108 protein-coding genes (1 of these 108 running past the window's edge) are annotated in these 112,631 nt (G+C 72.5%); 51 read left to right on the forward strand and 57 right to left on the reverse strand.

All coding sequences use genetic code 11. The features are described from left to right. On the reverse strand, positions 1-752 hold a 752-nt coding region (locus ACZ470_RS21090; protein ID WP_468429226.1), incomplete at its 3' end, for an SUMF1/EgtB/PvdO family nonheme iron enzyme. Next, positions 749-2,077 (reverse strand): ergothioneine biosynthesis glutamate--cysteine ligase EgtA, encoded by a 1,329-nt coding sequence (gene egtA, locus ACZ470_RS21095; protein ID WP_468429228.1) that lies wholly within the window; start codon positions 2,075-2,077, stop codon positions 749-751. The genes egtA and ACZ470_RS21090, both read right to left, overlap by 4 nt. 302 nt (positions 2,078-2,379) lie before the next feature. Here egtA and ACZ470_RS21100 point away from each other — a divergent pair, with 302 nt between their 5' ends. Further along, the gene (locus ACZ470_RS21100) at positions 2,380-3,255 is read left to right on the forward strand and encodes a TIGR02452 family protein (protein ID WP_468429230.1); all 876 of its coding nucleotides are present in this window, start codon (positions 2,380-2,382) and stop codon (positions 3,253-3,255) included. Here the strand turns inward: ACZ470_RS21100 and ACZ470_RS21105 are convergent. Next, the gene (locus ACZ470_RS21105) at positions 3,209-3,655 is read right to left on the reverse strand and encodes a type II toxin-antitoxin system PemK/MazF family toxin (RefSeq protein WP_468429232.1); all 447 of its coding nucleotides are present in this window, start codon (positions 3,653-3,655) and stop codon (positions 3,209-3,211) included. The two genes, ACZ470_RS21100 and ACZ470_RS21105, sit on opposite strands and share 47 nt — an antisense overlap. Before the next feature lie 64 nt (positions 3,656-3,719). Further along, the gene (locus tag ACZ470_RS21110; protein ID WP_468429234.1) at positions 3,720-4,133 is read right to left on the reverse strand and encodes a pyridoxamine 5'-phosphate oxidase family protein; all 414 of its coding nucleotides are present in this window, start codon (positions 4,131-4,133) and stop codon (positions 3,720-3,722) included. 88 nt (positions 4,134-4,221) lie between these two features. Between ACZ470_RS21110 and ACZ470_RS21115 the strand changes: the two genes are divergently transcribed. The 3 genes from ACZ470_RS21115 to ACZ470_RS21125 all read left to right on the forward strand — a co-directional run bounded on the left by ACZ470_RS21115 (position 4,222) and on the right by ACZ470_RS21125 (position 6,161). After that, positions 4,222-4,758, forward strand: coding sequence for a cysteine hydrolase family protein (locus ACZ470_RS21115; protein WP_468429236.1), 537 nt, complete (start codon positions 4,222-4,224; stop codon positions 4,756-4,758). 40 nt (positions 4,759-4,798) lie between these two features. Further along, positions 4,799-5,602 carry an aminoglycoside adenylyltransferase domain-containing protein gene (locus ACZ470_RS21120; RefSeq protein WP_468429238.1) on the forward strand — a complete coding sequence of 268 codons (804 nt, stop codon included), beginning with the start codon at positions 4,799-4,801 and terminating at the stop codon, positions 5,600-5,602. A 130-nt stretch (positions 5,603-5,732) separates the two neighbouring features. Then, a complete protein-coding gene (locus ACZ470_RS21125) occupies positions 5,733-6,161 on the forward strand; it encodes a VOC family protein (protein ID WP_468429240.1) in 429 nt (142 codons plus the stop codon). 253 nt (positions 6,162-6,414) lie between these two features. Here ACZ470_RS21125 and ACZ470_RS21130 read toward each other — a convergent pair whose 3' ends face one another. Then, positions 6,415-7,677: an MFS transporter gene (locus tag ACZ470_RS21130; RefSeq protein WP_468429241.1), complete on the reverse strand. Its 1,263-nt coding sequence runs from the start codon at positions 7,675-7,677 to the stop codon at positions 6,415-6,417. A 150-nt stretch (positions 7,678-7,827) separates the two neighbouring features. Between ACZ470_RS21130 and ACZ470_RS21135 the strand changes: the two genes are divergently transcribed. Beyond that, positions 7,828-8,253, forward strand: a complete 426-nt coding sequence (locus ACZ470_RS21135) for a CBS domain-containing protein (protein ID WP_468429243.1) — start codon at positions 7,828-7,830, stop codon at positions 8,251-8,253. 19 nt (positions 8,254-8,272) lie between these two features. On the opposite strand, the gene ACZ470_RS21140 is transcribed toward ACZ470_RS21135, so the two are convergent. Together ACZ470_RS21140 and ACZ470_RS21145 are read right to left on the reverse strand one after the other, a co-directional pair. Continuing rightward, the gene (locus tag ACZ470_RS21140; protein WP_468429245.1) at positions 8,273-8,725 is read right to left on the reverse strand and encodes a YbhB/YbcL family Raf kinase inhibitor-like protein; all 453 of its coding nucleotides are present in this window, start codon (positions 8,723-8,725) and stop codon (positions 8,273-8,275) included. Positions 8,726-8,882: 157 nt separating this feature from the next. Beyond that, entirely contained in the window at positions 8,883-9,323 is a 441-nt protein-coding gene (locus ACZ470_RS21145) for an archease (RefSeq protein ID WP_468429247.1), read from the reverse strand. A gap of 128 nt (positions 9,324-9,451) precedes the next feature. Here ACZ470_RS21145 and ACZ470_RS21150 point away from each other — a divergent pair, with 128 nt between their 5' ends. Further along, positions 9,452-10,099: a phosphoribosyltransferase gene (locus ACZ470_RS21150; RefSeq protein WP_468429249.1), complete on the forward strand. Its 648-nt coding sequence runs from the start codon at positions 9,452-9,454 to the stop codon at positions 10,097-10,099. Positions 10,100-10,111: 12 nt separating this feature from the next. Here ACZ470_RS21150 and ACZ470_RS21155 read toward each other — a convergent pair whose 3' ends face one another. Next, positions 10,112-11,302, reverse strand: coding sequence for a CaiB/BaiF CoA transferase family protein (locus ACZ470_RS21155; protein WP_468429251.1), 1,191 nt, complete (start codon positions 11,300-11,302; stop codon positions 10,112-10,114). A gap of 71 nt (positions 11,303-11,373) precedes the next feature. Then, positions 11,374-11,613: a hypothetical protein gene (locus ACZ470_RS21160; RefSeq protein WP_468429253.1), complete on the reverse strand. Its 240-nt coding sequence runs from the start codon at positions 11,611-11,613 to the stop codon at positions 11,374-11,376. Between the two features lie 149 nt (positions 11,614-11,762). Here ACZ470_RS21160 and ACZ470_RS21165 point away from each other — a divergent pair, with 149 nt between their 5' ends. Further along, on the forward strand, positions 11,763-12,668 hold the full coding sequence (locus tag ACZ470_RS21165) for a LysR family transcriptional regulator (protein WP_468429255.1): 906 nt from the start codon (positions 11,763-11,765) through the stop codon (positions 12,666-12,668). Positions 12,669-13,090: 422 nt separating this feature from the next. Here ACZ470_RS21165 and ACZ470_RS21170 read toward each other — a convergent pair whose 3' ends face one another. Further along, positions 13,091-13,705, reverse strand: coding sequence for a TetR/AcrR family transcriptional regulator (locus tag ACZ470_RS21170; RefSeq protein ID WP_468429256.1), 615 nt, complete (start codon positions 13,703-13,705; stop codon positions 13,091-13,093). A gap of 266 nt (positions 13,706-13,971) precedes the next feature. Between ACZ470_RS21170 and ACZ470_RS21175 the strand changes: the two genes are divergently transcribed. From ACZ470_RS21175 to ACZ470_RS21190, 4 genes are read left to right on the forward strand one after another with little or no spacing between them, the layout of a single operon-like run. Next, a complete protein-coding gene (locus ACZ470_RS21175; RefSeq protein WP_468429258.1) occupies positions 13,972-14,529 on the forward strand; it encodes a 2Fe-2S iron-sulfur cluster-binding protein in 558 nt (185 codons plus the stop codon). Then, positions 14,526-15,518: an FAD binding domain-containing protein gene (locus ACZ470_RS21180; protein ID WP_468429260.1), complete on the forward strand. Its 993-nt coding sequence runs from the start codon at positions 14,526-14,528 to the stop codon at positions 15,516-15,518. Before ACZ470_RS21175 ends, ACZ470_RS21180 begins: the two co-directional genes overlap by 4 nt. Next, entirely contained in the window at positions 15,515-17,647 is a 2,133-nt protein-coding gene (locus tag ACZ470_RS21185) for a xanthine dehydrogenase family protein molybdopterin-binding subunit (RefSeq protein WP_468429262.1), read from the forward strand. The genes ACZ470_RS21180 and ACZ470_RS21185 overlap by 4 nt, the downstream gene beginning before the upstream one ends. Continuing rightward, a complete protein-coding gene (locus ACZ470_RS21190; RefSeq protein ID WP_468429264.1) occupies positions 17,640-18,824 on the forward strand; it encodes an XdhC family protein in 1,185 nt (394 codons plus the stop codon). The genes ACZ470_RS21185 and ACZ470_RS21190 overlap by 8 nt, the downstream gene beginning before the upstream one ends. A gap of 112 nt (positions 18,825-18,936) precedes the next feature. Here the strand turns inward: ACZ470_RS21190 and ACZ470_RS21195 are convergent, their stop codons facing one another. After that, on the reverse strand, positions 18,937-19,500 hold the full coding sequence (locus tag ACZ470_RS21195) for an NAD(P)H-dependent oxidoreductase (RefSeq protein ID WP_468429265.1): 564 nt from the start codon (positions 19,498-19,500) through the stop codon (positions 18,937-18,939). A gap of 120 nt (positions 19,501-19,620) precedes the next feature. On the opposite strand from ACZ470_RS21195, the gene ACZ470_RS21200 reads away from it, so the two are divergent. From ACZ470_RS21200 to ACZ470_RS21210, 3 genes are all read left to right on the forward strand, one after another. Then, the gene (locus ACZ470_RS21200; protein WP_468429267.1) at positions 19,621-20,283 is read left to right on the forward strand and encodes a TetR/AcrR family transcriptional regulator; all 663 of its coding nucleotides are present in this window, start codon (positions 19,621-19,623) and stop codon (positions 20,281-20,283) included. 59 nt (positions 20,284-20,342) lie between these two features. After that, positions 20,343-21,380, forward strand: coding sequence for a LacI family DNA-binding transcriptional regulator (locus tag ACZ470_RS21205; RefSeq protein WP_468429269.1), 1,038 nt, complete (start codon positions 20,343-20,345; stop codon positions 21,378-21,380). 87 nt (positions 21,381-21,467) lie between these two features. Continuing rightward, positions 21,468-22,901, forward strand: a complete 1,434-nt coding sequence (locus ACZ470_RS21210; protein WP_468429271.1) for an aldehyde dehydrogenase family protein — start codon at positions 21,468-21,470, stop codon at positions 22,899-22,901. Positions 22,902-22,911: 10 nt separating this feature from the next. Here the strand turns inward: ACZ470_RS21210 and trxA are convergent, their stop codons facing one another. Then, positions 22,912-23,304 (reverse strand): thioredoxin, encoded by a 393-nt coding sequence (trxA, locus tag ACZ470_RS21215; protein WP_468429272.1) that lies wholly within the window; start codon positions 23,302-23,304, stop codon positions 22,912-22,914. A 118-nt stretch (positions 23,305-23,422) separates the two neighbouring features. Here trxA and ACZ470_RS21220 point away from each other — a divergent pair, with 118 nt between their 5' ends. After that, complete coding sequence (locus ACZ470_RS21220) at positions 23,423-24,868, forward strand: dihydrolipoyl dehydrogenase family protein (RefSeq protein ID WP_468429274.1); 1,446 nt, start codon at positions 23,423-23,425, stop codon at positions 24,866-24,868. A 186-nt stretch (positions 24,869-25,054) separates the two neighbouring features. Here ACZ470_RS21220 and ACZ470_RS21225 read toward each other — a convergent pair whose 3' ends face one another. Further along, positions 25,055-25,699 (reverse strand): peptide deformylase, encoded by a 645-nt coding sequence (locus ACZ470_RS21225; RefSeq protein WP_468429276.1) that lies wholly within the window; start codon positions 25,697-25,699, stop codon positions 25,055-25,057. A gap of 126 nt (positions 25,700-25,825) precedes the next feature. On the opposite strand from ACZ470_RS21225, the gene ACZ470_RS21230 reads away from it, so the two are divergent. After that, positions 25,826-27,235, forward strand: coding sequence for a PepSY-associated TM helix domain-containing protein (locus ACZ470_RS21230; RefSeq protein ID WP_468429278.1), 1,410 nt, complete (start codon positions 25,826-25,828; stop codon positions 27,233-27,235). Positions 27,236-27,285: 50 nt separating this feature from the next. On the opposite strand, the gene ACZ470_RS21235 is transcribed toward ACZ470_RS21230, so the two are convergent. The 4 genes from ACZ470_RS21235 to ACZ470_RS21250 are packed head-to-tail and all read right to left on the reverse strand — an operon-like array spanning position 27,286 to position 30,333. Continuing rightward, the gene (locus ACZ470_RS21235; RefSeq protein WP_468429280.1) at positions 27,286-27,633 is read right to left on the reverse strand and encodes a tetratricopeptide repeat protein; all 348 of its coding nucleotides are present in this window, start codon (positions 27,631-27,633) and stop codon (positions 27,286-27,288) included. Positions 27,634-27,683: 50 nt separating this feature from the next. Continuing rightward, positions 27,684-28,346, reverse strand: a complete 663-nt coding sequence (locus tag ACZ470_RS21240; protein ID WP_468429282.1) for a response regulator — start codon at positions 28,344-28,346, stop codon at positions 27,684-27,686. After that, positions 28,343-29,500 (reverse strand): sensor histidine kinase, encoded by a 1,158-nt coding sequence (locus ACZ470_RS21245; protein ID WP_468429284.1) that lies wholly within the window; start codon positions 29,498-29,500, stop codon positions 28,343-28,345. The genes ACZ470_RS21240 and ACZ470_RS21245 overlap by 4 nt, the downstream gene beginning before the upstream one ends. Beyond that, positions 29,497-30,333, reverse strand: a complete 837-nt coding sequence (locus ACZ470_RS21250) for a lysostaphin resistance A-like protein (RefSeq protein WP_468429286.1) — start codon at positions 30,331-30,333, stop codon at positions 29,497-29,499. The genes ACZ470_RS21245 and ACZ470_RS21250 overlap by 4 nt, the downstream gene beginning before the upstream one ends. Before the next feature lie 476 nt (positions 30,334-30,809). Between ACZ470_RS21250 and ACZ470_RS21255 the strand changes: the two genes are divergently transcribed. From ACZ470_RS21255 to ACZ470_RS21300, 10 genes are all read left to right on the forward strand, one after another. Continuing rightward, positions 30,810-33,416 (forward strand): FG-GAP-like repeat-containing protein, encoded by a 2,607-nt coding sequence (locus ACZ470_RS21255; RefSeq protein WP_468429288.1) that lies wholly within the window; start codon positions 30,810-30,812, stop codon positions 33,414-33,416. A 125-nt stretch (positions 33,417-33,541) separates the two neighbouring features. After that, positions 33,542-35,032, forward strand: coding sequence for an FG-GAP-like repeat-containing protein (locus tag ACZ470_RS21260; RefSeq protein ID WP_468429290.1), 1,491 nt, complete (start codon positions 33,542-33,544; stop codon positions 35,030-35,032). Positions 35,033-35,067: 35 nt separating this feature from the next. After that, positions 35,068-36,555 carry an FG-GAP repeat domain-containing protein gene (locus ACZ470_RS21265; protein WP_468429292.1) on the forward strand — a complete coding sequence of 496 codons (1,488 nt, stop codon included), beginning with the start codon at positions 35,068-35,070 and terminating at the stop codon, positions 36,553-36,555. Positions 36,556-36,576: 21 nt separating this feature from the next. Then, positions 36,577-38,667, forward strand: a complete 2,091-nt coding sequence (locus ACZ470_RS21270) for an N-acetylmuramoyl-L-alanine amidase (RefSeq protein WP_468429294.1) — start codon at positions 36,577-36,579, stop codon at positions 38,665-38,667. Between the two features lie 17 nt (positions 38,668-38,684). Beyond that, complete coding sequence (locus tag ACZ470_RS21275) at positions 38,685-40,802, forward strand: DUF4185 domain-containing protein (RefSeq protein ID WP_468429296.1); 2,118 nt, start codon at positions 38,685-38,687, stop codon at positions 40,800-40,802. Positions 40,803-41,005: 203 nt separating this feature from the next. Then, a complete protein-coding gene (locus ACZ470_RS21280) occupies positions 41,006-41,665 on the forward strand; it encodes a hypothetical protein (RefSeq protein WP_468429298.1) in 660 nt (219 codons plus the stop codon). 149 nt (positions 41,666-41,814) lie between these two features. After that, on the forward strand, positions 41,815-42,435 hold the full coding sequence (locus tag ACZ470_RS21285; RefSeq protein ID WP_468429300.1) for a sigma-70 family RNA polymerase sigma factor: 621 nt from the start codon (positions 41,815-41,817) through the stop codon (positions 42,433-42,435). A gap of 61 nt (positions 42,436-42,496) precedes the next feature. Next, positions 42,497-43,186 (forward strand): helix-turn-helix transcriptional regulator, encoded by a 690-nt coding sequence (locus ACZ470_RS21290; protein ID WP_468429302.1) that lies wholly within the window; start codon positions 42,497-42,499, stop codon positions 43,184-43,186. Then, the gene (locus tag ACZ470_RS21295) at positions 43,183-44,160 is read left to right on the forward strand and encodes a pyridoxal-phosphate dependent enzyme (RefSeq protein WP_468429304.1); all 978 of its coding nucleotides are present in this window, start codon (positions 43,183-43,185) and stop codon (positions 44,158-44,160) included. Before ACZ470_RS21290 ends, ACZ470_RS21295 begins: the two co-directional genes overlap by 4 nt. A 97-nt stretch (positions 44,161-44,257) precedes the next feature. After that, the gene (locus tag ACZ470_RS21300; RefSeq protein ID WP_468429306.1) at positions 44,258-44,617 is read left to right on the forward strand and encodes a cupin domain-containing protein; all 360 of its coding nucleotides are present in this window, start codon (positions 44,258-44,260) and stop codon (positions 44,615-44,617) included. On the opposite strand, the gene ACZ470_RS21305 is transcribed toward ACZ470_RS21300, so the two are convergent. The 10 genes from ACZ470_RS21305 to rhaI form a co-directional block, all read right to left on the reverse strand. Continuing rightward, a complete protein-coding gene (locus tag ACZ470_RS21305; RefSeq protein WP_468429307.1) occupies positions 44,614-45,984 on the reverse strand; it encodes a vWA domain-containing protein in 1,371 nt (456 codons plus the stop codon). The genes ACZ470_RS21300 and ACZ470_RS21305 overlap by 4 nt on opposite strands. Beyond that, the gene (locus tag ACZ470_RS21310) at positions 45,981-46,838 is read right to left on the reverse strand and encodes an AAA family ATPase (RefSeq protein WP_468429309.1); all 858 of its coding nucleotides are present in this window, start codon (positions 46,836-46,838) and stop codon (positions 45,981-45,983) included. Before ACZ470_RS21310 ends, ACZ470_RS21305 begins: the two co-directional genes overlap by 4 nt. Positions 46,839-46,926: 88 nt before the next feature. Beyond that, positions 46,927-48,237 carry an FtsX-like permease family protein gene (locus ACZ470_RS21315; protein WP_468429310.1) on the reverse strand — a complete coding sequence of 437 codons (1,311 nt, stop codon included), beginning with the start codon at positions 48,235-48,237 and terminating at the stop codon, positions 46,927-46,929. Positions 48,238-48,240: 3 nt separating this feature from the next. Continuing rightward, positions 48,241-49,026 (reverse strand): ABC transporter ATP-binding protein, encoded by a 786-nt coding sequence (locus ACZ470_RS21320; protein WP_468429311.1) that lies wholly within the window; start codon positions 49,024-49,026, stop codon positions 48,241-48,243. A 123-nt stretch (positions 49,027-49,149) separates the two neighbouring features. Next, on the reverse strand, positions 49,150-49,791 hold the full coding sequence (locus ACZ470_RS21325; RefSeq protein WP_468429313.1) for a LutC/YkgG family protein: 642 nt from the start codon (positions 49,789-49,791) through the stop codon (positions 49,150-49,152). Continuing rightward, positions 49,788-51,266 (reverse strand): LutB/LldF family L-lactate oxidation iron-sulfur protein, encoded by a 1,479-nt coding sequence (locus ACZ470_RS21330; protein ID WP_468429315.1) that lies wholly within the window; start codon positions 51,264-51,266, stop codon positions 49,788-49,790. The genes ACZ470_RS21325 and ACZ470_RS21330 overlap by 4 nt, the downstream gene beginning before the upstream one ends. After that, a complete protein-coding gene (locus tag ACZ470_RS21335; protein ID WP_468429316.1) occupies positions 51,263-52,018 on the reverse strand; it encodes a (Fe-S)-binding protein in 756 nt (251 codons plus the stop codon). Before ACZ470_RS21335 ends, ACZ470_RS21330 begins: the two co-directional genes overlap by 4 nt. Positions 52,019-52,092: 74 nt before the next feature. Next, positions 52,093-53,541 carry a rhamnulokinase gene (locus ACZ470_RS21340; RefSeq protein ID WP_468429318.1) on the reverse strand — a complete coding sequence of 483 codons (1,449 nt, stop codon included), beginning with the start codon at positions 53,539-53,541 and terminating at the stop codon, positions 52,093-52,095. Then, positions 53,538-55,577: a bifunctional aldolase/short-chain dehydrogenase gene (locus ACZ470_RS21345; protein ID WP_468429320.1), complete on the reverse strand. Its 2,040-nt coding sequence runs from the start codon at positions 55,575-55,577 to the stop codon at positions 53,538-53,540. The genes ACZ470_RS21340 and ACZ470_RS21345 overlap by 4 nt, the downstream gene beginning before the upstream one ends. Positions 55,578-55,718: 141 nt before the next feature. Continuing rightward, positions 55,719-56,879 (reverse strand): L-rhamnose isomerase, encoded by a 1,161-nt coding sequence (gene rhaI / locus ACZ470_RS21350; protein ID WP_468429322.1) that lies wholly within the window; start codon positions 56,877-56,879, stop codon positions 55,719-55,721. A 263-nt stretch (positions 56,880-57,142) separates the two neighbouring features. Between rhaI and ACZ470_RS21355 the strand changes: the two genes are divergently transcribed. The 10 genes from ACZ470_RS21355 to sigJ (ACZ470_RS21400) all read left to right on the forward strand — a co-directional run bounded on the left by ACZ470_RS21355 (position 57,143) and on the right by sigJ (ACZ470_RS21400) (position 67,838). Next, positions 57,143-58,660: a sugar ABC transporter ATP-binding protein gene (locus ACZ470_RS21355; RefSeq protein ID WP_468429323.1), complete on the forward strand. Its 1,518-nt coding sequence runs from the start codon at positions 57,143-57,145 to the stop codon at positions 58,658-58,660. After that, positions 58,657-59,697, forward strand: a complete 1,041-nt coding sequence (locus tag ACZ470_RS21360) for an ABC transporter permease (RefSeq protein WP_468429325.1) — start codon at positions 58,657-58,659, stop codon at positions 59,695-59,697. The genes ACZ470_RS21355 and ACZ470_RS21360 overlap by 4 nt, the downstream gene beginning before the upstream one ends. Then, positions 59,690-60,661, forward strand: a complete 972-nt coding sequence (locus ACZ470_RS21365) for an ABC transporter permease (RefSeq protein ID WP_468429327.1) — start codon at positions 59,690-59,692, stop codon at positions 60,659-60,661. Before ACZ470_RS21360 ends, ACZ470_RS21365 begins: the two co-directional genes overlap by 8 nt. Before the next feature lie 100 nt (positions 60,662-60,761). Next, positions 60,762-61,844: a rhamnose ABC transporter substrate-binding protein gene (rhaS, locus tag ACZ470_RS21370; RefSeq protein WP_468429329.1), complete on the forward strand. Its 1,083-nt coding sequence runs from the start codon at positions 60,762-60,764 to the stop codon at positions 61,842-61,844. A gap of 29 nt (positions 61,845-61,873) precedes the next feature. Continuing rightward, on the forward strand, positions 61,874-62,194 hold the full coding sequence (locus ACZ470_RS21375; RefSeq protein ID WP_344557127.1) for an L-rhamnose mutarotase: 321 nt from the start codon (positions 61,874-61,876) through the stop codon (positions 62,192-62,194). Between the two features lie 14 nt (positions 62,195-62,208). Then, on the forward strand, positions 62,209-63,633 hold the full coding sequence (locus tag ACZ470_RS21380) for a BNR repeat-containing protein (protein WP_468429331.1): 1,425 nt from the start codon (positions 62,209-62,211) through the stop codon (positions 63,631-63,633). 83 nt (positions 63,634-63,716) lie between these two features. Continuing rightward, a complete protein-coding gene (locus ACZ470_RS21385; protein WP_468429333.1) occupies positions 63,717-64,742 on the forward strand; it encodes a LacI family DNA-binding transcriptional regulator in 1,026 nt (341 codons plus the stop codon). A 101-nt stretch (positions 64,743-64,843) separates the two neighbouring features. Beyond that, the gene (locus ACZ470_RS21390) at positions 64,844-66,145 is read left to right on the forward strand and encodes an alpha/beta fold hydrolase (RefSeq protein WP_468429335.1); all 1,302 of its coding nucleotides are present in this window, start codon (positions 64,844-64,846) and stop codon (positions 66,143-66,145) included. A gap of 56 nt (positions 66,146-66,201) precedes the next feature. Next, complete coding sequence (locus ACZ470_RS21395; protein ID WP_468429337.1) at positions 66,202-66,945, forward strand: PIG-L deacetylase family protein; 744 nt, start codon at positions 66,202-66,204, stop codon at positions 66,943-66,945. Positions 66,946-66,950: 5 nt separating this feature from the next. Continuing rightward, positions 66,951-67,838 (forward strand): RNA polymerase sigma factor SigJ, encoded by an 888-nt coding sequence (gene sigJ / locus ACZ470_RS21400; RefSeq protein ID WP_468429339.1) that lies wholly within the window; start codon positions 66,951-66,953, stop codon positions 67,836-67,838. 225 nt (positions 67,839-68,063) lie between these two features. Here the strand turns inward: sigJ (ACZ470_RS21400) and ACZ470_RS21405 are convergent, their stop codons facing one another. Then, positions 68,064-69,524, reverse strand: a complete 1,461-nt coding sequence (locus ACZ470_RS21405) for a cytochrome P450 (RefSeq protein WP_468429341.1) — start codon at positions 69,522-69,524, stop codon at positions 68,064-68,066. Positions 69,525-69,637: 113 nt separating this feature from the next. On the opposite strand from ACZ470_RS21405, the gene ACZ470_RS21410 reads away from it, so the two are divergent. Together ACZ470_RS21410 and ACZ470_RS21415 are read left to right on the forward strand one after the other, a co-directional pair. Beyond that, positions 69,638-70,246 (forward strand): TetR/AcrR family transcriptional regulator, encoded by a 609-nt coding sequence (locus ACZ470_RS21410; protein ID WP_468429343.1) that lies wholly within the window; start codon positions 69,638-69,640, stop codon positions 70,244-70,246. Positions 70,247-70,334: 88 nt separating this feature from the next. Then, complete coding sequence (locus ACZ470_RS21415; RefSeq protein WP_468429345.1) at positions 70,335-71,063, forward strand: DUF2470 domain-containing protein; 729 nt, start codon at positions 70,335-70,337, stop codon at positions 71,061-71,063. Here ACZ470_RS21415 and ACZ470_RS21420 read toward each other — a convergent pair. The 3 genes from ACZ470_RS21420 to ACZ470_RS21430 form a co-directional block, all read right to left on the reverse strand. Further along, positions 71,031-72,227, reverse strand: a complete 1,197-nt coding sequence (locus tag ACZ470_RS21420) for a lactonase family protein (RefSeq protein WP_468429347.1) — start codon at positions 72,225-72,227, stop codon at positions 71,031-71,033. The two genes, ACZ470_RS21415 and ACZ470_RS21420, sit on opposite strands and share 33 nt — an antisense overlap. 97 nt (positions 72,228-72,324) lie before the next feature. After that, positions 72,325-73,575, reverse strand: coding sequence for an FUSC family protein (locus ACZ470_RS21425; RefSeq protein ID WP_468429349.1), 1,251 nt, complete (start codon positions 73,573-73,575; stop codon positions 72,325-72,327). 79 nt (positions 73,576-73,654) lie between these two features. Then, positions 73,655-74,143: an FBP domain-containing protein gene (locus tag ACZ470_RS21430; protein ID WP_468429351.1), complete on the reverse strand. Its 489-nt coding sequence runs from the start codon at positions 74,141-74,143 to the stop codon at positions 73,655-73,657. A gap of 160 nt (positions 74,144-74,303) precedes the next feature. Between ACZ470_RS21430 and ACZ470_RS21435 the strand changes: the two genes are divergently transcribed. Beyond that, on the forward strand, positions 74,304-75,284 hold the full coding sequence (locus tag ACZ470_RS21435; protein ID WP_468429353.1) for a phosphotransferase family protein: 981 nt from the start codon (positions 74,304-74,306) through the stop codon (positions 75,282-75,284). 92 nt (positions 75,285-75,376) lie between these two features. Next, positions 75,377-76,666, forward strand: a complete 1,290-nt coding sequence (locus ACZ470_RS21440; protein WP_468429355.1) for an ROK family protein — start codon at positions 75,377-75,379, stop codon at positions 76,664-76,666. Between the two features lie 7 nt (positions 76,667-76,673). Here ACZ470_RS21440 and ACZ470_RS21445 read toward each other — a convergent pair whose 3' ends face one another. The 5 genes from ACZ470_RS21445 to ACZ470_RS21465 all read right to left on the reverse strand — a co-directional run bounded on the left by ACZ470_RS21445 (position 76,674) and on the right by ACZ470_RS21465 (position 81,377). Then, positions 76,674-76,955, reverse strand: coding sequence for a hypothetical protein (locus tag ACZ470_RS21445; RefSeq protein ID WP_468429357.1), 282 nt, complete (start codon positions 76,953-76,955; stop codon positions 76,674-76,676). A 67-nt stretch (positions 76,956-77,022) separates the two neighbouring features. Continuing rightward, positions 77,023-78,054, reverse strand: coding sequence for an SDR family oxidoreductase (locus tag ACZ470_RS21450; RefSeq protein WP_468429359.1), 1,032 nt, complete (start codon positions 78,052-78,054; stop codon positions 77,023-77,025). A gap of 338 nt (positions 78,055-78,392) precedes the next feature. Further along, positions 78,393-79,607: an FUSC family protein gene (locus ACZ470_RS21455; protein WP_468429361.1), complete on the reverse strand. Its 1,215-nt coding sequence runs from the start codon at positions 79,605-79,607 to the stop codon at positions 78,393-78,395. Between the two features lie 30 nt (positions 79,608-79,637). After that, a complete protein-coding gene (locus tag ACZ470_RS21460; protein WP_468429362.1) occupies positions 79,638-80,294 on the reverse strand; it encodes an HAD family hydrolase in 657 nt (218 codons plus the stop codon). A 42-nt stretch (positions 80,295-80,336) separates the two neighbouring features. Further along, positions 80,337-81,377, reverse strand: coding sequence for a PHP domain-containing protein (locus ACZ470_RS21465; protein WP_468429364.1), 1,041 nt, complete (start codon positions 81,375-81,377; stop codon positions 80,337-80,339). A gap of 130 nt (positions 81,378-81,507) precedes the next feature. Here ACZ470_RS21465 and ACZ470_RS21470 point away from each other — a divergent pair, with 130 nt between their 5' ends. Next, complete coding sequence (locus ACZ470_RS21470; protein ID WP_468429366.1) at positions 81,508-82,317, forward strand: SDR family oxidoreductase; 810 nt, start codon at positions 81,508-81,510, stop codon at positions 82,315-82,317. Positions 82,318-82,372: 55 nt separating this feature from the next. Continuing rightward, positions 82,373-82,648, forward strand: a complete 276-nt coding sequence (locus ACZ470_RS21475; RefSeq protein ID WP_468429368.1) for a hypothetical protein — start codon at positions 82,373-82,375, stop codon at positions 82,646-82,648. A gap of 28 nt (positions 82,649-82,676) precedes the next feature. Here ACZ470_RS21475 and ACZ470_RS21480 read toward each other — a convergent pair whose 3' ends face one another. From ACZ470_RS21480 to ACZ470_RS21490, 3 genes are all read right to left on the reverse strand, one after another. After that, a complete protein-coding gene (locus ACZ470_RS21480; RefSeq protein ID WP_468429370.1) occupies positions 82,677-83,222 on the reverse strand; it encodes a VanZ family protein in 546 nt (181 codons plus the stop codon). A gap of 59 nt (positions 83,223-83,281) precedes the next feature. Then, positions 83,282-83,944 carry a DUF4230 domain-containing protein gene (locus tag ACZ470_RS21485; RefSeq protein WP_468429371.1) on the reverse strand — a complete coding sequence of 221 codons (663 nt, stop codon included), beginning with the start codon at positions 83,942-83,944 and terminating at the stop codon, positions 83,282-83,284. A gap of 130 nt (positions 83,945-84,074) precedes the next feature. After that, positions 84,075-84,455: an anti-sigma factor antagonist gene (locus ACZ470_RS21490; RefSeq protein ID WP_468429373.1), complete on the reverse strand. Its 381-nt coding sequence runs from the start codon at positions 84,453-84,455 to the stop codon at positions 84,075-84,077. A 240-nt stretch (positions 84,456-84,695) separates the two neighbouring features. On the opposite strand from ACZ470_RS21490, the gene ACZ470_RS21495 reads away from it, so the two are divergent. Then, entirely contained in the window at positions 84,696-85,088 is a 393-nt protein-coding gene (locus tag ACZ470_RS21495; RefSeq protein ID WP_468429375.1) for a VOC family protein, read from the forward strand. A 68-nt stretch (positions 85,089-85,156) separates the two neighbouring features. On the opposite strand, the gene ACZ470_RS21500 is transcribed toward ACZ470_RS21495, so the two are convergent. Continuing rightward, complete coding sequence (locus tag ACZ470_RS21500; protein WP_468429376.1) at positions 85,157-85,468, reverse strand: DUF4235 domain-containing protein; 312 nt, start codon at positions 85,466-85,468, stop codon at positions 85,157-85,159. Positions 85,469-85,511: 43 nt separating this feature from the next. After that, positions 85,512-86,540: a glutathione S-transferase family protein gene (locus ACZ470_RS21505; protein WP_468429378.1), complete on the reverse strand. Its 1,029-nt coding sequence runs from the start codon at positions 86,538-86,540 to the stop codon at positions 85,512-85,514. A 100-nt stretch (positions 86,541-86,640) separates the two neighbouring features. Between ACZ470_RS21505 and ACZ470_RS21510 the strand changes: the two genes are divergently transcribed. Further along, complete coding sequence (locus ACZ470_RS21510; protein WP_468429380.1) at positions 86,641-87,606, forward strand: cation diffusion facilitator family transporter; 966 nt, start codon at positions 86,641-86,643, stop codon at positions 87,604-87,606. A 59-nt stretch (positions 87,607-87,665) separates the two neighbouring features. Here ACZ470_RS21510 and ACZ470_RS21515 read toward each other — a convergent pair whose 3' ends face one another. The 4 genes from ACZ470_RS21515 to ACZ470_RS21530 form a co-directional block, all read right to left on the reverse strand. After that, the gene (locus ACZ470_RS21515) at positions 87,666-88,118 is read right to left on the reverse strand and encodes a nitroreductase family deazaflavin-dependent oxidoreductase (RefSeq protein WP_468429382.1); all 453 of its coding nucleotides are present in this window, start codon (positions 88,116-88,118) and stop codon (positions 87,666-87,668) included. Positions 88,119-88,212: 94 nt separating this feature from the next. Then, a complete protein-coding gene (locus tag ACZ470_RS21520; RefSeq protein WP_468429384.1) occupies positions 88,213-88,845 on the reverse strand; it encodes a LysE family transporter in 633 nt (210 codons plus the stop codon). A 297-nt stretch (positions 88,846-89,142) separates the two neighbouring features. Beyond that, positions 89,143-89,760, reverse strand: a complete 618-nt coding sequence (locus ACZ470_RS21525; protein ID WP_468429385.1) for a DUF4232 domain-containing protein — start codon at positions 89,758-89,760, stop codon at positions 89,143-89,145. 13 nt (positions 89,761-89,773) lie between these two features. Then, on the reverse strand, positions 89,774-92,152 hold the full coding sequence (locus ACZ470_RS21530) for a SpoIIE family protein phosphatase (protein ID WP_468429387.1): 2,379 nt from the start codon (positions 92,150-92,152) through the stop codon (positions 89,774-89,776). 220 nt (positions 92,153-92,372) lie between these two features. On the opposite strand from ACZ470_RS21530, the gene ACZ470_RS21535 reads away from it, so the two are divergent. Beyond that, entirely contained in the window at positions 92,373-94,616 is a 2,244-nt protein-coding gene (locus ACZ470_RS21535) for a glycoside hydrolase family 9 protein (RefSeq protein ID WP_468429388.1), read from the forward strand. Here the strand turns inward: ACZ470_RS21535 and qcrB are convergent. Beyond that, complete coding sequence (gene qcrB / locus ACZ470_RS21540) at positions 94,607-96,115, reverse strand: cytochrome bc1 complex cytochrome b subunit (RefSeq protein ID WP_468429390.1); 1,509 nt, start codon at positions 96,113-96,115, stop codon at positions 94,607-94,609. The two genes, ACZ470_RS21535 and qcrB, sit on opposite strands and share 10 nt — an antisense overlap. Then, on the reverse strand, positions 96,112-97,050 hold the full coding sequence (sigJ, locus tag ACZ470_RS21545; RefSeq protein ID WP_468429392.1) for an RNA polymerase sigma factor SigJ: 939 nt from the start codon (positions 97,048-97,050) through the stop codon (positions 96,112-96,114). Before sigJ (ACZ470_RS21545) ends, qcrB begins: the two co-directional genes overlap by 4 nt. Positions 97,051-97,235: 185 nt before the next feature. On the opposite strand from sigJ (ACZ470_RS21545), the gene ACZ470_RS21550 reads away from it, so the two are divergent. The 3 genes from ACZ470_RS21550 to ACZ470_RS21560 all read left to right on the forward strand — a co-directional run bounded on the left by ACZ470_RS21550 (position 97,236) and on the right by ACZ470_RS21560 (position 100,067). Continuing rightward, positions 97,236-97,481, forward strand: a complete 246-nt coding sequence (locus ACZ470_RS21550) for a hypothetical protein (RefSeq protein WP_468429393.1) — start codon at positions 97,236-97,238, stop codon at positions 97,479-97,481. A gap of 3 nt (positions 97,482-97,484) precedes the next feature. Further along, positions 97,485-97,862 carry a toxin Doc gene (locus ACZ470_RS21555; protein WP_468429395.1) on the forward strand — a complete coding sequence of 126 codons (378 nt, stop codon included), beginning with the start codon at positions 97,485-97,487 and terminating at the stop codon, positions 97,860-97,862. Positions 97,863-98,426: 564 nt separating this feature from the next. Continuing rightward, positions 98,427-100,067, forward strand: a complete 1,641-nt coding sequence (locus ACZ470_RS21560; RefSeq protein ID WP_468429397.1) for an RICIN domain-containing protein — start codon at positions 98,427-98,429, stop codon at positions 100,065-100,067. A 43-nt stretch (positions 100,068-100,110) separates the two neighbouring features. Here ACZ470_RS21560 and ACZ470_RS21565 read toward each other — a convergent pair whose 3' ends face one another. The 3 genes from ACZ470_RS21565 to ACZ470_RS21575 form a co-directional block, all read right to left on the reverse strand. After that, the gene (locus tag ACZ470_RS21565) at positions 100,111-101,280 is read right to left on the reverse strand and encodes a lactate 2-monooxygenase (protein WP_468429399.1); all 1,170 of its coding nucleotides are present in this window, start codon (positions 101,278-101,280) and stop codon (positions 100,111-100,113) included. 90 nt (positions 101,281-101,370) lie between these two features. Further along, positions 101,371-102,066 (reverse strand): alpha/beta fold hydrolase, encoded by a 696-nt coding sequence (locus ACZ470_RS21570; protein WP_468429401.1) that lies wholly within the window; start codon positions 102,064-102,066, stop codon positions 101,371-101,373. Between the two features lie 35 nt (positions 102,067-102,101). Continuing rightward, entirely contained in the window at positions 102,102-102,656 is a 555-nt protein-coding gene (locus ACZ470_RS21575) for a hypothetical protein (protein WP_468429403.1), read from the reverse strand. 324 nt (positions 102,657-102,980) lie between these two features. On the opposite strand from ACZ470_RS21575, the gene ACZ470_RS21580 reads away from it, so the two are divergent. Further along, entirely contained in the window at positions 102,981-103,415 is a 435-nt protein-coding gene (locus ACZ470_RS21580; protein WP_468429405.1) for a subtilase-type protease inhibitor, read from the forward strand. A 147-nt stretch (positions 103,416-103,562) separates the two neighbouring features. Here the strand turns inward: ACZ470_RS21580 and ACZ470_RS21585 are convergent, their stop codons facing one another. From ACZ470_RS21585 to ACZ470_RS21605, 5 genes are all read right to left on the reverse strand, one after another. Next, positions 103,563-103,760, reverse strand: coding sequence for a CDGSH iron-sulfur domain-containing protein (locus ACZ470_RS21585; protein ID WP_030226631.1), 198 nt, complete (start codon positions 103,758-103,760; stop codon positions 103,563-103,565). Then, complete coding sequence (locus ACZ470_RS21590) at positions 103,741-104,427, reverse strand: HemK2/MTQ2 family protein methyltransferase (RefSeq protein WP_468429407.1); 687 nt, start codon at positions 104,425-104,427, stop codon at positions 103,741-103,743. Before ACZ470_RS21590 ends, ACZ470_RS21585 begins: the two co-directional genes overlap by 20 nt. Further along, positions 104,417-105,430: an iron-containing redox enzyme family protein gene (locus ACZ470_RS21595; RefSeq protein WP_468429408.1), complete on the reverse strand. Its 1,014-nt coding sequence runs from the start codon at positions 105,428-105,430 to the stop codon at positions 104,417-104,419. Before ACZ470_RS21595 ends, ACZ470_RS21590 begins: the two co-directional genes overlap by 11 nt. A gap of 272 nt (positions 105,431-105,702) precedes the next feature. Beyond that, entirely contained in the window at positions 105,703-105,879 is a 177-nt protein-coding gene (locus tag ACZ470_RS21600) for a hypothetical protein (protein WP_468429410.1), read from the reverse strand. A gap of 29 nt (positions 105,880-105,908) precedes the next feature. Then, positions 105,909-106,919: a Ppx/GppA family phosphatase gene (locus ACZ470_RS21605; protein WP_468429411.1), complete on the reverse strand. Its 1,011-nt coding sequence runs from the start codon at positions 106,917-106,919 to the stop codon at positions 105,909-105,911. Between the two features lie 146 nt (positions 106,920-107,065). Here ACZ470_RS21605 and ACZ470_RS21610 point away from each other — a divergent pair, with 146 nt between their 5' ends. After that, positions 107,066-107,407: an ArsR/SmtB family transcription factor gene (locus ACZ470_RS21610; protein ID WP_468429413.1), complete on the forward strand. Its 342-nt coding sequence runs from the start codon at positions 107,066-107,068 to the stop codon at positions 107,405-107,407. 5 nt (positions 107,408-107,412) lie between these two features. Beyond that, positions 107,413-107,943: an SRPBCC family protein gene (locus tag ACZ470_RS21615; RefSeq protein WP_468429415.1), complete on the forward strand. Its 531-nt coding sequence runs from the start codon at positions 107,413-107,415 to the stop codon at positions 107,941-107,943. A 4-nt stretch (positions 107,944-107,947) separates the two neighbouring features. Here the strand turns inward: ACZ470_RS21615 and ACZ470_RS21620 are convergent, their stop codons facing one another. Together ACZ470_RS21620 and ACZ470_RS21625 are read right to left on the reverse strand one after the other, a co-directional pair. Further along, on the reverse strand, positions 107,948-110,773 hold the full coding sequence (locus tag ACZ470_RS21620; RefSeq protein ID WP_468429417.1) for an NHLP bacteriocin export ABC transporter permease/ATPase subunit: 2,826 nt from the start codon (positions 110,771-110,773) through the stop codon (positions 107,948-107,950). 1 nt (position 110,774) lies between these two features. Further along, positions 110,775-112,631, reverse strand: partial view of an NHLP family bacteriocin export ABC transporter peptidase/permease/ATPase subunit gene (locus tag ACZ470_RS21625; protein WP_468429419.1) — the 3' portion only. Its footprint extends 366 nt past the window's final position; the window shows 1,857 of its 2,223 coding nt (coding positions 367-2,223); its start codon lies beyond the right edge, outside the window; its stop codon occupies positions 110,775-110,777.

Genomic DNA, 112,631 nt, shown 5'->3' on the forward strand with positions numbered 1-112,631 from the left:
ATCGAGTTGCGGCGGATGTGGGCCCAGCCCTCGGCGGTCCACCAGCGGGGCTCGTCGTAGCCGCCGTCCGCGATGAACGCCTGGTACGCCGCGTTGGTCACTGGGGTGGTGTCGATGCGGAAGGGCGGCACCTCGCGCCGGTGCGCGGGGCGTTCGTTGTCCAGCGCCCACGGCTCGTCCGAGGTGCCCATGGTGAACGGGCCGCCCGGCACGAGCACCTCGGACGGGCCGGTGAACAGCGGCACCGGTTCCGGGTCCGGGGCGGTCAGGGCCCGCGGTCCCCGGCGGAGCTGATGGGTGATCAGCATGGTCTCGTCGTGCTGCTGCTCGTGCTGCGCGATCATCCCGAAGGCGAAGCCCGCCTCCGTCAGCCGCGACCCGTCGAACGCGGCGGCCTCCAGCACGTCCAGCGCCCGGCCCCGCACGTCGGCGGCGTACCGGCGGGCCTCGTCCGGCGGCAGCAGCGGCAGGCTCGGGCGTTCGGCGCGGGGATGCTCGAAGGCGTCGTACAGGCCGTCGATCTCGGGCCGTATCGCCTCATGGCCGGCGACGGCCCGCAGCAGCCACTGCTCCTCCTGGTTGCCGATGTGGGCGAGGTCCCACACCAGCGGGGACATCAGCGGCGAGTGCTGCGCGGTCAGCTCGGGTTCGTCGACGCAGGTGGTGAGCAGCGTGGTGCGGTCCCGTGCGGTGATCAGCGAGGCGACCGCGCGCTCGCGCAGGGCTTCGGCGTCGAGGGCGGGGTCGGTCATGAGGGGGTGTCCTTCCCGTGCGGGTGGGTGTCGTACGAGGAAGCGCCGCGGCCGGCCGCCTCCCGGAGGTGCGCCTCGAGCAGCTCGTCGGCCGGGCAGCGGCCCCTGGCGACGAAGCGGTCCCGGAACGCCTCGACCGCGTCGACCAACTCCGTGGTGGCGCCGATCCGGGGCAGGGCGCGCAGCGCCGCCGCGAAACACGTGCCGGCCACGTCGCGCAGCTCCGGGTCGGCCAGTCCGACGCGGGCCGCGTCCCGCCAGAGGGGATTGTGCGGCGCCGGCCTGCCGTTCGTCCGCTCGGCCAGCGGTTTCACCGCCCGGTACGCGGTCTCCGCGGCCTCCGGGTCGTCGAACAGGGCCGCGGTCACGGCCAGCGGCACCTGCCAGCCGTCGTCCCCGGGCTGCGCGTCGATCATCCGCAGCTCCAGATGTCCGCGCGGCCTGACCGGCGGGAACAGGGTCGTCGAGTGGTAGTCGAGATCGTCGCGGGTCGGCGGTCTGGGCCTGCCGGACCTGGTCCACTCCCGGAAGGTCAGCCCGTCGGGCACGTGCCACGGCCCGCCGTCGCCCCGTATACACATCACGGGCGCGTCCAGGACGTGCCGGGCCCAGGCGCCCCGCGGATCTGCGTCCAGGACGGGGCCGCCCGCCCGGCCGGTGCCGATCTGCTCCCAGCGCAGCTGCCGCGTGGACAGCCAGCCGGTCGCCCGGCCACCGGCGAGCGGGGAGTTGGCGAACGCGGCGACCAGGACCGGGCCCAGCTGGTGCGCCAGCCACCAGCGCCGCACATGGCCGAGCGGGCCCGGCTCCTCGTATCCGGCGTCCACGCAGACCTGCACGGAGGCGGAGGTGCACATCATGGCCCGGCCGGCGGGGCCGCCGCGGTCGAGACAGGCCTCCATGGCGTCGTAGCGCGGTTGCCGCAGGAACCTGCGGGGCGACTGCCAGGGGTCGTGGCCGAGGCCGACGACGGCCAGGCCGATCCGGCGGAGCACCGCGCGGACGGCGTCGAGGTCGGCGGAGACGGTACCGACGCACTCCATCAGGGAGCCGGCGGGCGGCGAGCTCAGCTCCAGCTGGCCGCCGGGTTCGACGGTGAGCGCCGACCTCAGGGGCACGGTCCGCAGAGCGGCGTAGGCCGCTTCGAGTCGTTCGGGTGACACGGGGAGCCGCGGGTCCCGCAGCTCGTGGACGAGCCATTCCACCTCGACCCCGAGGCGGCGCGGCGGTCCGGTCTTGAAGCAGATGCCCCGGACGAGGGCTTCCACCTCGGCTTCTGTGACGGCGGTACGTGGCTCTGTACAGCCACCTGCCGGATCGGACATGTCGGGATCCTCCTGAGATTCCACCATGTCGCCGACCGGGGCCTCGCGTCGGTCCAGGCCGGCATCAACTCGTCCACCCAAAACCTTCGAGTCGCCGGGCACAAGAGCGCCTGGCGGGGCGTTCCGGGTCGGTAATCCTTTCGTCCGGCCTGTTCCCGGCGGGTTTCCCGCCCGTTTCCCGGGCCTTCCGGGGAGACGGAAACTCCGTTGCACCGCATCACCAGCATCGCTCAGGATGCCTGCATGAGCACGACGAGCGGGATCGCGCGGTGCGCGGTCACGGCGGCTACGGGGGTGGCGCCGTGAGCGCGCGACTGCGCGGGATCGCCCGGGAGACCGAGCAGATCGTGGCGGCCGGTGCCTATCGCGCACCCGGCGGGCACGAGGTGTCCGTCGCGGCGGCGGTCGAGGCCGCCGCGGACGGCACGCGGACGCACGGCCCGGAGCCCGTTCCGGTGCCGGCGTTCCGGCCGGTGGAGACCCGGTTCGAGGTCACCGGCGAGAGCAGTCTGGAGGCCGCGCGGCGGCTCCCCGCCGGCGTGGCCGTGCTGAACTTCGCCTCCGCGCGCAACCCCGGCGGGGGATATCTCAACGGCGCCCAGGCCCAGGAAGAGGCCCTGTGCCGCGCCTCCGCCCTGTACACCTGTCTGCTGCGGGCCGCCGGCTTCTACGCCCACCACCGCGCCCACCGCGACCCGTTCTACACGGACCGCGTGATCCACTCACCCGCCGTGCCGGTCTTCCGTGACGACCGCGGCCGTCTCCTGGACGAGCCCTTCACGGCCGCCTTCCTCACCTCGCCCGCGCCCAACGCCGGAGTGATCCGGCGATCGGCGCCGGAACGCGCCGGCGAGGTGCCGCGCGCCCTGGCCGTACGGGCCGAGCGGGTGCTGGAGACCGCCGCCGCCCACGGCCACCGGCACCTCGTGCTGGGCGCCTGGGGCTGCGGGGTGTTCCGCAACGACCCCGCCGAGGTCGCGGCGGCGTTCCGCTCGCACCTGGCGCCGGGCGGGCGCTTCTCGGGGGCCTTCGAACATGTGGTGTTCGGCATCCTGGACCGCACCCGCGGCAGCGAGGTCCGCACCGCGTTCGAGCGCGCGTTCGCGGACCTGGTGTCCGAGCCGGCGCGGATCAACTCCAGCCGTACCGCTCCCGCAGCCGCTGACGCACGAGGTTGAACCGCATCCGGTCCAGCGCGCACGCCTCCCGGCGCATGCCCTCCTCGTGCAGCCGCAGCACCCGGTCGACGTCGACCCACGAGTCCCGGCCCGACCGGTCCCACGGCCCGCTCCCGATCGGCACCCACTCCCGGTCGCCGTCGTGCCGCTTGCTGGACAACTGCACGGCCAGGACGGTCCCGCCCGCCTCCCGGGCGACGACCAGCACCGGGCGGTCCTTGCCCCGGCCGTCGTTCTCCTCGTAGGGCACCCAGGTCCAGACGATCTCCCCCGGATCGGGGTCGCCGTCGTGCGCCGGCGCGTACTCCGTGCGCACCCGGCCCACCTCGCGGGGCTCGGCCTCGACGGTGGCGGAAGGGCCGTGGCGGCCCGGGGCGTTCTCAGGGCTGTAGGCGGTCACAGCCGTACCGTACGGCACTCCCGACAGCCCGCCCCACGCGGCCGGCGATCGTGCTCCCGCCCGGTCAGACGGTGCCCGCGAGCTCCCGTCCCGTGACCATCTCGGCCTCGATCCGGACGAACACGCCGTCGTGCAGGGGCATCCAGGAGCGGGGGCCGGTCCGCGACAGGCGCTCCCGCTCGGCCGGATCGGTCACCACGGCCGCGCGGCCCGTGATTACCACGCTCCAGCCGGACCGGGTCCCCGCGTCGAAGTCGTCGGCCTCGAAGGCGACCACCACCCCGTCGATCGCCCGCACCAGATCGGACGCGGCGGAGGTGTGGAACACCACGGCGCCGTCCGGCTCCGGGGCGAAGTTGACGGGGAGGACGGCGGGCAGCGCCTGCCGGGTGTAGACGACGCGACCGACCGGCACCTTGGCCAGCAGCCGCAGGCACTCCCGGCGGCCGAGCGGCCGGAAGCCATCGCTGTGGATCATCCGTCCATCGTCGGCGGCGCACCCCGCCCGGGCCAGGGCCGGACGGCCCTGATGGCTGACCTGGCTCCGCTGGTGGAACCCTGGAGGCATGGGCAAGACCGCGCTGATCGTCATCGACATGATCAACACCTACGACCACGCGGACGCCGACCGGCTGCTCCCGTCCGCCGAGTCGGTCGTACCGGTCCTCGCCGCCCTGCTGAAGCGGGCGCGGCGCCGGGACGTACCGGTGATCTACGTCAACGACAACTTCGGCGAGTGGCGCTCCCACCACGGTGAGCTGCTCGACCACGCCCTGTCGGGTCCGTACGCGCACCTCGTGGAACCGCTGGTGCCGGACGAATCCTCCCTCTTCGTCGTCAAGGCCCGGCACTCGATCTTCTTCGAGACCCCGCTGGGCTATCTGCTCGCCCAGCAGGGCATCGACCGGCTGGTGCTCTGCGGCCAGGTGACGGAGCAGTGCGTCCTGTACTCCTCGCTCGACGCGCACATCCGGCACCTCGACGTGATCGTCCCGCGGGACGCCGTCGCCCACATCCACGCCGATCTGGCGGACGCCGCCCTGCGGATGATGGAACGCAACATGGGCGCCCGGGTGTGCGACAGCGACGAGCTGTGGCCCTGAGACGCGCCGCGGCGCGTCGCCCGGCGCCGACACTGGTCCCATGAGCCGTCCTCCCGCGCCGCCCCGCGAGCTCCGCCCCTACCTGGACGAGCTGGTCCACCGCACCCGGTCCGTGTGCGGCACCCACCTGGTGGGCGTCCTCGCCGTCGGCTCCCTCGCGCTCGGCGACTACCGGCACGGACGCAGCGACATCGACGTGACCGTCGTGGTCGACGACTCGCTGCCGCGCCGGGCGCTGCCCGAACTGGCCGGGGCGCTAGCCCATCCCGCCCTGACCTGCCCAGCGGCCGGGCTGGAACTCGTCGTGTACCCGGCCGGTTTCGCCGCCCGCCCGTCCGGCGGCGCGGGCTACCTATTGGACCTCAACACCGGACCGTCACTGCCCGAGCGGGCGAGCTACGACCCCGAGGAGGCGCCGGCGTTCTGGTACGTCCTCGACCGCTCCATCGCCCACCAGTCCGGCCTTCCGCTGTTCGGCGGGCCGGTGCGGGAGCTGATCGCCGCCCCGGACCGGGCCGCCGTGCTCGCCGCGCTCCGGGCGTCCGTGCGGGAGCACGCCGAGGGGCCGGGGCACCTGGCCGACAACCGGGTGCTCAACGGCTGCCGTTCGGTGGTGTACTGCCGCACGGGCCGCTGGTTCGCCAAGCGCCGGGCAGCCGAGACGACGGCTGCCTCCGAGCCGGCCTTCCGGCCACTGATCTCGGAGGCGCTGCGCGGCTTCGAGCGGCCCCGGGAGTCCGCTCCCGCCCTGCCCGGGGAACAGGTACGGGACTTCCTCGCCTGGGTGGCCGCACGCGTGGACGAGGCGGCCGGGACCGCGGGCGTACCCCCCGGCCCGTCCTGACCAGCGCCGGCCGAAACACGCTCGACAGCCGCGGGCGCCGCTGCCTACCCTGTCCGCGCGGCATCGCGTGTCGGTCACCGGCTGGGTGAGGCATGGAGGCGCCGCGGATGCCCGTGGAGGCATTGACACAGTGTCGGTCGAGTTCAACCACACCATCGTTCTCACCCGTGACCGGGAGAGGTCCGCCCGTTTCGTCGCCGAGATCCTCGGCCTGGAGGTCGGGGAACCGGCCGGAATGTTCCTGCCGGTGACCACCGCCAACGGCGTCACCCTGGACTTCGCCACCGTCGACATCGACATCCCGATGCAGCACTACGCGTTCCTCGTCTCCGAGGACGAGTTCGACGCGATCCTCACCCGGCTCGTGGACGCCGGGATTCCGATCCAGGCCGATCCGCACGGCAGGCACCCCCGCCGCATCAACCGCAACGACGGCGGACGCGGCGTGTACTTCCAGGACCCGGCCGGGCACGGCCTGGAGGCCATCACCCGCCCCTACGGCACCGACCCGGCCACCCCGCTGAACGGCGTCACGGAGGAGGTCCCCGGGGCGGTCTAGGGCGGCGCCGACCGTCACCCGCCCGGGCGGCGTCTCCGGCGCGGCGGCGCAGGCGGTTGCGGGCGTGCGGCGGCCCGCGGGCCGCCGGCTCCCAGCCGCTCGGCCATGCCCGGGCGAGCCGGCCGCCGTCGGCAGCGGCCTCGGCCAGCGCGGCGGCGGCGAGCCGCCGGCCCTCTGGCGTCGGCCGCCACGCACCCGGCGGCGACTGTCGGGCACGGCGGGCGGGGCGGAAAGCGTCCCGCCCCCCGGCCGGTCAGGCGCCGTCCGTGGGCTGCGGTGCGGGTGCGGGTTCCCGCGGTTGCCGGGAGTCGTGGTCGTGGCGGGGGAGCAGCAGCGGGGTGGCCAGCAGGAGGAGGCCGGCGAGGCCGATCGCGGTGCGCGGGCCGGTGAGGGTGGCCAGCAGTCCCCACAGGGCGGTCAGCGCGGCGATGGCCGCCTTGCTGGTCGCCGACCACGCGGACAGCGTCCGGACCACCCGGTCCGTCGGAGTCCGTTCCAGCCGCCGGGTGGCGAACACCGGGTTGAACACGCCCACGCTGGTGATCAGCCCGAACTCGATCAGCATGACGAGCACCAGCCCCGGTGTGCCCGGTCCGACGAACGCCAGCCCGACCGGCCAGCACGCCCTCAGCGTCCCCGCGACACGGAGCACCCGGTGCGGCCCGAACCGCGCCACCAGCCGCCGGGACAGCCGTGAGCCGATCAGACCGCCCAGACAGGGCACCGCGAAGGCGAGCCCGTACTGCCAGGGCGCGAACCCGAGCGGACCCACCATCAGCACGATCAGCAACGGCGAGACCGCCATGATCAGCCCGTTGACCAGGACCGTGTTCAGGAACAGCGGTCGCAGCGCGGGAGCGGCCAGGATGTACCGCCACCCGTCGAGGAGGTCCCGCGCCCGGAGCCCCGAGTCCCGGGCGGGAGGCAGGGGACGCTTGTCCCCACCGCGGACCGCGCCGAGCGCCCCGGCCGACAGCAGATGGCTCACCGCGTCGGCCAGCACCGTCGTCATCGGGCCGAACCACCCGATCGCGGCCCCGCCCAACGGGGGCCCGAGCATCGTCGCCGTCCAGTTCGTCGCCTCGAACCGCCCGTTCGCCACGAGGAGTTCGTCCTTGGGCACGATCTCCTTGAGATACGCCCCGACCGCCGCCTGGAAGGTGATGTCGGCCGCCGCGACGACCACCGACACGACCAGCAGCTGCCCCACGGTGAGCGCGCCGAGGAGGTGGGCGACGGGGACGCTGAGCAGCACCGCGCACCGGAGGAGATCCGTCGCGATCATCACCGGACGCTTGCGGCGGAACTCCACCCAGGGCCCCAGCGGCACCGCGAGCACCGCGCCGACCGCCGGCCCCACCGCCGCCAGCAGCGACACCTCGGCCGGATCGGCGTCCAGCACCAGCACCGCCACCAGTGCGAACGCGTCGAACGCGAACCTGGTGCCGAAGGTGCTGACCCCGTACGCCGCCCACAGCCACCGGAACCGCCGCCCCGGCGTCCGCGCCTCCGTCATGTCCCGCCCGCCCTCGCGCTCCCGCCGCCGACCGGGACATCAAAGCGGGCGGAGGGCGGGGCGGGCAAAACAACGCCGGTTTACACCCGCCGCAGCGGGCTACGCGGCGGACACGGGGAGTCCAGGCCGGCCACGTACCGGGAGGTGCCCATGACCACGCGGATACGGGACGTGATGTCCGCGGACGCCGCGTCCGTAGAGCCCATGACGACGATGGCGCGGGCCGCGCGCCTGATGCGGGAGCAGGACATCGGCGACGTCCTGGTCGCGTACGACTGTGATCTGTTCGGCGTGCTCACCGACCGCGACATCGTGCTGAGGGGCGTCGCCGAGGGACGCGACCCGGAGGCCACGACGGTCGGCTCCGTGTGCACGCGGCCGCCGCTGGTGACGCTCGACCCCGAGGACACCACCGAGCACGCCGTGGAGCTGATGCGGCAGTACGCCGTCCGGCGGCTACCGGTGGTGGAACGCGGTGGCTGCCCGGTGGGTGTGGTGAGCCTCGGGGATCTCGCCGCCACGGAGGACCCGCACTCGGCCCTGGCGGACATCAGCACGGCGGCGCCCACCCACTGAGCCCACCCAGGGTGGGTGGTCAGCGCTGGTAGAGCCCCACCAGGGTGCCGCTCGCCAACTGCGTCCGCTCGACGGCCTCGTGCACCTGGTCCGCGCGGGGGGCGTCGGGCAGGACGCAGGGTTCGGCGAGGGCGTAGAGGCGGAACATGTAGTGGTGGGCGTCGTCGCCCGGAGGGGGGTGGGGGCCGCCCCAGCCGCGGTCGCCGTAGCCGTTGACGAGTTCGGTTCCCCGGGGAGGGCTCTGGCCCGCGCCCACTCCTTCGCTGTGGGGGTCGATGCCGACGACGATCCAGTGCACGAAGGTGCCCGACGGGGCGTCGGGGTCCTCACAGAGGAGTACCAGTTCCGCGGTGTCGTCCGGGATGCCGGTCCAGGCGAGGGGCGGGGAGACGTTGGGGCCCTCGTATGCGTGTCGGCGCGCGATGAAGGTGTGGTCGTTGAAGGCGTCACTGCCGATGTCTATGCCGGTCATGTGGGGCGGAGTACCCAGGATTTCGGCATGCGGTGGGGTGAGGGGGGTGGTTTTTCGGTTTTTCGCCCCCGCCGCCCCTTCCCGTCCCCGGGGGCGCTGCCCCCGGACCCCCGCTCCTCAAACGCCGGAGGGGCTGGGTTGTGCGCCGGCCAGGCTTCTAGCCGTCGACCGTGACCTCGCACGACCAGCCGTACGGGCTCGGGTGGATGCGTAGGTCCTCCCAGTCCACTGTGGTAGGGAAGTGGCCGGTGAGGCGTACGTCCGTCAGGGCGGCCAGGGCCAGGCGTACGTCCAGGCCGTCCTCGGCCGCCGTCGCCTCCACGTCGACCGGTACCTGGCCGTGCTCCTCCAGCCGGTACAGGACCTCGTCCAGCAGCGACGCCAGCAGATCGTCGTCGCTGGCCCCGTCCAGCCGGATGCGTCCCACGCCCGTCGGCCGCACCCCGGAGACGTCGGCGAAGCACTCCACCATCGCCGCCACCGCCTCCGCCAGACAGTTCTCCCTGCTCGCCGCCCACGCCTCGATGCGGACCTCGTCCCGCTGCGGCACGGTCCGGTGCCCGCTCGCCTGCCCGTAGTCACCCGTGTCACCGACCATGGAACTCGCCTGCCCGACGCTCGCCCGCCCATGCCGGGCGTTGTGCTTCGTGTGCCGGGGAGCGGGGTACACGGGTGCGGACCAGGTGCTTCAGGTGCCGTCTCCGGTGCGGAGGGAGGGCGTCCGCCATGCTGTTCCGTGATCGCCGGCAGGCCGGCCGTGAACTGGCCGCACGGCTGCGGGAGAGGCAGGACGAGGGAGCCCTGCCCGACCCGGTCGTGCTGGCCCTGCCCCGGGGCGGCGTCGCCGTGGCCCTCGAGGTCGCCCGGGCACTGGACGCCCCGCTCGACGTCCTCGTCGTACGGAAGATCGGCGCCCCCTTCCACGAGGAGTACGGCGTCGGCGCGATGGCCGACGACGGGGTTCCGCTCTTCGACGAGGACGCCCTGCTCCGGCTGGGCCTGAGCGAGGCCGACCTCGCGCCCGTCGTCGAACGCGAGCGCACCGAACTGCGCCGCCGCGAGGAGCGCTACCGCCAGGGCCGGCCCCCGCCCGACATGCGCGGACGGACCGTGATCGTCGTCGACGACGGACTGGCCACCGGCTCCACCGCCCGCGCGGCGCTGCGCGCCCTGCGGGCGCGGGATCCCGGACGGCTCGTGCTGGCCGTTCCGGTCGGCGCGACGGAGGGCGTCGCGCTGATGAGCTCCGAGGCCGACGAGGTGCTCTGTCTGCACGAGCCGGCCGCGTTCATGGCGGTGGGCCAGTGGTACGCGGAGTTCGACCAGCTGACGGACGACGACGTCCTGGACGCGCTGCACCAACGGCAGGCGTGAGCCGAGCGCGGTTCAGACCACCCCGTCCGCCCGCAGGGACGCGATGTCCTCGGGGGAACGGCCCAGCTCCGCCAGGATCGACTCCGTGTGCTCGCCCACGGCCGGCACCGGGTCCATGCGCGCGGGCACACCCGCGAGGTCGGCGGGCGGCAGCAGCGCCTCGACGGTCCCGCCCGGCACCGCCACCTCGCGCCAGCGGTCGCGGGCGGTGAGCACCGGATGGTCGAGGAACGCGGCGACGTCGTTGACCCCGGCGCAGGCGACGCCGATCGCCTCCAGGTCCTTGAGCAGTTCCTCCGCGCCCGCGCGGGCGCAGCGCTCGGCGACGATCGCGTTGAGCTCCTCCCGGTGGGCCACGCGGTCGGAGCCCGTGGCGAAGCGCGGATCGTCGGTCAGCTCCGGCCGGCCGAGGAACTCCGCGCAGAGCGCCGCCCATTCGCGCTCGTTCTGGATGGAGAACAGCACCTCGCGCCCGTCGGCGGCACGGTAGGTGCCGTACGGGGCGATGGTGGCGTGCTGGGTGCCCAGACGTGGCGGCTGGGTGCCGCCGTAGCGCGTGTAGTAGGCGGGCTGGCCCATCCATTCGGCGAGCGCCTCGAACAGCGACACCTCCACCGGGTGCACCGTGCCCGTGGTCGCGCGGGTGTACAGCGCGGTGAGCACCCCGCTGTACGCGTACATCCCGGCGGCGATGTCCGCCACGGAGATCCCGGTACGGGCGGTCTCCTCCGGCGTTCCGGTCAGCGACACCAGGCCCGTCTGGCACTGCATCAGCAGGTCGTACGCCTTGCGGTCGGCCCAGGGGCCGCTCGTGCCGTATCCGGAGATGGTGCACGGGATCAGCCGGGGGTGGCGGCGGGTCAGCTCCTCGGTCCCCAGGCCGAGTCGGCCGGCGGCGCCCGGCGCCAGGTTCTGCACGAACACGTCGGCGTCCCGGAGCAGCCCGTGCAGGATCTCGAGGCCGCGCGGGTCCTTGAGGTCCAGCGTGAGGGACTCCTTGGACCGGTTGATCCACACGAAGTAGCTGGAGTGGCCGTGCACGGTCGTGTCGTAGCGGCGGGCGAAGTCGCCCTCGCCCGGCCGCTCCACCTTGATCACGCGGGCGCCGAGGTCGGCCAGCTGCCGGGTGGCGTAGGGCGCGGCCACCGCCTGCTCCACGCTGACCACCGTGACCCCGGACAACGGGAGTTTCCGCACGTCCACGCCTCCTGCCTGTTCCGGCCTCGATCAGTACAGCCGGGGCGAGCCCGCTGTCAACGGCCCGCCCCGCCCGCTCACTGGCCGGCGGCCCGGCTCCACGGGACGTCGGCGGGCCTGCTGCGGGAGACGATCCGGGCGCCGCGGTCGTCGACGGCCCGGACCTGGAGCGAGCCGCAGCCGCAGCGCGTCCACACCGTGCTGCCCGCCGCGGTGCCGTGCCGGGAGACCACCTGGAACGGCTCGGCGTCGTCCGGCCACCCGCAGTACGGGCAGAAGGTACCGGTCGTACCCGTGGCGCCGGTCGTGCTGGTCATGGTGACTCCTTGGATCCTCGGTACGTGGGTGCGATACGTGGGTTGCGATACGGGGTGCCATTCGATTGTCGCGACACAGCAAGGGTGCTTCGTACCATCCGTACACGTCCAGGTTGACTTTGTGCATGCCATCGTTAAGCGTGGGCTTCATGATTGACCTCCGCCGGTTGCACGTCCTCAGGGCGGTCGCCCACTACGGCACGGTCACCGCGGCCGCCCGCGCCCTGCACTTCACCCCGTCCGCCGCCTCGCAGCAGATCCGTCAGCTCGCCCGTGACCTGGACGTCGACCTGCTGGAGCCGCAGGGACGCGGGGTGCGGCTGACCCCGGCCGCCGAGAGTCTGCTGGCGCACGCCGACGCGATCCAGGCGCGCTGGGACCAGGCGGAGCTGGACCTGCGCGCCGATCACGACGCGCCGGCCGGAGTGCTGCGAGTCACAGGGTTTCCGGTGGCGATCTCGGTGCTGCTGGCGCCGATGGCCGCGCGGCTGGGGGAGCGTCATCCGCGGCTGTCGGTGCGGATCGCCGAGACGGGGGTGCCGGAGAGCTTCGACCTGCTCTTCGAAGGGTCCACCGATCTGGCCGTCGTCGAGTCCACCCCGCACAACCCTCCGCTGAGCGACACGCGATTCGACCAGCAGCCGTTGCTGGACGACCCGTTCGACCTGGTGGTCCCGGCGCGGCATCCGCTCGCCGGGCACGAGCGGATCGACCTCGCCGAGGCGGCGCGCGAGCCGTGGATCGCGCCGGTGCCGGAGAGCCCCTGCCGGCCCCATGTGATGGCCGCGTGCGGTGCGGCCGGCTTCGCCCCGGACGTCGTCCATCACGCCCTCGACTGGAACGTGACCGCCCATCTCGTCGCGCACGGCCTGGGTGTCGCCCTGGTCCCGCGCCTCGCCCATCTCACCCCGGACCTCCCGATCACCCGCGTGCGCTGCACCGGCAACCCGCACCGCAGGCTGCTGACCTGCACCCGCGGCGGCGGCCACGCCCGTCCGGCGGTGGCGGCGGCCCTGCGGGAACTGCGCGAGCTGGCACCGACGGCGGTCGCCTGAGCGCGAGCCGGCGTCCGCCGCGCGGGCTCCCTCCGGGGCCGGTGCGAGGCGCCCGCCCGTGGGTGGGCGGTGCTCCGGCCGTGTGCCGCGTGGGTGCCCTGGCCCCTGTCGCGGGCGGCTCCGGGGACGGCGCGATGACGCCCTCGCGCGGGTGGAAGCGGACGCGTGGCGCCGGCCCGCAGGCGGTGCCGGTCGGCATGCGCGCCGGCGCGCTACCGCCCCAGCGCGGACTCTCTCCGGCGGGGGCGAGGTGCCCGCGCGGAGTGGGTCCGCCCGTGGGTGGGCGGTGTTCCGGTCCGTGCGCCGCGTCGGAGCGTGGGCGTCCTGGTCCCTGTCGTGGGCGGCTCCGGGGACGGCGCGATGACGCCCTCGCGCGGGTGGAAGCCGACGGGTGGCACCGGGCCGCAGGCGGTGCCGGTGCGCTATCGCCCCGGTGCCCCCGTGCGCAGGCCGTCCATGACCAGGTCGAACAGGCGGGTGGCGCGTGGCTGCCAGTCGTCGGCGGGGTCGAGCTGCCAGAGGCCGCCGATGGCGAGGACGAGGTCGTCCGCGGTCACCCCCGGGCGGATCGCCCCGGCCTCCTCGCAGCTGCGCAGCAGGAGTTCCGCGGCATCGGTCACCGGCGTGTGTCCGGGCTTGGCGGGGCTGCCGGGTCCGCTGGTGGCCTGCCGGATGGCGTCCGCCAGACCGGCCTTGGCCATCGCGAACCTGGCGAGCCCGTCCATCCACTCGCGCAGCGCGCAGTCCGGTTCCCGGGTGCTCAGCAGCCGCGCCGCGCTGTCGGCCACCTGCTGCATCTCGTGCCGGTAGATCTCCAGGACGAGGGCCTCGCGGCTGGGGAAGTTGCGGTAGAACGTGCCCTGCCCGACGCCCGCCTTCTTGGCGATCACGCTCAGCGGGGTGTCCGCCGAGCGCGTGAGCTCGGCCAGGGCCACTTCCAGGATGCGCTCGCGGTTGCGCTGCGCGTCCGAACGCCGGGGTGCCGCCGTGCTCCCGGTCTCCTCCGCGCTCGGGGGTACGTCCTTGCGGTGTCCCACTCGTCCTCCTCCCCGGGCGTGGCCGAAACCCGTCCTTGCTAACCGGACAACTGTCCACTACGTTTTCGAGTAACGGACAGCTGTCCGCTTCGGGTCCATCGTATCGGCGGACACGGACGGCGCGGGACGGCCGGTGGCATGCCCCGGGACGACCGGTTTCCGCGCCCTCCCGCTCTCCCACATGTTCCCGAACGCCCCCACCCTCCGTACAGCACTCCCGCGTCACCGACTCGTCCGCCTTCCAGATCCGTGAAAGAAGGCTGCTCATGGCCCCCTCGACGTCCAGCACCGTCACCCTGAACATCAACGGCGAGAAGCACACGCTGTCCGTCGACCACCGCACCACCCTGCTCGACGCCCTGCGCGAGCGCCTCGACCTGACCGGCACCAAGAAGGGCTGCGACCACGGACAGTGCGGTGCCTGCACGGTCCTGGTCGACGGCCGCCGCACCGTGTCCTGCCTGCAACTGGCCGTCGCGTCCGACGAGCGGGAGATCACCACCGTGGAGGGCCTGGCCGACGGGGACCGGCTGCACCCGGTGCAGCAGGCCTTCCTCGACCTGGACGGCTTCCAGTGCGGCTACTGCACCCCCGGCCAGATCTGCTCGGCCGTCGCCGTCATCCAGGAGCACGCCGCCGGCTGGCCCAGCGCCGTCACCGAGGACGTACGTCCCGAGGCGGAACCGCCGCCCCTGACCCCCGAGGAGATCAGGGAGCGCATGAGCGGCAACCTGTGCCGATGCAGTGCCTATGTACAGATCGTCGAGGCGGTCGCCCGCGCCGCCGAGGAGACCCGCACCGAGACCGAGGAGGCCGCGGCATGAGGGAGTTCGACTACCGGCGCGCCGACGACGTCAGCGGCGCGGTGGCGCTGCTCGACGCCGACCCCGACGCCCGCTACCTCGGCGGCGGCACCAACCTCGTCGACCTGATGAAGAACGGCGTCGAGCGCCCGGCCCGACTCGTCGACGTCCGCACCCTGCCGCTGGACCGGATCGAGCCGACCGGCGACGGAGGACTGCGCGTCGGCGCCACCGTCACCAACAGCGACCTCGCCGCCCACCCCGGGATCCGCCGGAACTACCCCGCCCTCACCCAGGCCGTGCTCGCCGGGGCCTCCGGGCAGCTGCGCAACATGGCCACCGTCGGCGGCAACCTGCTCCAGCGCACCCGCTGCGGCTACTTCACCGACGTGACCAAGCCCTGCAACAAGCGGGCGCCGGGCAGCGGTTGTCCCGCCGTCGAGGGCGAGCACCACAACCACGCCGTCCTGGGCGCCTCCGACCACTGCGTGGCCGTCCACCCCTCCGACATGGGCGTGGCACTGACCGCCTTCGACGCCGTCGTCGAGTACGAAACAGCCGACGGACCGGGCGCGTTGCCGCTGGCCGACTTCTACCTGCCGGTGGGCGACACCCCGCACCGGGAGACCGCCCTGCCGCCCGGCGCGCTGGTCACCGGCGTCACCCTGCCGCCCGCGCCGGTCGCCGCCCGCTCCCGCTACCGCAAGGTCCGCGAACGCGCCTCCTACGCCTTCGCGATCGGCTCGGTCGCCGCCGCCCTCGACGTGAGCGGCGGAGTCGTGCGCGAGGCCCGTCTCGCCTTCGGGGCGGTCGCGTCCCGGCCCTGGCGGGCCCACGCCGCCGAGCGCGTGCTGACCGGTGCCCCGGCCACCGCGGAGTACTTCGCGGCGGCGGCGGACGCCGAACTCGCGGCCGCCAGGCCGCTGCCCGACAACGCATACAAGGTGACACTCATGCGCAACCTCGTGGTGGCCGTGCTGTCCGAACTCGCCGAGGAGGCCGCCCGATGACCACCGCCCCCACCGGCGCCGCGACGCTGACGGGCGCCGTCGGCACCGCGCACACCCGCGTCGAGGGCCGCGACAAGGTCACCGGCGCCGCCCGCTACGCCGGCGAGATCCCCTTCGCCGACCTCGCCCACGGCTGGCTGGTGCTGTCCACCGTCGCCCGCGGCCGGATCCTGGCCGTCGAGGCCGACGCCGTGCTCGGCATGCCGGGCGTGATCACCGTCCTGCACCACGGGAACGCCCCGCGCCTGGAGACCGACTACATCGGCCTGCTGGGCGTCCCGCCGGACCCGACCGCCGCGGTCTTCCAGAACGACCGGGTCCCGCACGCGGGCTGGCCCGTCGCGCTCGTCGTCGCCGAGACCTCCGAGCAGGCGCGGGAGGCCGCCGAGGCGCTCGTGGTCACCTACGAGCAGGAGCCGCACGACGTCGAGCTCTCCGCCGACCGCCCGGACGCCTACCCGGTGGACGGACACATGCCCGGAGTGACGGAGAAGGGCGACCTGGAGGCCGAACTCGCCTCCTCCGCCCACGTGGTGGACGCGGAGTACACCACGCCCGAAGAACACCACGGCATGATGGAGCCGCACGCGGCGACCGCCCTGTGGGACGGCGGCCGGCTCGAGGTCGTCGACTCCAACCAGGGCACCACCTGGGTCGCCGACGAACTCAGGCGGATGTTCTCCCTGGACGCGTCCGCGGTGCGGGTGCGCTCCGAGCACGTCGGCGGCGGCTTCGGCAGCAAGGGCGTACGCGCCCACCAGGTGGCCGCCGTGATGGCCGCCACCGCGTTGCAGCGGCCGGTCCGCGTCGTACTGACCCGCCGCCAGATGTTCTCGCTCACCGGCTACCGCAGCCCCACCACCCAGCGGGTCCGGCTCGGCGCCGACGCCGACGGACGGCTGCGCGCCCTGGACCACCGCTCGCTGAACCAGACGTCGACGGTCTGGGAGTTCGTCGAGCCGAGCGCCGGTGTGGCGCGGGTGATGTACGACGCCGACGCCCACCGCACCTCGAACGAGGTCGTACGGCTGGACGTGCCCTCCCCGACCTGGATGCGCGGGCCGGGCGAGGCGCCCGGGTCGTTCGCCCTCGAGGCGGCGCTCGACGAACTGGCCGAGCGGTGCGGCCTCGACCCGATCGAGCTGCGGCTGCGCAACGATCCCGAGCGCGGCCCCGTGTCCGGGCTGCCGTTCAGCGGCCGCAACCTCGCGGCCTGCTTCCGGGAGGGCGCCCGCCGCTTCGGCTGGTCCGGCCGCGACCCGCGCCCCGGTGTGCGCCGCGACGGCCGCTGGCTGCTCGGCACGGGCACGGCGGCGGCCTCCTTCCCCGCGGGCTCCATGCCGTCCACGGCCGCGGTGACCGCCGAGCCGGACGGCACCTTCACGGTGCGGATCTCCGCGGCCGACATCGGCACCGGGGCCCGTACCGCGCTCACCCTGGTCGCCGCCGACGCGCTGCGGGTGCCGGTGGAGCGGGTCCGGGTGCACATCGGCGACAGCGACTTCGGCCCGGCGATGATCGCCGGTGGCTCCATGGGCACCCGTTCCTGGGCCTGGGCGGTCACGGCCGCCGCCGAGGAACTGCGGGAGCGGCTGGTGCCGGGCGGCACCGTGCCGCCGGAGGGCATCACCGTGCGGTCCGACACCACGGCCGCCATCGGCGCCCTCGCGCAGAAGGAACGGCACTCGTTCGGCGCTCAGTTCGCCGAGGTGGCGGTGGACGTCACCACCGGCGAGGTGCGGGTGCGCCGGATGCTCGGCGTCTTCGCCGCGGGCCGGATCGTCAACCCGCTCACCGCGCGCAACCAGCTCGTCGGCGGCATGACCTGGGGCATCTCCATGGCGCTGCACGAGGAGGCGGTCCGCGACCGCGCCTCGGGCGGCCTCTACGGCGCCGATCTGGCCGGCTACCACGTCGCGACCCACGCGGACGTGCCGGAGGTCGAGGCGTACTGGGTCGACGACCCGGACCCCGACGACCCGGTCGGCATCAAGGGCATCGGTGAGGTCGGCATCGTCGGCGCCGCCGCGGCCATCGCCAACGCGGTCTGGCACGCGACGGGCGTACGCCACCGGAACCTGCCCATCCGTCCGGACCGGGTGCTGCGGGCGGGAGGACCCGGTGTTTGACATCGCCGGTGAGCTGCGCCGCTGGCTGACCGAGGGGCGGGAGTTCGCCGTGGCCACGGTGGTGTCCGTGGGCGGCAGCGCGCCGCGCGGCCCCGGCGCGGCGCTCGCCGTCGACAGCGAGGGCACGGTGATCGGCTCGGTGTCCGGTGGCTGTGTGGAGGGCGCGGTGTACGAGCTGTGCGAGCGGGCCCTCGCCGACGGCGAGGCCCGTGTCGAGCGGTTCGGCTACAGCGACGAGGACGCCTTCGCCGTGGGTCTGACCTGCGGCGGGGTCATCGACATCATGGTGACCCCGGTCGGCGCGCAGGCCCCCGCCCGGGAGGTGCTCGGGGCGGCGCTGTCGGCCGTCCTGCGGGGCGGGCCGGGGGCACTCGCCCGGGTCGTCGAGGGCCCGGCGGAGCTCCTCGGCAGGGCCCTGTTCGTCCACCCGGACGGGTCGTACGAGGGTGGCCTCGGCGGGGCCACGGAGCTGGACCGGGCGGCGGCCCGGGAGGCGGGGGCCCTGCTGGAAGTCGGCCGCACCGGTACGGTCGCGGTCGCCGAGGACGGGTCGTACTGCCCCGGCGGGCTGACCCTGTTCGTGGAGTCCTCGGTGCCGCCGCCCCGCATGATCGTCTTTGGCGCGATCGACTTCGCGGCGGCGCTGGTGCGGACCGGCAAGTTCCTCGGCTACCACGTCACGGTGTGCGACGCGCGGCCCGTGTTCGCGACCCGGGCCCGCTTCCCGGAGGCCGACGAGATCGTGGTCGACTGGCCGCACCGCTATCTGCGGGGCACGGAGACCGACGCGCGCACGGTGCTGTGCGTCCTCACCCACGACGCGAAGTTCGACGTACCGCTGCTGGAGGTGGCCCTGGGGCTGCCGGTGGCGTACGTCGGGGCGATGGGGTCCCGGCGCACCCACACCGACCGGGAGCGTCGGCTGCGGGAGGCGGGTGTGGGGGAGCGGGAGCTGGCTCGCCTCCGCTCTCCGATCGGCCTCGACCTCGGTGCGCGTACGCCGGAGGAGACGGCCCTGTCCATCGCGGCGGAGATCGTCGCTGCGCGCAGGGGTGGCACGGGTGTGCCCCTGACGGGCTCGGGGGCGCCGATCCACCGCGACGGGCGGTCCGCGGCGGCGGCTGCCCGAGTTGCCGCTCGGAGCGGCGGACATCACACCGCCGGCCGTGCCGGGTGAGTGGTGTTCGCCCCCGCCGCCCCTCCCCTTTCCGTCCCCGGGGGCGCTGCCCCCGGACCCCCGCTCCTCAAACGCCGGAGGGGCTGATGCTCAGCCCCTCCGGCGGTTTGGATCAGGCCGCGGCCGGCTCGCCCGCGTGGGTGTGCAGGTGGGTGATGACCTCGGTCAGCTGCTGGGCGACCTCGTTGTCGTCGGCCGGGTGGACGTCGGTGAAGCGGGTCACGGAGCCCGGGATGGAGAGCTTGACGTCCTCGATCACCTTGCCGCCGGCGATGCCCACGGCCTTGCGGGCCTCGTCGTGGGCCCAGACGCCGCCGTACTGGCCCAGGGCGGTGCCGATCACGACGACCGGCTTGCCGCTGATGGCGCCGGCGCCGTAGGGACGGGACAGCCAGTCGATGGCGTTCTTCAGGACGGCCGGCATCGTGCCGTTGTACTCCGGCGTGAAGAGCAGCAGCGCGTCGGCGCCCGCGGCGGCCTCGCGCAGCGCGGTGGCGGCGGCCGGGACGGTGCCCTCGACGTCGATGTCCTCGTTGTAGAACGGGATCTCCGCGAGCCCCTCGTAGAGCGCGACCTCGGCGCCCTCGGGAGCGAGCTTCACCGCGGCCTCGGCGAGCTGGCGGTTGTGCGACCCGGCACGAAGGCTGCCGACGAGGGCGAGGATACGAACAGACATGGGGAACTCCAGGGGGCGATGAAATACTGCCGAAACAATCCGGACCGGGGTCCGCTTCTCGTTTGTAGCACTTTAACCGGACCGTGGTCCAGTTTCTTCCCGATGCCTTAGGCTGGCTTCATGTCCGCCGCGCCGCCGCCCGCCCCGGCACCCCAGGACCCCGTCGAGCCACAGGAGTTGCTGCAACTCGGCTTCGACGTCGACGAGCCCTGCCTGCGTGCCGACGCCGCACGCAACCGGGCCAGGCTGCTGGAGGCGGCCGCACTGCTCGTGGCCGAGCGCGGGGCCGACAGCATCACCATGGAGGAGGTCGCCGCGGCGGCCCGCGTGGGCAAGGGCACGGTCTTCCGCCGCTTCGGCGACCGCACCGGACTGCTCACGGCCCTCCTCGATCATTCGGAGAAGAAGCTCCAGGCCGCGTTCCTCACCGGACCCCCGCCGCTCGGGCCGGGCGCGCCCGCGGACGAGCGGCTGCGGGCCTTCGGTCTCGCGATGCTCCGCCGTACCTCCGACGAGCTGGAGCTGCAACTGGCGGCCGAACCGGAACCGGGCCGCCGCTTCACCAGCGCGCCCCGCCGCGTCCTGCGCCATCACGTCACGCTGCTGCTGCGCGAGGCGGTCCCGGACGCGGACTGCGAGGTCCTCGCCCACACGCTGATGGCCCAGCTCGACCCCGCCCTGATCCACCATCTGACCCGGCAGTGCGGCATGCCGCTGGAGCGGCTGGAGTCCGCGTGGGTGGACCTGGTCGACCGGGTGACGGCCCCGGCGGCCTCCGGCTGACCGTCCCAACTCACCCGGCTGGGCGCTCCGTTACCGCTTCTGGAAGGATGCGGTACGTCATGGTGCAGATACCGAACCCGCCCGCGCCCGCGTCCCCCGCACCGACGCGCTCCGTACCCACGAGCGCCGATGTGGCCCGCCTGGCCGGCGTCTCGCGCGCGACCGTCTCCTACGTCCTGAACAACGCCGGCGCCGTCCGGATCAGCGAGCCCACGCGCCGCAGGGTCCGCGAGGCCGCCAGAGAGCTCGGGTACGTGCCGCACGCGGCGGCCCGCAGCCTGCGCGCCGGACACAGCCACACCGTGCTGATGCCCGCGCCCGCGTTCCCCGTCGGACCGCTCTACAGCCAGTTCATCAACGACCTCCAGGGCGCCCTCGCCCGACTGGACTACACGGTCGTGCAGTACGGCACCGTCGGCGTGCACGACGACGAGGCCGCCCGCGCCTGGGCGGAACTCCGCCCCGTGGCGGTCCTCGTCCCCGGCTCCGGGCTTGGCCCGCGCGGCGTCGAGGTGCTCAAACGCTCCGGGGCGCGGGCCGTGGTCACCCTGGGCCCCGAGTCCGTCGAGGGCGCGCACGCCCTCCTCATGGATCACGACGTCGTCGGCCACTGCGCCGGCGCGCACCTCTTCGACCGGGGCCGCCGCCGGATCGGCGTGGTCGTCCCGAGGGAGCCCGGCCTGGAGGCATTCTCCGCGCCCCGCCTGGCAGGTGTGCGCGCCGCCCTGCGCGGCACCGACGCCACGGTCACCGAGCTGCCGCTGGCCTACGACGAGGGAGCCGCCGCCCGGCTGGCCGCCCGCTGGCGCGCCCTCGGCCTCGACGCCGTGTTCACGTACAACGACGAGTACGCGATGCTGCTGATGCGGGCCCTCCAGGACGCGGGCGTCCGCATCCCGGAGGAGACCGCCCTGGTCGGCGCCGACAACCTGATGCTGGGCCGGCTGCTGCGGCCCCGGCTGAGCACCGTCCACCTCGAACTGCCCACCGGCCGCGAGCTGGCCGAACTGGTCGACCGCGCGGTGCGCGACCCCGCCGCCGCGCCCGAGGCCCACAAGGTGCTCGGGGCGTCGGTGGTGCGACGCGAGTCCAGCTGACAAGGTGGAGGACGGTGGAGCAGCCGCGACAGGACGCGCCAGCCCGTGGACGCGCCCGGCGCACCGGTGACCGATCGGAGAGCCGTCATGACGTTGCCCGACCTCACCAGCCGGCAGTCCCGCCGGCTCACGGGAGACGAGTACACCGTCACCGAGCCCGCCACCGGTGACGCCCTCGGCACCGTCACCCTCGCCACCGCCGAGGACGTCGCGGCCGCCGCCGAGGAAGCCCACGACGCCCAGGCCGCCTGGGCCAAGGCCCCGCACTTCGCCCGCGCCGGAGTGCTCCGCAGGGCCGGCGACCTGTTCGCCGCCCACGCCGGGCTGCGGGAATGGCTGATCCGCGAGGGCGGCAACATCCCCGGCAAGGCGGACTTCGAACTGCATGTCGCCGCCCAGGAGTGCTACGAGGCCGCCGCCCTCGCCTCCCGCCCGGCGGGACAGGTGCTGCCCACCGAGGAGCCCCGTCTGTCGTACACGCGACGTGTGCCGGTGGGCGTGGTGGGCGTGATCTCCCCCTTCAACGCCCCGCTGATCCTCTCCATCCGCTCCGTCGCCCCGGCCCTGGCACTCGGCAACGCGGTCGTCCTCAAACCCGACCCGCGCACCGCCGTGTGCGGCGGACTGGCGCTCGCCGCGGTCTTCGCCGAGGCGGGACTTCCCGAGGGACTGCTGCACGTCCTGCCCGGGGGAGCGGAGGCCGGCCAGGCACTCGTCGCCGACCCGCACGTCCCCGTCCTGTCCTTCACCGGCTCCACCGGTGCCGGCCGCGCCGTCGGGGAGACCGCGGGCCGCCATCTGAAGCGGGCACACCTGGAACTCGGCGGCAACTCCGCCCTGATCGTGCTGGAGGACGCCGACCTCGACGCGGTGATCTCCACGGCCGCCTGGGGCTCGTTCTTCCACCAGGGCCAGATCTGCATGACGGCCGGACGGCACCTCGTCCACGCCTCGCTGTACGACGAGTACGTCGACCGGCTCGCCGCCAAGGCGAACTCGCTCGTCGTCGGCGACCCGCACCGCGAGCAGGTCCATCTGGGCCCGCTCATCGACGGTACCCAGCTCGCCAAGGTGCACGGCCTGGTCGAGGCCAGCACGGCGGGCGGCGCGAAGCTCGCCGCCGGTGGCACCCACGACCGGCTCTTCTACCGGCCCACGGTCCTCGCCGACGTCGGCGACCTCACCCCCGCGTACACGGAGGAGGTCTTCGGCCCCGTCGCCCCCGTACGCCCCTTCGCCACCCCGGACGAGGCCGCCGCCCTGGCCGCCGCGAGCCCCTACGGACTCTCCCTCGGCGTCGTCACCCGGGACCCGGCACGCGGGCTGCGACTCGCCGAACGCGTCCCGACGGGCATCGTGCACATCAACGACCAGACCGTGAACGACGAGGCCGTCGCCCCCTTCGGCGGGGTCGCCGGTTCCGGCACCGGTGCCCGCTTCGGCGGCGACGCCAACCTCGACGCCTTCACCGACCTGCGCTGGACGACGGTCCGCGGGGACGTCGCCCAGTACCCGTTCTAGCCGCGCTCGTTCAGGCGTTCGGCGCGCCGTCGCCCTGCTGGGCCTGCTGTTCGGCGATCTGCTTGCGGACGTCGTCCATGTCCAGCTTGCGGGCCTGCCCGATGACGTCCGTCAGAGCGGCCTCGGGCAGCGCACCCGGCTGGGCGAACACCGCGACCTGGTCGCGCACGATCATCAGCGTGGGGATGGACTGGATGCCGAACGCCGCGGCCAGCTCCGGCTGCGCCTCGGTGTCCACCTTGCCGAACACCAGGTCCGGGTTCTCCTCCGCCGCCCGCTCGTACACCGGCGCGAACTGACGGCACGGACCGCACCAGTCCGCCCAGAAGTCGATCAGCACGAACTCGTTGTCCGTGACCATCTGGTCGAAGTTCTCCTTGGTGAGCTCCACGGTGCTGCTCATCGCGTGTTCCCTCTTCCTGGTGTCGGGCGAAGCCGTCGGCACAACACGGCCGGCCGGTCACGTATTCCGCGCCCCTACCCATGTGGCCACAGCGCACACCAGCCACCAGACTGACGCCATGACGGAAACGCAATCGACGCATTCGGAATCAACCGCCTACGACGTCGTGGTGCTCGGCGCCGGGCCCGTGGGCGAGAACGTCGCCGACCGCACCCGAGCCGCCGGGCTGACCACCGCGGTCGTGGAGAGCGAACTGGTCGGCGGCGAGTGCTCCTACTGGGCGTGCATGCCCAGCAAGGCCCTGCTGCGGCCGGTCCTCGCCCAGGCCGACGCCCGCCGCCTCCCCGGACTGAGCCGGTCGGTCCAGGGACCCCTGGACGCCGACGCCGTGCTCGCCCGCCGGAACTCGTTCACCTCCGAGTGGAAGGACGACGGCCAGGTCCAGTGGCTGGAGGGCACCGGGGCCGATCTGTACCGCGGCCAGGGACGGCTCACCGGCCCGCGCACCGTCACCGTCACCGGTGCCGACGGCGGCCGTCAGGTCCTCACCGCCCGGCACGCCGTCGCCGTCTGCACCGGCAGCCGCGCCCAGCTGCCCGACCTGGCAGGACTCACCGAGGTCAGGCCCTGGACCAGCAGGGAGGCCACCAGCGCCCGGTCCGTGCCCGGCCGGCTGATCGTCGTCGGCGGCGGTGTCGTCGCCACCGAGATGGCCTGCGCCTGGCAGGCCCTCGGTTCCCGGGTCACCGTCCTCGTCCGCGGCAAGGGCCTGCTGAACCGCATGGAGCCGTTCGCCGGGGAGATGGTCGCCGAGTCCCTCACCGAGGCCGGCGCGGAGATCCGCACCGGCACCTCGGTCAAGTCGGTGACCAGGGAGAACGGCACCGTCCAGGTCGTCACCGACAGCGGAGACCGGATCGAGGCCGACGAGATCCTCTTCGCCACCGGCCGCGCCCCGCGCACCGACGACATCGGCCTGGAGACGATCGGTCTGGAGCCCGGCTCCTGGTTGACCGTGGACGACAGCCTCCGCGTCACCGGCCACGACTGGCTGTACGCCGTCGGCGACGTCAACCACCGCGCCCTCCTCACCCACCAGGGCAAGTACCAGGCCCGGATCGCGGGCGCCGCCATCGTCACCCGGGCGTCGGGCGGGACCGTCGACACGGACGACTGGGGCGCGCACGCCGCCACCGCCGACCACGCCGCCGTCCCCCAGGTCGTCTTCACCGACCCGGAGGCGGCCGCCGTCGGCCTCTCCCTGGCCGAGGCGGAACAGGCGGGCCACCGCGTCCGCGCCGTCGACGTCGACCTCTCCTCGGTCGCCGGCGCCGGCCTGTACGGCGACGGCTACAAGGGCCGCGCCCGCATGGTCGTCGACCTCGAGGACGAGATCCTGCGCGGCCTCACCCTCGTGGGCCCCGGCGTGGGCGAACTCATCCACTCCGCGACCATCGCCGTCACCGCCCGGGTCCCGGTCGCCCGCCTGTGGCACGCAGTGCCGTCATACCCGACGATCAGCGAGGTCTGGCTACGCCTCCTGGAGGCCTACCGCGACGCCTGACCTTCCAGCCCGTCCAGCCCCTTTCAGCCCGTCCGGCGTTCGAGGACGAGGCCCGAAGGGCCGAAAGGGGGTCTGGGGGCGCAGCCCCCAGGGACGATGGGGGTCCCCCCGCTCGAGCGAAGCCGAGAGTGGGGGAGGGAAGGGGCGGCGGGGGCGAACCACCCCCAGGGACGGATCAGTGCGAGCTCACGGCAGCTCGAACCCCAGCTGCCGTGCAGCACCATCCGGCGCCGCCTGCGCCCACCGCTCCGCCACCGCCCTGTCGGACGACAGCGACCGCGGCTCGGCCCGATCGAGGTACAACACCCCGTCGAGGTGATCCGTCTCGTGCTGCACGATCCGCGCGGGCCACCCGGAGAACACCTCGTCCACCGCCCGCCCGCGCTCGTCCTGCCCGGTCAGCCGCACCTCGGCCGGCCGCGCCACCACCGCCTGATACCCCGGCACGCTCAGACATCCCTCGAAGAACCCGACCCGCCGACCGCCGACCGGCTCGTACGAGGGATTGACCAGCACCCGGAACGGCTGCGGCACCCGCCCGCGCACGAGGCGCACCTCCTCCGGCACCGGCGCCGGATCCTCGATCACCGCGATCCGCAGCCCCACCCCGACCTGCGGCGCGGCCAGTCCGACACCCGGCGCCGCGTGCATGGTGACCCGCAGCGCCTCCACGAACCGGGCCAGCAGAGCGGGCCCCAGCTGTCCGTCGTACGGCTCGGTGCCCCGACGGAGCACCGGATCACCGGCCGCGACGATGGGCAACGGCCCCTCGGTTGCGAGCAGTTGCTCGACCCGTTCGGCCAAGGGCGCGCGATCGTTCGGAGTTCCCATCCCGTCAGGATCGCACGCCCTTCACATGTGGCACAGGTCACACACACTTCCCGGGAACCCGGCGCCCCGCCGCGCCGACTACTGCACCACCACGCCCGCCCCCACGTCCCCGGGAGAACCCCACCGATGACCACCGCTCCCTCGACCACCACGGACGAGGCACCCCAACCCCCCGCCCCCGCACCGGAGAACGGCATCCGGGCCGCCCTGCGCCCCCTCGTCCTGCGCCTGCACTTCTACTCGGGCGTCCTGGTGGCGCCCTTCCTCCTCGTCGCCGCCGTCACCGGCCTGCTGTACGCCGCCTCCTTCCAGGCCGAGAAGATCGTCTACGACCATGAGCTGACCGTCCCCGTCGGCGACCGCAAGCTGCCCGTCTCCGAGCAGGTGGCCGCCGCCCGCGAGGCCCACCCCGAGGGCACCATCGCCGCCGTACGCCCCTCACCCGAGGCGGACGCCACGACAAGGGTGATGCTGGCCGGCACCCCGGGTGTGGACCCCGATCACACCCTGGCCGTGTTCGTCGACCCCTATACCGCCGAGGTGCGCGGCGAGTTGGAGCAGTACGGTTCCACGGGCGCGCTGCCCCTGCGCACCTGGATCGACGAGTTCCACCGCGATCTGCACCTCGGCGAACCGGGCCGCCTCTACAGCGAGTTCGCGGCCAGCTGGCTGTGGGTGATCGCGGGCGGCGGCCTCGTGCTCTGGTTCTCCCGGCGCCGTGCCCGGCGCAAGCTGCGCGGCACCGGCGGACGGCGCCGTACGCTGGCCCTGCACGGCGGCGTCGGCGCGTGGGCTGCGGCCGGCTTCATCTTCCTCTCGGCGACCGGCCTGACCTGGTCCACCTACGCCGGCGCGAACATCGGCGAGCTGCGCGCCTCCCTCGGCCAGGAGACCCCCTCGGTGTCGGCCGCGGCGGCCGGGGAACACGCGGGCCACGGCGCGGCCGGCGGTGCGGAGGGCGACGCGGCCCACGGGGTCGGCCTGGACAAGGTCCTCTCGGCGGCACGGGCCGAGGGCCTGGGCGACCCGGTGGAGATCGTGCCGCCCGCCGACGAGAAGTCCGCGTACGTCGTGCGGCAGATCCAGCGCAGCTGGCCCGAGAAGCAGGACTCGGTCGCCGTCGACCCGGCCTCCGGGGAGGTCACCGACGTCCTGCGGTTCGCCGATTACCCGGTCCTCGCCAAACTCACCCGCTGGGGCATCGACCTGCACACCGGCAATCTGTTCGGCCTGGTGAACCAGATCGCCCTGATGGCCCTCGCCCTCACCCTGATCCTGCTGATCGTCTGGGGCTACCGCATGTGGTGGCAGCGGGGGAGGGGCTCCGCCTTCGGCCGCCCGATCCCGCGCGGCGCCTGGCAGCGGGTACCGCCGTACATACTCGTCCCCCTGCTGGCGCTGATCGCCGTACTGGGCTACTTCGTCCCGCTGCTCGGCATCCCCCTGGCGGCCTTCCTGGCCGTCGACATCGTGCTCGGGGAGGTCGCCCACCGCCGGGGACGGCGGACGTACGGAGGCGACGCGGCGGCGCGGTGACGCACGGGTGCCCGGCTCCCACGCGGGGGAGCCGGGCACCGGATCCGTCGCTACTCCTCGTCGAACGCGCCGCCCAGCGCGGCGGCGATCCGCAGGTGCGGCTGGGCCTCGTCGTCCCGCCCCTGCCGCTGGAGGGTGCGCCCGAGCATCAGCCGGGCGTAGTGCTCCACCGGGTCACGCTCCACGATGACCCGCAACTCCGCCTCCGCGCGCCGCAGTTGCGCCGAGTGGTAGTAGGCACGCGCCAGCAGCAGCCGGGGTCCGGTCTGCTCCGGCACCTCCTCGACCAGCCCGTCGAGCACCCGCGCGGCGGCCGCGTAGTCCTTGGCGTCGAAGAACATCCCGGCCCGCTCCCAGCGCTCTGCCGGCGTCCCGTGGTCGTAGTACATCGTGTTCACCGTGACCTCCTTCGACGCCGACAACGGACCGGGACGGTTCCGTATTCCGGTCAGGTCACCAGGCCCTGGCGGTAGGCATAGACCACGGCCTGGACGCGGTCGCGCAGGCCGAGCTTGGTGAGGATGCGCGAGACGAACGTCTTCACGGTCTCCTGGCTGATCAGGAGGGACGCCGCGATCTCGCTGTTGGAGAGGCCGTCCGCGATGAGGCGGAGGACCTCCAGCTCGCGGGGGGTCAGCGGGATGTCCTGCGGCGCCCCGCCCTCGGCGGGCCGGATCCGGGCGGCGTACCGGCCCACGAGCCGGCGGGTCACCTCCGGGTCCAGCAGTGCCGCGCCCATCGCGACGGTACGGATCCCGTGCAGCAGCTGGGACGGCGGCGCGTCCTTGAGCAGGAATCCGCTGGCCCCGGCGCGCAGTGCCTCGTACACGTACTCGTCCAGGTTGAAGGTGGTCACCACGAGGACCTTCACCGGATGCGGCACCCCGGCACCGGCCAGCAGGCGGGTGGCCTCGATGCCGTCGAGCACCGGCATGCGCACGTCCATCACCACGACGTCCGGGCGGAGCCGGACGGCGAGGTCGACGGCGGACTGCCCGTCGCCGCACTCGCCCGCCACCTCCAGATCGGGCTGGGCGTCGATGATGGTCACCAGCCCGGTGCGGATCAGCATCTGGTCGTCGCAGACCAGCACCCGGATCGGTGCGGTCATGCCGTGCTCCCCGTCGGTATGCGGGCCCGTACGACGAAGCCGCCGCCCGGTTCCGGGCCCGCGCTGAAGTCGCCGCCCAGGACGTCGACCCGCTCCCGGAGTCCCGCCAGGCCCCGGCCGCTGCCGCCCGGCGAGGTGGCCACCGGTGTGCCGGAGCCGTCGGTGCCGACCTCCACCGTGATCTGCCGTTCGCTGTGTCGCACCTGGACCCGGGTGGCGCCGCCGTGGGCGTACTTGAGGGCGTTCGTCAGCGCCTCCTGCACGACCCGGTACGCCACGAGGTCGGCGCTGCCCGTCGACGGCGCCGGTGTGCCCTCCTCGGTGAACTTCACCGGCTGCCCGGCCCGGCGGGTCTGCTCCACCAGTGTGAGCAGCCGGCCGACGGGCGGTGTCCTGGCCTCGGGACCGTGGTCGGGGTCGAGCAGGTCGAGCAGGTGCCGCAGATCGGTGATGGCCCGGCGGCCGGTGTCGGTGACGGCGGTCAGTGTCTGGTCGAGGCGGTCGGGCGCGGTGGTCAGATAGCGGGCCGCCTCGGCCTGTACGACCATCGCCGTCACATGGTGGGTCACGACGTCGTGCAACTCCCTCGCGATACGGGCGCGTTCGGCGGTGCGGGTGTCCTCGGCGACGCGGTGCCGGCGCTCCGCCTCGGCGACCCGGGTGGCGCGCAGCCACGCCCCGATGCCCCACGCGAGCGCCACCGCCAGGTAGAACGTCACGAACTCGCCGACCGGCTCGCCCGGACCGAGCCGGTGGAACGCGACCGTCAGCGCCACATACGCGACGGAGAACACGACCGCGGTGGCGCGCCGGTACCGTTCCAGATAGGCCCCGACGCTGAGCAGCGCGATGGGCAGCGCGGTGCCCGCGGGGGAGTGGTAGCCGCGAAGCTGGTCGAGGGCCAGCCCGGCGGACACCACGGCGAGACAGACCACCGGCCACCGCCGGCGCACCGCGAGCGGAAGCGACTGGAGGGCCACCGCCACCACAGCCAGCGAGTCGAAGGGGCGGTCGGGCACGCCCCCGAGCCGCGTTCCGTGGTTCTGGAACGCCGGCAGCAGCGACACACAGAGGACGAACAGCCCGAGCAGCAGGTCCCTGACCGTGACGTCCAACCCGCGCCACAGTTCCCCGGCCCGGCGAGGAGCGATCACCGGGGCAGTGTAGCGCTGGTGTCGGGCCCGGCCACGCGCCGCCTACGGGGCATCAGACGGCCGCGCCGGTGGGCCAGCCACAGGAACGCGATCGTCAGCAGCGCACCGAACAGCACCGAGTACACACTGCCCTCCGGCCCGAAGTCGCCACCGGTGATCCATTCGGAGCCCGAGGTCGTGGCGTCCAGCAGGCCCTGCTCGGTGTCGTTGCCCGAGACCTCGGTGCTGAAGATGCCGGCCGCGGCGAAGTTCCAGCCGAAGTGCACGCCGATCGGCACCCACAGGTTGCGGGTGGCGGCGTACGCGGCGGCGAGCATCCCGCCCGCCTCGATCGCGATGGCGACGGCACCCCACAGCGTGGCGTGCGGGTTGAACAGGTGCGACAGACCGAACAGCACCGCGGTCAGCGCCAGCGCGATCCAGGTCCCCAGGTACTCCTCGGCGACGCGGAACAGCACACCGCGGTACAGCACCTCCTCGGTGACCGCGGCGGCCGCCATGAAGCCGAGCAGCCCGAAGACGCCGCTCACCGAACCCAGGCCGTGGACCTCGTAGTTCCCGGACGCGGCGAGGTTCGTGACGACCATCGCGAACATCACCACACCGATCAGCGTCCCCCTGCCGAGCGCCGGCGCCGCACCGTCCGGGTCCAGCTCCGTGACCGGTCGGTGCTCGGTCCGTGCCACCACCCATCGGTAGACCACCAGCGCGAGCACGGTGGTCAGCGCTCCCAGGGCGAGCGACAGCCACGGGTTGTCCCGCACCGCGTACACGCTCTGGCCGCCCACGGCGGAGACCGCCGCGACGGCCAGGAACTGCCAGACCACTCTCATCGAGGACTCCTTCGCCGGATCCGCGACCGAGTGCCGCGGGCCGTCACGGACGCTACGGATCCGGCGGCCGGCAATCGTCACCGCTCAGTGGACACTTGCGTGTAGCTCGCTCGGGGGACAGGGAATCTGAAATGGATTTCTCGCGTCATGGAACCAGCCTCGGCCGGTTCGCTCCCCCGCGCCGCGCGCCACGACGCGATCGGGTGCAACACGTGGCTGTGACCTGGTGAAAGGCCCCTGGGACAGAAGATCCGAGCCGCCATTGCGGCGTTCGCAGCGCGCCCGGAGGAATGGGGACGCACTGGCCAAATATCGTCCAACGTCGCTCTGTCGCAGAGCAGTTGACGCCCTCACGGCGCACTAGTACCGTCCCGCTGAAATCGATTTCGACGCTGGCCGGCCCGAGTCCTCCGGGAGCACAGTCAATGCGCAGATCCGTTCAACCCTCCAGACCCGTGGGGCGTCTGGGCCGTGTCATGGCCACGGCAGTTCTCGCCCTCGGTACGGTGCTGACCGTCGTGCCGCCGAGCTCGGCCGCGGACGCCGTACAGTCCGCGGGCACCTCCGCGGCCGCCGCCGGCTCGCCTCCGGCGAGCGACTTCTTCTCCACCGTCGCCGTGGACCCCGCGGCCACCGTCGGCGCGCCCGCGGTCGGCGACAACCGGGACCACGGAGACCTGTGGCCCAACTGCTGGTCCGACGACGACAACGTGTACGCCGCCTACGGCGACGGCACCGGCTTCGGCACCGACTTCAGCGACATCGGAGTCGCGAGGATCTCCGGCATGCCCGGCGCACTGACCGGATCACAGCTCTCCAGGGACGTGAGCCAGATCTGGAGCGCGGGCCACAACCGCAAGCCCACCGGCATGGCGTGTGTGAACGGTGATCTCTACCTCGCGGTGCAGGACCTGGCGCACGACTTCAACGACGCCCCGGCGGCCACGATCGCCAGGTCCACCGACAAGGGCCGCACCTGGACCTGGGACCGCAACCGGCCGATGTTCGGCGGCGGCGTCTTCACCACGGTGATGTTCCTGGACTACGGCAAGAACTACGCCAACGCCCCCGACGACTACGTCTACGCCTACGGCCTGGACCACAACTGGCGGGACTCCTTCGACAACACCGTCCCCGACCCCGTCGACCTGTATCTGGCCCGCGTCCACAAGAGCTCGATCATGGACGAGAACGCCTGGCAGTACATGTCCGGCACCGACGCCTCGGGCAACCCGGTCTGGTCCACGGAGATCTCCCTGCGCAAGCCGGTCCTCCACGACGACCGGCGCGTCTACCAGAACGTCATCACCCCCGGCCGGGCACGCGACATGACGGTCCTCAGCCAGGGCGGCGTGGTCTACAACAAGCCGCTCAACCGCTACATCTACACCTCGTGGACCGAGTACACCTTCGAGTTCTACGAGTCCCCGACCCCCTGGGGCCCCTGGAAGCACTTCGCGACCAAGGACTTCGGCGGCTACCCCTGGACCCACACCAAGCACGGCGGCTACGCGACGACGATCCCGTCGAAGTACATCAGCGCCGACGGCAAGTCGATGTGGCTCCAGTCCAACGTCTGCCCCTGCGGCGGCGGTTACCCCGGCGGCGACCACTACGCGTACACCTTCTCCCTGCGGAAGCTGAGTCTGGAACCGCGCAGCGACACCACTCCCGGCAACGCCGCCGACCCGAACCGCAACCTCGCCCGCGAACCCGGCACGGTGCCCGTCCAACGGGCCACCCATTTCGGCAAGGACTCCTTCTACGCCGACGGCAACCGCACCCAGAACGAGGACGACTGGAACGACGAGCGCAAGGACGCCAGCTGGTGGGGCTACACCTGGCCGCGCCAGTACATGATGAACAAGGTCACCTACACCACCGGTGACATGTTCGCGGACGGCGGCTGGTTCGCCGGTGACCTGCGGGTGCAGGTACGCCGCGACAACCGGTGGCTGGACGTCTCGGGGCAGCGCGTGGGGCCCGACTACCCGTACGGCAACTCCGCGGGCCCGCACCGGACCTACACGTTCTCCTTCGACCCGACGGCGGGCGACGGCGTGCGGATCATCGGCCGGCCGGGCGGGGAGAAGACCTTCACCTCCATCGCGGAACTCGAGGTCCACTACGGCGACGCGGGCGGCCTGATGCTCGGCGGTTCACCGACCGACGTGACCGGTGACGGCAAGGACGACGTCGTCACGTTCACCCGCGGCACCGCGGCGGAGGTCTACGCCGCGCCCTCGGACGGCACCGCGTTCACCGGCGGGGGCCAGTGGAACGACCACTTCGCCCCCGCCGGGGAGACGCCGCTCACCGGTGACTTCAACGGCGACGACAAGGACGACGCGATCACCTTCACCCAGGGGTCGACGGCCGACGTCTATGTGGCGCCCTCCACCGGCACCTCGTTCGGCACCGGGCAGAAGTGGAGCGACCACTTCGCGCCCGGCGGCGAGGCCCCGGCCGTGGGCGACTTCGACGGCGACGGGATCGACGACATCGTCACCTTCACCCAGGACGACGCCGCCGACGTCCATGTGTCGCTGTCCAACGGCAAGTCCTTCGCCCCCGGCGGGAAATGGCACGACCACTTCGCGCCGCGCGGCGAGTTCCCGGCCGTGGGCGACGTGAACGGCGACAAGAAGGACGACATCATCACCTTCACCAAGGGCACCGAGGCCGCCGTCTACGTCGCCTTCTCCGACGGTACGTCCTTCGGGCCGGCGCGCAAGGTCCTCACCGGCTTCTCGCCCGGCGCCGAACTGCCCCGGGTCGGCGACTTCGACGGTGACGGCAAGGACGACATCGCCTCCTTCACCGCGGACGCGGCCGCAGAGGTCCGCGTCGCCCTGTCCGACGGCGAGGGATTCGTCACCAAGGGCGTCTGGCACGACGCCTTCTCGGGACCCGGCGCCTTCCCGTACGTCGGTGACTTCGACGACGACGGCCGGGACGACGTGGTCTCCTTCGACCACACCCCCGAGGCCGATGTGCACGTGGCGCTCTCGTCCGGCACCGCCTTCGGGACGTCGAGGAAGTGGAACGACTTCTTCGGCATCCCCGGCGAGATCTCTCTCTAGCCCTCCACCCCTCCTCTCCACCCGTGGCTTCCGAGCGTGCGCCCTGATCCGGCGCGCGTCCCGGGCAGCCCTGTGCCCACCCCCGACCGATGGCGATTCCCGACCCCCACAGAAGGAAGACCGACGTGCGAAGACGGCACCTGAGCCTGGGCCTGATCGGCACCGTACTGGCCTCCAGCGCCCTCTTGGTCCCCGCGCAGACGGCCTCGGCCGCAGGCCCCCGCCCCGATTTCCGCGCGCCCTGGCCGTGCGGACAGGGGCGGGACTACTACCACCACTCCTCCGAGGTCCACAACGCGCTGGACTTCAACATCGCGGGCTCCGGCGACCTCGGCACCCCGGCCCTGGCCTCGGCGCCCGGCACCGTGATCGACGTGGTGCCCGTGCCCAACTCCTCCGGGTACGGCAATTATGTGCGCGTCGACCACGGTGGCGGCTGGACCAGCCTGGTCGCTCACCTGGACCGCATCACCGTCGCCAAGGGCCAGTACGTCCGCACCGGCGACGAGTTGGGCAAGGTCGGCACCACGGGCCAGTCGTCCGGGCCCCACCTGCACTACGAGCAGGAGGCCGACGGCCAGAACATGCCGATCGTGATCGACGGGGTGGCCCTGCGCTACAGCACCACGGCCGCCCGCCACACCAGCGGCAACTGCGGAACGCCTCAGCCGTTGTTGGCCGGTTCGCCGACGGACTTCACGGGTGACGGTGTGGACGACATCGTGACGTTCACCCAGAACCCGGAGGCGAACGTCTACGTCGCGCCGTCCACGCGCGACGGATTCGGCGCGGCGAAGGTGTGGCACGACTTCTTCGCGCCGGGTGGGGAGACCCCGCTGAGCGGTGACTTCAACGGTGACCAGAAGGACGACGTCGTCACCTTCACCAAGGGCGCGGAGTCGGATGTGTACGTGGCCCTGTCCAACGGTGACGGTTTCGGTCCGGCGGCGATCTGGCACGACCACTTCGCTCCGGGCAGTGAGGTGCCGGCGGTCGGTGATGTGAACGGTGACGGTTTCGACGACATCGTGACGTTCACCCACGACGCCGACGCCAAGGTCTACGTCGCTCTCTCCAACGGCAGCAACGGCTTCCGTCCGGCGGCGGTCTGGCACGATTTCTTCGCGCCTGCCGGTGAGTTCCCGGCGCTCGGTGACATCGACGGTGACGGTGACGACGATCTGATCACCTTCACGCAGGGCTCGACTGCGGACGTGTATGTGGCGCTGTCCAACGGTGACAACGCGTTCGGTGCCGGCAAGCTCGTCCACGAGCACTTCGCCCCGGCCGGCGAGCAGCCCCGCGTGGGTGACGTGAACGGTGACAAGAAGGACGACATCATCGCCTTCACCCAGGGCACCGAATCCGACGTGTTCGTGGCCCTTTCGGATGGCACCGCGTTCGGTCCCGGCGCCCGGTGGAACGAGTTCTTCTCTCCCTCCGGTGAGTTCCCGTACGTCGGTGACTACGACGGTGACGGCAAGGACGACATCGTCACCTTCACCCACAACGCCGAAGCCGACGTGTACGTGGCCACCTCCAACGGCACCGACGGCTTCGTCAACGGCCGCAAGTGGCACGACTTCTTCGGCACCGCCGGCGAAACCAGCCTCTAGTCATCACCCGATCCCGACTCTGAAAGGGCACACCCATGCCCCGTCTCAGACTTCTGTCCTCCTGCGTCGCCGGGTTGGCGGCGGCAGGTCTTCTGATAGCCGCCGGTGCCACTCCCGCCCAGGCCGCCGATCCGTCGCCGAAGCCGTCCAAGAACCGGGCCAACGCCGAGATCCTGGACGTCTCGTGCTACGTGCCGCCGACGCACGATCCGAACGTCCTCGTGAACGTCCTGCGCGTCGCCCGCACCCACAACGCCAACGCGAAGGTGACCCTGGCGGCCTTCGAGGCCGGCTGGGTCGAGTCACACATGAACAACCTGACCTGCGGCGACAAGGACTCCATCGGCGTCTTCCAGCAGCGGCCGAGCTACGGCTGGGGCACCGTCGAGCAGATCCTCGACCCCTGGTACGCGGCCACGCAGTTCGTCACCCGTGCCATCGCCAACGACCGGGCGAACCCCGGCTACACGGCCGGCCAGCTCGCCCAGAGCGTCCAGCGTTCCGCCTTCCCCACCCGCTACGACGAAGCGGAGTCCAAGGCCCGCGCACTGCTCGCCGAGGCGGAGCGGAACTCCGGCATCTTCGGCGGCGGCCCCACCGACTTCACGGGTGACGGTGTGGACGACATCATCACCTTCACCCAGAGCCCGGAGGCGGACGCCTACGTCGCTCCGTCCACGCGTACCGAGTTCGGCGGGGCGAAGGTGTGGCACGACTTCTTCGCGCCACGCGGTGAGACCCCGCTGACCGGTGACTTCAACGGCGACGACAAGGCCGACATCGTCACGTTCGCGCACGGTCCCGAGGCCGACGTGTACGTGGCCCTGTCCAACGGTGACGGGTTCGGCCCGGCGACGATCTGGCACGACTTCTTCGCCCAGCGGCACGAGGTCCCGGCGGTCGGTGATGTGAACGGTGACGGCTTCGACGACATCGTGACGTTCACCCACGACGCCGACGCCAAGGTCTACGTCGCTCTCTCCAACGGCAGTAACGGCTTCCATCCGGCGGCGGTCTGGCACGATTTCTTCGCGCCTGCCGGTGAGTTCCCGGCGCTCGGTGACATCGACGGTGACGGTGACGACGATCTGATCACCTTCACGCAGGGCTCGACTGCGGACGTGTATGTGGCGCTGTCCAACGGTGACAACGCGTTCGGTGTCGGCAAGCTCGTCCACGAGCACTTCGCCCCGGGCGCCGAGCAGCCTCGTGTCGGTGATGTGAACGGTGACAAGAAGGACGACATCATCGCCTTCACTCAGGGTGCCGAGTCGGACGTGTTCGTGGCCCTGTCGAACGGGACCGCTTTCGGTCCTGGTGCGCGGTGGAACGAGTTCTTCTCTCCCTCCGGTGAGTTCCCGTACGTCGGTGACTACGACGGTGACGGCAAGGACGACATCGTCACCTTCACCCACAACGCCGAAGCCGACGTGTACGTGGCCACCTCCAACGGCACCGACGGCTTCGTCAACGGCCGCAAGTGGCACGACTTCTTCGGCGCCCCCGGCGAAACCAGCCTCTAGCTTCCACAACAGGGGGAACCCATGTCCCAGCACCCACCCCACCGCAGACGCACCGGACCGGCCGCGGCCCTGCTCGTCGCCGTACTCGCCTCGGCGATGACACTGAGCGGCCCGGCGAGCGCCGCCCCGGCCGACGACACCGCCATGAACGACGCCTTCGCCGCTGCGGGCAAGGAGTTCGGCGTACCGCGCGACCTCCTGGTCGCGGTCGGCTACGGCGAGACCCACCTCGACGACCATGACGGCGAGCCGAGTTCGGCCAACGGCTACGGCGTGATGCACCTCGTCAGCAACCCGGAGCACCGGACCCTCGAGAAGGCGGCCGAGCTCACCGGCCTGCCGGTCGCCGAGCTGAAGCGCGACAGCCGCGCCAACATCCGTGGCGCCGCGGCCGTCCTGCGGGCCCACGCCGACAGGCTCGGCCTCGACGCCACCGAGCGGAAGAGCATCGACGAGTGGTACACGGCCGTCGCCGCGTACGGCGGCGCGGACGAAGCGAGCACGGCACGGCTGTACGCCGACACGGTCTACGGCTTCCTGGCCCAGGGCGTCGTGCAGCGGGCAGACCACGGCGAGCGTGTCACGGTGAAGCCTCGGAAGGTGGCCCCGGAGCGCGGCGAGTACGGGAAGGTGCGCCCGCTGGGCGCCTCCACCGGAGACGGCGCGCAGTCCGAGGTCGGGATCCTGAGCGCCGACTACGGGCCGGCGCACTGGGTGCCCGCACACCCGAACAACTACCAGGTCGGGCGTTCGGCGCGGATCGACAAGGTCGTCATCCATGTCACGCAGGGCTCGTACGCGGGCTCCATCAGCTGGTTCCAGAACGGTTCGGCCGGTGTGAGCTCGCACTACGTGGTCCGTTCCTCGGACGGTGACGTGACCCAGATGGTGCGCGACTCCGACACCGCGTACCACGCGCGCAGCGCCAACCCGTCGTCGCTGGGGATCGAGCACGAGGGGTGGGTGGACAACCCGTCGTGGTTCACGGACGCCATGTACCGCTCGTCCGCCGCGCTGACCCGGCACCTGTGCGACCAGCACGGCATCCCCAAGGACCGGGCGCACATCCTGGGCCACAACGAGCTGCCGAACAACGACCACACGGATCCGGGACCGCACTGGAACTGGAACTACTACATGCAACTCGTCAACAGCGGGGGCGGCGGGATGTCGGCCGGTTCGCCGACGGACTTCACGGGTGACGGTGTGGACGACATCGTGACGTTCACCCAGAACCCGGAGGCGAACGTCTACGTCGCGCCGTCCACGCGCACCGAGTTCGGCGCGGCGAAGGTGTGGCACGACTTCTTCGCGCCGGGTGGGGAGACCCCGCTGAGCGGTGACTTCAACGGCGACCAGAAGGACGACGTCGTCACCTTCACCAAGGGCGCGGAGTCGGATGTGTATGTGGCCCTGTCCAACGGTGACGGTTTCGGTCCGGCGGCGATCTGGCACGACCACTTCGCTCCGGGCGGTGAGGTGCCGGCGGTGGGTGATGTGAACGGTGACGGTTTCGACGACATCGTGACGTTCACGCACGACGCCGACGCCAAGGTGTATGTCGCCCTGTCGAACGGCAGCAACGGCTTCCGTCCGGCGGCGGTCTGGCACGACTTCTTCGCACCTGCCGGTGAGTTCCCGGCGCTCGGTGACATCGACGGCGACGGCGACGACGATCTCATCACCTTCACGCAGGGCTCCACTGCGGACGTGTATGTGGCGCTGTCCAACGGTGACAACGCGTTCGGTGCCGGCAAGCTCGTCCACGAGCACTTCGCCCCGGCCGGCGAGCAGCCCCGCGTGGGTGACGTGAACGGCGACAAGAAGGACGACATCATCGCCTTCACCCAGGGCACCGAATCCGACGTGTTCGTGGCCCTCTCGGATGGCACCGCGTTCGGTCCTGGTGCGCGGTGGAACGAGTTCTTCTCTCCCTCCGGTGAGTTCCCGTACGTCGGTGACTACGACGGTGACGGCAAGGACGACATCGTCACCTTCACCCACAACGCCGAAGCCGACGTGTACGTGGCCACCTCCAACGGCACCGACGGCTTCGTCAACGGCCGCAAGTGGCACGACTTCTTCGGCACCGCCGGCGAAACCAGCCTCTAGCAGGAAAGGAATCCGTGGTGAAACGCAGAACCGGGAGACTTCTCCCGGCCGCACTGTCGCTGGCCTCGCTGGTCGTCGGTTCGCTGTTCGCCGGCGTGGGTACCGCGTCCGCCGCCCAGCCCGGCCACGACAAGGCGCCGAGCGCGACCACCAAGGCGGTGGCCGCCGCCGACGTCCAGGCCGCCGGAGTGCTCTCGCGCGCCGAGCGGGTGGCCAAGCTGACCGGACCCGGCTCCACCAGCGCGACCGACGTCCGCTGGCAGCTGAAGGCGACCGACCTCGGCATCATGTGGGACAACGGCAAGGGCGAGGTCCTCACCGCCTTCGGCGACTCGTACGGCAACGGCTGGACCGGGCCGGGAGCCGCCGTCGGCGACCAGGCCACCCTGGACTGGCGCTGCAACCTGGTGGCGCGCAGCGGGGACCGCAACCTGGCCGACGGCATGAACATCGACAGCATGGCGACGGACCGCCCCGGCCACGCCAAGCAGGTGCTGCCGTGCAAGCGCGTCGACGGCGACGAGCTGACCACCATTCCCACCGCCGGCATCTCGGTGGGCGGCCGGCAGTACATGCACTACATGTCGGTCCGCCGCTGGGGCGGGCCGGGCGAGTGGTTCACCAACTACTCGGGCATCGCCTACTCCGACGACAACGGCGAGAACTGGATCAAGGACGCCGACGCCCGCTGGCAGAACGACGCGTCCTTCGGCAACAAGTTCCAGATGGCGGCGATGCTCAAGCAGGGCGGCTACGTCTACCTGTACGGCACCAGGAACGGCCGCTTCGGGGACGTGTTCCTGTCCCGTGTCCCCGAGGGGCAGCTCCTGGAGCCCGGTGCCTACCGGTACTGGACCGGCGGCGACTGGGTCACCGACTCGTATGCGGCGACGCCGGTCGCCGGGGCTCCGGTCGGTGAACTGTCCGTGCAGTACAGCCGCTATCTCGGCCGGTTCGTGATGATGTACCTGGACGACCCGGGCGGCGCGATCGTGATGCGGACCTCGGCGACGCCGTGGGGCCCGTGGAGCGGCAAGCAGGTGGTCGCGTCCGGCGCCGACTACCCGCAGCTGTACGGGTCGTTCATCCACCCGTGGTCGGCCGACTCCAACAGCCCCTATCTGTACTTCACGATGTCGCAGTGGCAGCCCTACAACGTGTTCCTGATGCGGGTGCGGCTCACCGGTGGCGGCATGATGGGCGGCTCCCCTGCCGACTTCGACGGCGACCGCAAGGACGACATCGTCACGTTCACCCAGGACGACCGGGCCGACGCCTATGTCGCGAGGTCCACGGGCGGCGGGTTCGACGGCCGGGAGGTGAAGTGGAACGACCACTTCGCGCCGGGCGGTGAGACCCCGTTGACCGGTGACTTCAACGGCGACGACAAGGACGACGCGATCACCTTCACCCACGGTGCGAACGCGGACGTGTACGTCGCCGCCTCCGACGGCAAGTCCTTCGGCACGGGCCAGAAGTGGCACGACCACTTCGCCCCCGGCCGTGAGGTGCCCGCGGTGGGCGACTTCGACGGCGACGGCATCGACGACATCATCGCGTTCACCCGCGAGGACACGGCCGACGTGTACGTTTCCCTCTCGGACGGCGGTACCTTCGGCGAGGGCCGGAAGTGGCACGACGACTTCGCGCCCTGGGCCCAGTTCCCGGCCGTGGGTGACGTCGACGGGGACGGCCTGGACGACATCATCGCCTTCACCCAGGACGCCTCCAACGACGTGTACGTGGCCTTCAACGAGGGCGACCGGTTCGGCGCTCCGCGCAAGGTGCACGACCACTTCGCCCCGGAGGGCGAACGGCCCCGCGTCGGCGATGTGAACGCCGACGGCAAGGACGACATCGTCACCTTCACCGGCGGTCAGGCGAGCGACGTCTATGTGGCCCTGTCCGACGGCGCGGTCTTCGGCGAGGGCCGGAAGTGGGCCGACTTCTTCGCCCCGGACGGCGAGTTCCCCTACGTGGGTGACTACGACGGCGACGGCAAGGACGACATCGTCACCTTCACCCACAACGACCTGGCCGACGTCTACGTGAACCTGTCCAACGGGACGGACGGCTTCGTCAACGGCAGGAAGTGGCACGACTTCTTCGGCCTCGCCGGAGAGACGAGCCTCTGACTCCACCTCCCCCTGACCGGCCCGGCCGGCCCGTGGTTCCCGCTCCCCCGTACGGGACCACGGCCGGCCGGGCCTTCCCTTTCCCCCAACTCCGGCCGCAGTGAAGGGTGTTCCGGGTCACATGCCGGGGAATGAGTTGCGGGCGTGGGAGAAACCGTATCCACGGGTGACCGGTTGGGGCCCGGATGCGACGATGAGGGGCCATGACTGCTGGGTGGGGCACTCGCACGGGACGGGCCGCGGTGTTCGCGGCCGTCTGCGTCGTGCTTGCCGCCCTGGGGCACGTCATGATGTCCGGCGACCGTCTTCCCCTGTGGACGCTCGCGGCCGGCTGGGCCGTGACCGGCGTCGTGGGCTGGGGACTCGCGGGGCGTGAGCGCGGACTGCCGCTGATCACCGCCGTCGCCGTCGCCGCCCAGACGGCCCTGCACTCGGCCTTCTCCCTGGTGAGCCCCGCCGAAGCCGCCCGCTCCATGGACATGGGGGCGATGTCGCACGGCTCGCACGCCATGCACACCACGCCCATGCCCGTGCCCGTGCCACCGAGCATGAGCACGGGCACGGACGGGCACCTGGCGCCCTCCGGGGACTCCTCGGCCGGCATGCTCGCCGCCCACCTGCTGGCCGCGCTGCTGTGCGGTCTGTGGCTCGGGTACGGGGAGCGGGCCGTCTTCCGGGTGCTGCGGGCCGTCGGCGGATGGCTGGCCGCTCCGGTCCGGCCGCTGTTCGTCACTACGGTGCCGCCGCACCGTCCGGTCCTCCGCGTCCGCCGGCGCCGCCGCTCCGACCGCGCGCCGCGTCTTCTCCTCCTCGTTCACGCGATCACCTCTCGCGGTCCGCCCGCCGGGGCCGCTGCCGTCTGACGGCAGCCGGTGACACCCCGGGCCGCCCCTGCGCGCCCCGGGCTCCGGCCGTGTGCCCGTACGCCCCTCTTCCGCGTACCGTCCGCGGCCGTCTCCCCGCCGACCGGGCCGCGCACGCCCGTGGTCCGGTCCTCCGCGAAGGACATCAGGTGATCACTTCCGCCCTGCCCGCCTCTCCCGGAAGACCCACCGACGACGCGGCGACCGCCTGGGCGCTGGCCGCACGCGGCGGTGACTCGGACGCCGTCGACCGCTTCGTCCGCGCCCTGCACCGCGACGTCATCCGCTATGTCGCCCACCTGTGCGCCGACCCCCAGGCCGTGGACGATCTGACCCAGGACACCTTTCTGCGGGCGCTCGGCAGTCTGCACCGGTTCGAGGGCCGCTCCTCGGCGCGGACCTGGCTGCTGGCCATCGCCCGCCGCGCGGTGGCCGACAGCCACCGGTACGCGGCCGTACGGCCCCGGACGGCCGACGTGTGCGACTGGCAGCTGACCGTCGAGCGGGCCCAGCCGCGCGGGCTGCCCGGATTCGACGACGGGATCGTGCTGCTCGATCTGCTGGACCGGCTGCCGGAGGAGCGGCGCGAGGCGTTCGTCCTCACCCAGCTGCTCGGGCTGCCGTACACGGAGGCGGCGGCCCTCGGTGACTGCCCGGTCGGCACCGTCCGTTCCCGCGTGGCCCGTGCGCGCACGACCCTCGCCGCCCTCATCGGCGAGGCGGAGGCGGAGGCGACGGCCACGGCCGCACCGGGACCAGATCTGGACTGACAATCCAGAGGCTGGACGTATAGTCTAGGAAGGGTTGGTGGGACAGGCAGGAGGTGTGCTCATGGCGGCCGCACAGGGCCGGGACGCCGAGCGGGACGCGATTCTCGCCGCGCTGACGCCCGTCGTCGACGGGATCGCCGCGACGTTCGGACCGGTCTGCGAGGTGGTGCTGCACGACTACCGGCGCCCGGAGGAATCGGTGGTCGCCGTGGCCGGCACCGTGACCGGGCGGACGGTGGGCGGGGCGATGAGCGAGATTGGCATGCGGGTGCTGGCCCGCGGCGACGAGGCCGCCGACGAGCTCAACTACCTCACCCGGACCGGGAACGGCACCCTCGTGAAGTCCTCCACGATCGTGCTCCGGGACTCCACGGGAGCGGTCTTCGGCGCCCTGTGCGTCAATGTCGACGTCACCGCCGTCGGCCAGGCGCACACCCTGCTCGGCGCGCTCGCCGGCCTCGGCACCGGCCCGGCCGAACCGCCGACGACGACCTTCGGGAACGACATCGACTCGGTCGTCGAGGCGATCGTCGACGCCCACCAGCTGCGGCAGCACCGCGGCTGGGCCCAGCTCGACCGCGCCGAACGGCTGCGGCTCTTCCGGGACCTGGACGACCGCGGGGTCTTCGCCGTACGGCGCGCGGTCGAGCAGGTCGCCGCCCGGCTCGGCATCTCCCGCGCCTCCGCCTACCACTACCTCTCCCAGTCCCGGACGACCTCCGACTCGACCCCCGCTGGAGACACCACGTGACGACCACCACCCCGCCGGTCACCCTCGACGACGTCCGTGCCGCCGCCGAGCGCCTCAAGGGCGTCGCACACCGCACGCCCGTCCTGCGCTCCCGCACCCTGGACGCGCTCACCGGCGCCGAGATCCACCTCAAGTGCGAGAACTTCCAGCGCGTCGGCGCCTTCAAGTTCCGCGGCGCCTACAACGCGGCCTCCCGGCTCACCCCCGAACAGCTGTCCCGGGGCATCGCCGCGTACTCCTCCGGCAACCACGCCCAGGCCGTCGCCCTGGCCGCCCGGGAACTGGGCACCACCGCCGTCATCGTCATGCCCGAGGACGCCCCGCCGTCGAAGCGGGCCGCCACCGAGGGCTACGGCGCCGAGATCGTCACCTACGACCGCTACACCGGCGACCGGGTCGCCGTCGCCGAGGCCCTCGCCGCCGAGCGCGGCCTGACCCTCGTCCCGCCCTACGAGCACCCGCACGTCATCGCCGGACAGGGCACGGCCGCCCTCGAACTCGTCGAAGAGGCGGGCGAGCTGGACCTGCTGCTCACCCCGGTCGGCGGCGGGGGACTGATCGCCGGAAGCGCCACCGCCGTCAAGGGACTGCGTCCCGGGACCCGGGTGATCGGCGTCGAACCGGAGGCCGGGGACGACACCAAGAGGTCACTGGAGGCGGGCCGGCGGATCAGCATCCCGGTGCCGCGCACCATCGCCGACGGCCAGGCCCTGCACACCCCCGGCGAACTCACCTTCTCCCTCAACCGGCGGCTCCTCGACGGGATCGTGCTGGTCGGCGACGACGAGATCCGGGACGCCATGCGGTACGCCTTCGAGCGCCTGAAGATCGTCCTCGAGCCGAGCGGTGCCACCCCGCTCGCCGCGCTGCTCACCGGCCGCGCAGGCCCGCTCCCGCCCCGCGTCGGACTGATCCTCTCCGGCGGCAACATCGACGCCGAGCGCTTCGCCCGGCTCTGCGGACCCGCGACCTGACGGGCGCGGACCGGCCCCATCACCCGAATGGCGCCCCCGAGTGGACGGACGGACGATGGAGTGGTGGGGCAGGCGGCGGTCGGAAGGGAACAGGGCCATGCTCGAGATCAAGACGCTGGACAAGCCGGACGAGAGGCGCGACTTCCCCAGGGGACACCTGGAAGCCGTTCACATGACAGGGCTGGACTTCGCCGTGGCCACCTTCGAGCCCGGGTGGCGCTGGTCCGAGTCCGTCGGTCCCATCGCCGGGACGGAGAGCTGCCAGATCCACCACAACGGCTATGTCGTCCAGGGCCGTATGCACATCCGCATGGACGACGGCGCGGAGCGGGAGGTCGGCCCCGGGGACGTCTTCGTCTGCGCACCGGGCCACGACGCGTGGGTCGTCGGCGACGACCAGGTCGTGGTGTACGACTTCGCGGGCGGCATGGCCCAGAAGTACGCCAAGGCCGACTAGCCCGTCACCGGCAGCAGCCCCTCGATCAGCGTGCTCAACTGACGTACGTTGCGGCACTCGTGCATCTCCACCAGCTCCGCGTACTCGGGTGCCGCGGAGTCGCCCGTGCCCCAGCGGGAGCGCTGTTCGGGGTTCAGCCAGTGCACGCGCCGGGCGCGCCGGACCAGCTCGCGCACGGCGGGTAGGTTCGGGTCGGCCATGTTGGTGCGGGCGTCGCCGAGGACGAGCACGGTGGTGCGCGGGCCCACGGCGTCGGCGTACCGCTCGGTGAACTCGCCCAAGGCCATGCCGTAGTCGCTGCTGCCGTGCCAGCCGGTGAGGCTCGCCCCCTCGCGGATCCGGGCACCCAGGCCCTCCGGGTCGGCGGCGCCGTGCACCAGCAGTCCGGTCACCTCGTCGACCCGGTTGACGAAGGCGAACACCCGCACCTTGCCGAACTGGTCGTGCAGCGCCTGCACCAGCAGCATCGTGAAGTCGGAGAAGCCGGACACCGAGCCCGACACATCGCACAGCAGCACCAGTTCGGGCCGCGCGGGCCGACGCCGGCGCAGCACGGGCCGTATCGGAACCCCGCCCGTCGAGAGCGATCCGCGCAGGGTCCGGCGCAGGTCGATGCTGCCGCGCGCGGCCCTGCGCCGGCGGGCGGCCATCCGGGTCGCCAGCTTCCGGGCCAGCGGCCGCACCGTGCGGCGCAGCTCGGCCAGCCGGTCCTTCCCGGCGAACAGGAAGTCGACACGGTCGGTGGTCGGGGCCACCGCGCGCCGGGCGATCTCGTCCCGGCCGCGCCGTTCGGCCACCCTGCGCCGCGCCTCCGAGGCCACCATCCGCCGGAACTCCTCCACGCGCCGCCGGATCTCGTCCTCCAGCAGCCGGTCGCCGAAGCCCGCCGCGCCGTCCCGTCCGCGGATCTCGTCCCGCACCCGGGCGAGCAGCGTCTGCGGACGCAGCCGGTCCAGTGCCTGGTACGACGACCAGCCGTCCGACCCCGGTGAACCCCCGTACCCGCCGAAGCCGTCGACCGCCTCCACCGCCAGCCGGCCCATCAGCGCGGCGTCGCCGTCGGCGAGCGCGGCGGCCAGCCGGTCGCGCAGGTCCTCCCGGTCCGCGGGCCCGCCGTCCGGCGCGCCGACCCCGCGCGGGAAGTACAGGTCGAAGACCGCCTCGAACACCGGGCGTTGCGCGGTGCCGTGCAGCAGCGTGGCCGCCAGGCCCTCACGGAGCAGCTCCCGGTCGGCGAGTCCCAGCGCCTCCACCGCCCGCGCCGCGTCCACGGTCTCACCGGTGCCGATGCGCACGCCGTGCGCGCGGAGCGCGCCGACGAGGCCGGTCAGCCGCGCCCCGAGGTCCGAGTCCGCGTCGGCGTTCACAGCGCGTCCAGGTCGAGCTTGGCCGCCGCCTTCTGGATGTCGTCCCGGTGCTTGAGGATCACGCCCAGGCTGTCCCGTACGACCGTCTCGTCCAGGGTGCCGGCGCCCAGTGCCAGCAGCGTGCGGGCCCAGTCGACGGTCTCGGCGACCGACGGCGCCTTCCGCAGGTCCATCGCGCGCAGCGCACCGACCACCCGCACCACGGAGTCGGCCAGCGCCGCGTCGATGCCCGGCACCTTCAGCCGTACGATCCGCCGCTCCAGCTCCGCGTCGGGGAAGCCGATGTGCAGGAACAGACAGCGGCGGCGCAGCGCCTCGGACAGCTCCCGGGTCGCGTTCGACGTGAGGACGACGAACGGGCGCCGCGTCGCGGTGACGGTACCCAGCTCGGGGACGGTCACCTGGAAGTCGCCGAGCACCTCCAGGAGCAGGCCCTCCACCTCGACGTCCGCCTTGTCGGTCTCGTCGATCAGCAGGACCTTGGGGTCGTCGCCGCGGATGGCGGTCAGCAGCGGACGGGGCAGCAGGAACTCCTCGCTGAAGATGTCCGTACGGGTCTCGTCCCAGCTCTCGTCCCGGCCGGCGCTGATCCGCAGCAGCTGCTTGGCGTGGTTCCACTCGTACAGCGCCCGCGACTCGTCCACCCCCTCGTAGCACTGGAGCCGGACCAGACGGGCCCCGGCGACCTGTGCGACGGCCTTGGCGAGCTCGGTCTTGCCGACCCCAGCGGGGCCCTCCACCAGCAGCGGCTTGCCCAGCCGGTCGGCGAGGAACACGGTCGTGGCCACCGCGGGCGACGCCAGATAACCGGTCTCGGCGAGGCGCGCGGAGACGTCGTCGACGGAACTGAACAACAGGGACCTCCGGCTGAGCGCGGGTACGGCGGTGTCCGGACACCCAGAGAGTGCCCGGACCCTATCCAAGCGCTTGCTCAGCGCTCTGTCACGCGGTTGCGGCGACCGCCGTCACCGCCGGCGTGCGCAGCACGCGCCGGGCCGTGGCCAGGCTCGTCCCGAGCGTCACCGCCGCCGTCACCGCCACTGTGGCGAGCCATGTGCCGAGGAACTGGTCCGGCAGCACCCCGTCGGTGCGGACGACCGTGAATGGTACGACCCCGGCCAGCGCGGCCATCGTGCCGAAGAACACCCCCGCGACCGTGAGGATCGCGCCCTCGGCACCCACCACGCCGAGCACCTGCCTCGGGGTGGCCCCCGCCAGACGCTGCTGCCCGAACTCACGGGAGCGGTAGGTCGTGGCGGCGTACAGAGAGTTGACCAGCATGACGCAGACGAAGACGGCGATGATGCCGACGACGGTGAGGTTGAGCGTCTCCAGGTTCTTCGCGTCGACCGACTTCACCAGGCCCGAGGCCGCGACGGCGTCGCTCTCCACCGCCTGCATGGTGAGCGTCGCCGTGGACACGGCCGTGAACATGATCAGTGACACCAGGATCCCGGCGAGCTCCTCGGCCCGCTGCCGAAGGTTCCGCACGGCCAGCCACCCGCTCGCCCCGGTCAGCGCCAGCCGGTCCAGTACGCCCTTCAGCAGCCGTGGCGACATCAGCGCGAACCCCACCGAGAGCATGATCGCCCCTTGGGCGGGCGGCGCCATCAGCACCTCGTCCGTCGCGGAGAAGAAGAACGTGGAGCCGGCCCCCGCGGCACCGGCGGCCAGCGCGCCGTACGCCAGGAACCGCCGTGCCCGGACGCGCTCCCTGCTGCGCCGCGTCGCCCGCCGCACGGCGAGGAACGCGGCGCCCGCCGCCGCGAGCAGCGTGATGTGCACGCCGCTCATCAGCGCGATCGGGCCGAAGGAGTACTCGACCGACCGCGCGACCTGGCCGCCGTCCTGGAACATGTCCAGCAGCACCCGCCCGCCGAGCATCGCCGGGCCGATCGCCAGCGCCGCGCCCACCAGGGCCACGGCCACCGCCTCACCCACGACCATCCGCTTGATCTGTGCCGGGGTCGCCCCCGAGCAGCGCAGCAGCTCCAGCTCGGCCGAGCGCTGCCGCACGTTCACCGTCAGGGTCGAGGCGACGGCGAAGAGCACCAGCAGCGTGCCGTACCCACCGACGACGCCGGCCGCCGTTCCCAGGGTGTCGGAGCTCACCGGGTCCACGCCCGGCTGTCCGGCCGTGTCGTGCATCGAGTTGAACATCATGATGATCGCCGCGCCCAGGAAGGCGGACAGCAGCGTCGCGAGGAACCGTCCGGGCCGCTGCCGGATCGACCGCATGGCCAGTACGAACACGGCTCACACCCCCGCCGTCATGTCGTCGCCCAAGTGGGCCAGCCGCTCGGCCACCGCGTCCGCCGTCGGCGCGTCCAGCCGGCCGGCCAGCCTGCCGTCCGCGAGGAACAGCACGCTGTCGGCGTAGGAGGCGGCGACCGGGTCGTGCGTCACCATCACCACGGTCCGCCCGTGCACCCGCACCGCCTGCTGGAGCAGCGTCAGCACCTCCCGCGCGCTGCGCGTGTCCAGCGCACCGGTCGGCTCGTCCGCGAAGATCACCCGGGGTTCGGTGACCAGCGCCCGGGCGATCGCGACCCGCTGCCGCTGACCGCCGGACAGCTGGTCGGGCCGGTGCCGGAGCCGGTCGCCCAGACCGACGGCGGTGAGGATCTCCCGGGCCCGCCTCCGGTCCACGCGCTTCCCCGCCAGCTTCAGCGGCAGCACCGTGTTCTGCGCGACGGTCAGCGTCTCCAGCAGGTTGTACTGCTGGAACACGAACCCGATCCGGCCACGCCGGAACTTCGTCAGCTCCGCCTCGCCGCCGCCGGTCAGCTCCTTGCCGTCCACCCGCACGATCCCGCTGTCCGGCCGGTCCAGACCCGCCGCGCACTGCAACAGCGTCGACTTGCCCGAGCCCGACGGCCCCATCACCGCGGTGAACGTCCCCCGGGCCAGCCCGAGCGTCACCTCGTCGAGGGCGGTCACGGCGCTGTCCGCCGTCCCGTAGGACTTGGTGACCTTGACCAGCCGCAGCGCCTCGGGGGCGGGTCCCGTGTCGTGGTCGCGTCGTGCCCCGCTGCGAAACATCGTCATCTCCTCCGTCCGGCACCCCGTGTGCCATGCCGAAGACGCTACGGAGCTGACGGCCGCGCCACATTGGGCGCAGAACCCGTTTCGGGGGGTGTACACAACGACACCCCCCGAGGGGGTTCACCCGACCAGGACGACCTCCAGCGTGCGTGGTCCGTGCACGCCCTCCACCCGGTCGAGTTCGATGTCGCTGGTCGCCGACGGTCCGGAGATCCAGGTCAGCGGGCGGGCCGGGTCCAGACGCGCGAGAGCCTGGGGCACCGAGGCGACGACCTGGTCCGGTACCCGGACGACACAGATGTGATGGTCGGGGACGAGGGTGATCCGGCGTCGGCCCTGGTCGGGGGAGCCGTCGAGCACGATCGTGCCCGTCTCGGCGACGGCGACCGCGCAGGCGGTCACCACACTGTCGACCCGGTCCAGCTCGTGCGGGGTGCTCTCCGCCCGGTCCGCCACCCGTGTCACCTCCGCCGAGGCGAGCCAGCCCTCGTCCAGGCCGGGCGGAACGAGCACCGACGACGCACCGCGCGCGGCGAGCAGCCCGGCGACGACACCGGCCAGCCCGGCCGCGTCCGTACGGTGCACGATCGCCCGGTAGTCGGCCAGGTTCTCCGCGAGGAGGTCCACCGTCTCCCCGGCCGTCCGCTCACCGTGCTCGCGCGCATAGTCACGGGCGACCGCCCGCTCGTACGGGGTGTCGTCCTCCGGGACGTCGGCGAGGGCGCGCCGCACCCGGCCCAGGATCCTTTCCCTGCTGCTCACTTCGCGGCTCCCTTCCCGCCCCGCGTACGCTGCCACCAGTCCCGGAACGGCTCCGCAGGCACCGCCGGCAGGTCCCGGCTCCCGCTCCACGCCCGGCCGGGGCCCGGCAGGGTGCGCGGATGGAGACGGCGGGTGCGGGAGGCGAGGCGCTGACCGGCGCGCAGTGCGCCGGGGCGGGTGAACGCCCAGCGCGCGGCGCGCATCGCGGCGCGCTCGGCGGCGTGTCCCTTAGCGGGTTGCAGCACCACCTTGTTGCCCGCCCGCGTCACCTGACCGCCCTCCACGACCCGCTCCCGGAGGTGCACCAGCACCTCGGGGATGTCGATGGCGACCGGGCACACCTCGTAGCACGCCCCGCACAGCGACGAGGCGTACGGCAGGGACGCGTCGATCTCACTCCCGGTGCCCCGGAGTTGGGGACTGAGGATGGCCCCGATCGGCCCCGGGTAGACCGAGCCGTACGCGTGCCCGCCGGCCCGCTCGTACACCGGGCACACGTTGAGGCAGGCCGAGCAGCGGATGCAGCGCAGTGCCTGCCGGCCGACCTCGTCGGCGAGGGTGTCGGTGCGGCCGTTGTCCAGCAGCACCAGGTGGAAGGTCCGCGGGCCGTCCTCGTCGGTCGTACCGGTCCAGGTGCTGGTGTACGGGTTCATCCGCTCGGCGGTCGAGGAGCGGGGCAGGGTCTGGAGGAACACCTCCAGGTCCTGCCAGGTCGGCACGACCTTCTCGATGCCGACGACCGAGATCAGCGTCTCGGGCAGGGTCAGGCACATCCGTCCGTTGCCCTCGGACTCCACCACCACCAGCGTGCCGGTCTCGGCGACCATGAAGTTGGCGCCGGAGATGCCCACTTTGGCGCGCAGGAACTTCTCCCGCAGATGCAGCCGCGCCGCCTCGGCCAGTTCGGCGGGCGTGTCCGTCAGCCCCTCGGGGGCGGGACGGCCCCACTCGCTCATCTCGCGGGCGAAGATCTCCCGGATCTCCCCGCGGTTGCGGTGGATCGCCGGCACCAGGATGTGCGAGGGCCGGTCCCGGCCCAACTGCACGATCAGCTCGGCCAGATCGGTCTCGTAGGCGTGGATGCCCTCTTCGAGCAGCGCCTCGTTGAGCCCGATCTCCTGCGTGGCCATCGACTTGACCTTGACGACCTCCGACTCGCCGGTCTCCTTCACCAGTTGGGCGACGATCCGGTTGGCCTCGTCGGCGTCGGCGGCCCAGTGCACCGTGCCGCCCGCCGCCGTCACCGACTCCTCCAACCGCTCCAGGTACCGGTCGAGATGGCGGAGCGTGTGGTCCTTGATCCGCTTCCCGGCCTCCCGCAGCTCAGCCCAGTCGGGCAGTTCCGCGACGGCCTTCGCCCGCTTGGCCCGGATGGTGTGCGTGGCGTGCCGCAGATTGCCGCGCAGGGTGTCGTCCCGCACGGCGTCCCGCGCCGCCTCCGGAAACGCCGGCATCCCGACGAATGTCCCGCTCATACGGCCGGTTCCTCCTCCGTGCTCGCCAGGATCTCCGCGATGTGCACCGGCCGCATCCCGGTCCGCAGCCTGGTCATCGTGCCGCCGATGTGCATCAGACAGGAGTTGTCCGCCGCGCAGAGCACCTCGGCGCCCGTCGACTCGGCGTTGCGCACCTTGTCGGTGCCCATCGCCGCCGAGACGTCGGAGTTCTTCAGGGCGAACGTGCCGCCGAACCCGCAGCACTCCTCGGCCCCCGGCAGCTCGGCCAGCTCCAGCCCCTTCACCGCCCGCAGCAGCCGCAGCGGCCGCTCGCCGAGGCCAAGGCCGCGCAGCCCGTGACAGGTCGGGTGGTAGGTCACCTTGTGCGGGTAGTACGCCCCGACGTCCGTCACCCCCAGCACGTCCACCAGGAACTCGGTGAGCTCGTACGTCTTCGGCACCACCGGCGCCAGTGTCGCCGCGAGGGTGTCCCCGCGTCCCTCCGCCCGGGCCCGTTCACCCATGCGCGGATACAGCTCCCGCACCATCGCCCCGCACGAACCCGACGGCGTCACGATCGCCTCGTAGCCTCCGAAGACATCGGAGAAATGCCGGGCCAGCGGCTCGGCCTCGTGCCGATAGCCCGTGTTGTAGTGCGCCTGGCCGCAACACGTCTGCGCCATCGGGAAGTCGACCTCGACGCCCAGTCTGGTCAGGAGTTTCACCACGGCGCGCCCGGTGTCCGGATAGAGCGTGTCGTTGACGCAGGTCAGGAACAGGGCGACACGCATCGCGGCTCCTCGTGGAATCGATCATCGGGTGAATGCAGGGTAGTGGGGGAGCGGGGCCCCGGGGGAGACCCCCGTCAGCCCCGGGCGAGCCGGACCTGCGCCGCCTGCCACCGCTGCGTACCGCCACGCGGCGCGTACCGCGTCAGCAGCTGGGTGCGGGTGAGCAGCCGCCGCATCCCGGCCAGGTCGCCGACCAGCCCGTGCGCGCGGGCCTGCACCAGCACGTTGCCCAGCGCCGCCGCCTCCGTCGGCCCGGACACCACCGGCAGCCCGCAGGCGTCGGCGGTCAGCTGGCACAGCAGGGCGTTGCGGGTGCCGCCGCCCACGATGTGCACGACGTCGGCGGACCGCCCGGCGAGCCGCTGCGCGTCCTCGACCGCTTTACGGTGGGCGAGCGCCAGCGAGTCGAGGATGCAGCGCGTGATCTCGGCGGGGGAGACCGGCACGGGCTGCCCCGAGGCCCGGCAGGCCTCGGCGATCCGCTCCGGCATCCGCCCCGGCGCGAGGAACGCCGCATCCCCGGCGTCCACCACCGACCGCAGCGCCGGCACCTTGGCCGCGTCGAGGAGCAGCGCGCCCAGATCCGGCTCGCCCCAGGCCCGTACGCACTCCTGGAGCAGCCACAGGCCCATGATGTTGCGCAGATACCGGACGGTGCCGTCCAGGCCCAGCTCATTGGTGAAGTTGGCCGCCCGGCTCTCCTCCGTCAGCACCGGCGCGTCCAGCTCCAGCCCGGCCAGCGACCAGGTGCCGGTGCAGATGTACGCGAACCGCTCACCGTCCGCCGGCACCGCGGCCACCGCGGACGCGGTGTCGTGCGAGCCGACCGCCGTCACCGGCACCGGACCGGTCAGCCCGGTCTCCTCCAGCACCTCGGGCCGCAGCACCCCGGCCGGGTCGCCCGGCCCGCGCAGCGGCGCGAACAGACCCAGGTCGATGCCCAGCCGGTCCGCGACGCCGTGCGCCCAGTCCCGGGTGCGCGGGTCGATCAGCTGGGTGGTCGAGGCGTTGGTCAGCTCCGTGCCCTGCTCGCCCGTCAGCCAGTACGTCAGCAGGTCCGGGATCAGCAACAGCCGCCGGGCCTGCGACAGTTGGGCCGAGTCGCGGGCCGCCGTCAACTGGTACAGCGTGTTGAACGGCGCGTACTGGAGACCGGTCGCCGCGTACAGCTCCTGGGCGGGCACGGTGGCCCACACCTTCTCCGCGACCCCGTCGGTACGGCTGTCGCGGTAGTGCACCGGGTTCCCGAGCAGCGCCCCGTCCGCGTCCAGCAGCCCGTAGTCCACGGCCCAGCTGTCGATGCCGACGGAATCCACCGTGCCGGCCGCCCGCAGCCCGTCCAGCACACCGGCGTACAGCCCGAGGACGTCCCAGCGCAGCCCCTCGGGCACGCGCAGCGGACGGTTCGGGAAACGGTGGACCTCGGACAGCTCCAGGCTGTCGGCGCCGACGCGGCCGACCATGACGCGCCCGCTGGACGCGCCGAGGTCGACCGCGGCGTACGACTTCACGGCGGTGCTCATCGCAGGAACGCGGCGGCGACGCCGGCGTCGACCGGGACGTGCAGTCCGGTGGTGTGGGTGAGGTCGCCGCCGGTCAGCGCGAACACGGCGTTCGCCACATGCTCGGGCAGCACCTCCCGCTTCAGCAGCGTCCGCTGTGCGTAGAACTCGCCCAGCTTCTCCTCCGGCACCCCGTACACGGCCGCGCGCTCGGCGCCCCAGCCGCCCGCGAAGATCCCGGAGCCGCGCACCACACCGTCCGGGTTGACGCCGTTGACCCGGATGCCGTGCTCGCCCAGCTCGGCGGCGAGCAGACGCACCTGATGGGCCTGGTCGGCCTTGGTCGCGGAGTAGGCGATGTTGTTGGGGCCGGCGAACACCGCGTTCTTCGACGCGATGTAGACGATGTCCCCGCCCAGCCCCTGAGCGGTCATCACCCGGGCGGCCTCGCGCGAGACGAGGAAGGAACCGCGGGCCATGATGTCGTGCTGGAGGTCCCAGTCCTTCGCCGTCGTCTCAAGGAGCGGCTTGGAGATCGAGATGCCGGCGTTGTTCACCACCAGGTCGACCCCGCCGAAGGCGAGGACGGCGGCCCGGAAGGCGGCGGCGATCTGCTCCTCGGAGGTGACGTCGACGGTCACGGCGACGGCCTTGTCGGAGCCACCGAGCTCCTCGGCGACCCGCTCCGCGTTCTCCCCGTTCACATCGGCCACGACGACGCACGCGCCCTCGCCCACCAGCCGCTGGGCGATCGCCTTTCCGATCCCGCTGCCCGCGCCCGTCACCAGCGCCACCCGGGTGGCGAGCGGCTTGGGCTGCGGCATCCGCCGGAGCTTGGCCTCCTCCAGCGCCCAGTACTCGATGCGGAACTTCTCCGACTCCTCGATCGGCGCGTACGTGGAGACGGCCTCGGCCCCGCGCATCACGTTGATCGCGTTGAGGTAGAACTCGCCGGCCACCCGTGCGGTCTGCTTGTCCTTGCCGAAGCTGAACATGCCCACGCCCGGCACCAGCACGATCGCCGGGTCCGCGCCGCGCATCGCGGGGGAGTCGTCCTCGGCGTGCCGCGCGTAGTAGGCGGCGTACTCCTCGCGGTAGGCCGCGTGCAGCTCCTTCAGCCGGGCCACCGCCTCGTCGAGCGGTGCGGACGGCGGCAGGTCGAGGACGAGCGGCCGTACCTTGGTGCGCAGGAAGTGGTCCGGGCAGGAGGTGCCCAGCGCGGCCAGCCGCGGGTGCTCGGCGCGGGCCAGGAAGTCCAGTACGGCGTCGGAGTCGTCGAAGTGCCCGACCTGCGCCCGGTCCTGCGAGGCGACGGCCCGCACATACGGTGCCAGGGCGGCCGCCCGCACCCGCCGCTCCTCCTCCGGCAGCGCCTCGTACCCCTCGATCACCGGCCCGAAGGGCTCCGGCCGGCCACGCTCGGCGAGGAACGCCTCGGCGGTGCGGATGATGTGCAGCGAGTTCCGCTCGCACTCCTCGGAGGTGTCGCCCCACGCCGTGATCCCGTGACCCCCGAGCACGCACCCGATGGCCTGTGGGTTGGCCTCCTTCACGGCGGCGATGTCCAGCCCGAGCTGGAACCCGGGCCGCCGCCAGGGCACCCACACCACGGTGTCGCCGAAGCACTCCGCGGTCAGTTTCTCCCCGTCGGCCGCGCAGGCGAGCGCGATCCCGGAGTCCGGGTGCAGATGGTCCACGTGCGCGGCGTCGACGAGCCCGTGCATCGCGGTGTCGATCGAGGGCGCGGCACCCCCCTTGCCGTGCAGACAGTAGTCGAACGCCCCGACCATCTCGTCCTCGCGCTCGACCCCCGGATACACGTCGACGAGCGCCCGCAGCCGATCCAGCCGCAACACGGCCAGCCCCGCCTCGGTCAACGTCCCGAGATCACCCCCGGACCCCTTGACCCACATCAGCTCGACATCACCCCCGGTGACGGGGTCGGTCTCGGTGCCTTTGGCGGAGGCGTTGCCTCCCGCGTAGTTGGTGTTACGGGGATCGGCACCGAGCCGGTGCGACCGAGCAAGCAGGGCGGCGGCTTCGGGATGGGTTGCCATGAACGTCCAGTCCTTACGTGAAAGAGGGTGAGTGCACATACCTGGGGGGCGCGGGGCTGTATTGATGTGCGGCTCCGCCGCGTGGGCGCGATCAACCACGACCGACCCGCGGCCCGCGACAAACAGAAACCCGGCAGACGCTCACGCCCCCCAACCCGCCTGCTCCCCACCAACCCGCTCAGCGACGATCCTCTCCGCCCACCCGGACCGCCCATACGCGACAAGCGGCTCGGGGTCCAACCCCATCTCCCCCCGCACCTCGCGAAGCAACGGACGCACGTCCGTGTTGTACGCATCCATCAGCACGGCGTTGGCCCCCAGCACATCCCCCGAGGCCTGAGCCTCACCCAACGCCGCCCGGTCGACCAGCAGCGCCTTGGCCGTCGCCTCCTGAACGTTCATGACGGAACGAATGATCGCCGGGATCTTCGCCTCGATGTTGTGGCACTGGTCGAGCATGAACGCCACCTCGGGCGTGAACCCGCCCCCGCGCACCACCTCGTACATGATCCGGAACAACTGGAAGGGGTCGGCCGCGCCGACCATCAGATCGTCGTCCGCGTAGAACCGCGAGTTGAAGTCGAACCCGCCGAGCTTGCCCTCCCGCAGCAGCGTCGCCACGATGAACTCGATGTTGGTGCCCGGCGCGTGGTGCCCGGTGTCGACCACGACCTGCGCCTTCTCGCCGAGCTTCAGGCAGTGCGCGTAGGCGGTGCCCCAGTCCGGCACGTCCGTGGTGTAGAACGCCGGCTCGAAGAGCTTGTACTCCAGCAGCATCCGCTGCCCCTCACCGAGCCGCTCGTACACCTCGGCCAGCCCTTCGGCGAGCCGGTCCTGACGGGAGCGCACATCGTCCTGCCCGGGATAGTTCGTCCCGTCGGCGAACCACAGCTTCAGGTCCTTGGAGCCGGTCGCGTCCATGATGTCGACGCACTCCAGCAGATGGTCGACGGCCTTCCTGCGCACCGCCGCGTCCGGGTGGCAGATGCTGCCCAGCCGGTAGTCGTCGTCCTGGAAGGTGTTGGAGTTGATCGCGCCGAGCCGCACGCCGCGGTCCTCCGCGTGCTTGGCGAGCGCGGCGTAGTCGTCGACCTTGTCCCACGGGATGTGCAGCGCCACGGTCGGCGCGACACCCGTGAACTCGTGGACCTTCGCCGCGTCGTCCAGCTTCTCCTGAGGGGTGCGGGGAACGCCCTGCTGCGCGAACACCTTGAACCGGGTCCCCGAGTTCCCGTACGCCCAGGACGGCGTCTCCACGGCCTGTGTCTTGAGAGCGGCTTTCACCGCGGCGAGCTCGGTCACGTCAGGGCTCCTGTGACATCGGGTCGTAACGACCACTGAGTGAAACGATTCAGAACGGGAAGCTATGAGGCTCCCGAAGGGGTGTCAACCCCTCCGGCCAAGACTGTTCTCCGTGACCAGGCCGAGACCCGAAGCTCTCGAAAGTTTTTCGACCGGGACCCATTGACGTGACATGCGTGGCGCGCCTAACGTCCCGGCAACCCAGTTGAAACCTTTCACGACGCCGTGAGGGCCGTCCCACCCGGCGTCGTCGAGGAGCCCTCATGACCCACCCGTCCGACACGGGTCCGGCCCCGGTGCTCGCACTGAAGGGCGTCTCCAAGTCCTTCGGCGCGGTCCGCGCCCTGCGGGACGTCTCCCTGGAGCTGTTCCCCGGGGAGGTGCACGCCCTCGCCGGCGAGAACGGAGCCGGCAAGTCGACCCTCATCAAGACGCTCGCCGGAGTGCACCGGCCGGACGCCGGCCAGGTGCTGCTGGACGGGGCGTCCGTCGTCTTCCCCGGCCCCGGCGACGCCCGCGACGCCGGCATCGCCGTGATCTACCAGGAGCCCACGCTCTTCCCCGACCTGTCGATCGCCGAGAACATCTTCATGGGCCGGCAGCCCCGGCGGGCGCTCGGCCGGATCGACCACCGGGCCACCCACGACGCGACCGCCGCCCTGATGCGGCGGCTCGGCGTCGAACTCGACCCGGACCGCCCGGCCCGCGGACTGTCCATCGCCGACCAGCAGATCGTCGAGATCGCCAAGGCGCTCTCGTTCGACGCCCGCGTACTGATCATGGACGAGCCGACCGCCGCCCTCACCGGCAGCGAGGTCGCCCGCCTCTTCGGCGTCGTGCGCACCCTGCGCGAACAGGGCGCCGCGGTGCTGTTCATCTCCCACCGCCTGGAGGAGATCTTCGAGATCTGCCAACGGGTCACCACATTGCGCGACGGCGCCTGGATCTCCAGTGAGCCGCTGGACGGCATGACCGAGGACGACCTGGTGCGCCGCATGGTCGGCCGTGACCTGGAGGAGCTCTACCCCAAGCAGGAGGTGAAGCCGGGCGAGGTCGCCCTGAGCGTGCGCCGGCTGACCCGCGAGGGCGTCTTCACCGACGTCTCCTTCGACGTGCGGCGCGGCGAGATCGTCGGCCTGGCCGGACTCGTCGGCGCCGGCCGCACCGAGGTCGCCCGCGCCGTGTTCGGCGTCGATCGCTGGGACGCCGGCGAGGTCGAGGTCGACGGGCGGAAGCTGACCAACGGCGCCCCGTCCACCGCCATGGCCGCGGGCCTCGCCCTGGTCCCCGAGGACCGGCGCGCCCAGGGCCTGGTGATGGACATGTCCATCGAGCGCAACATCGGCCTCACCGGACTCCGTACGACCGTGAGGGCCGGTCTGATGGACCGCGGCGCCGAGCGCAGCCGCTCCCTCGACTGGGCGGTGAAGCTCCAGGTCAAGTACGCCCGGATCGCGGACACGGTGAACACGCTCTCCGGCGGCAACCAGCAGAAGGTCGTCCTCGCCAAGTGGCTCGCCACCGGCCCGAAGGTCCTGATCGTCGACGAGCCCACGCGCGGTATCGACGTCGGCACGAAGGCCGAGGTGCACCGGCTGCTGTCCCAGCTCGCCGCCGACGGTGTCGCCGTCCTGATGATCTCGTCCGACCTGCCCGAGATCCTCGGCATGGCCGACCGCGTGCTGGTGATGCACGAGGGCCGGATCACCGCCGAGATCCCCCGCACCGACGCCACCGAGGAAACCGTGATGGCCGCAGCCACGGGGAGGACAGCCGCATGACGGTGCTCAGCCCCAACCCCGCCCCCGTAGCCGATGTGCCGAAGGCCGGCGCGACCCGGCTGGTCGACCGCGTCTTCAAGATGCGCGAACTCGCCATCCTGGTCGTCTTCCTGGTGATGATCGCCGTCACCCAGGCCGGCAACAGCGAGTTCCTGTCCGAACAGGGCATCAAGGACCTGCTGCTGAACGCGACCATCCTGGTCCTGGTCGCCACCGGCCAGTCCCTGGTCGTCATCACCCGCAACGTCGACCTGTCCGTCGGCTCCACCCTGGGCATCAGCGCCTTCGCCGCCGGCACCTACCTCCAGGGCGGCGGGAACCCGGTCGTCGCCATCGCGCTCGCCGTGCTGCTCGGCATCGGTTTCGGACTGCTCAACGGCCTGCTCGTCAGCCTCGGCCAGGTGCCCGCCCTCGTGGTCACCCTCGGCACGCTCTACATCATCCGCGGCATCGACTCCATCTGGGTCGGCTCCCGCCAGATCACCGCCGCCGATCTCCCCGCCGGATTCGTCGACTTCGGCTCCGGCGGCATCTCGGCGGTGCCCTACCTGGCGCTCATCGCCCTCGCGGTGCTCGTGGCGACCGCGTACTACCTCAAGCACTTCGGCAGCGGACGTGAGCTGTACGCCCTCGGCTCCAACCCGGAGGCCGCCCGGCTCGCCGGCATCCCCGTGCGCAAGCGGATCCTCGTCGCGTACACCTTCTGCGGCGCCCTCGCCGGACTCGCGGGCGCGCTGTACCTGGCCCGGTTCGGCAACGTCGACTCCGGCACCGGGAACGGCTACGAACTCACCGTGGTCAGCGCGGTGGTGGTCGGCGGCGTGGTCTTCACCGGCGGCTCCGGCAGCGTCTACGGCGCGGCAGTCGGCGCGCTGCTGCTGACCTCCATCAACAGCGTGCTGCCCGCCCTCGGGGTCAGCTCCGTGTGGGTGCTCGCCATCAACGGCATCCTGCTCATCCTCGCCATCGCGGTCGACCGGATCGTCGCGCTGCGCGTGGCCTCCGCCCTGAAGAAGAGGAACGCCCGCCATGCCTGAGTCACTGACGCGCGCGGTCCGCTGGGACACGGTCGTCGGCGCCCTGCTCGTCGTGGTCCTGCTGCTGTCGTTCACCACCGTCGACGGCTTCGGCAACGCGCTCAACCTGTCGTTCCTCATCGGCAACACCCTGCCGATCGCGTTGATCTCCCTGCCCATGACCCTGCTGGTCGTCTCCGGCGAGATCGACCTGTCGGTGGCCTCCACCGCCGGACTGTCCGGCGCGGTGATGGGCGCCCTGTGGAACCAGGGCATGGCCATCGAGACGATCATCCCGATCTGCCTGCTCATCGGTGTGGTCTGCGGCCTGATCAACGGCCTGCTGGTGACCCGCCTCGGACTGCCCTCCCTAGCCGTCACCATCGGCACGCTGGCCGCCTACCGGGGCATCGCGCAGATCGTGCTCGGCTCCGACGCGGTCACCGACTTCCCCACGCAGTACCTGGACTTCGCCGCCGGACGCATCGGCGACACGTTCATTCCGTACGCCTTCCTGCCGTTCCTGGTGCTGCTCGCGATCGCCGTCGTCGCCCTGCACGCCACCCCGTTCGGGCGGTCGCTGTTCGCGATCGGGGCCAGCGAGGAGGCCGCGCGGTTCGCCGGGATCCGGGTCAAGCGGCAGAAGCTCATTCTGTTCACCCTGACGGGGCTGATGGCTTCCCTCACGGGTGTCTTCTGGGCGTTGCACTACGCCAGTGCGCGCTTTGACAACGCGACGGGGCTCGAACTGTCGGTCGTGGCAGCCGTGCTGCTCGGCGGGATCGACTTCGACGGTGGCAAGGGGACGCTCGGTGGCGCGATCGCCGGGGTGTTCCTGCTCGGTGCGTTGCAGAACGTGATGAGCCTTCAGGACGTGTCCGCGCAGTCCCAGATCGTCGTCACCGGTGTGCTGCTGGTGCTGTCCGTGCTCGGGCCGCGCGTTGCGCGGCAGATCGCCCTGGCCAGGGCGCGAAGGCTGACATAGACGGTCGTTCGATGGCTGCGGGCCCGTTGTGGCTGGTCGCGCAGTTCCCCGCGCCCCTTCGGGGCGCTTCTCCTCACCCTCGTCAATAAGGAACCCAACCATGCGCAAGGCATCCCTCCGTCGTACCTGTGCGGCGCTCGCCGCCGTCACCTCGCTCGCCCTGGCCGCCACCGCCTGCGGTGGCACCACCAAGGAGGACGTGAAGAACGAGGGCGGCGCCGCGGCCTCGGGCGGCAAGGCCGACCCCAACGCGGCCACCAAGAAGGGCCTCACCGTCGGCTTCCTGCCCAAGCAGGTCAACAACCCCTACTTCACCACCGCCGACAAGGGCGGTGAGAAGGCCGTCAAGGAGCTCGGCTCCACCTACAAGGAGGTCGGCCCCTCCAGCGCCACCGACACCGCCGGCCAGGTCTCCTACGTCAACACCCTCACCCAGCAGCAGGTCGATGCCATGGCCGTCTCCGCGCAGGACCCCGGCGCCCTGTGCACCGCGCTCAAGCAGGCCATGAAGAACGGCATCAAGGTCGTCACCTACGACTCCGACACCACAGCCGACTGCCGCAACGCCTTCGTCTCACAGGCGTCCGCCGAGGACCTGGGCCGCACCGAGGTGCAGCTGCTCGCCGAACAGATCGGTTACAAGGGCGAGATCGCGATCCTGTCCGCCGCGCAGACCGCGACCAACCAGAACACCTGGATCGAGTTCATGAAGGACGAGCTCAAGGATCCCAAGTACAAGGACATGAAGCTGGTCAAGGTCGCCTACGGCAACGACGACGCCCAGCAGTCCTTCCAGCAGACCCAGGGCCTGCTCCAGGAGTACCCGAACCTGAAGGGGATCATCTCCCCGACCACCGTCGGCATCAAGGCCGCCGCCCAGTACCTGTCCGGCTCCAAGTACAAGGGCAAGGTCAAGCTGACCGGCCTCGGCACCCCCAACGACATGCGCAAGTACGTCAAGAACGGCACCGTCGAGGCGTTCGAGCTCTGGGACCCGGCCAAGCTCGGCGAACTTGCCGCCCGCACCGCCGTCGCCCTGTCCTCCGGCCAGATCACCGGCAAGGAGGGCGAGACCTTCGAGGCCGGCGCGATGGGCGAGTACACCATCGGCAAGGACGGCGTGATCAACCTGGGCAAGCCCACCGTCTTCAACGCCGACAACATCGACAAGTTCGACTTCTGATCCCGACCGACCCGCGAGGAGCGGTATTCATGCAACGCGTCTGTTTCCTGCTCAAGGTCCGTCAGGACCGGATCGCCGAGTACCGCGAACGCCACGCCGCCGTGTGGCCCGAGATGCGCGAGGCGCTCTCGGCCACCGGCTGGCACAACTACTCCCTCTTCCTGCGCGACGACGGCCTGCTCGTCGGCTACCTGGAGACCGAGGACTTCGAGGCGGCGAAGGCCGGCATGGAGGCCACCGAGGTCAACGCCCGCTGGCAGGCGGAGATGTCCCCCTTCTTCGAGTCCCTCGACGGCTCCCGGCCGGACGAGGCGATGAAACCGCTGACCGAGGTCTTCCACCTCGCCTGACGACGGAGCCCGCGATGAGACGACGCACTCTCCTGGCCGGAGCACTCCTCGGCGCCACGGCGGCCCCCGCCCTCGCCGCCGGCGCCGCACGGGCCGCCGCCCCCGGGCCGTCCCTCACCCGCACCGGCAGCACCACGCTCGACAGCCGGGCGATCTACTTCGTGTCCTACGACGGCCTGGTCAACAACAACGCGTTCCAGAAGAACGGTCTGCTCACCCACAAGGGCCACCAGTACGCGGCCTGGTACACCGCCGACCGCAACGCCGTCGTGGGCCGCCGCGCCCTCGGCGCGAGCACCTGGCAGACGGTGCGGGTCGGCCACACCCTGCGTTACAACGACTCCCACAACGTCATCTCCATGGGCGTCTCGAGGACCGACGGCCGCCTTCACCTCAACATGGACTCCCACAGCGACGGCTTCACCTACGTGAAGTCCGTCGCCGGGCTCCTGGACAATCCCACCGGGCTGAGCTGGACCGCGAGCCGCTTCGGCGCCCCGCAAGCCACGCTCGACGGGCTCGCCCTCACTTCGCAGTTCACCTACCCTCAGTTCGTCGCCACCCCCGAGGGCCGGCTCCAGCTCAGCTACCGGGCGGGCGTCTCCGGCAACGGCCGCAACGCCCTCGCCGAGTACGACGGCACCCGGTGGACCGCGCTGGGGGAGTGGAGCGCCTCCACCGGCACCTACACCAGCGAGCACGGCTCCTCCACCGCCCGCAACATGTACCTGCACGGCATCGACTACGACCGGCGGGGCCGCCTCCACTCCTTCTTCACCTGGCGCGAGCAGAACGCCGCCGTGATGTGCGACGGCGGCGGCATCACCAACCACGACACCGGCTACGTCTACTCCGACGACCGGGGCCGCACCTGGCGCAACGACGCCGGCACCGTCGTCGGCCGAACCGGGTCCTCCGACCCGGTCTCCGTCACCGACAGCGGACTGGTGGTCGACCCGCTGAACCCGGACCACTCCCTGATGAACCAGGAGAGCCAGTTCACCGACTCGGCCGGCCGGCCGCACGCGATCATCTCCTACGTCCCCGGCCGCTTCGGCCAGTGCACCACGGACTACGTCGCCGACCGCACCGCGAACGGGCGCGCCTTCCACGTCCGCCGGACCGCCTCCGGCGGCTGGCGGAAGACCGAGATCCCCGTCCCGCTGAACTCCAGCCAGCGCACCAAGCTGGTCCTGGACAAGTACGACAACGCCTACGCGGTGTTCCCCTACGGCCGTATCGCCGGGGCCTCCGCGGCCTCCGGGCACACCGACTGGCGGCCGCTGTACGACGGCGGTGGACTGAACGCCTTCGGCGAGGTGGTGATCGACGAGACCCGCGTCGCCCAGGACGGGATCCTGTCGGTCATGTACCAGGAGAAGTCGACCGGTACGACACCCTCACCGCTCCACGTCGTCGACTTCCGACTGCCCGCCTGACCGTGACCGATCCGTGGGGGCCGTCGCCGGGTAATGTGATGGCCCGCCGCGCCGCCCCCCGTCTCCCTGGAGGTCCCTGCCCGATGGCCCAGTCGGTGGGTATCAAGGACGTCGCCCGCGTCGCCGGAGTTTCCGTCGGCACGGTCTCCAACGTGATCAACCGCCCGGACACGGTCGCCGCCGAGACCCGGGCGCGGGTGCTGTCCGCCATAGACCGGCTCGGCTACGTCCGCAGTGAGTCCGCCCGTCAGCTGCGCGCCGGCCGCAGCCGCATCATGGGCCTGCTCGTCCTCGACATGGGCAACCCGTTCTTCGTCGACGTCGCGCGCGGCGCCGAACGCGCCGCACGCGAGGCGGGGCTCGGCGTGATGGTCTGCAACAGCGCCCAGAACCCGGGCGAGGAGGCCGAGTACCTCTCCCTCTTCGCCGAGCAGCGGGTACGCGGCGTGCTGCTCACCCCGGCGGACGCCACGGGCCGCAACATCGAGGCGTTCCGCCGGCACGGCATCCCCTTCGTGCTGGTCGACCGGGTCGCCGAGGGCACCACCGAGTGCTCGGTCTCCGTGGACGACGTGGCGGGCGGCGCCCTGGCCGTGCGGCACCTCGTCGACGCCGGGCACCGCTCCGTCGCGTACGTCAGCGGCCCGCCCGGACTGAACCAGGTCCGGGACCGCCGCACCGGCGCCCTGAACGCCCTCGCCGAGGCCGGACTGGGACCCGACAGCCTGCGCGAGCTGCCCACCGAACGCCTCGACGTCGCCGCCGGACGCGACGCGGGCGCCCGCCTCCTCGGCCTCTCCGACCGCCCGACCGCCGTGTTCTGCGCCAACGACCTCCTCGCCCTCGGGGTGCTCCAGGCGATGTACGCGGCCGGCGTCGGCGTCCCCGACGACCTCGCGATCGTCGGCTACGACGACATCGAGTTCGCCGCCGCGGCGGCCGTGCCGCTCACCTCGGTGCGGCAGCCCGCCGTCACCATGGGCGCCCTGGCGGCGGAGCTGCTGCTGGAGGAGACCGAGGGCGAGGGCGCGGCGAAGCCGCACGAACACCGCCGGGTCGTCCTCCGCCCGGAACTGGTGGTCCGGCGCTCCAGCCTGGCGGCCCGCTGACGGCGGTCGCGCGAGAATTTCATGATCCCGGGCTCGTTGGCCGGACGAACATATGTTGAACTGGGTCACGGTCCGACAATCCGTTCGTCCCAGGAGTCCCGTTGACCGTCACCTACCGCCAGCCCGGAGTGCTCCTCACCGACCGCCGGTTCACCGTGCCCCTCGATCACGACGACCCCGCGGGGGAGACGATCGAGCTGTACGCGCGCGAGGTCGTCGCGAGTGACAAGGCGGGCCAGGACCTGCCCTGGCTGCTCTACCTCCAGGGCGGCCCCGGCTTCGGGGCGAACCGTTTCGTCAGGAAGGAGGCCTGGCTCGGCCGGGCCCTGGAGGACTACCGGGTCCTCCTCCTCGACCAGCGCGGCACCGGGCACTCCACCCCCGCCAACCGGCAGACGCTCCCGCTCCGCGGCGGCCCCGTCGAACAGGCCGACCACCTCACCCGCTTCCGCGCCGACTCGATCGTCCGGGACTGCGAGGCCATCCGACCCGAGGTGACCGGCGGCGCCCCCTGGACGGTGCTCGGCCAGAGCTTCGGCGGCTTCTGCACCGTCGCCTACCTGTCCACCGCCCCCGAGGGCCTGGAGACAGCGGTGATCACCGGCGGCCTGCCCTCCCTCGACGCCCACGCCGACGACGTCTACCGGGCCGCCTACCCGCGCGTCGAACGCAAGGTCGCCGCGCACTACGCCCGCTACCCGCAGGACGTCGAACGCGCCCGCCGCATCGCCGACCACCTCCTCACCCACGAGGTCGTCCTCCCGAACGGCTACCGCTTCACCGTCGAGGCGTTCCAGTCCCTCGGCATCATGCTCGGCAGCGGCGACGGCAGCCATCGTCTGCACCACCTCCTGGAGGACGCCTTCGTCCGCACGCCGGGCGGCCCCGAGCTCTCCGACGCCTTCCAGGAACAGGCACAGGGCCTGCTGTCGTACGCCGGCCACCCGCTGTACGCGCTCGTCCACGAGGCGATCTACGGCCAGGACGACCGGCCCACCGCCTGGTCCGCCGAACGCGTACGGGTCGAGTTCCCGCAGTTCGACGCGGCCAAGACGCTCGCCGGCGACGATCCGTTGCTCTTCACCGGAGAAACGGTTCACCCCTGGATGTTCGACTGCGACCCCGCGCTGCGGCCCCTGCGCGAGACCGCCGAACTGCTCGCAGCACGCACCGACTGGACGCCCCTCTACGACCCGGCACGCCTCGCCGTCAACGAGGTCCCGGTGGTGGCGGCCGTCTACCACGACGACATGTACGTCCACACGGCCCACTCCCTGGAGACCGCACGCGCGATCCGCGGCCTGCGCACCTGGGTCACCGACGAGTTCGAGCACGACGGCCTGCGGGCGGGCGGCGCCCGCGTGCTGGACCGGCTGCTCGCCCTGGCCCGGGACGAGGTGTGAGCCCGGTCCGGGCGCGAGCCCGGTGCGATGTCGGTGCGGCGGGTTAGTCTGCGGGCATGACCGAGCCGACGATCAGTCAACTCCAGCCCATGCCCGACGACTGGCAGCGCGCACTGGCCGTGGTCGCCCACCCGGACGACCTCGAGTACGGCTGCTCGGCGGCCATCGCGTCCTGGACCGACGCCGGCCGGGAGATCGTCTACGTCCTCGCGACCCGCGGCGAGGCGGGCATCGACACCCTGGAGCCGGCGAAGTGCGCGCCGCTCCGGGAGCGGGAGCAACGGGCGAGCGCGGCCGTGGTCGGTGTGTCGGAGGTCGAGTTCCTCGACCACGCGGACGGCGTCATCGAGTACGGCCCCGCGCTGCGCCGGGACATCGCCGCCGCCGTCCGCCGGCACCGCCCCGAGCTGGTGATCACCCTGAACTACCGCGACACCTGGGGCGGCAGGTTCTGGAACACCCCGGACCACGTGGCCGTCGGACGCGCCGTCCTGGACGCCGCCGGTGACGCCGGCAACCGGTGGATCTTCCCGGAGCTGACCGAGCGGGGGCTCGAGCCGTGGGACGGCGTCCGCTGGGTGGCGGTCGCCGGTTCCGACACGCCCACGCACGCCGTGGAGGCGACCGACGGGCTGGAGCGGGCGGTCGCCTCCCTGCTCGAACACCGCACCTACATCGAGGCGTTGACCGACGAGGACCCCGAATCGTATGCGCGCGGTCTGCTGACCGAGTTCGCGCAGGAGACGGGGAAGCGGTTCGGGAACCGCCCCGCGGTCGGCTTCGAGCTGTTCTCCCGGTGACCCCCATGGACGCCGACAAGGACCTGCTGGCGGAGCGCTTCGAGCAGCACCGCGGACATCTCAAGGCGGTCGCCTACCGCATGCTCGGCTCACTGACCGAGGCGGAGGACGCCGTCCAGGAGGCCTGGCTCAGACTGGGCCGCACGGACACCGACGCCATCGACAACCTCGGCGGCTGGCTCACCACCGTGACCGGCCGGATCTGCCTGGACCTGCTGCGCACGCGCACCGCACGCCGCGAGCAGCCGATGGACGAGACCTTCGTCCCGGACCCGGTGCTCAGACCCCTCTCCCAGGTGGACCCGGAACAGGAGGCACTGCACGCCGACTCGGTGGGCGTGGCGCTGCTGGTCGTCCTGGACAGCCTGGAGCCCGACGAGCGGCTGGCGTTCGTCCTGCACGACATGTTCGCCGTGCCGTTCGACGACATCGCCCCGGTCGTGGAGCGCAACGCCGCCGCGACCCGCCAGCTCGCCAGCCGGGCCCGTCGCCGGGTCCGGGACGCGACGCCCTCGTCCGACCCCGACCTCGGCCGGCAGAAGCAGGCGCTCGACGCGTTCATGGCCGCCGCGCGCGGCGGTGACTTCGAGGCGCTGGTCGCCGTCCTCCACCCGGACGTGGTGCTGCGGGCGGACGCCGGCACCCTGGTCCGGGGCATCGCGGCCTCCAAGACCCTCCAGGGCGCCAAGGCGGTCGCCGAGTCGGCGCTCATGTTCGCCCGCTACACGGCGGCGTCCCGAATGGTCCTGGTCAACGACGCACTGGGCCTGCTCAGCGTGGTGGACGGCCACATCCAGTCGGTCATGTCCGTCACGATCACGGAAGGCCGCATCACAGCCATGTACATCCTCGCCGACCCCCAACGCCTGTCCCACCTGACCCCGCCTCAGTAGCCGCGGGCAGCCGCTCCGCCGCATCCGCGGGCAGCCCTCTGCCGCGATCCGCGGGCAGTCGTGCCTCCCCCAGTGCCTTAAGGGCCTGGGAGGTGCCCCCAGGGCGATGGGGGTACCTCCCGCTCGAGCGAAGCCGAGAGTGGGGGAGGGTGGGCGCGACGGCACCCCGCGAGCGCCGGGCCGCGCGAACACCCCCCGCCCCAGCCCAACCAACCTCACGGGGACTCAGGCCTCGCCTGAACCCGCGCCCCGGCGCTCCAGGTGCATCCGCAACCCCTCCGGCATCAACGTAAGCCGCTCGGTCACGCGAAGCCGGTACCCGGCCTCCGGCCGAAACTCGTACCGACGCAACAACAACCCCAACACCAGCACCGCCTCATGCAGCGCGAACTGCCGCCCGATACACGCACGCGCCCCCGTCCCGAACGGCTTGAACGCGTGCGCCGCCCGCGACCGCACCACCCGCGCCTCGAACCGCTCCGGATCGAACCGCTCCGCGTCCGCGCCCCACACCCCGGGATCCCGGTGCAGCATCGGCGTCAGCACCAGCGTCCAGGCCCCGCGCCGCATCGGATGCTCCCCGCCCAGCACCGTGTCCACCCGGGCCTCCCGGGCGAAGGCCGGCGCGGTCGGCCACAGCCGCAGCGACTCGTCCAGCACCCGGCGGACGTACCGCAGCTTGGCGACCTGCTCGTATCCGGGGGCCCGCACGTCGCCCCACACGCGGTCCACCTCGTCGCGGGCACGGGCCGCGACATCGGGGTGCCGGGAGAGATGGTGAAGGGCGAAGGAGAGCGCGCCCGAGGTCGTCTCGTGGCCGGCCACCAGGAAGGTGATCACCTGACGGCGCACGTTCTCGGGCGACAGCCGCTCCCCGGTCTCCGGATGCGCGGTGTCCAGCATCCGGTCCAGCAGGTCCCCGTCGCCGCCGCCCTCGGCGCGCCGGGCCCGGACCACCTCGTCGACGATGCGGTTGAGGTGCGCGATGTCGGCCGCGTTGCGGCGGCTCGCACGGCGCAGCAGCAGCGGAGTGAGCGGTGCCGGAACGCTGTTCAGCCGCTGCGCGTAGGTGAGCGTGCCGACCATCGCCGTGACGAACGGGTGCGGACGGGACCGTTCGAAGGAACCGAAGTCGTGCCCGAACCCGGTCCGCGCGATCGTCTCCAGCGTCAGCTTGGTCATGTCCCCGGGGACGTCCACCCACCGGCCGTCCGCCGCCGCACGGTCCCAGTGCTCCGTCAGCCGCTCCGCCACGGCCAGCATCATCGAGTGGTAGCCGGCCATCGCCTCACGGCTGAACCCGGGGGCCAGCACGTCGTGCGCCAACTGCCAGTTGGGCTCGTGGTTGTACGCGGTGAACAGCCCGTCGCCCGCGACCGGCCGCAGATTGGCGACGCCCAGCCCGACGTGCTTGGCGAACCGTGTCTCGTCGGCCAGGTCCGCCACCAAGTCCGCACCCCAGGTGAACACGAACTCCTTGCCGAAGGCGTTCCGCCGGAAGATCGGCCCCAGCCGGCCGGCGTACTTCAGTGAGTCCTGGAGCGGCGTGCGCCTGCTCGCCCCGACGATGTCGCCGAGCAGCGGCACGCGGTACGGCGGGTGCGGGATGCGGTGCAGTTCGGGCCAGCCCAGCTCCGCGCTGCGGAACCCCTTCGGCAGGTCTGCCCGTGTCGTCGTCTCCGCCATGAAGCGATCCCCTTCGACCCGGCGCGCGAGTGCGACACGCGTGTTGTACGCGAGTTCAATAACGCGGTTCAGTCTGGTCCCGTTGTTGAACCGGCGTCAAGTAAAGTGCGGGGATGGCCGTGAACCAGGGCGGGCCCGCGCGCCGCCGGCTCAGCACCGAGGAGCGCCGGGAGCAGCTTCTGTCGGTCGGCGCGCGGCTGTTCTCGGAGAGCCCCTACGACGACGTGTGGATCGAGCGGGTCGCCGAGATCGCCGGGGTCTCTCGCGGGCTGCTCTACCACTACTTCCCGACCAAGCGGGACTTCTTCGCGGCGGTCGTGGAGCGCGAGAGCGAGCGGATGCTGCGGATGACGGCGGCGGTGCCCGGCGTCCCCGTGCGCGAACAGCTCACGGCCGGTCTCGACACCTACCTCGGATACGTCGAGGCCCACGCGCACGGCTACCGCGCCTTCCACCGCGCCGACGCGGCGGGGGACCAGGCCGTGCGCCGGGTCTATCGGCGGGCCCTGGCCGCGCAGGAGCGGCAGATCCTCGCGGCGCTCGCCCGGGACCCCGAGTTCGGCCCGGTCTTCGAGGAACGCCCGGACACCCGCCTCGCCGTGCGCGGCTGGCTGGCCTTCACCACCGCGGTCTGCCTGGAGTGGCTGCGCGGCTCCGAGCTGGGCCGCGAGCAGGTGCGCGACCTGTGCGTCCGCGCCCTGCTGGGCGTCCTCACGCCCTGAAAGGTCTCGTAAGGATCACGCCACCTGGTTGGCGGCCACCCCGATCTTCGGTAGGTTAGGCAAGGCTTACCTAAGAGGAGGTTCGGGGATGGCTGACGACACGCATGGCTGGACGGCCGCGCCCGGCGCGGCGGAGCGGGCCCGCTCCGTGCTCGCCACCGCATGGTCCTGCGCGGTGACCGCGGAGGGCACCCGCGAGGAGCTGGTCGGCGCGCACAGCGTGACCGACGACGGACGGGTGCTGCTGAGGGTGCCCGAGGACAGCGCCCTGCTCGCCGCCGCGATCTGCGCGCCCCGCGGTGAGCCGTCCGCCGTACTGGAGTTCGCCGACGTCGCTCCCGTCCCCGTACGCAACCGGATCCGCGCCCGGCTGTGGCTCGCCGGCTGGTTCTCCGTCCAGGAGGGCCACCTCGCCTTCCGGCCCACGCGCGTGGTCCTCCGGCAGCCGTCCGGCGCCCTGGTCGTCGACGCCGACGAGTTCGCCGCCGCCGTGCCCGACCCGCTCGCCACCGCCGAGGCCCGGCTGCTGACCCACCTCGCCGACTGCCACGCCGACGCGGTCGAACGGCTGACCCGACTGGTCGACCCGGACAGTCTGCACGGCGCGGTCCGCGTCCAGCCGCTCGCCGTCGACCGGCACGGACTGACCCTGCGCATCGAACGCGTCCGCACGGGCGGCGACGTACGACTGCCGTTCCACACGCCCGCGGACGACGTCTCCCAGCTCACCGAACGCATGCACGCGCTGCTCGTCCAGGCGAGCGCCGCCTCCTGCCCCCGGGCGCTACAGCGGCAGCGCGCAGACGGCGACCGGTGAGGCGAACGGCTCACCCGCGGAGCGCAGTTCACCGCTCTCCTCGTCCACATGGAACACACTGACGTCGCCCGACCGCTGATTGGCCGCGAACAGCAGCGCGCCGTCGGGGGAGAAGGCGATCTGGCGCGGGAAGTCACCGCCCACCGGAACGGTGTCCAGCAGCCGCAGCCGGGCGCCGTCCGCCTCGACGGCGTAGCGGGTGAGGCTGTTGTCGCCGCGGTTGGCGAGATAGGCGTACCGCCCGTTCCCCGTCACCAGGATCTGCGCCGGGTAGCTGGTGCCGGCCCCCGTGCCCGTCGACTGCGCCTCGCCGATCCGCAGCCGCCCCGAGCCGGGGTCGTACGCGCATACGGCGACGGTGTTGTCCAGCTCGTTGGCGAGATACGCGTACCGGCCACCGGGATGGAAGGTGAGATGGCGCGGTCCGGCGCCGGGCCGGGTGCTCGCCCGGGCCGCCTCGGTGAGCGTGCCGGACTTCGCGTCGAGGCGGTACGTGTACACCGTGTCCGTGCCCAGATCGACGGCGAGGACGTGGCCCCCGTCCGGGCTGGTGATGAACTGATGGGCGTGCGGCCCCTGTTGCCCGGGCCCCGGCGGCGGACTGGAGTGCGTGACCAGCTCGGTGCGCTCACCGAGCGCCCCCGAGGCGTCGATGGGGTGCACCGCGACGCTTCCCGAGCCGTAGTTCGCGCTCAGCAGATACCGCCCGTCCGGATGCACCGAGAGATGGCAGGGAGCCGCGCCGCCGCTGCTCCGGCTGCCCAGGATCTTCCGGTCGGACAGCCGGACGGCGGTCACCGCGCCGTCGTCCCGCTCGTCCACCGCGTACAGCGTCCGGCCGTCCGGGTGCACCGCCAGATACGACGGATCCCCTACGCCGGTGAGCGTGCCGGTGCCGGTGATCCGCCCCGCCGCCGGGTCGTACGTGGCCAGCCCGATGCCCTTGCCGCCGCCGTCGACCGATGTGTAGGTGCCCAGCAGGAGCGGGCGCGGACCGGAGGGCCGGTCGTTCTCGGACCGGGGGCTCGTGCTCGGCCCGGGGGCCCGAGGGGACGGCGGGTCCGCCGACGGCGCGTCGTCGTCGCACGCGGGGAGCGCCACCGCGGCGGCCGTCCCCGTGAGGGCGCAGACGAAACGGCGCCTGCTCCAGTCAGCCCTGCTCATCCGCCGCACCTCAGGTCGTCGCTCGTCCCGGCCGCCTCCGCCACCCTGGCGTCGATCACCCGCCGCGCGCAAGCCCGACCCGGTGGGAGGGGGCACATCACTGGGCGCGATGGCCGGCGCCGCGGTTCCGGCGCAGCCGCTCCGGCACGGCCAGCCGCTCCCGCATCCGGGTGAGCCGCGGCAGCCGCTCGCGCTGCTCCCGCGAGTGCCGGTCCAGCTCCTCGAACAGCCGGCGCGTGCGGTGCTCGGTGTCCATCTCGTCGAGGATGCGGTTGACCTCGGTCAGCACGGCGCCCAGCAACTGCCAGTCACGCGCGTCGCGCCGGGCCTCCTCGAAGAGCAACTGCGCCAGCTTGTCGCGGGTGGCCGCCGCCTGCCGGAGCTCGGAGGCGAGCCGCTCCTCCGCCGACTCGGCGTTCGCGCTGACGCTCGTGGTCACCAGCACCGCGAAACTGACCACCGCGTCCGCGATCTCGGACAGCAACTCCTCGAAGGCGGCCCCCGTGTCGGGTGCGAACAGCCGCTCGGGCTCGCGTTCCTTGGCCAGGTCGGTCAGGGTGCGGGCCAGCACCCGCAGCACCACGGTGCAGATCTCCAGCGTGTCCAGGCCCGTACGCAGCACGATCCGGTGCAGCAGCCCCTCACGCACCCGCGGGTTGAGGCGCAGGCTGTCCTCCGCCTGTCTGAGGTCCGCGTCCACCTCGGTGATGTCGTGGTCCAGGCGCCGGGCCTCGTGCAGCCGGGCCGCCGCGCGGTGCGGGGGCGTACGGCCCGCGGCCTCCTCGCCGATCCGCAGCATCAGCTGCCGCACCCGCCGCGCCAGCTCCTCGATCGACTCACCGGCCTCCTCGACCCACACCGGCGGCGCCAGCAGCAGATTGAAGGCCATCCCGACGACCGCTCCGATCAGCGTCTCCACGATCCGGGCCCAGGCGGTGTCCCCGTGCGTGGTCACCCCAAGTACCAGCATCGCGCTGATCGCGACCTCGGGGACGAACTCGTGCACCCGCACCAGATGGCCGATGATCAGTGACGACAGGATGAGCAGGCCGAGGCTCCACCACGTCAGACCCACCAGCAGGCTGAAGAGAATCGCCACGACGACCCCGGTCACGACGGAGTTCACCCGGCGCAGCCCGGTGGTGAGGGTCGAGTACAGGGTGACCTGGACGACGAGCAGCGCGGTCAGCGGCGCCGTGAGCGGGGCCGCCTCCGGACTCAGCCGCAGCGCGATGACGTAGGCGACCGTCGCCGCCGCCGCCGACCGCACCGTCTGCACGGTCACGGGGTCCCGGTGCCGCTTGACGAAGCGGACGGCCGGCGCGGTCATCTCACGTACCACTCGCATCCTCGGACGGTTCCCCCTCCCCGGACGCGTCGAACGTGTTCACCGACGACGGCAGTCGCCCGGGGGACACGCCGCCGGGCTACAGCTTGTCGAGGAAGGCGAACAGATTGCCCCGGGTGCGGGCGATCTGCTCCTCCAGCGTGAGGCTCTCCTCGAAGCGGCCACCCGTCTCCGGGATCTTCTTGCCGCGCAGATAGAGGGAACAGGCGAGATCGGTGCACATGTAGGCGCCGACCGAGTTGCCTTCACGTCCGGCCGGGCCCGCCTTGCGCGCGGTCATCAGGGCGACCCCGCCGCGTGGATGGGTCGTCAGGCACAACGAGCACATGCTGCGGTGCAGGAAGCCGCGCTGGGCCGGCTGGAAGCGCAGGGCCACCCCGAGGAGACGGTCCTCCCGTTCGGTGACGAGATAGCTGCGGTCGGGCGCGCCGGGATCGCGCCAGCCCAGGAAATCGAGGTCGTCCCAGGGGCGTTCACCCAGGTCACGTGGTACGGCCAGCCGCTTGGCCTCACCCTTCGAGCAGTTGATGAACGAACCGCGGATGTCCTGCTCGGTGAGTGCTCTCATGGGGGCGTCTCCTGGCATGCTCTTTCGAAACCTAGGGGGTCTAGGTTTCTGGCCCAGGGTAGATATCCGGCGCAGGGCGCAGCCAGCCATTTTCCCCCCGGGCCGGGCTCCCCGCGCGTTGCGTACGCTGTACCGGTCGTCGAGGGGGAGGGGTGTACGGATGGGGGACTCCTGGGAGCGGGCCCGCCGGGTGCTCGAGGAGGCGGGACTGCCGTCCGGCGCGCTCGCCGGGGTGCGCCCGCTGAGCGGGGGCACCTACAACACCGTCGAGGAGCTCCTCCTCGCCGACGGCAGCCGGTACGTGCTCAAGATCCCGCCCGCGCCCACCGTTCCCGGCATGAGGCACGAGCGGAGACTCCTGGTCGCCGAGGCGGAGTTCTGCGCGGCGGCGGCCGAGGCCGGCGTGCCCGCCCCGCGCGCCGTCTCCCTCGGCGGCGACAGCGCCGTACCTCACCTGCTGCTGACCGCCTCGCCGGGCGTGCCCTGGCCGGACGCGGCGCCGGCCGACGGGGAGCACGCGGAACTGCGTACCGAACTCGGCCGCCAGGTGGCCCGGCTGCACCGGGTCACCGGACCGGGGTTCGGCTACCCGTCCGGCGCCCTCGGCCCGCTCGCCCCCGACTGGCGCACCGCGTTCACCGCGATGACCGACGCCGTACTCGCCGACGCCCGCGACTACGGCGCCCGGCTGCCCCGCCCCGTTGAGGAGGTGGCCGCGGTGATCGGTGGCGCCGCCGGGGCGCTGGACGAGGTCACCGTGCCGGTGCTGGTGCACTTCGATCTGTGGCCGGGCAACATCCTGGTGGACCGCCCGGCGGCGGGGGAGGCCCGGATCGGCGGGCTGATCGACGGGGAGCGCATGTTCTGGGGCGATCCGCTCGCCGACTTCGTCTCGCTCGCGCTGCTCGGCGATATCCGGGCCGACGGGGCGTTCCTCGCCGGGTACGGGGAGGCCGGGGGCCGGGCCGTCTTCGACGCGGCGGCCCGCGTCCGTCTCGCCCTCTACCGCGCCTACCTCTATCTGATCATGCTCACGGAGACGATCCCGCGGGCCGTCGGAGCCGATCGCGAGAGCTGGGTCCAGGACACGGTCGCGCCGGAACTCGAGGCCGCCCTGGCCGAGATCCGGGCCCTGTGTTAGTTCACATCATGAAATAAGCCTGGGGGAAAGTCGCGCCCGGCCGGTTCTCGGCGGTATGTTGCAGGTCGGAGCAGGGTTTGGGAAGGAGCCACATGGCGGGGCGGAACGGGCGCACGGTGCGCGACCTCAGACGGGCCAACCGCACGGCCGTGCTTCAGCGGCTCTACTTCGACGGCCCGCTCAGCCGCTTCGAGCTCGGCCCCGCGACCGGGCTCAGCTCCGGATCGGTGAGCAATGTGGTCGCCGATCTCGTCGCCGACGGCCTCGTGGAGGAGGCCGGCAGCGTCGACTCCGACGGCGGCCGGCCCCGCACCCTGCTGCGGGTGGCGCCGGTCAGCGGCCACATGATCGGCGTCGACGTGGGCGAGACCCGCGTCCGGGTCGAACTGTTCGACCTGACCCTCACCGAGCTGGCCCGCGCGGAACTCCCGCTGGAACAACAGCGCTACGAGGTCGAGGTCATCGTCGACCACATCCGCTCCGGGATCGCCGAGGTGCTCGCCGGCGCGGGCCTCGCCCCCGAGCGGCTGCTCGGTGTGGGCATCGGCGTCCCCGGCATCGTCGAGCACACCCCCGACCGGGGTGCCGTGGTGCACGGACAGACCATCGGCTGGGACGCCATCCCGCTGGAGTCCCTGCTCCGCTCCGAGTCCCTGCTGCCCGACTCGGTGCCCTACTTCATCGACAACGGCGCCAAGACCCTCGGCCAGGCCGAGATGTGGTTCGGGGCCGGCCGGGGCGCCCGCAACGCCCTCGTGGTCCTCTTCGGCTCCGGCGTCGGCGCCTGCCTGGTCACCCCCGAGGTGGAGCACGGCCGGGCGGTCGAATGGGGGCATCTGACCGTACGCGTCAGGGGGCGCCGCTGTCGCTGCGGAGCGCTCGGCTGCCTGGAGGCGTACGCGGGCGCCGAGTCGCTGCTCGCCCGGTGGCGCGAGGAGGGCGGCCGGGTGCCCGGGGACACGGACGAGGAGACGGCGCTGACGACGATGCTCGCCGCCGCCTATCCGGCCGACGACACCGCCCCCGACCCCGTCGCGCTCGCCGTGCTGGAGGAGACCGCCGAGTACCTGGGCGCGGGCCTGTCCGACCTGATCAACCTCTTCCAGCCGGAGCGCATCCTCATGGGCGGCTGGGCCGGCCTCCAGCTCGGCTCCCGCTTCCTGCCCGCCGTGCGCAGGCACGCCCTGTCGTACGCGCTGCGCCATCCGGCGGAGAACGTGACCATCGAACTGGGCCGCCTCGGCCCCGACGCGGTCACCGTCGGCGCGGCGATCCTGCCGCTCGCCGACTTCTTCGCCCGCGGCGGCCGACGCCCCGACCCGGACCCGGAGTCCCCGCCGCCCGCCTGGCACACGGCACTCCAGGAGCGGGCCCCACGCTGAACCCGGGTCAGGCGGAGGACTCGTCCGGTACGGGTTGCTGCGGGTTGGGTGACGCCGAGTGCGGGGCGCCCTGCCGGCCGGTCCCGGCCTCGTCCGTGTCGGGGACGTCCGGCTCGGCCTCGCCGGATTCCGGCTCCTGCGACTCGTCGGCCTTCCTCTCGCTCTCCCGCTCCGCCGCGGCGGGTGCGACCTCCCAGGGGTCCTCACCGGGACCGGCCTGCTGGTCGGGCAGGTCGCGCGGAACACCGGCGCCGTTCTCACCGGGGCCTTCGAGGCGGTGGTCGGTCACGGCCCTCTCCCTTCCTTCGTACGCGACCCCCTCGGGTACCTCCGCGGCGGACCGCGAAACCCGTGGCTCAGCCGACCTTGCGGCCCCGCATCGGTTCCGTCTCCTCCCCCGCGCCCTCCCGCATGCCCCGCAGGAACTCCTCCACCACCTGCGTCGCCGTGTGCTCCGGCCGCCAGCCGAGTTCCACCCGCGCACGCGTGCAGTCCATCAGCGGCAGCCTCAGCACGGCGTCGAACAGATGCGGCGAGGCGGGCAGCAGCCGCAGACCCCAGGCGGCGGCGACCGCCGAGCGGGCCGCGGTGCGCGGCAGCCGTACCCTCCGGGTGCCGAGCATCTCCCCGAGCAGTTCCGCGTCGACCTCCGGCTCGGCCGCGAGATTGAAGGCGCCCCGTGCCTCGGCGGACAGCACCGCCAGCCGATAGGCGTGGGCCGCGTCGTCGGTGTGCAGCGCCTGCACCCGCAGCCCCGGAATGTCGGGGAGGAACGGCAGCAGGTCGGGCCGGGCCAGCTGACCCGGCAGGAACCGGCCGCCGAAGATGCGGCGCTGTTCGCTCGCCGACTCCCGCTTGAAGAGGAACGCGGGCCGCATCCGTACCACCCGCGTGCCCGGGTGATCACGCTCGAACGTGTCCAGGGCCCGCTCGAGATACGCCTTCTCCCGGCAGTACGCGGCGTCCGGCCAGCCGTGCGTCGGCCATGACTCGTCCACCGCACGGTCCTTCGGGCCCGGCGAGTACGCCCCGACCGACGAGGCGTGCACCAGCGTCGGCACCCTCGCCTCGGCCACCGCGTCGAACACCCGCATGCCGCCGAGGACATTCGTGCGCCAGGTGCTCGCCGGGTCGTGCGTCGGCTGGAACGCCCAGGCCAGATGGATGACCGCGTCCGCGCCGGCGAACTCCTCGGCGAGATCGAACCGGTCCGAGGCCACGTCCACCGCCGACCACTCGGTCTTCGGGGGCGACCACTCGGGGACCCGCCGGGCCAGGCCCCGAAGGGAGCCGACCTCCGGTTCCTCCGAGAGCACCCGCACCACGCTGGTGCCGACATTGCCGGTGGCGCCCGTGACGACGACCCTCATGCCCGCTGCGCTGCTCACCTTCCGCTCCTCTCGGCCGCCTGCTCCGCGGAACCGGCCGAGTACCCCTCAGCCGAAGGCGTTCACGCCCGTGAGGCGGGGCCGACGGGACGCCCTCGGGCGTTCGGGAAGAAAGGAGCCCCGACCGCGACGGGGGAATCACGGCCGGGGCGGCTCTGTGGTGGGTACGGATGGCGGTCGCCTCTCGGCGAAAGGCTCCACAGGGCTTCAGCCGAACGATCGTCCCTGTGGGCGAATGGTGAGGCCCGGGGACACTGTCCCATCCGCACCCACGGTTGGTTCAACGGGGAACCACCTCCGGGTGTTCCGCATCCGGCCCGCGGTGGGCGTGACGTGTGTCACCGGCCCCCCGCACCGCTGTCGAGGTCGGCCCACAGGTTCTCGGCCTGAAGCACCAGGGTGCCCAGCACGGCCGTCCGCGCGGCGCCCTCCCCGGCGTGCTCCCGCAGCCGCTCCTGGAGCTTGCCGTGCAGGTCCCGCATCACCGCCTCGGTCCGCTCGTCCCGGAGGACGTCCGCTCGCGGACCTCCGTGCAGCAGCCGGTCGCTCTCCGCGCGGCAGGTGTCACCGATCAGCTCCAGCAGCTCCGCGTAGCAGCTCAGCACGTCGGCGTCCGGCGCGGCGGGCGTACGGTCCTCGTCGGCGGCCACCGCGAGCGTGCGGGTCAGCGCGGTGACATGTCCCGTGACGCGGCCGAACCGTTCGTCCTCGGCCTCCGGCGGCAGGGCCCCGGTCGGCACCCGGTGCAGGGCGCGCAGGACGCCCGAGGTCAGCCGCAGGCTCTCCCTGCTCCAGCCGCGGGCCGAGCGCAGCGCCTCCAGATGGCCCTGCAACCGTGCCGAGGCGCCGAGCCACCCCGTGGCGGTCTGCGTGTCCCACTCGCCCTCGCGCAGATCCCCGGCGACGGCGTGCAGCACCTCACCGGCCTCACGCGCCAGCGCCGCCAGGTTCTCCCGTACGTCCCGCAGATGGATCGGCGGCAGGACCAGCGCGTTCACGGCGACCCCGATGGCCGCGCCGAGCGCCGCCTGCCCCAGCCGGTGCCCGACGGCGGCTCCGCTCACCGTCCCCGTGGCGATCGTGAAAACGGCCGTGGTGGCGGCGTAGACGCCCTGGTCGCCGAAGCGCGGCCAGTTCGACAGCAGCATCAGCACCGGCACGGACAGCGCGAGGGCGCCCGTGGTGTCGCCGGTGACCGCCTGCGCCCCGGACGCCACCAGGGCCCCGACACAGATCGCGGTGAACTGCCGTGTCGCCTGCATCAGCGAGCTGTAGACGGTGGCCTGCACCAGGACCAGCGCCACCCAGGGCGCCATCAGGGCCATCGGGTCGCCGAGCCAGACCTGCGCCAGCAGCCAGGCCAGCAGCGCCGCCGCGGCGGCCTTCAGCGACTGGATCAGCAGATCCCGCTCCCGCCCGGGCCCCCGCCACGCGGCCCGCGCCGCCCGCCCCACGGACCGCGCCTCCCACCGGACGGCCTCCCGCACCCGCGCCACCGGAGCCGCCCGGCCCCCGGCGTCCCCCTGCCGGATCTCATCCCACACTCGCGCCATGCCCTGCGGGTATCCCGTCCGCACGGGACCTCATGCCAGGGGACTGTCCGACAGCGACGCCAGGAGATGCGCCGGGTCGTCGTACACCGCGTCCGCACCGGCCTCCACCAGGTCGCCGCGCGGAATGCCGCCGCACAGCACACCCACGCAGCGCACCCCCGCGCGGCTGCCCGCCCGCATGTCCCACACCGTGTCACCGACGAACACCGCCCGCTCCGCGGGCACCCCGGCCAGCTCCAGGGCGTGCTCGACGGGCTCCGGGGCGGGTTTGCCCTCCTCGACGTCGTCGGCGCTCGCCGTCGCGCCGATCGCCTCGTCCGCGTCGATCGCCCGGCGCAGCGCGCTCAGCTCGGCACCGCCCGCCGAGGTGGCGAGCACCACCGTCCAGCCGTCCCGGTGCAGCCGCTTCAGCAGTCGGCCGGCGTCCGGCAGCGGGGGCAGCCGGTCGAAGTACTGCCCGTACAGCGCCTTGTGCGCGGCGCTCAGCCCGGCGTCGCGACGGGTGTCGCGGTCCTCGCCCAGCAGATGGGCGACCAGATCGGAGGAGGGCAGCCCCACGGCCCGGTGGACGGCGTGCATCGGCACCCGGTGGCCCGCCTGCCGGAAGGCCTCCCACCAGGCCGTCACATGCAGATGGTTGGTGTCGACCAGGGTGCCGTCGACATCGAACACGGCCGCCCGTTCCATACGCGGTCCCTCCGTCTCCTCGCGGGCGGTACGGGTACCACTTCAGCCGCCGGCCACTCCGGAGGGCACCTTCCGCTCCCGGGTCCACGCCAGCACCTGGTCCACGGTCCAGGTGGTGACGACCCGCTCCGGCGGCACCCCGCACTCCTGCGCGCGGGCGCACCCCAGGATCTGCCAGTCCAGCTGCCCCGGCGCGTGGGCGTCGGTGTCGACCGAGAACAGCACGCCGGCCTCCACCGCCCGGCGCAGCAACCGGCGCGGCGGGTCGAGCCGCTCGGGCCGGCTGTTGATCTCCAGGGCGGTGCCGGTCTCCGCGCACGCCGCGAACACCTCGTCCGCGTCGAACTCCGACTCCGGCCGGCCGCGTCCGGTCAGCAGCCGCCCGGTGCAGTGCCCGAGCACGTCGGAGTGCGGATCGCGCACGGCGGCCACCATGCGGCGGGTCATCGACCGGGCGTCCATCCGCAGTTTGGAGTGCACGGACACCACCACGACGTCCAGCCGCTCCAGGAGTTCCGGTTCCTGGTCGAGGGAGCCGTCCTCGAGGATGTCGCACTCGATGCCGGTCAGCAGCCGGAACGGCGCCCAGGTCCCGTTCAGCTCCGCCACCACGTCCAGCTGCTCGCGCAACCGGTCGGCCGACAGCCCCCGCGCCACGGTGAGCCGGGGCGAGTGGTCCGTGAGCGCGGCCCACTCGTGTCCCAGCCGGGCTGCGGCCCGGCCCATCTCCTCGATCGGGCTGCCCCCGTCCGACCAGTCGGAGTGCAGATGGCAGTCCCCGCGCAGCAGCGCCCGCAGCTCCCGCCCCGCCCGGTCCGCGGGCTCCCCATCGGATTCGTCCTCCAGCTTCCGCAGATAGCCGGGCACCTCCCCGGCCAGTGCCTCCCGCACCACCTGCGCGGTCTTCGGGCCGACCCCCTTGAGCGTCTCCAGCGTCCCGGCCGCCGCCCGCTCGCGCACCTGCTCCTCGCCCAGCTCCGACAGTGCGCGCGCCGCGGTGCGGAAGGCGCGGACGCGGTACGTCGGCGCCAGCGACCGCTCCAGCAGAAAGGCGATCCGGTCCAGCGCCTCGACGGGATCCATCGCCCACCTCCTCGCTCCAGAGTTCCCCAGGGCGCCCGCGGCCGCACGGCGGAAGCGGGGTTGGCCCGGTGCGCCCGGGGGTACTGCGATGCGTCGCACCCCCTGTTCGACTTTCCACCAGGAGGCCCTCATGTCCGTCCCCACCTCCCCGAGCGGCAGGGCCGCCGTGATCACCGGCGCCGACTCCGGCATCGGCCGGGCCACCGCCGTACGCCTGGCCGCCGCGGGCATGGACGTGGGCATCACCTGGCACAGCGACCTGGAGGGCGCACAGGAGACGGCGGAGGAGGTCCGGGCGCACGGCCGCCGGGCCGAGGTGGTGCCCATGGACCTCACCCGGCTGCCCGGCGCCGCGGACGCCGTCGACGAGCTCCACGACCGACTGGGCCGCGTGGACGTGCTGGTCAACAACGCCGGCACCGGCACGATGACGCCCTTCCTCGACCTGGAACTGTCCACGGTCCGTGAGGTGCTCGACGTCGATCTGGTCGGCCCGTTCCTGTGCGGGCAGAAGGCGGCACGGCACATGATCCGGCAGGGCGACGGGGGTCGCGTCGTCAACGTGACCTCCGTGCACGAGCACCAGCCCCGGGTGGGCGCCGCGCCCTACTGCGCCGCCAAGGGCGGCCTCGGGCTGCTCACCCAGGTGATGGCGCTGGAGCTCGCCGAGTACGGCATCACCGTCAACGCGGTCGCCCCCGGCGAGATCGCCACGCCCATGACCGGCCAGGAGGACACCGACCCGCACACCGAGAGCCGTCCCGGCGTCCCCCTCGGACGGCCCGGCGACGCCCGTGAGGTCGCCGCGGTCATCGCCTTCCTCGCCGGACCCGACGCCTCCTACGTCACCGGCGCCTCCTGGAGCGTGGACGGCGGGATGCTCCGGATGGGGCCGCAGGCCGGATCGCATCTGACGGGCGACGACTGGCGGCGGCCCTGACGGAAGGTGTACCGGAACGCCGCGTTCGCGCCGTTTGCGCTCTACCCTCGATGGCATGACCGAAAGCGCGAGCCCGTACATGTCGCACCCGCGGATCATGGTGCTCGGGGTACAGCCCGGGACACCGCCGTTCCGGATCGTGGAGATCGACGGACAGGTGGTCGGCGAGGCCAAGACCGTCACCGACGTACTGCACGCCGCCGCCGCGTTCGGGATCACGGTCCACGACCTGGACGACCCGGACGTGGTCCGCTGGGTGGGCGGCGACAAGTTCACCTGGACCCTGCGCCGGGCACCACGAGCCGCCCAGGACCAGACCCGGCGGCCCTGAGGCCCCGGGGGCGCGGTCCCGGCGGGGGTCAGGCCCCCGGCCGTCGCGCGTGCACGGCCCGGCTCAGGCGTCGTCCCACGAGCAGATAACCGATCAGCGCCCCGACGGTGTTCAGGATGACGTCGTCGATGTCGAAGGCGCGTCCGGTCACCAGCGCGCCCTGCGCGAACTCCACCAGCAGCATCACGAGGGCCGTCAGCGCCGGCACCCGCAGGAACCCGCGGACGCGCGGCGCGACGACCGGCGCGAGCACCCCGAAGGGCACGCCGAGCAGGATGTTCCCGCCGATCTGGCGCACGGCGTCGCGCAGCGCGGGCTGGTCCAGATAGGCCCTCAGGGAACGGCCCGGACGCAGGTTGGTGTGGGTCAGGGCCTCCGAGGCGGGGGAGGGGTGCAGGGTGAGCCGGGCCAGGACGGCGGCGAAGACGACCATGAAGACGAACGCGCACAGCATCGCCAGCAACCGGGGCAGCAGGGGGAGCGGACGCCCCGGGCTCCCCTCCGCGGGGGCGCGACCGGGTGGGTCCGGACGCCGGCGCAACAGGGAGCGCGGACGTGGGGCGGCGCGGGCCATGCGGTCCTCCACTCGTCAACTTCCGTGTGTGGTAGGCCGGTTACCCCGAGTCGTGCCGGTCAGTCGCCGTAGTCGACCCGCACCGCCTCGAAGCCCAGGGAGCGCAGCAGACCTTCGAGCATCTCCGTGGTGTTGGCCTCGGCGCGGGCGGTGAGCCCGCTCTCCTTCGCCGCGTCGCCGATGTGCTTCACGGCGAGCCTCTGCACGGCCTGCTCGCTGTTGGGGTTGTCCGAGAACAGGTCGCCGAGACGGTCGAGGAGGCCGCGCTGCTTGGACACGGCGTAGGAACGCTCGGGATCCAGGGCGGGCTTCCCCAGCCGGGCGTGGGGCAGCCGCAGCGTGGCGGACGTACGGTCCTCGTCGACCCGTACGTCGTCCCCGTCCAGTGTGCCGAGGTCGACGTAGGCGTCGACGGTGCCCGCGCCCACGTACAGCGTGCGGCTGCCGCGGACGGCGTCGGGCAGCAACTTCGCGTCCTTCTCCAGGTCCACCACCACCTGGAAGTTTCCCGAGGCGGCGTCGTAGCGGCTGATGTCCCGGACGGACTCCAGGAGCGCGGGTCCGGAGCGGTCCCGGGTCTCCGTGCCGAACAGGTCCCTCAGGCCCGGCAGGACGCTCAGCCGGATGCCGGCGAACAGCACTGCGAGCAGCAGCACCACCGCGCCGAGCGCCTTCACCCACAGGGGAACGCGTGCGGTCGGTCCCTTCACGGGAGTCGTCATGGCGACGGCCCTCCTTCCTCCTGACCGAATGCCCCTCAGTTCCGGGCGCAGACGGGGAAGTTGAGGATCAAAGGACCGCACCGGGAGCACGCGGGGGCGCACGATGGAGGTCGGTCGGCCCGACGGCCGGTCACACCGGCCCGGATGTGGCCTCGGGGCGCTCCAGGGCCGCGTCCAGGGTCGGCCACGGGGGCAGCAGCCGGGACAGTCCGGTGATCCGCAGCATGCGCAGGGTCAGCGGGTGGGCGCAGACGAGGTGCAGCCGGCCGGGTCCGTCCGTGACCCGGTGCCGGGCCCGGTACAGCAGGCGCAGGCCGGAGAGGTCGAAGAACTCGACGTGGGTCAGGTCGATCACGATCCGGGCACCCGGTTCGGCGGTCGCCATGTCCAGATGCGGGACGATCTCCGCGGCCGCGGCGATGTCGATCTCACCGCGGAACTCCAGCACCGTGTGTCCCCGGTCGTGGCGGACGCGCAGATGCCGGGTCAGCGGCGCAGGTTCGTACCGCACGACGCCATCTCCTCCAGCCTGCTCCGTGCAACGGGGGAGGGGAGCGGCCCAACACCGGTCCCTGCCCTGCAAGTTACCTTCGAACGAGTGCATTTGAGCATGTTCGATTGACATATGTCTTCGAATTGCGACCGAGTTCCTTCGGCCGGGGACACGAGTGAATCCGGTGAGCCGGGACAGGTGTCACGTACAGGGCGGGGCGACCGCGCCCCGCCCGGAACCGGACCTCCCGGAGGAGACATGGCACTGGTGACGGCCGGCGTGGTGGTGCTCGACTGTGCCGAACCCGAGAAACTCGCGGAGTTCTACAAGAACTTGCTGATGGCGGAGGAGGTCGACGCCAACGTCAACCGGGTGGAGGTGCGGGCCGCCGACGGCTTCCGCCTCGCGCTGCGTCGTGACGCCAACGCGACCGCGCCCAGCTGGCCCCGCCCGGAGAACTCCCTCCAGGCGCACCTGGAGTTCGTGGTGGACGACCTGGACGCGGTGGAACGCCGGATCGTGAGCCTGGGGGGCCGCCCGACGGAGACCGGCGAAGCGTCGGGGCTCAGCGAGGAACGCGGCTACGCCGACCCCGCGGGCCACTCCTTCACCGTGCGCCGGGGCACCCCGACCGCGCCCAAACAGGGTTGACCCCCGACCCCCCGGCCCCCCGACCCTCCCGGCGCCCCTGGGGGACGCCGGGACGGGACGTGGGCGGATCAGTCGCGCCCGCCCTTCTCCGGGACCGGCCAGGTGCCCGTGGAGCGTTCGATGGCCTTGGCGCCGGCCCGGTCCACGGCACTGCGCACCACCGCGAAGATGGCGCCCTGGATCGCCGCGGCCAGCAGGATCTCGCCCCAGCGGCGGTCCCGGTCCAGCGCGTCCGGCGCGTCGTCCTCGTGCCGGATCATCTTCCAGGTCTTCTGGAAGGCCATCCCGGCCACGGTGCCGCTGGTCCAGCCCAGCGCGAAGCCGAGGGGCTTGTACGCCAGGGGCAGCTTCTTCTTCGCCTTCTTGCTCTTCTTCGCCACGTGGATCTCCTAGGTCGGCTGCGTCGTCTCGTCGGTGAATGGATCAGGGGCTGCCCGCCGCCGGAACCTCCTCCCCGGTCCGCACCGGGCCGGGCGGGGTGCCGTCCCCGAACGGCCGGCCGCCCAGCTCCTCACGGTGGTGGGGCGTCGTCCAGCCGGAGAGATCGGGACCGAGGGGCACGATGCCGGACGGGTTGATACCGGTGTGCACCTGGTAGTAGTGCCGCTTGATGTGGTCGAAGTCCACGGTGTCACCGAAGCCGGGCGTCTGGTACAGATCGCGGACGTACGCCCACAGCACCCGGTTCTCCGTCAGCTTCCACCGGTTGCACTTGAAGTGGCCGTGGTACACCGCGTCGAACCGCACCAGCGTGGTGAACAGCCGGATGTCCGCCTCGGTGAGGGTGTCGCCGACGAGATACCGCTGCCCCTCCAGCCGCCGCGCCAGCAGTTCCAGCCGGCGGAACAGCGCCGTGCACGCGGCCGCGTACTCCTCCTGACCGGTGGCGAAGCCCGCCCGGTACACGCCGTTGTTGACGTCCTGGTAGACGTCCTCCATGAGGGTGTCGATCTCGTCGCGCCGCGCCTCCGGATACAGGTCGGGAGCGCCCTCGCGGTGCAGGGCCGTCCACTCGGTGGCGAGGTCCAGGGTGATGCGCTGGTAGTCGTTGGTGACCAGTTTCCCGCTCGGCACGTCCACGACCGCGGGCACGCTCACCCCGCCGGGGTAGTCCGTCTCCCGCCGGTCGTACGCCTCGCTCAGATAGCGGATGCCGAGGACGGGGTCGCGGCCGTCCGGATTCAGGGTGAAGCGCCAGCTCCGGTCGTCCTGGACGGGATCCGCGACGGCCAGCGACAGCGCGTCCTCAAGCCCGAGCAGCCGCCGGGACACCAGCGCCCGGCTCGCCCACGGGCAGGCACGGCTCACCACGAGGCGGTAGCGCCCGGCCTCCACCGGCCAGCCGTCCCGCCCGTCCGCGGTGATCCGGTCCGCGAAGTGCGCCCTGGACCGTTTGAACGCCTTCCTGCCGTACGCCCTGTTGCCGCCGCCCCCGTCGTCGCGGCCGCCCATGGTGCTCTCCTTCTCGCCGATCGGATGTCCCTGTGACCGCGTTCCCCGTTTTCCGCCGACGGCACGGTGTGACCTAGGCCGACCGGGGCAATCGGCCCAGGTGAGTACACGATCGGATCGCAGAACGCGCGTCACCGTGCTGGTGGCGCTCGCCGCCAATCTGGTGATCGCGGTCGCCAAGGCCGTCGGCGGCCTGGTCGCGGCCTCGCCCGCACTGCTGTCGGAGGCGGCGCACTCGGTGGCCGACAGCCTCAACGAGGTGTTCCTGCTGGCCGCGCTGCGGCGCAGCCGGCGCCCGGCCGACCGGCGTCACCCGTTCGGCTACGGCAAGGAGCGGTTCTTCTGGGCACTGCTCGCGGCGGTGGGGATCTTCGTGATGGGCGGCTGCTTCTCGTTCTTCCAGGGGGTCGAGGCGCTCCGGAACGGAAACCAGGAGCGGCTGAGCGGCTATGTGGCCGGCCTGATCGTCCTCGGTGTCGCCCTGCTCGCCGAGGGCGCCTCGCTGCTGCGGGCCCTGTACCAGGTGCGCCGGCAGGGCGGCGGGCTCAGGGGGCTGCGCGATCCGGCGCTGCGCACGGTGGTCGCCGAGGACGGCACCGCGGTGCTGGGCGTCACCCTTGCCATCGCGGGCATGGCGCTGCACATGATCACCGGGCAGGTGGTGTGGGAGGCGGCCGCCTCGCTCGCCATCGGCGCGCTGCTGGTCTACGTCGCCTACCGGCTCGGCCGCGACGCCCGCGACCAGCTGATCGGCGAGGCCGCCGACCCGGAGGCCGACGACCGGATCCGGGAACTGCTGCGGAGGCAGCCCGAGATCGACAGCGTGGAGGCGCTCTTCACGATGAAGACGGGCCTGGACACCGCCCTCGTGGCGGCCCGCGTCGACCTGGTGCCCGGCATGGACAGCGAGCGGGTGGAGGAGGTCGCCGTGCGCATCAAGCGGTCCATCGTGCGTGAGGTGCCCGAGGCGGAGCAGGTCTTCCTCGACGTCACCGAGCGGGGGGACCCGGAGGCACGGGAGGCGTGGGAAAGCCCCGCCGCGACGGGGGAGCGCGGCGGGGCCTGAACGACGCGTGCCCGCATCCCGGAGCTTCATGCACACCGGGACACGAAAATCTCCCGCGTTCAGTTCGGGTGCCGGTCCGGCTCCAGCACAAGGACCGGAATCTCCCGGTCCGTCTTCTTCTGGTAGTCGGCGTACGGCGGATAGGCCGCCACCGCACGCTTCCACCACTCGTCCTTCTCCGCACCCGTGACCTCACGGGCCGTCATGTCCCACTTGTCCGGCCCGTCCTGGAGCTCGACCCGCGGATCGGCCTTGAGGTTGTGGTACCAGACCGGGTGCTTGGGCGCTCCGCCCAGCGAGGCCACCACCGCGTACCGCCCCTCGTGCTCGACACGCATCACCGGGGTCTTGCGCAGCTTGCCGGACTTCGCGCCCCGGCTGGTCAGCACGACGACGGGCATGCCCGTGTCCAGCAGTGTCGTCCCCGCGGTGCCGCCGGAACTCTCGTACAGCTCCACCTGTTCGCGCACCCACCGGGCCGGGCTGGGTTCGTACTCGCCGTGAAGTGGCATGGCATCCGTTCCCTCGTCGTCACGTCCTGCGGTCGACTCGATCACAGGTACAACGCCACCGCACGCGGGATTCATCCGGGCCCGCCCGGCGCGGTCAGGCGGGAGCCACCGCCATGCGCACCGCCAGCGCCGTCATCACGGCGGTCGCCGTCAGGGCCGTCACCAGGCGTCCCCGGTGACCGGTCAGCGCCCGGCCCAGCAGGGCGCCGCCGCCGGCGAGCAGCACCTGCCAGCTCGCGGACGCGGCGAAGGCCGCCGTCACGAACACGGTCTGCTCCGGGAATCCGGCGGCCTCCCCGCTCTGCGAGCCGAGCACGAGCGCCGCGAAGTAGATCACGGTGGTGGGGTTGAGCAGGGTGATGCCCAGCAGCGTCACATACGCGCGAGCCGGGCTCGGGGGAGCGGGTTCGGGACGTGTGGCGAGCCGGTGGCCGCGGTACCGGCGTACGGCGGTGGCCGTTCCCCACGCCGCCAGCGCCAGCAGCACCAGCACACAGATCCAGCGCATCGGCCCGAGCACCGGCCGCAGCGCGGACGCGAGGGCCGAACCGCCGAGCGTGGCCGCGAGCGCGTACAGCCCGTCGGCCGTGGCGACGCCGAGGGCGGCGCAGACGCCGGTGCGCAGGCCGGTGCGGGCGGTGAGGGCGACGAGATAGGTCCCGACCGCGCCCACGGGCACGGCGATGCCGTAGCCGGCGAGCAGCCCCGCGAGCAGGGCGGCCGTCATGAGCGCGGCGGCGTCGGTCCTCCCCGGGGGCCGGTCTGCTGCTGTCGGCCCGCCGCGGGGGCGGTGGCGGACAACGGCGTCGGGAAGGAACTCGTAGGCATGGCAGGATCCTGCGGCCTTCCGCGCGGGACGGGCAATCGGTTTTCCGGGAGCGATCAGGAGGTCCGGCGTGCGCCGCGGCGACCGGTACGCGGGGGAGGAGGGCCCGGACGGCGGGCGGCCGGAGTCCGGCGGTGAGCGGGCCCCGGGCCGGCCGCGGCGGGACCGACGCGCGCCCGGTCCCCGGGCCACCGCGGCTCAGGGGCCGGTGCCCGGCTCCAGCACCGTGAGGAACACCGAGGACGCGTTGCCGGACACCGGGACCGGGCCGGCCTTCCACGGCACCTTCAGCGGTTCCCGTTCGTCCGGCGGGGTGACGAGGAGCGCCGCCGGGGTGGCCGTACGGGCGCCGCTGACGCCCGGGCTCGCGAAGCGCAGCCCCGCCCAGGCACTGTCGCCGGGCGCCAGCGTCACGGTGGTCGGGTCACCGGGGGTGCGTTCCGGGTCCCGGCCCAGCCGCTCGCCCGCCCCGTCGAGGAAGGCGGCGCCCGGATACCCGTACAGGGTGCAGGCGCGGGAGGACACGTTCGTCAGCACGACGGGGAAGTTGCGCTGTCCCGCACCCGGGTCCATCCGGCCGACGGCGGCGCTCAGTTCGGCCGTGCGGCACCGGGATCCCGGGCCGTCCGGGTGCCCGGTGGAGGCGGCGGCGTCGCTCGGGACGGCATCCCGCGCAGAGTCGGCGGCCGTCCGGCCGGCGGAGGCCGAGGGCTGCGGTACCGGGGTGCCGCTCTCCGTGCCGCAGGCGGCCAGGGCGACCAGCAGAACCAGGGCGCCCGCCAGCGGCGCACCCGCGTGCCGTGATCCGTTCACCATGGCCGACTCCACGTCACATCTCGTCCACCAGGGCCAGTTCCGACCAGATGGTCTTGCCGTCCGCCGTGTGTCTGCTGCCCCAGCGCTGGGTGAGCTGGGCGACCAGCAGCAGACCCCGGCCCCCCTCGTCCCAGCTCTTGGCCCGCCGCAGGTGCGGGGCCGTGTGGTTGGTGTCGGACACCTCGCAGATCAGCGTCGAGGCGTCGTGGATCAGCCGCAGCCGGATGGGCGGGGCGCCGTACCGGATGGCGTTGGTGACCAGCTCGCTCACCACCAGCTCCGCCGTGAACGACGCCTCGGTCAGCGCCCAGGCGGCGAGCTGGTCGAGGACCTGCTTGCGGATGGGGGCGACGAGCGCCGGATCGGCGGGGATGTCCCAGGTGGCGACCTGTGAGGACGGCAACCCGTGGGTGCGGGCCAGCAGCAGGGCCACGTCGTCCGTGGCGCCGCCCGGCGAGAGCACGGTGTGCAGGACCCGGTCGCAGGTCTCGTCCAGCGGGCCGACGGCGTTGGACAGCGCCTCGCGGAGCAGCGCGTGGCCGACTTCGGTGTCCCGGCCCCGGGACTCGACCAGCCCGTCGGTGTAGAACGCCAGCACCGTGTCGTCGGGCAGCTCCAGCTCGGCCGACTCGAACGGAAGTCCGCCCAGGCCCAGCGGCGGCCCGGACGGCAGGTCGAGGTGCCGGGCCGGGCCGCCCGGCGGGATCAGGACCGGCGGGGGATGCCCCGCCCGGGACAGCGTGCAGCGCCGTGACACCGGGTCGTACACGGCGTACAGACAGGTCGCGCCGACCTCGGTCGCCCCCGCGTCGCCGCCCGACTCGTGCGAGAGGTGCAGCACCAGGTCGTCCAGATGGGTGAGCAGTTCGTCGGGGGCCAGATCGATGTCGGCGAGGGTGCGGACCGCCGTGCGCAGCCGCCCCATGGTCGCGGACGCCTGGATGCCGTGCCCGACGACGTCCCCGACGACCATGGCCACCCGCATCCCGGACAGCGGGATCACGTCGAACCAGTCGCCGCCCACCCCCGAGCGCGCCGCCGGCAGATAGCGGGTGGCCGCCTCCACGGCGGCCGTGCGCGGCAGCCTGCGGGGGAGCAGGCTGCGCTGGAGCGCGAGGGTGGTCTCGCGTTCGCGGGAGTAGCGGCGGGCGTTGTCGATGCAGACGGCGGCCCGTGCGGTGACCTCCTCGGCCAGCAGCACGTCGTCGTGGGTGAACGACTCGGGACGGTTGAAGCGGGTGAACGCCGCGACACCGAGGGTCGTACCACGTGCCTGGAGCGGGACCGACAGCATGGAGTGGACGCCGAACTCCCTGACCTGACGGGCGCGTGCCTCGTCCACTTCCAGCCACGGGTCGAGATCGCCGGAGGGCACCGAGGCGACGATGCTGTGCCCCGCGATCAGCGAGTCGGCCTGGGGCGCGGCGGCCGGGTAGACGACCAGCTCGCCCAGGCGGGCGACCGACTCGGGGCTGCCCGGCGTGAGGGACTGGTGGGCGACGCGGCGCAGCGACACCGGTGTGGTCAGCGGGCCGGTGGGCTCGCCTCCGGGCTCCTCGGGCTCCAGCAGGTCCACGCTGACGAAGTCGGCGAGCGCGGGCACGCACACCTCGGCCAGCTCCTGCGCCGTCCGGGTGACGTCCAGCGTGGTGCCGATGCGCATGCTGGCCTCGTTGACCAGTTGGAGCCGCTCCCGCGCCCGGTACTGCTCGGTGAAGTCGTGGGCCGTGACGCACACCCCCCGCACCCGGCCGGACTGGTCGGTGAGCGGGGCGAGCCGGGCCAGCCAGGCGTGCGCGCGGTTCTCGCTGGTGGCCTTCATGTACGTCTGCATGTCGTGCGGCCGTCCGCTGCGCAGCACCTGGCGCAACTGCCGCTCGAGTTCGGCGTGCTGGGTCCGGCCGCCGATGTCGGTGGGCCGGAGCCCTCGCAGATGGGGGGCCGGCAGCCCGAGGAGGTGGGCCATGGCGTCGTTGACCCCGCGCAGGCGCAGCGCTCCGTCGAAGACCATGGTGGCGCAGGGCGACTGGAACACGGCGGCCCTGACCAGGGGGTCGTCGGGCAGGTCGTGGTCCGCGGCCTCCAGCGGGGAGACGGCGAGCCAGTCCCCGGGACCGTTGTCCGACGACTGTCGGTGGTGGGCGAGCACCCACGCCGTGACCGTGCCGCCGTCGCGGTGCCGCAGTGCGAGGGTGCCGCTCCAGCGGGCGGCGGGCAGCCGCGGCGGGCCCGACCCCTCGGCCAGCAGCTCGACGGCGGGACGGCCGACGACCTGCTCGGCCGTGTGTCCCAGCAGCAGGGACGCGCCCTCGCTCCACCGCGTGAGCGTACCGTCGGCGGCGATGACGGCCCGGGCCGTCACGGCATCGTCGAACGGGTCGTCCGGCCTCATCGTCGCCACTCCATCGCGCACACTCACCGTGAACCGGTGTATCGCCTGAGTTCCAGCCTAGTGGGTCGGCGCCCGACGCGGACTGCGAACCTCCGCTCCGGGTGACCTTCATCAGTCCCGTCCCAACCGTTGACGGAAGGTCACACCTGCCACAACCATGGTCCGCGCACGGAAATGGGAGCGCTCCCATTTACCCGCACCTCCCCAGAGGAGCCCAGACGTGAACAGACGCAGAACCGCTCTGCTGTCCCTGACGGGACTGCTGGCGACCGCGCTCACCGCGCTGCCCGCGGCCCCGGCCGGGGCGGACGAGGTCGAGCAGGTCCGCAACGGAACCTTCGACACCGGCACCGAGCCCTGGTGGGCCTCCCCGAACGTCACCGCGGGCCCGTCCGAGGGCCGCCTGTGCGCCGACGTCCCCGGCGGCACCGCCAACCGGTGGGACGCGGCCGTCGGACAGAACGACATCACCCTGGTGAAGGGGGAGTCGTACCGCTTCTCCTTCAGCGCGAACGGCTCGCCCGCGGGCCATGTCGTGCGAGCGGTCGTCGGTCTCCAGGTGGACCCGTACGACACCTACTACGAGGTGTCCCCGCAGGTCAGCGTGTCCGGTGACACCTACTCGTACACCTTCACCTCACCCGTCGACACCACCCAGGGCCAGGTCGGCTTCCAGCTCGGCGGCAGCGCGGACCCCTGGCGGTTCTGCGTGGACGACGTGTCGCTGCTGGGCGGCGTCGCCCCCGAGCCCTACGTGCCCGACACCGGGCCCCGGGTCCGCGTCAACCAGGTCGCCTATCTGCCCGCCGGCCCCAAGAACGCCACCCTCGTCACCGACGCCACCGAGCGGCTTCCCTGGCAGCTGAAGGACGCCGACGGAGACGTGGTCCGGCGGGGCTGGACCGTGCCGCGCGGCATCGACGGCTCCTCCGGGCAGAACGTCCACTCCCTCGACTTCGGCGGCCACCGCACGCGCGGTACCGGCTACACCCTGGTCGTGGACGGCGAGACGAGCCGGCCCTTCGACATCGACGCGAGCGCGTACGAGCGGCTGCGGCTGGACTCGGCGAAGTACTACTACACCCAGCGCAGCGGCGTCGCGATCCGCGACGACCTGCGCCCGGGCTACGGCCGCCCGGCCGGACACGTGGGCGTGGCCCCCAACCAGGGCGACAGCGAGGTGCCCTGCCAGCCCGGCGTGTGCGACTACACGCTCGACGTCACCGGCGGCTGGTACGACGCCGGCGACCACGGCAAGTACGTCGTCAACGGCGGCATCAGCACCTGGGAGGTGCTCAGCACCTACGAGCGCGCCAAGCACGCCCGCACCGGCGACACCGGCAAGCTCGGCGACGGCACGCTGAACATCCCGGAGAGCGGCAACAAGGTCCCGGACATCCTCGACGAGGCCCGCTGGGAGCTGGAGTTCCTGCTGAAGATGCAGGTCCCCGAGGGTGAGCCGCTGGCCGGCATGGCCCACCACAAGATCCACGACGAACAGTGGACCGGACTGCCGCTGCTGCCCAGCGACGACCCGCAGAAGCGGGAGCTGCACCCGCCGACCACCGCCGCCACCCTGAACCTCGCGGCCACGGCCGCCCAGGCGGCACGGCTGTACCGCCCCTACGACAAGGAGTTCGCGGCCACGACCCTGGCGGCGGCCCGGAAGGCCTGGACGGCGGCCCTCGCCCACCCGGACCTCCTCGCCGACCCGGACGACGGCATCGGCGGCGGCGCCTACCCCGACGACACCGTGTCCGACGAGTTCTACTGGGCGGCCGCCGAGCTCTACATCACCACGGGGGAGCGGCAGTTCAAGGAGCACGTGCTGAACTCCCCGGTGCACACCGCCGACATCTTCGGTCCGAACGGCTTCGACTGGGCGCGCACCGCCGCGGCCGGCCGCCTCGACCTCGCGACCGTGCCGAACCGGCTGCCCGGCCGGGACAAGGTCCGCCAGTCCGTGGTCAAGGGCGCCGACGGCTACCTGGCCACGCTGAAGGCCCACCCGTACGGCATGCCGTACGCACCGGCCGGCAACGTCTACGACTGGGGCTCCAGCCACCAGGTCCTCAACAACGCGGTCGTCCTGGCCACCGCCTACGACATCACCGGCGCCTCGAAGTACCGTGACGGCGCGTTCCAGAGCATGGACTACATCCTGGGCCGCAACGCGCTGAACATCTCGTACGTCACCGGCTACGGCGAGGTCAACGCGCACAACCAGCACAGCCGCTGGTACGCCAAGCAGCTCGACCCGAACCTGCCGAACCCGCCCGCCGGCACCCTGTCCGGCGGACCCAACTCCAGCATCCAGGACCCCGTCGCCCAGTCGAAACTCCAGGGCTGCGTCGGTCAGTTCTGCTTCATCGACGACATCCAGTCCTGGGCCACCAATGAACACACCATCAACTGGAACGCGGCTCTGACCCGGATGGCCTCCTTCGTGGCCGATCAGTCCTGACGCTCCTCCCCGCGGGCCGGCGGCCGCTCGGTCGCCGGCCCGTGCTCCACCAGTTCCGCGGGCCGTTCGTGCGCGGTGAGGGTGTGCAGCCGGGCCCGGTCGAGCGGTTCGTGGACCTCGACGTACTCCCCGTGCGGCAGCCGCTTGATCACGCCGGTCGCCCTGCCGTGCGCCACCAGTTCCCGGTCGCGCAGCTGGAGGCCCAGGCAGACGCGCCGGGTGACCACGAAGACCACCGCCGGGACGGCGAACACCGCGATCCGTACGGCCCAGGTCACCGTGTTGATCGACAGGTGCAGCCGGGTCGCCACGATGTCGTTGCCGCCGCCGGCCAGCAGGACCAGATAGAGGCTGATCCAGGCCGCCCCGATCGCCGTGCGGACCGGACGGTTGCGCGGACGGTCCAGGAGATGGTGCTCGCGCCGGTCGCCGGTGAACCGCGCCTCCAGGAACGGATACACGCCGATGAAGACCAGCAGCAGCGGGAACACCACGATGGGTATCAGCACCCCCAGCACCAGCGTGTGCCCCCACAACGTGATCTCCCAGCCCGGCATGATCCGCACCAGCCCCTCGGCGAACCCCAGGTACCAGTCGGGCTGGGCTCCGGTGGAGACCTGGTCGGCGCGGTACGGGCCGTAGGACCAGACCGGGTTGATCGTCGCCACCGCGGCGATGGCCGTCAGTACCCCGAACACCAGGAAGAAGAAGCCGCCCGCCTTCGCCAGGTAGACCGGCATGAACGGGGCGCCGACGACATTGCGTTCGGTCCGTCCGGGCCCCGCGAACTGGGTGTGCTTGTGGTACACGACCAGCAGGACGTGGGCCACCACGAGCGCCGCCATGATCCCCGGAATCACCAGCACGTGCAGCGAGTAGAAGCGGGCCACGATGTCGTCGCCGGGATACTCCCCGCCGAACAGGAACATCGACAGATAGGTCCCCACGATCGGCACCGACAGCAGCGCCCCGTCCACGAACCGCATGCCGGTGCCCGACAGCAGGTCGTCGGGGAGCGAGTAGCCGAACAGCCCCTCGAACAGCCCGAGGAACAGCAGGCTCCAGCCGAACAGCCAGTTGATCTCGCGCGGCTTGCGGAACGAGCCGGTGAAGAAGTGCCGCATCATGTGCGTGAGCATCCCGGCGATGAAGACGAGCGCCGCCCAGTGGTGCAGCTGCCGGATCAGCAGCCCGCCCCGCACATCGAAGCTTATGTCCAGCGTCGAGGCGTACGCCTCGGACATCCGGACGCCGTTGAGGGGGACGTAACTGCCCTGGTACGTCACCTCGTTCATCGACGGATGGAAGAACAGCGTCAGATAGACCCCGGTGAGGATCAGCACCACGAAGCTGTACAGGCAGATCTCGCCGAGCAGGAACGACCAGTGGTCCGGGAACACCTTGCGCAGATACTTCCGGCCGAGGGTGTGCGTGCCGAGCCGGCCGTCGAACCAGTCGGCGATCCGCTCACCCCGGCCGGCCCGCTCCACGGCCCTCACGCCTCCTCCCCGGGCACATGGGTGAGCTTGTCGGGGTTGGCGACGACATAGACCCCGCACACCTGCTCGCCGTCGGGGGTGAGGTCCAGCACCATGACGGCGAACGGGGAGCCGTCCTGGAACAGCACCGCCGCGTCGTCGCCGTTGACCCGCCGGTAGCGCAGCTCCAGGTCGCGACCGGCGTGCGCGCCGCGCCCGGAGGCGTAGCCGCCGAACAGCCGGACCGCCTTGTCCCGGCCGTGCACCGGGCGCAGTCCCGCCGGTTTGCGCTTGCCGCCGCCGTCCGTCCACACGGTCACGTCCGGCGCGAGGATCTCCATCAGCGCGGCGATGTCCCCGCCGAGGGCCGCCCGCACGAACCGCTCGGTCGCCTCCCGCCGCACCCGCGGATGCGCCCGGAACCGGGGCCGCCGGGCGTGCACATGCTCACGGGAGCGGCGCGCCAGCTGCCGTACGGCGGCCGGGCTGCGGTCGATGATCTCCGCGATCTCCGCGTGCGGATACCCGAAGACCTCGCCCAGCACGAACACCGCCCGCTCCAGCGGGCTCAGCGACTCCAGCACCACCAGCATCGCCAGTGACACCGACTCGGCTCGCACCGCGGGGTCGCCCGCGTCCTCCTCCGTCACCAGCGGCTCGGGCAGCCAGGGGCCGACGTAGGTCTCCCGGCTGCGGCTGACCGTGGCCCGGCGCCGCAGCGCGTGGTTCATCGCCACCCGCACGAGATAGGCGCGGGGGTTGGCGACGCCCTCCAGGGGCGCGCCCCCGCCACGGGCCGTCCAGGACAGCCAGGTCTCCTGGAGGACGTCCTCCGTGTCGGCGACGCTGCCGAGCATGTTGTAGACGACGCCGAACAGCAGCTCGCGATGACCGAGGAACACCTCGGTCGCCTCGTCGAGCGGTTCGTCGGTGCGGGGAACACGGGTGGTGAACATGGGTGGCCTCCCAGGTGCGCTCACCCATGTGAGGGTGGGAGGCGGCCGGAATGTGACATCGCGGGGTGGCGATGTGACCCGCGTCTCAGTGCGGACGCGGCGGTCCGCCGCTGCCGGTACCCCTCCGTATGGCGTCTGACCTGTGGGTATTTACTGCCCAGTACCCCGAGCGGTACCGTGAGGGCATGCCAGCTCTCAACGTGGAGTTCAGCGACCGCGAGCTCGAGGACCTGAGGCAGATCGCCAAGGAACGCGGTACGTCCATGAAGGCGCTCGTACGGGAGGCGGCCGCGGCGGACATAGCCCGTCACCGTGCCCTCCAGGAGGGCGCGGAAGCCTTCCGCCGGTTCTTCGCCTCCCACGCCGACGAGTTCGCCGCCGCCTTCCCGGACGACGAACCTCCCGCCAGGGGCGAAGGACGGGCCGCCTGACCGATGGCACCCGTGCTCCACATCGACGTGCCCTGGCTGCTCCAGCGGCACGAGGAGGTCCTCCCGGACCAGCCCACCGTCAACGACTTCTCGGCCCTGGTCGCGGCCGTCGCCCGTCATCGCGTCGATCCGCCCCGGCTGGGCGTCGACTCCGACCCGGCCTGGCGGGCCGCCGCCCTGCTGCACACCCTCGCCGTGCTCCGGCCGCTGCCCTCGGCCAACGCGCGCTTCGCCTGTGCCACCGCGGTGGCCTACATGTTCGTCAGCGGGGTCGGCATCGACCCGCCCTACGGCGCCCTGGTCGACCTGGCGCGCGATCTGATCTCCGGGGAGGCCGATGTCTACGCCGCGGCCGACCGGCTGCGTTCCTGGCAGATCTGAGGCCCGCCGGACACGCCTCGCGGGATGCCCGGGGCCCCTCGGGGCCGCCGGCCGAGGGCGGGAGGATCGGGGCCGGCGGCCGTGCGCGGGAGAGCCGCCGTCTCCGCGCGTGACCTCCGAGAAGGGTCGTGACCAGTTGACTGCGCTCCGGCGTGCGCCGGGAGCGTGCGCGGGGCGCCGACGCGAGCGCCGAGTTCACACGGGGTGCGGACGAGGCTGAGAAGGCGTCCGTGCGAACCCGGCGCCACCTCCGCTGTGAACGGTGTGAAAAGCCGGATCGAAAGCCGCGGCGAGGGCCGCGGAACCTCCTTCCCTTTCTGACTTTCTGTCAACGCGCGGATGTTGCCCTGGCGCCTTGTTGGCCGAGCGCGAGTTGTGCGAGAGTGAGCCACCCGTGCGGGGGGTAAAGGCCGGGGTCGCACGCGAGTTGATGAACCGGGTCCGATTCGCCGTCGGTGAATTCGCACCCCCCGTTCGCGCCAAAGAGGTATGCACCAATCGGGCTTCCTTTTCGGTGTCGGAAACCCCTGAATGTCACATGCGCTGTGGGAAGGAACCATCTCAGTGCACACCCCCCACCCCCCTCGACCTCCGTATCCCCCGCCCGGCGGGGATCCGGGGGAATCCGACGAGTTCCTCGCCGCCCGGTTGCGGGGCCGTCCGGAGGGCGAGGCCGCCCACTCCGTCGCCCTCCTGACGGCCCGGCACTGGCAGTCGATGCACGACTACGCGGCCGTCTGCCTCGCCTCGTCGGGGCAGACGGCCGCCATGGTCTCGGCGGCCGCCCTGCACCGCGTACTGGACCGGGTCGCCGTCGGTGAATCGGCCGTCGCGCTCCGGCCGGTGCTGCTGGTGGGCGTGCGGGACACGGTCCGGGAGTGGGCCGCCGACGATCGAATAGCCGGAGTTATGCCGGAGTTGCAGAAACCGGCGGGCGGGCGCGGCATGCGCGCGGCCACCACCATGACTCCGGAAAACCGCTCACTCGCTCAGCGGGCATTCCGGTCGCTGCCCGCACTCGCCCGCTGTTTGCTCTGGCACGTCGAGGTCGAGGCGGAACCGATTTCCGTACCGGCCGGTCTGCTGGGCATGGATCCCGACATCGCGTCGGGCGCACTCGAACAGGCACGGGAAAAATTCCGTCAGGGTTGTGTCCATGCCCATCAGGAACTGGCACCGACGAAGGACTGCCGCTTCTACAACCGTCTCCTCGACGTCCCGATCCGCCGGGGCGGGGCCCTGCTGCCGGACGTCCGGCAGCATCTGGCGGAGTGCCGCTACTGCCGCAACGCCGCCGAGCAACTGAGCCACTTCGAGGGCGGCTTGGGCACGCTGATCGCCGAGGCGGTGCTGGGGTGGGGGGCCCGGCGCTATCTCGACTCGCGCCCCGGGCGCGCGACGGCCGGCCCGCGCGGCGGACGCGCGGCCCGCCGCCGGCACCGGGGCGGGGACGGACGGTCCGGCAGCGGCCGGCACCGCATGCTGTCCCGGATCCCCGTTCCCGAACGGCTGGCGGGCCTCACGTTCCCGGACCCGGTGCGCTCCACCAGGACCCTGCTCACCGGACTCGGCGCGGTCTCGGCCGGGGTGCTGGTGAGTGTGCTCATCGCCGGCTCCTCCACCCCGGACGGCGGCGGGGCGGACCCGACGGGCCCCACCGCGGCGGGCGGACGCGCGGCCGTCCCGTCCGCGTCCCCGCCCGGTGCCGCGGGACTGCCCACCGCACCGGGGCGGACCCGGCTGCGCAGCATCGCCGCCGGGCTCTGCCTCGACACCCGGGGCGAGCCGCGGGACGGCTCCGGGACCCGGCTGGCGGAGTGCTCCTCGGCGTGGACCCAGCAGTGGACGTACGAGGACGACGGGCTGCTGCGCAGCGTGGCCGACCCCGGGCTGTGCCTGGACTCCCACAAGGACGCCGGTGTCGTCGTCCTCGGCACCTGCGCCGACCCCGGCGAGCAGCGGGGCGACGACGTGCGGTACGACCTCACCGTGCAGGGTGAGCTGGTGCCCCGCTGGGACGTCCAACTGGCCCTCTCCCCGGCGACCCCTGACGCGAACGCCGACATCGTCGTCAAGGTGCGCGACCGGAGCGTGGACCAGCGCTGGACGGCCGAACCGGTACGGGCGACCACCGGTTCCCTGTCCATCAGCGGCACCCACACGCCGTCGGCCCGCCACGCGAGGCTGACGGAACCGGTGACCTGAGCGGTGCGGCCGGGGCGGGGGAGGAGGCCCCGTCCCGGCCGGGTCAGGCCGTCGTCCCCGTGAGGTCCGCGGGGCCGACCGTGGCCGGTGTGGCATGGCCCGAGAGGGCCAGGGTGAGGTCGAGTTCGGCGAGCAGGCAGCGGATCACGTGTTCCACGCCCGCCTGCCCGTCGAGGCCCAGCCCGTAGACGTACGGGCGCCCCAGCAGCACCGCCCGCGCGCCGAGGGCGAGGGCCTTGAAGACGTCGTCGCCGGTGCGCACCCCGCTGTCGAACAGCACGGTGAGCCGGTCGCCGACGGCCTCCACCACACCGGGCAGCGCGTCCGCCGCGGCGATCGCACCCGCCACCTGACGGCCCCCGTGGTTGGACACCACCACACCGTCCATGCCGGCGTCCGCCGCGAGCCGGGCGTCGTCGGGGTGCAGGACGCCCTTGAGGACGATCGGCCCGTCCCAGTTCTCCCGCAGGAACGCCAGATCCGGCCAGGACTTGGCGGGATCCGCGAACATGCCGACGAAGTGCATCACCGCCGCGTTCGGGTCCTCGTGCACCGGCTTGGCCAGCCCCGCCAGGAACGCCGGGTCCGAGAAGTAGTTGGCGGTGCCCACCCCGTGCAGGAACGGCAGGTACGCCTGGTCCAGGTCGCGCGGGCGCCAGGACAGCAGGGGAGTGTCCAGGGTGACGACCAGCGCCGGGTACCCGGCGGTCCTCGCCCGGTTCAGGAAGCTCCGGGCCACCTCGACATCCTTGGGCCAGTACAGCTGGAACCAGCGCTCCGCCTCACCCATCGCCTCCGCGACCTGCTCCATCGGCGTACTGGAGGCGGAGGACAGCACGAACGGCACTCCCTGCGCGGCGGCCGCCCGGGCGGCCGCGGACTCGGCGTCCGGATGCATGATCGACAGCACCCCGACCGGCGCCAGCGCCAGCGGCGCCGGCAGCGCCCGGCCCAGCACCTCCACCGACAGATCGCGCTCGTGCACGTCCCGCAGCATGCGCGGCACGATCCGCCGGCGATCGAGCGCGGCCCGGTTGGCGCGGGCGGTGCTGCCGTCCCCCGCGCTGCCGGCGACGTACCCGACCGGACCCGGGCCGAGCCGCTGCTCGGTCAGCTCCTCCAGCCGGGTCAGATCGGTCGGCAGCCGGGGTACGGCACCCGTCATCCCGTTCAGGTAGATCTCGTACTGGAAGTCGGCCCAGTGCTTCGCCATCCGTCCCGCCCTGTCTCCTCGAGCCGCGCCGTCCCGACGCATACTGGCCGGTATGCGCCGGTCGCGTCCAGCCTCGGGCGGGCGGGGGAGTCAGCGGACGGCGGCCGCCTCGTGCAGGATCCGGGCCAGTTCGCGCGGCCGGGAGAACATCGGCCAGTGACCGGTGTCCATCGTCACCAGCTCCCACTTCCCGCTCTTCAGCGGCTCCGCCACGGCGGGCGGCGGCTCCTCGCCGGCCGGCAGGCACTGGACATACGTCGCCGGCAGCTCGTCCAAGGGCCGCTTCAGGACGGCCGGTTCGGTGAGCGTGGCCCCCGGGTGCGGGGTCGCTCCGCCGACGATGCGGGATATCTGTTCGTCCGTCAGCCCCTGGCCCGCGTAGCCGTCGGCCCCCATGGGCGGCCACTGGCCGTCGTGCTCCTCGATGGACCTCCGTACGTCGTCGCTCGGCCAGCCGTCCAGGAACGACCGCCCGTCCACCGGCACATCGGCGTCCACGAACACCACACGCCGCAGCCGGTCGCCGATCCGCTCGGCCGCCTGGCCGACCGGGACGCCGGCGTAGCTGTGCCCCACGAGGACGACGTCCCGCGGAGCGAGCCGCTCCACCTCCGCCACGATGTCCTGGACATGGGTCTGCTGCCCCGCCGGGACACCCCGCTTCTCGGCGAGGCCGGACAGCGTCAGCGCGTGCGCCTCGTGCCCGGCCGCGCGCAGTTCGGCCGCCACCTCGTCCCAGGCCCAGGCCCCGAGCCGGGCACCGGCCACCAACACGAATCGAGCCATGTGCACACCGTAACGCGCGCCACTGGCAACGGTGTTCACCCTTCCTCGGTGCCGGACTCCTCCTCGGGTTCGCCGTCGGGACCCTGCGCCCGCACCCGCTGGACGTGTTCCAGGGACTCGCGCAGCTCGGTGAGCCAGTCGTCGGTGTGCCGCTGGACCAGCCGCACGCACCAGGCCAGCGCCTCACTGCGGCTGCGGGCCACCCCGCCCGCGATGAGGGTGTCGAGGACCTGGCGCTCCGGCTGGCGCAGCCGGGTCATCACGGGCGCCGCCACATGCGTGAACAGGGCGCGGCGGCCGTCGCACTCCACGCCCCAGGACACCTTGCGGCCGAAGCGGTGCTCGGCGTCCCGGGCGACCGCGATCCGGTCGTCCCGGGTGCGTTCCCGGAACTCCTGGACGCGGCCCTCGATCGCCGCCTCCCGCTCGGCCGGCGAGGCGTCCTCCGCCGGCCGGGGACCGGGAATGCGGCCGATGACCGTGATCTCCTCGCGGTCGACCGTGACCTCGGTCAGCTCTTCGAAGAGACCGTCGGGGAGCCGGCCGGTGAACCAGCCCCGCAGTTGCTCTCGCTGCTCTGCCGTAATCATGTAATGACGATTACTCGCCTCGTTCATGAACACAAGGCGTCGCGGAACGGTCCGCCGAGAGCGGAATCGGAATGTTTCAGGCCGATTGCCGAGCAGCCGTATTCCGGCCATCTGGCCACTTCGCGCGCTCGGTGTCCGTGCGGTTACAGGGATGCCTGCCGTACCTTCCGTGACTTCGCGCCACTGATTCAACACGCAAGGTTACTGAAATGCGCATGCCCGAGGTGAAGTTCCGTCGCGGACTCGGCAGACTCCGGCACGCCGGTTCGGCACCGACCGAGCACGAGCCGGCGACTCGTCGACACGAGCGGAAGGATGCACACAATGCGGAACACCGCGCGCTGGGCCACCACCCTCGGCCTCACGGCCGCCGCCGTCTGCGCACCCCTGTCCGGGGCGGCGCTGGCCGCTCCGGGAACCGACCCGTCCGCGCTCTACGCCCCCTCGGCCCTGGTGCTCACCATGGGCCACGGCGACAGCGCGATGACCGTCGCGCCGGAACGCGCGGTCACCCTGACCTGTGCCCCCGGGACCTCGGGCACCCACCCGGCCGCCGGGGCGGCCTGCGCGGAGATGAACCGCATCAGCGGCGACCTCGACGCCCTGACGATGAAGGAGGGCGTCTTCTGCACCAAGCAGTACGACCCGGTCCTCGTCACCGTCGACGGTGTGTGGCAGGGACAGCGCGTCTCCTACGAGCGGATCTTCTCCAACGAGTGCGTGATGAACGCTCACGGTTCGAGCGTCTTCGCGTTCTGAGACCGGGATCGCACGTTTTCCCGTGACCGCGCGGCGGCCGGCGGATTGGGGAGTGCCGGCCCTCCCGCGGAACGTGCGACCCGCGCAAGGAGGCCGGCGGGCGGAGTGGGGCCGCCCGCCGGCCTTCGGGCTCTCACGGAGGCCGGGTCAGGCCCGGTCGCGGTGGCTGGTGTCGCACCACGGATACCGCCGGCTGCGGCGGCAGGTGCACAGGGCCACCCGGAAGCGGTCGGAGGCGACGACCGTGCCGTCCTCCAGTTCCACCTCCACCGGGCCTTCCACCAGCAGCGGGCCCTTGCGCCGCACGGTGACGCGGCGCGGTGTGTCAGACGGGGAGTTCGGCACGGATCACCACCAGCTCTTCCTTGTCCTGGGCCGAGGACAGCAGTCCCCGCTCCCGCAGCCAGCGCGCCCTGGCCCGCAGCACGGGGCCGAAGGAGATGTTCCGGCGCCGGATCACCGCCGCCTTCGCCCCGGCGCCCCGCAACTGCCCGACGGTCAGCTCCGGACCGCTGAGCGCCGACTGCACCAGCAGCAGTACGCCGCCCGGCCGCAGCACCTCGGGCGCATCCCGGCAGATCCGGTCCAGCACGAGCCGTCCGTCGCCGCCCGCGTCCCAGGCCCGGGCCGCGCCGCGCCGCGGTGACGCGTCGCGGGGTGCGGGAACGTACGGCGGATTGGCGAGGACGAGATCGAACGACTCACCCCGCACCGGCGCGAACAGATCGCCGCGCCGTACCCGGACCCGCGCACGGGCCCGCAGCGCGTTCAGCCGGGCCGCGCACACCGCCCGCCACGAGACGTCGACCGCTGTCACCCGGCAGCCGCGCCGGGCGGCCGCCACCGCCAGAACACCGGACCCCGTTCCCACGTCGAGCACGTCGGCGCCCGGCGGGAGCGGCTCGTCGCACAGGGCACCGGCCAGCAGCTCGGTGTCCTCCTGAGGGGCGTACACGCCCAGTCGTGCCGGTGGGCTCACGGAACGTCGGGTACCCCCGCCGTCAGGAGACATGAGTGAACTCCCGGTGCGCGGGAGTACGCAGCGACGACCTGCCCGCGCTCCAGTCCGCGAGCAGCCGGTCGCCGAGGCGGTCCTCGGTGAACACGGTGGCGTCGACACCGAAGGCCACGTCCGGCGCGAGCTCCGGCTCCGCCTCCAGCAGGCCGGCGACGACCTCGTGGCGCACCACCTGCTCGTGCACCGCGTCCGCCTCCACGTGCTCGTCGTAGAAGTGCTCGGCGGCGGGCCCCGCGCCCGTCCGGCGCATCGCCTCGGCGAGCCGCCGGGAGCCCGGCGACGAGGTGATCTCGACCGCCGCGAAGTGGCCCACCAGCGCGCCCCTGAGCGAGCGGTGCAGCCCGAGGAGCGACATCAGGTTCACCGTCACCAGCGTTTCGGCGCAGGCCGCGTCCAGATAGCGGCCGTACGTCGTGTCCAGGTCCAGGTCCGCCATCAGGTCGGCGAAGAGACGGGCGTGCACGCGGTCGGCACGGCCGCCGCCGTACTCGTCGAACTCCACCGCCGCCATCGCCGCCTTGGCCCTGCCCCAGAGTCGGGGCAGCACCCACGCGTGCGGGTCGGCCTCCTTCAGGTGGTACAGGGACCGCTGGGCGGCGTATTCGCGGACCTGCCACAACTCGCCCTTGTCGCGCAGGAAATGGCTGACGCCCGTGCCCTCCACCGGCTCCACCAGGATCCCGGCGAGCGCCTCGTCGACGCCGCCGTGCCGTGGGACGTCCGCGCGGAGCGCGGCGAGGAAGCGCCGCTCCAGGGCGGCGCGGGTGCGCAGCAGCTCCGGGTCCCACTCGAGGCCGGCCGCCACCCCCGCGAACCCGCGGTAGTGCAGCTCGTAACACACGTACAGGGCGAGCTGGAGGTCGTCGCCGTACACGGCGGCCGCGGCGATCTCCTCGTCCGGGGGCAGCGGACCGGTGCCTCGAAGATGGTCCATGACGGCTGAGCCGAGGGGGCCGCGCGGCGCCGGCAGCCGGGGTTCCGCGTAGGGGTCTGTCATATGCCCCGAGTACCCGCCCGTCCCATGGACACCCCTGGGCCCTGTCGTCGAATTCCCACCGTCCGCCCGGGAGGCGGGCCTCGCGGCGTCAGGTGCGGGCTCTGGGGGTCCCCCCGGCCGAAGGCTGGGGGAGTGCCGGGCCTTGAGCCTCGTACTGGATGTACTTGGCTCAGGGCCCGGTGCGGCGGTGGGGGCACCTCCCGCTCGAGCGCAGCCGAGAGTGGGGGAGCGTGCATGGCGTCGCGAGGCAGGCGGGAATGTGACGACAGCGCCTAGTCCCCCTGGGACTCCTCCTGGGCCTCGGTGTTCGGGGTGATGGCCTCGCCGGCCTCACCCCGGTGGTGGCGCCGTGCGGCGGACTCCTCGGCCCGGCGCTCGGCCTCCTCGACCTCGTGCAGCACCTCTTCGAGGGCCGTCTCGGGGCTTTCGCGGTCGTTCTGCTCGGACACGGGGTCCTCCCTTGCGTCGTACGTCCGGGTCAGCCGCGCGCGGTCGCGATGCGCAGCGGTACGGGGTCGGCGTCCGCCGTCTCCTTCTCGTTGAGGCGGGTGATCTCCGCCCACCAGGACGGGCCGTCCTCGATATGGCGCAGCAGCACCCCCTCGCGCAGCGCCCAGGGGCAGATCGTCACCGTCCGGAGGCCGGTCAGCTTCATCACCGTGTGCCCCACGACCGCGCCCGCCAGGCTCTGCGCGGAGCGCGGGGCCGAGATGCCGGGCAGCCGGGCGCGTTCGGCGGCGGGCAGGGCGGCCAGCCGGTCGATCGCCCCGCGCAGATCGGCGCTCGACAACTCCCGCTCCACGAACGGCCCGTGCCGTCCGGGCGCGGCCCCGCACAGCCGGCCGAGCTGCTGGAAGGTGCGGGAGGTGGCGACCGCCGTGCGGGGCCCCTCCCAGCGGATCCGGGCCGCCACGTCCCGCAGCTGGTGGCGCACCCGGCGGCGCAGCGCCCGCAGCTGCTCCGGGGAGGGAGGGTCCGCGTCCTCGAAGTACTCGTGGGTCAGCCGGCCCGCCCCCAGCGGCAGCGAGGCCACGAAGTCGGGCAGCCGGCCCCGCCCGAAGGCGACCTCCAGCGAGCCCCCGCCGATGTCCAGCAACGCCAGCGGCCCGCAGCGCCAGCCCATCCAGCGTCGGGCCCCGAGGAACGTGAGCTCGGCCTCCACCTCGCCGGGCAGCGTGCACAGGTCGACACCGGTCCGGGCCCGGACCGTGCGCAGCACCTCCTGACGGTTCGGGGCGCTCCGCACCACGGCGGTCGCGAACGCCAGGGGACCCGACGCGCCCCATCGCGCCGCTGTCCTGTTCGCCGCGGCGACGGCGTCCACCAGGCGCTCCACGGACCGTTCCGGCACCGGCTCCCCGGGCGTGACCTCCTCGGACAGCCTGAGCGGCCACTTCGCCGTGTGCACCGGCAGCGGCGCGCCGCCCCCCGTGTCCGCCACGACGAGTCTGACGGTCTTCGATCCGACATCCATCACGCTGGTTCGCATGGCCGGTGGGTACCCATTTACCGCGTGCGGCAACGGACGGGCGCCGTGTACGGCGAAGACGCGCCCCAGGTGTGACCGGACGGCGACCTTCTGTTGATGTTGTCCATTCCTTGACCGGCATATAACCGCAGAGGCATATTGGACTCATGTCCGACGCCGCCCTCTGGGCCGCCCTCGCCGACCCGCACCGCCGGGCCATCGCCGCGCTGCTCCTGGAGCGGCCCCGGTCCGTGGGCGAGCTCGTGCGGGAGTGCGGCCTGAGCCAGCCCAGCACCTCCAAGCATCTGAAGGTGCTCCGGGAGGCGGGCCTGGTCCGCGTACGGCAGGACGCGCAGCGCCGTGTCTACGCCCTCGACCCCGCGCCGATGGCCGCCCTCGACGCCTGGCTGGCCCCGTACCGCAAGCTGTGGACCGACAGCCTGGACGCGCTGGGCCGCCGCCTGGACGAGCCGCCGGACACCACCGAACCGCCCGCACCGAAGGACTGATCCCCATGGCCGCCGAGCCCACCGGCACCTTCCTCACCCTGGACGACGGACGCCCGGCCGTCCGCCTCAGCCGTGAGTACGACCACCCCGTCGACCGGGTCTGGCAGTTCGTCACCGACCCGGACGAGCTGGCCCACTGGTTCCCCTCCCGCGCCGAGATCGACCTGCGCCCCGGCGGCACCGTCACCTTCAGCGGCGACCCCGCCCTGGAGGACTCCACCGGCCGGGTCCTCGCCGTCGACGCGCCCCGCCACCTCTCCTTCACCTGGGAGGACGACGAACTCCACTTCGACCTGGAGGAACTGGGGGAGAAGCGCACCCGCTTCACCCTCACCAACGTCCTCGGCACCGAGAACACCGCCGCCCGCAACAGCGCCGGCTGGGACGTGTGCCTCGCCGCGCTGGACGCGTGGGCCCGCGGTGAGCGGTTCGAGGGACCGCACGCGGGCGCGCGGGCTCCGTGGCAGGAGCTCTACGCCGCCTACGTCTCGGCGGGCGTGCCCTCCGGCGCGCCGGTCCCGGGCATGGACGCCTGACGGCTCACGCCAGCTGCCGCCGCACCAGCTCGTGCAGCCGGCCCCCGGTGTCCGCGAGCAGCTGCGCGGGCGGACCCTGCTGGACGACCTTGCCGCCCTCCATCACCACCACCCGGTCGGCGTCCAGCACCGTCGACAGCCGGTGCGCGATGACGATCCGGGTCGCCCGCAGGGCCTTGGTGCTCTCGATCACCGTGCGCTGGGTCTCGTTGTCCAGGGCGCTGGTCGCCTCGTCGAAGAAGAGGATCCGCGGCCGGCGGATCAGCGCCTGCGCGATCATCAGCCGCTGCCGCTGACCGCCGGACACGGCACCGCTGCCGGAGACGAGGGTGTGCAGTCCCATCGGCATCCGCTTGATGTCCTCGGCCAGCCCCGCCATCTCCGCCGCCGCCATCGCCTCCTCCGGCGTGTACGGCTCGGATCCGCAGATGACGTCCAGGATGGAGCCGGTGAACGGCTGCGCGTGCTGGAGCACCACCCCGCACTGGCGGCGCACCGCCGACTGGTCGAGCGCGGCCAGGTCCTGCCCGTCGTACAGCACACTGCCGGACACCGGCCGGTCGAAGCCGATCAGCAGCCGCAGCAGCGTGGACTTGCCGCAGCCGCTCGGGCCGACGACCGCCACGAACTCGCCCGGCCGCACCTCGAAGGACACGTCGTCCAGGACCAGCGGCCCGTCGTCGGAGTAGCGGAACGACAGCCGCCGCGCCTCGATCGCCCCGGTCAGCGGGCCCGGCCGGGTGCTCGCCGCACGCACCTCCGGCGTGGCGTCCAGCACCGGCTTGATCTGCTCGAACAGCGGCAGCGCGGCGACCCCCGAGACGAACGCGCCGGTCAGCTGGGTGACCGAGGTCAGCACCATCGTCACCGACGTGTTGAAGGTGAGGAACTCCGCCGCCGTCATCGAGCCCCGGGCCGGACCGGCCAGCAGCATGAACATCGCCAGCGTGCACAGCGGCAGATAGATCGCGCCCAGGACCGCCGTCAGGTTCTTGATCCGGCCCGCCTTCTGCTGGAGCTCGCGGCTGCGGGCGAACTCCGACGCCCAGGCGGCGTACGCGTAGTTCTCCGCCGCCGCCACCCGCAGCTTCGGCAGCCCCCGCAGGGTCTGGAAGGCCTGGTTGTTCAGCTTGTTGGTGAGCACCACCAGCCGCCGCTGCCAGCGCACCTGCCACAGCCCCAGCCCCAGGAACACCCCCGCGATGACGACCAGCATCCCGATCGCGGCCAACGCCATCGGCACGCTGAACCACAGCAGCAGCCCGAGATTCATCGCGCCCACGGTGACCGACTGGGCCACCGTGGGACCGACCCCGGCCAGCATGCGCCGGATCGCGCTGATGCCCATGGCCGCGCTCGCCAGCTCACCCGTCGAACGCTCGGTGAAGAACTTGGTCGGCAGCCGGAGCAGCCGGTCCCACACCGCCGGCTGGAGCGTGGCCTCCACCCGGCCCTCCAGCCGCAGCAGGGTGAGGTTCTGCAACAGCATGAACGCGGCGGCCACCACACTGCTCAGGATCACCGCGAGACACACCTGCACGATCAGCCCGGTCTGCGCCTTCGGCACGAACTCGCCGAGCACCTTGCCCGTCGCGAGCGGCACCAGGGCCCCGATCGCCACCGTCACCAGACCGCTCAGCAGCAGTCCGGTCACATCACCGCGCGTGCCCGACATGCAGAACCGCAGCAGCCGCAGCGGGCTCAGCCGCCGCTCGGGCAGCGGCCGGTAGAACATCACCGCGCGCGGCTCGAACTCCTCGGCGTTCGCCTTCTCGACCGGCGTCTCCCGGCCGGTCGCCGGATGCACCGCCACATAGCCGCCCCGCCGCCACAGCAGCGCCACCGGCGCCCCCGACAGGGCCCGGTGTCCCACCAGCGGACCGACGTCGTCCCGCCACCAGCGGCCGTCCAGCCGTACGACACGGGTGCGCAGCCGGGAGGCAAGCGCGACCTGCTCGACCGGATCGAGCCGGTCCCCGCCGGTGCCGGACTGTGCGGGCGCGGCCAGCGTGATCCCGGCCGCCCGCGCCACCAGCTTGCAGGCCGCGTACGTGGCGTCCGCGTCCGCCGCCGTCGTGCGCTGCCCCGACCGCTTGCCGATGGCGGCGAGCAGCGTCCGGTCGGCCTGGACACGGACCGCCTCACCGGCCGCGATGCCCTCGGCCGTCCGCGTCTCGTGGGTGTGCTCCAGCTGCTCGATCCACCGGTCCAGCGTGGTCATCAGCCGGTACTGCTGGTCGACCATGCTCTGCCACAGCGCCGGATCCATCAGCAGATCGGCCGCGGCCTCCGCGCCGTACAGCGAGCCGTACTGCACGCTGCCCGGCGGTACCTGCATCCAGAACACGTCGTCGTCCGTGGGTGCCGCGGCCCGGTCGGTGGCCATCGGCGCCTGGAACAGCACCGACAGACTGCGGCCCACACCGAGCGCGAGCGCGTACTCCAGCGGGCTCGTCGTCGGCGGCACGTACTGCGGGTTGCCGTACTCGTCGTACGACCAGGTCTGGGTGCTCGCCGGCTGGTACAGCTCGCGCAGCCCGATGCGGTGCACCACGCAGTCCCGCAGCGGGCGCGCCACCAGCGTGTGCGTCGGACCGGCCACCGGGCCCAGCACCAGCGAGCCCGCCTCCAGCCGCCCCAGATGGTGCCAGTGCCCCTGCCGCTCGGCGTCCACCGCGAACAGGTCCACGGCCCCGGACGCGATCAGCCACAGCACCTGCGGCCCCTCCAGGTCCAGCCGGCCGAACCCGGAGCAGTCGATCGGGGTGCCCAGCGATCCGAGCGCGCCCAGGACGAGGTCGCCGCCCTGCCCCTCGTGCACGGTCGTCATCTCATCGCTCCCTGACCAGCGCCGCGTACGCGCCGCCGCGCGCCACCAGCTCCTCGTGCCGTCCACGCTCCACGACCGTGCCGTGGTCCAGGACGACGATCTCGTCGCTGTCGCGCACCGTGCTCAGCCGGTGGGCGATCACCACACACGCGCAGCCGCGCCGGCGCAGGTTGTCCATCACGACCAGCTCGGTTTCGGCGTCCAGCGCGCTGGTCACCTCGTCCAGCACCAGGATGCTCGGCCGGCGCACCAGCGCCCGCGCGATCTCCAGGCGCTGACGCTGACCGCCGGAGAAGTTGCGGCCGTCCTGCTCGACCGGGCTGTGGATGCCACCCGGACGGCGCATGATCACATCGTGGAGCGCCGCGTCCTTGAGCGCCTCCACCACGGCCTCGTCCGGGATCGACGGGTCCCACAGCGCCACGTTGTCACGGACGGTGCCCTCGAACAGGAACACGTCCTGGTCGACGAAGGAGACGGAGGCGGCCAGCGCCCCGCGCGGGATGTCCTCGATGCGCTGCCCGTCGATCCGGATCACACCCTCCCACGGCGCGTACAGACCCGAGATCAGCCGGGACACCGTCGACTTGCCGCTGCCGGAGCCGCCCACCAGCGCCACCTGCTGCCCGGGACCGACGGTCAGGTCGAAACCGGTCAGCAGCGGCTTGTCCAGCGGGTTGTAGCCGAAGGTGAGGTTCTGGAGTTCGACATGGCCGTGCAGACGGCGCGTCGACTCGCCGGCACCGGGACGGCCGTACAGCGGGTCCGCCCGGAAGTTCTCCACGTCCTTGAGCCGGGCCACGTCCGCGGCGAAGTCCTGGATGCGGCCCGCGACGCCGTTGAGCCGGGTCAGCGGGGCGGTGAACCGGGTCACCAGCGCCTGGAAGGCCACCAGCAGACCGACCGAGATGTGCCCCTCGACCGCCCGCATACCGCCGATCCACAGGATCAGGGCGCTGTTGACGGTGGCGAGCGTCGGCGCGACGATGCCGAGCCAGGCGCTCGGCACACCGAGCCGCTGCTGCTCCTCCAGGGTGGTGGCGTGCTGGCCCGCCCACTTGCGGAAGTAGCCGTCCTCCCCGCCGGTCGCCTTCAGCGTCTCGATCAACTGGAGCCCGGTGTACGCCGTGTTGGTGAGCCGGGCGCTGTCCGCGCGCAGCTTCGCCGTACGGGTCGCCCGCAGCCGGATGACGATCCGCATCGCCACGATGTTCAGCAGCGCCACACCGATGCCCACGAACGTGAGCTGCGGGTCGTACGTGTACAGCAGCACCGCGTACAGCACGACCACCACCGCGTCCACGCCCGCCGCCGACAGATCACGCGCCAGCGTCTCGGCCACCGCGTCGTTGGACTGGAGCCGCTGCACCAGGTCGGCCGGGCTGCGCTGGGCGAAGAACGTCACCGGCAGCCGCAGCAGATGGCGCAGGAAGCGGGCGCTGGACAGCGTGGACGAGATGAGCCGGCCGCGCAGCAGGTTGCCCTGCTGGAGCCAGGTCAGCACCAGCGTGAGCAGCACACACGCGCCCATCGACGTGAACAGCACGTCCAGCGTCGAGGTCCGGCCGCCGATCAGGAACTCGTCGATGAAGGTGCGGCTGAGCCCCGGCACCGCCGCGCCGACCGCCACCAGCAGCAGGCTCGCCAGCACCACGGCGGGCATGGTCCCCGCCGTGCCGCGCAGCCGGGCCGGCATCGCGCCGAGCACGCCCGGCCTGCGGCCGCCACGGCTGAAGTCCTCGCCCGGCTCCATCACCAGCACCACACCGGTGAAGCTGCCGTCGAACTCCTCCAGGGGGACGAACCGCCGCCCCTTGCCGGGGTCGTTGATGTACACCCCGCGGCGGCCGAACCGGCG

The sequence above is a fragment of the Streptomyces sp. NPDC031111 genome, from assembly GCF_055570675.1.

Bases quoted from the DNA above. Each gene is read 5' to 3' on its own strand.
- ACZ470_RS21175 (WP_468429258.1), top strand. From the start codon at position 13,972: ATGGCCCCCTCGACGTCCAGCACCGTCACCCTGAACATCAACGGCGAG.
- ACZ470_RS21580 (WP_468429405.1), top strand. From the start codon at position 102,981: ATGCGGAACACCGCGCGCTGGGCCACCACCCTCGGCCTCACGGCCGCC.
- ACZ470_RS21270 (WP_468429294.1), top strand. From the start codon at position 36,577: ATGTCCCAGCACCCACCCCACCGCAGACGCACCGGACCGGCCGCGGCC.
- ACZ470_RS21130 (WP_468429241.1), bottom strand. From the start codon at position 7,677: ATGACGGAGGCGCGGACGCCGGGGCGGCGGTTCCGGTGGCTGTGGGCG.
- ACZ470_RS21195 (WP_468429265.1), bottom strand. From the start codon at position 19,500: ATGTCTGTTCGTATCCTCGCCCTCGTCGGCAGCCTTCGTGCCGGGTCG.
- ACZ470_RS21300 (WP_468429306.1), top strand. From the start codon at position 44,258: ATGCTCGAGATCAAGACGCTGGACAAGCCGGACGAGAGGCGCGACTTC.
- ACZ470_RS21555 (WP_468429395.1), top strand. From the start codon at position 97,485: ATGGCACCCGTGCTCCACATCGACGTGCCCTGGCTGCTCCAGCGGCAC.
- ACZ470_RS21425 (WP_468429349.1), bottom strand. From the start codon at position 73,575: ATGCGAGTGGTACGTGAGATGACCGCGCCGGCCGTCCGCTTCGTCAAG.
- ACZ470_RS21515 (WP_468429382.1), bottom strand. From the start codon at position 88,118: ATGCCACTTCACGGCGAGTACGAACCCAGCCCGGCCCGGTGGGTGCGC.
- trxA (WP_468429272.1), bottom strand. From the start codon at position 23,304: ATGAGCAGCACCGTGGAGCTCACCAAGGAGAACTTCGACCAGATGGTC.
- ACZ470_RS21495 (WP_468429375.1), top strand. From the start codon at position 84,696: ATGGCACTGGTGACGGCCGGCGTGGTGGTGCTCGACTGTGCCGAACCC.
- ACZ470_RS21435 (WP_468429353.1), top strand. From the start codon at position 74,304: ATGGGGGACTCCTGGGAGCGGGCCCGCCGGGTGCTCGAGGAGGCGGGA.
- ACZ470_RS21320 (WP_468429311.1), bottom strand. From the start codon at position 49,026: ATGTTTCGCAGCGGGGCACGACGCGACCACGACACGGGACCCGCCCCC.
- ACZ470_RS21230 (WP_468429278.1), top strand. From the start codon at position 25,826: ATGACCACCGCTCCCTCGACCACCACGGACGAGGCACCCCAACCCCCC.
- ACZ470_RS21455 (WP_468429361.1), bottom strand. From the start codon at position 79,607: ATGGCGCGAGTGTGGGATGAGATCCGGCAGGGGGACGCCGGGGGCCGG.
- ACZ470_RS21605 (WP_468429411.1), bottom strand. From the start codon at position 106,919: ATGCGAACCAGCGTGATGGATGTCGGATCGAAGACCGTCAGACTCGTC.
- ACZ470_RS21110 (WP_468429234.1), bottom strand. From the start codon at position 4,133: ATGATCCACAGCGATGGCTTCCGGCCGCTCGGCCGCCGGGAGTGCCTG.
- ACZ470_RS21255 (WP_468429288.1), top strand. From the start codon at position 30,810: ATGGCCACGGCAGTTCTCGCCCTCGGTACGGTGCTGACCGTCGTGCCG.
- ACZ470_RS21460 (WP_468429362.1), bottom strand. From the start codon at position 80,294: ATGGAACGGGCGGCCGTGTTCGATGTCGACGGCACCCTGGTCGACACC.
- ACZ470_RS21150 (WP_468429249.1), top strand. From the start codon at position 9,452: ATGCTGTTCCGTGATCGCCGGCAGGCCGGCCGTGAACTGGCCGCACGG.
- ACZ470_RS21380 (WP_468429331.1), top strand. From the start codon at position 62,209: ATGAGACGACGCACTCTCCTGGCCGGAGCACTCCTCGGCGCCACGGCG.
- ACZ470_RS21410 (WP_468429343.1), top strand. From the start codon at position 69,638: ATGGCCGTGAACCAGGGCGGGCCCGCGCGCCGCCGGCTCAGCACCGAG.
- ACZ470_RS21210 (WP_468429271.1), top strand. From the start codon at position 21,468: ATGACGTTGCCCGACCTCACCAGCCGGCAGTCCCGCCGGCTCACGGGA.
- ACZ470_RS21525 (WP_468429385.1), bottom strand. From the start codon at position 89,760: ATGGTGAACGGATCACGGCACGCGGGTGCGCCGCTGGCGGGCGCCCTG.
- ACZ470_RS21330 (WP_468429315.1), bottom strand. From the start codon at position 51,266: ATGAGCGGGACATTCGTCGGGATGCCGGCGTTTCCGGAGGCGGCGCGG.
- ACZ470_RS21280 (WP_468429298.1), top strand. From the start codon at position 41,006: ATGACTGCTGGGTGGGGCACTCGCACGGGACGGGCCGCGGTGTTCGCG.
- ACZ470_RS21250 (WP_468429286.1), bottom strand. From the start codon at position 30,333: ATGAGAGTGGTCTGGCAGTTCCTGGCCGTCGCGGCGGTCTCCGCCGTG.
- ACZ470_RS21205 (WP_468429269.1), top strand. From the start codon at position 20,343: ATGGTGCAGATACCGAACCCGCCCGCGCCCGCGTCCCCCGCACCGACG.
- ACZ470_RS21565 (WP_468429399.1), bottom strand. From the start codon at position 101,280: ATGGCGAAGCACTGGGCCGACTTCCAGTACGAGATCTACCTGAACGGG.
- ACZ470_RS21405 (WP_468429341.1), bottom strand. From the start codon at position 69,524: ATGGCGGAGACGACGACACGGGCAGACCTGCCGAAGGGGTTCCGCAGC.
- rhaS (WP_468429329.1), top strand. From the start codon at position 60,762: ATGCGCAAGGCATCCCTCCGTCGTACCTGTGCGGCGCTCGCCGCCGTC.
- ACZ470_RS21140 (WP_468429245.1), bottom strand. From the start codon at position 8,725: ATGACCGGCATAGACATCGGCAGTGACGCCTTCAACGACCACACCTTC.
- ACZ470_RS21595 (WP_468429408.1), bottom strand. From the start codon at position 105,430: ATGACAGACCCCTACGCGGAACCCCGGCTGCCGGCGCCGCGCGGCCCC.
- ACZ470_RS21590 (WP_468429407.1), bottom strand. From the start codon at position 104,427: ATGTCTCCTGACGGCGGGGGTACCCGACGTTCCGTGAGCCCACCGGCA.
- ACZ470_RS21610 (WP_468429413.1), top strand. From the start codon at position 107,066: ATGTCCGACGCCGCCCTCTGGGCCGCCCTCGCCGACCCGCACCGCCGG.
- ACZ470_RS21485 (WP_468429371.1), bottom strand. From the start codon at position 83,944: ATGACGACTCCCGTGAAGGGACCGACCGCACGCGTTCCCCTGTGGGTG.
- ACZ470_RS21220 (WP_468429274.1), top strand. From the start codon at position 23,423: ATGACGGAAACGCAATCGACGCATTCGGAATCAACCGCCTACGACGTC.
- ACZ470_RS21520 (WP_468429384.1), bottom strand. From the start codon at position 88,845: ATGACGGCCGCCCTGCTCGCGGGGCTGCTCGCCGGCTACGGCATCGCC.
- ACZ470_RS21225 (WP_468429276.1), bottom strand. From the start codon at position 25,699: ATGGGAACTCCGAACGATCGCGCGCCCTTGGCCGAACGGGTCGAGCAA.
- sigJ (WP_468429339.1), top strand. From the start codon at position 66,951: ATGGACGCCGACAAGGACCTGCTGGCGGAGCGCTTCGAGCAGCACCGC.
- ACZ470_RS21200 (WP_468429267.1), top strand. From the start codon at position 19,621: ATGTCCGCCGCGCCGCCGCCCGCCCCGGCACCCCAGGACCCCGTCGAG.
- ACZ470_RS21115 (WP_468429236.1), top strand. From the start codon at position 4,222: ATGGGCAAGACCGCGCTGATCGTCATCGACATGATCAACACCTACGAC.
- ACZ470_RS21395 (WP_468429337.1), top strand. From the start codon at position 66,202: ATGACCGAGCCGACGATCAGTCAACTCCAGCCCATGCCCGACGACTGG.
- ACZ470_RS21530 (WP_468429387.1), bottom strand. From the start codon at position 92,152: ATGAGGCCGGACGACCCGTTCGACGATGCCGTGACGGCCCGGGCCGTC.
- ACZ470_RS21335 (WP_468429316.1), bottom strand. From the start codon at position 52,018: ATGCGTGTCGCCCTGTTCCTGACCTGCGTCAACGACACGCTCTATCCG.
- ACZ470_RS21180 (WP_468429260.1), top strand. From the start codon at position 14,526: ATGAGGGAGTTCGACTACCGGCGCGCCGACGACGTCAGCGGCGCGGTG.
- ACZ470_RS21145 (WP_468429247.1), bottom strand. From the start codon at position 9,323: ATGGTCGGTGACACGGGTGACTACGGGCAGGCGAGCGGGCACCGGACC.
- ACZ470_RS21430 (WP_468429351.1), bottom strand. From the start codon at position 74,143: ATGAGAGCACTCACCGAGCAGGACATCCGCGGTTCGTTCATCAACTGC.
- ACZ470_RS21575 (WP_468429403.1), bottom strand. From the start codon at position 102,656: ATGATTACGGCAGAGCAGCGAGAGCAACTGCGGGGCTGGTTCACCGGC.
- ACZ470_RS21620 (WP_468429417.1), bottom strand. From the start codon at position 110,773: ATGACGACCGTGCACGAGGGGCAGGGCGGCGACCTCGTCCTGGGCGCG.
- ACZ470_RS21355 (WP_468429323.1), top strand. From the start codon at position 57,143: ATGACCCACCCGTCCGACACGGGTCCGGCCCCGGTGCTCGCACTGAAG.
- ACZ470_RS21135 (WP_468429243.1), top strand. From the start codon at position 7,828: ATGACCACGCGGATACGGGACGTGATGTCCGCGGACGCCGCGTCCGTA.
- ACZ470_RS21570 (WP_468429401.1), bottom strand. From the start codon at position 102,066: ATGGCTCGATTCGTGTTGGTGGCCGGTGCCCGGCTCGGGGCCTGGGCC.
- ACZ470_RS21340 (WP_468429318.1), bottom strand. From the start codon at position 53,541: ATGAGCACCGCCGTGAAGTCGTACGCCGCGGTCGACCTCGGCGCGTCC.
- ACZ470_RS21505 (WP_468429378.1), bottom strand. From the start codon at position 86,540: ATGGGCGGCCGCGACGACGGGGGCGGCGGCAACAGGGCGTACGGCAGG.
- ACZ470_RS21615 (WP_468429415.1), top strand. From the start codon at position 107,413: ATGGCCGCCGAGCCCACCGGCACCTTCCTCACCCTGGACGACGGACGC.
- ACZ470_RS21470 (WP_468429366.1), top strand. From the start codon at position 81,508: ATGTCCGTCCCCACCTCCCCGAGCGGCAGGGCCGCCGTGATCACCGGC.
- ACZ470_RS21240 (WP_468429282.1), bottom strand. From the start codon at position 28,346: ATGACCGCACCGATCCGGGTGCTGGTCTGCGACGACCAGATGCTGATC.
- ACZ470_RS21465 (WP_468429364.1), bottom strand. From the start codon at position 81,377: ATGGATCCCGTCGAGGCGCTGGACCGGATCGCCTTTCTGCTGGAGCGG.
- ACZ470_RS21375 (WP_344557127.1), top strand. From the start codon at position 61,874: ATGCAACGCGTCTGTTTCCTGCTCAAGGTCCGTCAGGACCGGATCGCC.
- ACZ470_RS21120 (WP_468429238.1), top strand. From the start codon at position 4,799: ATGAGCCGTCCTCCCGCGCCGCCCCGCGAGCTCCGCCCCTACCTGGAC.
- ACZ470_RS21185 (WP_468429262.1), top strand. From the start codon at position 15,515: ATGACCACCGCCCCCACCGGCGCCGCGACGCTGACGGGCGCCGTCGGC.
- ACZ470_RS21420 (WP_468429347.1), bottom strand. From the start codon at position 72,227: ATGAGCAGGGCTGACTGGAGCAGGCGCCGTTTCGTCTGCGCCCTCACG.
- ACZ470_RS21385 (WP_468429333.1), top strand. From the start codon at position 63,717: ATGGCCCAGTCGGTGGGTATCAAGGACGTCGCCCGCGTCGCCGGAGTT.
- ACZ470_RS21365 (WP_468429327.1), top strand. From the start codon at position 59,690: ATGCCTGAGTCACTGACGCGCGCGGTCCGCTGGGACACGGTCGTCGGC.
- egtA (WP_468429228.1), bottom strand. From the start codon at position 2,077: ATGTCCGATCCGGCAGGTGGCTGTACAGAGCCACGTACCGCCGTCACA.
- ACZ470_RS21160 (WP_468429253.1), bottom strand. From the start codon at position 11,613: ATGACCAGCACGACCGGCGCCACGGGTACGACCGGTACCTTCTGCCCG.
- ACZ470_RS21265 (WP_468429292.1), top strand. From the start codon at position 35,068: ATGCCCCGTCTCAGACTTCTGTCCTCCTGCGTCGCCGGGTTGGCGGCG.
- ACZ470_RS21345 (WP_468429320.1), bottom strand. From the start codon at position 55,577: ATGGCAACCCATCCCGAAGCCGCCGCCCTGCTTGCTCGGTCGCACCGG.
- ACZ470_RS21480 (WP_468429370.1), bottom strand. From the start codon at position 83,222: ATGGCCCGCGCCGCCCCACGTCCGCGCTCCCTGTTGCGCCGGCGTCCG.
- ACZ470_RS21360 (WP_468429325.1), top strand. From the start codon at position 58,657: ATGACGGTGCTCAGCCCCAACCCCGCCCCCGTAGCCGATGTGCCGAAG.
- ACZ470_RS21290 (WP_468429302.1), top strand. From the start codon at position 42,497: ATGGCGGCCGCACAGGGCCGGGACGCCGAGCGGGACGCGATTCTCGCC.
- sigJ (WP_468429392.1), bottom strand. From the start codon at position 97,050: ATGTTCACCACCCGTGTTCCCCGCACCGACGAACCGCTCGACGAGGCG.
- ACZ470_RS21440 (WP_468429355.1), top strand. From the start codon at position 75,377: ATGGCGGGGCGGAACGGGCGCACGGTGCGCGACCTCAGACGGGCCAAC.
- ACZ470_RS21415 (WP_468429345.1), top strand. From the start codon at position 70,335: ATGGCTGACGACACGCATGGCTGGACGGCCGCGCCCGGCGCGGCGGAG.
- ACZ470_RS21475 (WP_468429368.1), top strand. From the start codon at position 82,373: ATGACCGAAAGCGCGAGCCCGTACATGTCGCACCCGCGGATCATGGTG.
- ACZ470_RS21550 (WP_468429393.1), top strand. From the start codon at position 97,236: ATGCCAGCTCTCAACGTGGAGTTCAGCGACCGCGAGCTCGAGGACCTG.
- ACZ470_RS21165 (WP_468429255.1), top strand. From the start codon at position 11,763: ATGATTGACCTCCGCCGGTTGCACGTCCTCAGGGCGGTCGCCCACTAC.